The sequence below is a fragment of the Neobacillus niacini genome (assembly GCF_030817695.1).
In the GTDB taxonomy this organism is placed as follows: domain Bacteria; phylum Bacillota; class Bacilli; order Bacillales; family Cytobacillaceae; genus Neobacillus; species Neobacillus niacini_F.
The window spans coordinates 115,343-230,685 of record NZ_JAUSZQ010000007.1 but is presented as its reverse complement, the minus strand read 5'-3'; the positions used below and the strand labels follow the sequence as shown (position 1 = coordinate 230,685).

113 protein-coding genes and 11 pseudogenes (2 of these 124 running past the window's edge) are annotated in these 115,343 nt (G+C 37.6%); 96 read left to right on the top strand and 28 right to left on the bottom strand.

The features are described 5' to 3' along the window. Positions 1-208, bottom strand: partial view of a hypothetical protein gene (locus QFZ28_RS29030; protein WP_307198053.1) — the 5' portion only. It extends 74 nt beyond the left edge of the window; 208 of the gene's 282 nt are visible here — the first part of the coding sequence; the start codon lies at positions 206-208; the stop codon falls past the left edge of the window. 557 nt (positions 209-765) lie between these two features. Between QFZ28_RS29030 and QFZ28_RS29025 the strand changes: the two genes are divergently transcribed. The 5 genes and pseudogenes from QFZ28_RS29025 to QFZ28_RS29005 all read left to right on the top strand — a co-directional run bounded on the left by QFZ28_RS29025 (position 766) and on the right by QFZ28_RS29005 (position 7,246). Next, complete coding sequence (locus tag QFZ28_RS29025; RefSeq protein WP_307198052.1) at positions 766-1,647, top strand: hypothetical protein; 882 nt, start codon at positions 766-768, stop codon at positions 1,645-1,647. Positions 1,648-3,502: 1,855 nt separating this feature from the next. Beyond that, the gene (locus QFZ28_RS29020) at positions 3,503-4,621 is read left to right on the top strand and encodes a hypothetical protein (RefSeq protein ID WP_307198051.1); all 1,119 of its coding nucleotides are present in this window, start codon (positions 3,503-3,505) and stop codon (positions 4,619-4,621) included. 1,065 nt (positions 4,622-5,686) lie between these two features. After that, positions 5,687-6,424, top strand: a complete 738-nt coding sequence (locus QFZ28_RS29015; protein ID WP_307198050.1) for an SDR family NAD(P)-dependent oxidoreductase — start codon at positions 5,687-5,689, stop codon at positions 6,422-6,424. Between the two features lie 211 nt (positions 6,425-6,635). After that, positions 6,636-7,127: pseudogene (locus tag QFZ28_RS29010) on the top strand (SDR family NAD(P)-dependent oxidoreductase); the annotation flags it as partial. Continuing rightward, complete coding sequence (locus QFZ28_RS29005; RefSeq protein WP_373428181.1) at positions 7,124-7,246, top strand: SDR family oxidoreductase; 123 nt, start codon at positions 7,124-7,126, stop codon at positions 7,244-7,246. The pseudogene QFZ28_RS29010 and the gene QFZ28_RS29005, both read left to right, overlap by 4 nt. A gap of 82 nt (positions 7,247-7,328) precedes the next feature. Here the strand turns inward: QFZ28_RS29005 and QFZ28_RS29000 are convergent, their stop codons facing one another. Beyond that, on the bottom strand, positions 7,329-7,568 hold the full coding sequence (locus QFZ28_RS29000) for a DUF6429 family protein (RefSeq protein WP_307198048.1): 240 nt from the start codon (positions 7,566-7,568) through the stop codon (positions 7,329-7,331). 409 nt (positions 7,569-7,977) lie between these two features. Then, a complete protein-coding gene (locus QFZ28_RS28995; protein WP_307198047.1) occupies positions 7,978-8,145 on the bottom strand; it encodes a hypothetical protein in 168 nt (55 codons plus the stop codon). 279 nt (positions 8,146-8,424) lie between these two features. On the opposite strand from QFZ28_RS28995, the gene QFZ28_RS28990 reads away from it, so the two are divergent. After that, the gene (locus QFZ28_RS28990; RefSeq protein ID WP_307198046.1) at positions 8,425-8,877 is read left to right on the top strand and encodes a JAB domain-containing protein; all 453 of its coding nucleotides are present in this window, start codon (positions 8,425-8,427) and stop codon (positions 8,875-8,877) included. Positions 8,878-10,290: 1,413 nt separating this feature from the next. On the opposite strand, the gene QFZ28_RS28985 is transcribed toward QFZ28_RS28990, so the two are convergent. Continuing rightward, on the bottom strand, positions 10,291-10,587 hold the full coding sequence (locus QFZ28_RS28985) for a hypothetical protein (RefSeq protein WP_373428180.1): 297 nt from the start codon (positions 10,585-10,587) through the stop codon (positions 10,291-10,293). Positions 10,588-10,610: 23 nt separating this feature from the next. Next, positions 10,611-10,862 (bottom strand): hypothetical protein, encoded by a 252-nt coding sequence (locus QFZ28_RS28980; protein WP_307198045.1) that lies wholly within the window; start codon positions 10,860-10,862, stop codon positions 10,611-10,613. 216 nt (positions 10,863-11,078) lie between these two features. Here QFZ28_RS28980 and mobQ point away from each other — a divergent pair, with 216 nt between their 5' ends. The 23 genes from mobQ (at position 11,079) to QFZ28_RS28870 (ending at position 36,121) form a co-directional block, all read left to right on the top strand. Next, on the top strand, positions 11,079-13,082 hold the full coding sequence (mobQ, locus tag QFZ28_RS28975) for a MobQ family relaxase (RefSeq protein WP_307198044.1): 2,004 nt from the start codon (positions 11,079-11,081) through the stop codon (positions 13,080-13,082). Between the two features lie 88 nt (positions 13,083-13,170). Next, complete coding sequence (locus QFZ28_RS28970) at positions 13,171-13,431, top strand: hypothetical protein (RefSeq protein ID WP_307198043.1); 261 nt, start codon at positions 13,171-13,173, stop codon at positions 13,429-13,431. Positions 13,432-13,438: 7 nt separating this feature from the next. After that, positions 13,439-15,187: a CD3337/EF1877 family mobilome membrane protein gene (locus tag QFZ28_RS28965; RefSeq protein ID WP_373428186.1), complete on the top strand. Its 1,749-nt coding sequence runs from the start codon at positions 13,439-13,441 to the stop codon at positions 15,185-15,187. Positions 15,188-15,286: 99 nt separating this feature from the next. After that, a complete protein-coding gene (locus QFZ28_RS28960; RefSeq protein WP_307198041.1) occupies positions 15,287-15,934 on the top strand; it encodes a lysozyme family protein in 648 nt (215 codons plus the stop codon). Beyond that, a complete protein-coding gene (locus tag QFZ28_RS28955; protein ID WP_307198040.1) occupies positions 15,927-16,091 on the top strand; it encodes an NlpC/P60 family protein in 165 nt (54 codons plus the stop codon). Before QFZ28_RS28960 ends, QFZ28_RS28955 begins: the two co-directional genes overlap by 8 nt. A 141-nt stretch (positions 16,092-16,232) precedes the next feature. Continuing rightward, the gene (locus tag QFZ28_RS28950) at positions 16,233-16,379 is read left to right on the top strand and encodes a hypothetical protein (RefSeq protein WP_307198039.1); all 147 of its coding nucleotides are present in this window, start codon (positions 16,233-16,235) and stop codon (positions 16,377-16,379) included. A gap of 5 nt (positions 16,380-16,384) precedes the next feature. After that, complete coding sequence (locus QFZ28_RS28945; protein WP_307198038.1) at positions 16,385-16,627, top strand: hypothetical protein; 243 nt, start codon at positions 16,385-16,387, stop codon at positions 16,625-16,627. 391 nt (positions 16,628-17,018) lie between these two features. Continuing rightward, complete coding sequence (locus QFZ28_RS28940) at positions 17,019-17,669, top strand: TetR/AcrR family transcriptional regulator (protein ID WP_307198037.1); 651 nt, start codon at positions 17,019-17,021, stop codon at positions 17,667-17,669. A 699-nt stretch (positions 17,670-18,368) separates the two neighbouring features. Continuing rightward, positions 18,369-18,860: a biotin/lipoyl-containing protein gene (locus QFZ28_RS28935; RefSeq protein WP_307198036.1), complete on the top strand. Its 492-nt coding sequence runs from the start codon at positions 18,369-18,371 to the stop codon at positions 18,858-18,860. Between the two features lie 13 nt (positions 18,861-18,873). After that, a complete protein-coding gene (accC, locus tag QFZ28_RS28930) occupies positions 18,874-20,226 on the top strand; it encodes an acetyl-CoA carboxylase biotin carboxylase subunit (protein WP_307198035.1) in 1,353 nt (450 codons plus the stop codon). Positions 20,227-20,253: 27 nt separating this feature from the next. Next, positions 20,254-20,778, top strand: coding sequence for an acetyl-CoA carboxylase biotin carboxyl carrier protein (gene accB / locus QFZ28_RS28925; RefSeq protein WP_307198034.1), 525 nt, complete (start codon positions 20,254-20,256; stop codon positions 20,776-20,778). A gap of 34 nt (positions 20,779-20,812) precedes the next feature. Next, positions 20,813-22,963, top strand: a complete 2,151-nt coding sequence (locus QFZ28_RS28920) for a methylmalonyl-CoA mutase family protein (protein ID WP_307198033.1) — start codon at positions 20,813-20,815, stop codon at positions 22,961-22,963. Further along, positions 22,960-25,125, top strand: a complete 2,166-nt coding sequence (gene scpA / locus QFZ28_RS28915) for a methylmalonyl-CoA mutase (RefSeq protein ID WP_307198032.1) — start codon at positions 22,960-22,962, stop codon at positions 25,123-25,125. The genes QFZ28_RS28920 and scpA overlap by 4 nt, the downstream gene beginning before the upstream one ends. Positions 25,126-25,127: 2 nt before the next feature. After that, positions 25,128-26,243 (top strand): methylmalonyl Co-A mutase-associated GTPase MeaB, encoded by a 1,116-nt coding sequence (meaB, locus tag QFZ28_RS28910; protein ID WP_307198031.1) that lies wholly within the window; start codon positions 25,128-25,130, stop codon positions 26,241-26,243. A 22-nt stretch (positions 26,244-26,265) separates the two neighbouring features. Beyond that, a complete protein-coding gene (gene mce, locus QFZ28_RS28905; RefSeq protein WP_307198030.1) occupies positions 26,266-26,685 on the top strand; it encodes a methylmalonyl-CoA epimerase in 420 nt (139 codons plus the stop codon). A 69-nt stretch (positions 26,686-26,754) separates the two neighbouring features. After that, entirely contained in the window at positions 26,755-28,296 is a 1,542-nt protein-coding gene (locus QFZ28_RS28900) for an acyl-CoA carboxylase subunit beta (RefSeq protein ID WP_307198174.1), read from the top strand. Positions 28,297-28,419: 123 nt separating this feature from the next. After that, positions 28,420-28,671, top strand: a complete 252-nt coding sequence (locus tag QFZ28_RS29945) for a 3,4-dihydroxy-2-butanone-4-phosphate synthase (RefSeq protein ID WP_373428185.1) — start codon at positions 28,420-28,422, stop codon at positions 28,669-28,671. Between the two features lie 1,141 nt (positions 28,672-29,812). Beyond that, entirely contained in the window at positions 29,813-30,598 is a 786-nt protein-coding gene (gene bioW, locus QFZ28_RS28895) for a 6-carboxyhexanoate--CoA ligase (RefSeq protein WP_307198029.1), read from the top strand. Beyond that, positions 30,579-31,937, top strand: a complete 1,359-nt coding sequence (gene bioA / locus QFZ28_RS28890; protein WP_307198028.1) for an adenosylmethionine--8-amino-7-oxononanoate transaminase — start codon at positions 30,579-30,581, stop codon at positions 31,935-31,937. Before bioW ends, bioA begins: the two co-directional genes overlap by 20 nt. Continuing rightward, positions 31,927-33,099 (top strand): 8-amino-7-oxononanoate synthase, encoded by a 1,173-nt coding sequence (gene bioF / locus QFZ28_RS28885; protein WP_307198027.1) that lies wholly within the window; start codon positions 31,927-31,929, stop codon positions 33,097-33,099. The genes bioA and bioF overlap by 11 nt, the downstream gene beginning before the upstream one ends. Further along, complete coding sequence (gene bioD / locus QFZ28_RS28880; protein ID WP_307198026.1) at positions 33,096-33,797, top strand: dethiobiotin synthase; 702 nt, start codon at positions 33,096-33,098, stop codon at positions 33,795-33,797. Before bioF ends, bioD begins: the two co-directional genes overlap by 4 nt. After that, positions 33,794-34,801, top strand: a complete 1,008-nt coding sequence (bioB, locus tag QFZ28_RS28875; RefSeq protein WP_307198025.1) for a biotin synthase BioB — start codon at positions 33,794-33,796, stop codon at positions 34,799-34,801. The genes bioD and bioB overlap by 4 nt, the downstream gene beginning before the upstream one ends. A 126-nt stretch (positions 34,802-34,927) precedes the next feature. After that, a complete protein-coding gene (locus tag QFZ28_RS28870) occupies positions 34,928-36,121 on the top strand; it encodes a cytochrome P450 (RefSeq protein ID WP_307198173.1) in 1,194 nt (397 codons plus the stop codon). A 594-nt stretch (positions 36,122-36,715) separates the two neighbouring features. Here QFZ28_RS28870 and QFZ28_RS28865 read toward each other — a convergent pair. Beyond that, positions 36,716-36,805, bottom strand: a complete 90-nt coding sequence (locus tag QFZ28_RS28865) for an IDEAL domain-containing protein (RefSeq protein WP_307198024.1) — start codon at positions 36,803-36,805, stop codon at positions 36,716-36,718. 1,109 nt (positions 36,806-37,914) lie between these two features. Here QFZ28_RS28865 and QFZ28_RS28860 point away from each other — a divergent pair. Both QFZ28_RS28860 and QFZ28_RS28855 read left to right on the top strand, forming a co-directional pair. Then, positions 37,915-38,331, top strand: coding sequence for a MarR family winged helix-turn-helix transcriptional regulator (locus tag QFZ28_RS28860; protein ID WP_307198023.1), 417 nt, complete (start codon positions 37,915-37,917; stop codon positions 38,329-38,331). An 81-nt stretch (positions 38,332-38,412) separates the two neighbouring features. Further along, complete coding sequence (locus QFZ28_RS28855; protein WP_307198022.1) at positions 38,413-39,543, top strand: Gfo/Idh/MocA family protein; 1,131 nt, start codon at positions 38,413-38,415, stop codon at positions 39,541-39,543. Between the two features lie 661 nt (positions 39,544-40,204). Here the strand turns inward: QFZ28_RS28855 and QFZ28_RS28850 are convergent. Both QFZ28_RS28850 and QFZ28_RS28845 read right to left on the bottom strand, forming a co-directional pair. Then, positions 40,205-40,375 (bottom strand): hypothetical protein, encoded by a 171-nt coding sequence (locus QFZ28_RS28850; RefSeq protein WP_307198021.1) that lies wholly within the window; start codon positions 40,373-40,375, stop codon positions 40,205-40,207. Further along, positions 40,365-40,934, bottom strand: coding sequence for a recombinase family protein (locus tag QFZ28_RS28845; RefSeq protein WP_307198020.1), 570 nt, complete (start codon positions 40,932-40,934; stop codon positions 40,365-40,367). Before QFZ28_RS28845 ends, QFZ28_RS28850 begins: the two co-directional genes overlap by 11 nt. Before the next feature lie 428 nt (positions 40,935-41,362). On the opposite strand from QFZ28_RS28845, the gene QFZ28_RS28840 reads away from it, so the two are divergent. The 15 genes and pseudogenes from QFZ28_RS28840 to QFZ28_RS28770 all read left to right on the top strand — a co-directional run. Next, positions 41,363-41,632, top strand: a complete 270-nt coding sequence (locus QFZ28_RS28840) for an ArsR/SmtB family transcription factor (protein WP_307198172.1) — start codon at positions 41,363-41,365, stop codon at positions 41,630-41,632. A 112-nt stretch (positions 41,633-41,744) separates the two neighbouring features. Next, positions 41,745-41,885 (top strand): annotated as a pseudogene (locus QFZ28_RS28835) (LLM class flavin-dependent oxidoreductase); the annotation flags it as partial. A 100-nt stretch (positions 41,886-41,985) separates the two neighbouring features. Next, positions 41,986-42,375 carry an IDEAL domain-containing protein gene (locus QFZ28_RS28830; RefSeq protein WP_307198019.1) on the top strand — a complete coding sequence of 130 codons (390 nt, stop codon included), beginning with the start codon at positions 41,986-41,988 and terminating at the stop codon, positions 42,373-42,375. A gap of 3 nt (positions 42,376-42,378) precedes the next feature. Then, a complete protein-coding gene (locus QFZ28_RS28825) occupies positions 42,379-42,693 on the top strand; it encodes a MarR family winged helix-turn-helix transcriptional regulator (protein WP_307198171.1) in 315 nt (104 codons plus the stop codon). A gap of 84 nt (positions 42,694-42,777) precedes the next feature. Further along, positions 42,778-43,419, top strand: a complete 642-nt coding sequence (locus QFZ28_RS28820; protein WP_307198170.1) for an SDR family oxidoreductase — start codon at positions 42,778-42,780, stop codon at positions 43,417-43,419. A gap of 68 nt (positions 43,420-43,487) precedes the next feature. Next, on the top strand, positions 43,488-44,480 hold the full coding sequence (locus QFZ28_RS28815; protein WP_307198018.1) for an LLM class flavin-dependent oxidoreductase: 993 nt from the start codon (positions 43,488-43,490) through the stop codon (positions 44,478-44,480). A 242-nt stretch (positions 44,481-44,722) separates the two neighbouring features. Next, the gene (locus tag QFZ28_RS28810; protein ID WP_307198017.1) at positions 44,723-45,055 is read left to right on the top strand and encodes a hypothetical protein; all 333 of its coding nucleotides are present in this window, start codon (positions 44,723-44,725) and stop codon (positions 45,053-45,055) included. A gap of 41 nt (positions 45,056-45,096) precedes the next feature. Continuing rightward, the gene (locus QFZ28_RS28805) at positions 45,097-45,603 is read left to right on the top strand and encodes an LLM class flavin-dependent oxidoreductase (RefSeq protein WP_307198016.1); all 507 of its coding nucleotides are present in this window, start codon (positions 45,097-45,099) and stop codon (positions 45,601-45,603) included. Positions 45,604-45,642: 39 nt separating this feature from the next. Continuing rightward, entirely contained in the window at positions 45,643-46,773 is a 1,131-nt protein-coding gene (locus QFZ28_RS28800) for an NtaA/DmoA family FMN-dependent monooxygenase (protein WP_307198015.1), read from the top strand. A 586-nt stretch (positions 46,774-47,359) separates the two neighbouring features. Continuing rightward, on the top strand, positions 47,360-47,701 hold the full coding sequence (locus QFZ28_RS28795; RefSeq protein ID WP_307198014.1) for an ArsR/SmtB family transcription factor: 342 nt from the start codon (positions 47,360-47,362) through the stop codon (positions 47,699-47,701). A gap of 196 nt (positions 47,702-47,897) precedes the next feature. Then, positions 47,898-48,209, top strand: a pseudogene (locus QFZ28_RS28790) (aldo/keto reductase); the annotation flags it as partial. A 193-nt stretch (positions 48,210-48,402) separates the two neighbouring features. Further along, positions 48,403-49,395: an LLM class flavin-dependent oxidoreductase gene (locus tag QFZ28_RS28785; protein ID WP_307198013.1), complete on the top strand. Its 993-nt coding sequence runs from the start codon at positions 48,403-48,405 to the stop codon at positions 49,393-49,395. A gap of 80 nt (positions 49,396-49,475) precedes the next feature. Beyond that, positions 49,476-50,418 (top strand): annotated as a pseudogene (locus QFZ28_RS28780) (LLM class oxidoreductase). A gap of 16 nt (positions 50,419-50,434) precedes the next feature. Continuing rightward, positions 50,435-50,560, top strand: coding sequence for a DUF896 domain-containing protein (locus QFZ28_RS28775; protein ID WP_307198012.1), 126 nt, complete (start codon positions 50,435-50,437; stop codon positions 50,558-50,560). Then, positions 50,557-50,778, top strand: a pseudogene (locus tag QFZ28_RS28770) (Hsp33 family molecular chaperone HslO); the annotation flags it as partial. The gene QFZ28_RS28775 and the pseudogene QFZ28_RS28770, both read left to right, overlap by 4 nt. Positions 50,779-50,917: 139 nt before the next feature. On the opposite strand, the pseudogene QFZ28_RS28765 reads toward QFZ28_RS28770, so the two are convergent. The 4 genes and pseudogenes from QFZ28_RS28765 to QFZ28_RS28750 form a co-directional block, all read right to left on the bottom strand. Then, positions 50,918-51,088 (bottom strand): annotated as a pseudogene (locus tag QFZ28_RS28765) (SDR family NAD(P)-dependent oxidoreductase); the annotation flags it as partial. 1,308 nt (positions 51,089-52,396) lie between these two features. Then, a complete protein-coding gene (gene istB, locus QFZ28_RS28760) occupies positions 52,397-53,152 on the bottom strand; it encodes an IS21-like element helper ATPase IstB (protein WP_307198011.1) in 756 nt (251 codons plus the stop codon). Then, positions 53,149-53,976, bottom strand: coding sequence for a Mu transposase domain-containing protein (locus QFZ28_RS28755; RefSeq protein ID WP_307198010.1), 828 nt, complete (start codon positions 53,974-53,976; stop codon positions 53,149-53,151). Before QFZ28_RS28755 ends, istB begins: the two co-directional genes overlap by 4 nt. Then, entirely contained in the window at positions 53,898-54,542 is a 645-nt protein-coding gene (locus QFZ28_RS28750) for a hypothetical protein (protein WP_307198009.1), read from the bottom strand. The genes QFZ28_RS28755 and QFZ28_RS28750 overlap by 79 nt, the downstream gene beginning before the upstream one ends. 527 nt (positions 54,543-55,069) lie before the next feature. On the opposite strand from QFZ28_RS28750, the gene QFZ28_RS28745 reads away from it, so the two are divergent. The 13 genes from QFZ28_RS28745 (at position 55,070) to QFZ28_RS28690 (ending at position 67,200) form a co-directional block, all read left to right on the top strand. Next, positions 55,070-55,306, top strand: coding sequence for a hypothetical protein (locus QFZ28_RS28745; RefSeq protein WP_307198008.1), 237 nt, complete (start codon positions 55,070-55,072; stop codon positions 55,304-55,306). A 242-nt stretch (positions 55,307-55,548) separates the two neighbouring features. Then, the gene (locus QFZ28_RS28740; protein ID WP_307198007.1) at positions 55,549-56,706 is read left to right on the top strand and encodes an acyl-CoA dehydrogenase family protein; all 1,158 of its coding nucleotides are present in this window, start codon (positions 55,549-55,551) and stop codon (positions 56,704-56,706) included. 21 nt (positions 56,707-56,727) lie between these two features. Beyond that, on the top strand, positions 56,728-57,909 hold the full coding sequence (locus QFZ28_RS28735) for a CaiB/BaiF CoA transferase family protein (RefSeq protein ID WP_307198006.1): 1,182 nt from the start codon (positions 56,728-56,730) through the stop codon (positions 57,907-57,909). A gap of 26 nt (positions 57,910-57,935) precedes the next feature. Further along, positions 57,936-58,706, top strand: coding sequence for a 3-hydroxyacyl-CoA dehydrogenase (locus tag QFZ28_RS28730; RefSeq protein WP_307198005.1), 771 nt, complete (start codon positions 57,936-57,938; stop codon positions 58,704-58,706). A gap of 200 nt (positions 58,707-58,906) precedes the next feature. Further along, positions 58,907-60,085 carry a lipid-transfer protein gene (locus tag QFZ28_RS28725; RefSeq protein WP_307198004.1) on the top strand — a complete coding sequence of 393 codons (1,179 nt, stop codon included), beginning with the start codon at positions 58,907-58,909 and terminating at the stop codon, positions 60,083-60,085. A gap of 131 nt (positions 60,086-60,216) precedes the next feature. Next, positions 60,217-60,453 (top strand): hypothetical protein, encoded by a 237-nt coding sequence (locus QFZ28_RS29940; protein ID WP_373428179.1) that lies wholly within the window; start codon positions 60,217-60,219, stop codon positions 60,451-60,453. A gap of 276 nt (positions 60,454-60,729) precedes the next feature. Then, a complete protein-coding gene (locus QFZ28_RS28715) occupies positions 60,730-61,509 on the top strand; it encodes an enoyl-CoA hydratase/isomerase family protein (protein ID WP_307198002.1) in 780 nt (259 codons plus the stop codon). A 55-nt stretch (positions 61,510-61,564) separates the two neighbouring features. Then, positions 61,565-63,154, top strand: a complete 1,590-nt coding sequence (locus QFZ28_RS28710) for an AMP-binding protein (RefSeq protein WP_307198001.1) — start codon at positions 61,565-61,567, stop codon at positions 63,152-63,154. Positions 63,155-63,243: 89 nt separating this feature from the next. Beyond that, positions 63,244-63,666, top strand: coding sequence for a MaoC/PaaZ C-terminal domain-containing protein (locus QFZ28_RS28705; protein ID WP_307198000.1), 423 nt, complete (start codon positions 63,244-63,246; stop codon positions 63,664-63,666). Positions 63,667-63,691: 25 nt separating this feature from the next. Continuing rightward, on the top strand, positions 63,692-64,480 hold the full coding sequence (locus QFZ28_RS28700; protein WP_307197999.1) for an enoyl-CoA hydratase/isomerase family protein: 789 nt from the start codon (positions 63,692-63,694) through the stop codon (positions 64,478-64,480). Positions 64,481-65,160: 680 nt separating this feature from the next. Beyond that, a complete protein-coding gene (locus QFZ28_RS28695; RefSeq protein WP_307197998.1) occupies positions 65,161-65,337 on the top strand; it encodes a hypothetical protein in 177 nt (58 codons plus the stop codon). Between the two features lie 237 nt (positions 65,338-65,574). Then, positions 65,575-65,727 carry a sporulation histidine kinase inhibitor Sda gene (gene sda, locus QFZ28_RS29935; protein ID WP_373428178.1) on the top strand — a complete coding sequence of 51 codons (153 nt, stop codon included), beginning with the start codon at positions 65,575-65,577 and terminating at the stop codon, positions 65,725-65,727. A 513-nt stretch (positions 65,728-66,240) separates the two neighbouring features. Continuing rightward, a complete protein-coding gene (locus QFZ28_RS28690; RefSeq protein ID WP_307198168.1) occupies positions 66,241-67,200 on the top strand; it encodes an MBL fold metallo-hydrolase in 960 nt (319 codons plus the stop codon). 265 nt (positions 67,201-67,465) lie between these two features. Here QFZ28_RS28690 and QFZ28_RS28685 read toward each other — a convergent pair whose 3' ends face one another. Next, positions 67,466-69,175: a sigma 54-interacting transcriptional regulator gene (locus QFZ28_RS28685; RefSeq protein WP_307197997.1), complete on the bottom strand. Its 1,710-nt coding sequence runs from the start codon at positions 69,173-69,175 to the stop codon at positions 67,466-67,468. A 509-nt stretch (positions 69,176-69,684) separates the two neighbouring features. Here QFZ28_RS28685 and QFZ28_RS28680 point away from each other — a divergent pair. The 15 genes from QFZ28_RS28680 to QFZ28_RS28615 all read left to right on the top strand — a co-directional run bounded on the left by QFZ28_RS28680 (position 69,685) and on the right by QFZ28_RS28615 (position 85,848). Beyond that, positions 69,685-70,425: an SDR family NAD(P)-dependent oxidoreductase gene (locus tag QFZ28_RS28680; RefSeq protein WP_307197996.1), complete on the top strand. Its 741-nt coding sequence runs from the start codon at positions 69,685-69,687 to the stop codon at positions 70,423-70,425. A gap of 141 nt (positions 70,426-70,566) precedes the next feature. Next, positions 70,567-71,925, top strand: a complete 1,359-nt coding sequence (locus QFZ28_RS28675) for an acetyl-CoA carboxylase biotin carboxylase subunit (RefSeq protein WP_307197995.1) — start codon at positions 70,567-70,569, stop codon at positions 71,923-71,925. Between the two features lie 13 nt (positions 71,926-71,938). Continuing rightward, positions 71,939-72,151: an acetyl-CoA carboxylase biotin carboxyl carrier protein subunit gene (locus tag QFZ28_RS28670; protein WP_307197994.1), complete on the top strand. Its 213-nt coding sequence runs from the start codon at positions 71,939-71,941 to the stop codon at positions 72,149-72,151. Positions 72,152-72,163: 12 nt separating this feature from the next. Beyond that, complete coding sequence (locus QFZ28_RS28665; protein ID WP_307197993.1) at positions 72,164-73,081, top strand: hydroxymethylglutaryl-CoA lyase; 918 nt, start codon at positions 72,164-72,166, stop codon at positions 73,079-73,081. Next, entirely contained in the window at positions 73,078-73,872 is a 795-nt protein-coding gene (locus QFZ28_RS28660) for an enoyl-CoA hydratase (protein ID WP_307197992.1), read from the top strand. The genes QFZ28_RS28665 and QFZ28_RS28660 overlap by 4 nt, the downstream gene beginning before the upstream one ends. Positions 73,873-73,909: 37 nt before the next feature. Beyond that, a complete protein-coding gene (locus QFZ28_RS28655; protein ID WP_307197991.1) occupies positions 73,910-75,448 on the top strand; it encodes an acyl-CoA carboxylase subunit beta in 1,539 nt (512 codons plus the stop codon). A 286-nt stretch (positions 75,449-75,734) separates the two neighbouring features. Then, a complete protein-coding gene (locus tag QFZ28_RS28650) occupies positions 75,735-76,505 on the top strand; it encodes a 3-hydroxyacyl-CoA dehydrogenase (protein ID WP_307197990.1) in 771 nt (256 codons plus the stop codon). Between the two features lie 144 nt (positions 76,506-76,649). Continuing rightward, positions 76,650-77,828 (top strand): lipid-transfer protein, encoded by a 1,179-nt coding sequence (locus tag QFZ28_RS28645; protein ID WP_307197989.1) that lies wholly within the window; start codon positions 76,650-76,652, stop codon positions 77,826-77,828. Positions 77,829-77,910: 82 nt separating this feature from the next. After that, positions 77,911-79,461 (top strand): class I adenylate-forming enzyme family protein, encoded by a 1,551-nt coding sequence (locus QFZ28_RS28640; protein ID WP_307197988.1) that lies wholly within the window; start codon positions 77,911-77,913, stop codon positions 79,459-79,461. 128 nt (positions 79,462-79,589) lie between these two features. Next, positions 79,590-80,378 (top strand): enoyl-CoA hydratase/isomerase family protein, encoded by a 789-nt coding sequence (locus QFZ28_RS28635; protein ID WP_307197987.1) that lies wholly within the window; start codon positions 79,590-79,592, stop codon positions 80,376-80,378. A 475-nt stretch (positions 80,379-80,853) separates the two neighbouring features. Then, positions 80,854-82,416 carry a class I adenylate-forming enzyme family protein gene (locus QFZ28_RS28630; protein ID WP_307197986.1) on the top strand — a complete coding sequence of 521 codons (1,563 nt, stop codon included), beginning with the start codon at positions 80,854-80,856 and terminating at the stop codon, positions 82,414-82,416. 47 nt (positions 82,417-82,463) lie between these two features. Next, positions 82,464-83,384, top strand: a complete 921-nt coding sequence (locus QFZ28_RS28625) for an NAD(P)H-dependent flavin oxidoreductase (RefSeq protein ID WP_307197985.1) — start codon at positions 82,464-82,466, stop codon at positions 83,382-83,384. A 308-nt stretch (positions 83,385-83,692) separates the two neighbouring features. Then, on the top strand, positions 83,693-85,051 hold the full coding sequence (locus QFZ28_RS28620; RefSeq protein ID WP_307197984.1) for an MFS transporter: 1,359 nt from the start codon (positions 83,693-83,695) through the stop codon (positions 85,049-85,051). A 316-nt stretch (positions 85,052-85,367) separates the two neighbouring features. Beyond that, positions 85,368-85,514, top strand: a complete 147-nt coding sequence (locus QFZ28_RS29930; protein WP_373428177.1) for an FbpB family small basic protein — start codon at positions 85,368-85,370, stop codon at positions 85,512-85,514. Then, entirely contained in the window at positions 85,501-85,848 is a 348-nt protein-coding gene (locus QFZ28_RS28615) for a hypothetical protein (RefSeq protein WP_307197983.1), read from the top strand. The genes QFZ28_RS29930 and QFZ28_RS28615 overlap by 14 nt, the downstream gene beginning before the upstream one ends. Positions 85,849-86,439: 591 nt before the next feature. Here the strand turns inward: QFZ28_RS28615 and QFZ28_RS28610 are convergent. Next, positions 86,440-86,826, bottom strand: coding sequence for a CBS domain-containing protein (locus QFZ28_RS28610; RefSeq protein ID WP_307197982.1), 387 nt, complete (start codon positions 86,824-86,826; stop codon positions 86,440-86,442). A gap of 201 nt (positions 86,827-87,027) precedes the next feature. On the opposite strand from QFZ28_RS28610, the gene QFZ28_RS28605 reads away from it, so the two are divergent. The 7 genes and pseudogenes from QFZ28_RS28605 (at position 87,028) to QFZ28_RS28575 (ending at position 89,879) form a co-directional block, all read left to right on the top strand. Beyond that, a complete protein-coding gene (locus tag QFZ28_RS28605) occupies positions 87,028-87,177 on the top strand; it encodes a hypothetical protein (RefSeq protein WP_307197981.1) in 150 nt (49 codons plus the stop codon). Between the two features lie 103 nt (positions 87,178-87,280). Continuing rightward, positions 87,281-87,631: pseudogene (locus tag QFZ28_RS28600) on the top strand (hydroxymethylglutaryl-CoA lyase); the annotation flags it as partial. 7 nt (positions 87,632-87,638) lie between these two features. Beyond that, on the top strand, positions 87,639-88,283 hold the full coding sequence (locus QFZ28_RS28595; RefSeq protein WP_307198167.1) for a 3,4-dihydroxy-2-butanone-4-phosphate synthase: 645 nt from the start codon (positions 87,639-87,641) through the stop codon (positions 88,281-88,283). A 28-nt stretch (positions 88,284-88,311) separates the two neighbouring features. Next, positions 88,312-88,593 carry a hypothetical protein gene (locus tag QFZ28_RS28590; protein WP_307197980.1) on the top strand — a complete coding sequence of 94 codons (282 nt, stop codon included), beginning with the start codon at positions 88,312-88,314 and terminating at the stop codon, positions 88,591-88,593. A 71-nt stretch (positions 88,594-88,664) separates the two neighbouring features. Next, positions 88,665-89,123 (top strand): annotated as a pseudogene (locus QFZ28_RS28585) (acyl-CoA dehydrogenase family protein); the annotation flags it as partial. 169 nt (positions 89,124-89,292) lie between these two features. Then, on the top strand, positions 89,293-89,469 hold the full coding sequence (locus QFZ28_RS28580) for a Spo0E family sporulation regulatory protein-aspartic acid phosphatase (RefSeq protein ID WP_307197979.1): 177 nt from the start codon (positions 89,293-89,295) through the stop codon (positions 89,467-89,469). 266 nt (positions 89,470-89,735) lie between these two features. Beyond that, entirely contained in the window at positions 89,736-89,879 is a 144-nt protein-coding gene (locus tag QFZ28_RS28575) for an FbpB family small basic protein (protein ID WP_307197978.1), read from the top strand. Between the two features lie 357 nt (positions 89,880-90,236). Here the strand turns inward: QFZ28_RS28575 and QFZ28_RS29925 are convergent, their stop codons facing one another. After that, positions 90,237-90,458 carry a Fic family protein gene (locus QFZ28_RS29925; protein WP_373428184.1) on the bottom strand — a complete coding sequence of 74 codons (222 nt, stop codon included), beginning with the start codon at positions 90,456-90,458 and terminating at the stop codon, positions 90,237-90,239. 644 nt (positions 90,459-91,102) lie between these two features. Here QFZ28_RS29925 and QFZ28_RS28570 point away from each other — a divergent pair. Both QFZ28_RS28570 and QFZ28_RS28565 read left to right on the top strand, forming a co-directional pair. Beyond that, complete coding sequence (locus tag QFZ28_RS28570; protein ID WP_307197977.1) at positions 91,103-91,555, top strand: JAB domain-containing protein; 453 nt, start codon at positions 91,103-91,105, stop codon at positions 91,553-91,555. Between the two features lie 136 nt (positions 91,556-91,691). Further along, positions 91,692-91,844 (top strand): hypothetical protein, encoded by a 153-nt coding sequence (locus tag QFZ28_RS28565; protein WP_307197976.1) that lies wholly within the window; start codon positions 91,692-91,694, stop codon positions 91,842-91,844. Positions 91,845-92,390: 546 nt separating this feature from the next. On the opposite strand, the gene QFZ28_RS28560 is transcribed toward QFZ28_RS28565, so the two are convergent. Both QFZ28_RS28560 and QFZ28_RS28555 read right to left on the bottom strand, forming a co-directional pair. Continuing rightward, positions 92,391-92,570 carry an aspartyl-phosphate phosphatase Spo0E family protein gene (locus tag QFZ28_RS28560; RefSeq protein ID WP_307197975.1) on the bottom strand — a complete coding sequence of 60 codons (180 nt, stop codon included), beginning with the start codon at positions 92,568-92,570 and terminating at the stop codon, positions 92,391-92,393. Between the two features lie 368 nt (positions 92,571-92,938). Continuing rightward, on the bottom strand, positions 92,939-93,313 hold the full coding sequence (locus tag QFZ28_RS28555; RefSeq protein WP_307197974.1) for an HPr family phosphocarrier protein: 375 nt from the start codon (positions 93,311-93,313) through the stop codon (positions 92,939-92,941). 757 nt (positions 93,314-94,070) lie between these two features. On the opposite strand from QFZ28_RS28555, the gene QFZ28_RS28550 reads away from it, so the two are divergent. The 3 genes from QFZ28_RS28550 (at position 94,071) to QFZ28_RS28540 (ending at position 95,428) form a co-directional block, all read left to right on the top strand. Next, positions 94,071-94,340, top strand: coding sequence for a hypothetical protein (locus QFZ28_RS28550; RefSeq protein ID WP_307197973.1), 270 nt, complete (start codon positions 94,071-94,073; stop codon positions 94,338-94,340). An 84-nt stretch (positions 94,341-94,424) separates the two neighbouring features. Further along, a complete protein-coding gene (locus QFZ28_RS28545) occupies positions 94,425-94,550 on the top strand; it encodes a hypothetical protein (RefSeq protein WP_307197972.1) in 126 nt (41 codons plus the stop codon). A gap of 611 nt (positions 94,551-95,161) precedes the next feature. After that, positions 95,162-95,428 carry a hypothetical protein gene (locus QFZ28_RS28540; protein WP_307197971.1) on the top strand — a complete coding sequence of 89 codons (267 nt, stop codon included), beginning with the start codon at positions 95,162-95,164 and terminating at the stop codon, positions 95,426-95,428. Between the two features lie 69 nt (positions 95,429-95,497). Here QFZ28_RS28540 and QFZ28_RS28535 read toward each other — a convergent pair whose 3' ends face one another. Next, the gene (locus tag QFZ28_RS28535; protein WP_307197970.1) at positions 95,498-95,674 is read right to left on the bottom strand and encodes an aspartyl-phosphate phosphatase Spo0E family protein; all 177 of its coding nucleotides are present in this window, start codon (positions 95,672-95,674) and stop codon (positions 95,498-95,500) included. Positions 95,675-95,927: 253 nt separating this feature from the next. Here QFZ28_RS28535 and QFZ28_RS28530 point away from each other — a divergent pair, with 253 nt between their 5' ends. After that, positions 95,928-96,431, top strand: coding sequence for a hypothetical protein (locus QFZ28_RS28530; protein ID WP_307197969.1), 504 nt, complete (start codon positions 95,928-95,930; stop codon positions 96,429-96,431). A 524-nt stretch (positions 96,432-96,955) separates the two neighbouring features. Here the strand turns inward: QFZ28_RS28530 and QFZ28_RS28525 are convergent. The 7 genes and pseudogenes from QFZ28_RS28525 to QFZ28_RS28495 form a co-directional block, all read right to left on the bottom strand. Next, on the bottom strand, positions 96,956-99,268 hold the full coding sequence (locus tag QFZ28_RS28525) for a TIM barrel protein (RefSeq protein WP_307197968.1): 2,313 nt from the start codon (positions 99,266-99,268) through the stop codon (positions 96,956-96,958). Next, the gene (locus tag QFZ28_RS28520) at positions 99,265-100,698 is read right to left on the bottom strand and encodes a GMC oxidoreductase (protein WP_307197967.1); all 1,434 of its coding nucleotides are present in this window, start codon (positions 100,696-100,698) and stop codon (positions 99,265-99,267) included. Before QFZ28_RS28520 ends, QFZ28_RS28525 begins: the two co-directional genes overlap by 4 nt. A 343-nt stretch (positions 100,699-101,041) precedes the next feature. Beyond that, positions 101,042-102,157: a GerAB/ArcD/ProY family transporter gene (locus QFZ28_RS28515; protein ID WP_307197966.1), complete on the bottom strand. Its 1,116-nt coding sequence runs from the start codon at positions 102,155-102,157 to the stop codon at positions 101,042-101,044. A 29-nt stretch (positions 102,158-102,186) separates the two neighbouring features. After that, positions 102,187-102,429, bottom strand: coding sequence for a hypothetical protein (locus QFZ28_RS28510; RefSeq protein ID WP_307197965.1), 243 nt, complete (start codon positions 102,427-102,429; stop codon positions 102,187-102,189). A 2-nt stretch (positions 102,430-102,431) separates the two neighbouring features. Beyond that, positions 102,432-103,610 carry a Ger(x)C family spore germination protein gene (locus tag QFZ28_RS28505; RefSeq protein WP_307197964.1) on the bottom strand — a complete coding sequence of 393 codons (1,179 nt, stop codon included), beginning with the start codon at positions 103,608-103,610 and terminating at the stop codon, positions 102,432-102,434. Positions 103,611-103,635: 25 nt separating this feature from the next. Further along, positions 103,636-105,123 (bottom strand): spore germination protein, encoded by a 1,488-nt coding sequence (locus tag QFZ28_RS28500; protein ID WP_307197963.1) that lies wholly within the window; start codon positions 105,121-105,123, stop codon positions 103,636-103,638. Between the two features lie 110 nt (positions 105,124-105,233). Next, positions 105,234-105,881 (bottom strand): annotated as a pseudogene (locus tag QFZ28_RS28495) (IS1595 family transposase). Here QFZ28_RS28495 and QFZ28_RS28490 point away from each other — a divergent pair. The 5 genes and pseudogenes from QFZ28_RS28490 to QFZ28_RS28470 all read left to right on the top strand — a co-directional run bounded on the left by QFZ28_RS28490 (position 105,821) and on the right by QFZ28_RS28470 (position 108,419). Beyond that, positions 105,821-105,964: a hypothetical protein gene (locus QFZ28_RS28490; protein WP_307197962.1), complete on the top strand. Its 144-nt coding sequence runs from the start codon at positions 105,821-105,823 to the stop codon at positions 105,962-105,964. The pseudogene QFZ28_RS28495 and the gene QFZ28_RS28490 sit on opposite strands and share 61 nt — an antisense overlap. Positions 105,965-106,520: 556 nt before the next feature. Next, positions 106,521-107,108: pseudogene (locus tag QFZ28_RS28485) on the top strand (hydrolase). Between the two features lie 50 nt (positions 107,109-107,158). Further along, positions 107,159-107,458 (top strand): catalase-related domain-containing protein, encoded by a 300-nt coding sequence (locus QFZ28_RS28480; protein ID WP_307198166.1) that lies wholly within the window; start codon positions 107,159-107,161, stop codon positions 107,456-107,458. A 462-nt stretch (positions 107,459-107,920) separates the two neighbouring features. After that, complete coding sequence (locus tag QFZ28_RS28475) at positions 107,921-108,142, top strand: hypothetical protein (protein ID WP_307197961.1); 222 nt, start codon at positions 107,921-107,923, stop codon at positions 108,140-108,142. 46 nt (positions 108,143-108,188) lie between these two features. Continuing rightward, positions 108,189-108,419, top strand: a complete 231-nt coding sequence (locus QFZ28_RS28470; protein WP_307197960.1) for a DUF2187 family protein — start codon at positions 108,189-108,191, stop codon at positions 108,417-108,419. Between the two features lie 502 nt (positions 108,420-108,921). Here QFZ28_RS28470 and QFZ28_RS28465 read toward each other — a convergent pair. Next, the gene (locus QFZ28_RS28465) at positions 108,922-109,086 is read right to left on the bottom strand and encodes a hypothetical protein (RefSeq protein WP_307197959.1); all 165 of its coding nucleotides are present in this window, start codon (positions 109,084-109,086) and stop codon (positions 108,922-108,924) included. Positions 109,087-109,197: 111 nt separating this feature from the next. Then, positions 109,198-109,464 (bottom strand): YolD-like family protein, encoded by a 267-nt coding sequence (locus QFZ28_RS28460; RefSeq protein WP_307197958.1) that lies wholly within the window; start codon positions 109,462-109,464, stop codon positions 109,198-109,200. Between the two features lie 809 nt (positions 109,465-110,273). On the opposite strand from QFZ28_RS28460, the gene QFZ28_RS28455 reads away from it, so the two are divergent. Both QFZ28_RS28455 and QFZ28_RS28450 read left to right on the top strand, forming a co-directional pair. Then, on the top strand, positions 110,274-110,726 hold the full coding sequence (locus QFZ28_RS28455) for a JAB domain-containing protein (protein WP_307197957.1): 453 nt from the start codon (positions 110,274-110,276) through the stop codon (positions 110,724-110,726). Positions 110,727-112,403: 1,677 nt separating this feature from the next. Further along, positions 112,404-112,797: pseudogene (locus QFZ28_RS28450) on the top strand (transposase); the annotation flags it as partial. 219 nt (positions 112,798-113,016) lie between these two features. Here QFZ28_RS28450 and QFZ28_RS28445 read toward each other — a convergent pair. After that, entirely contained in the window at positions 113,017-113,253 is a 237-nt protein-coding gene (locus QFZ28_RS28445; RefSeq protein WP_307197956.1) for a DUF1450 domain-containing protein, read from the bottom strand. A 235-nt stretch (positions 113,254-113,488) separates the two neighbouring features. Here QFZ28_RS28445 and hppD point away from each other — a divergent pair, with 235 nt between their 5' ends. Both hppD and QFZ28_RS28435 read left to right on the top strand, forming a co-directional pair. Continuing rightward, positions 113,489-114,607 (top strand): 4-hydroxyphenylpyruvate dioxygenase, encoded by a 1,119-nt coding sequence (hppD, locus tag QFZ28_RS28440; protein ID WP_307197955.1) that lies wholly within the window; start codon positions 113,489-113,491, stop codon positions 114,605-114,607. Positions 114,608-114,651: 44 nt separating this feature from the next. Beyond that, on the top strand, positions 114,652-115,343 hold the 5' portion of the coding sequence (locus tag QFZ28_RS28435) for a hypothetical protein (RefSeq protein ID WP_307197954.1). It continues 271 nt past the right edge of the window; only the first 692 of its 963 coding nucleotides appear in the window; the start codon lies at positions 114,652-114,654; its stop codon lies beyond the right edge, outside the window.

Below are 115,343 nucleotides of genomic sequence, written 5' to 3'. Positions count from 1 at the left end.
TAAAACGGTTACCGAATATAAGATAAACGATGCAATGTGTAATGGAACCGTGATAAAGTTGTGCAGTTACTTGATAGATAGTTAGGTCGATTAAACGCCAGGCATTATATACGGAGAATAGAGGATGGAATGTACTAATAAAGGGAACAACACCAGCTATTTCGTAAGGAACGAGAGATACCGAAGTTTTATAACTGCTTGGAGTCATAGGCGAAATAAATTAAAAAAGAATTTAATAATATGTGCTTTCGTTTACGTGATTAATTGCAAATATAATTGGAGATATTGCAGGTGTGTATAAAGTATGAGTCTTATTACGTCTGACATCATGCATTATAAATAAAGAACACGGAAAATCATATTGTAAAATTTCCGTTTTTGAAGAGGAGTTGCACTTCGGTCAGACTGTATAGAAGAAGTTAGTAGACCATATCCAACTTATCGGACTATACTATGTTGTTTTACCAGCTGCGTGTCTTTGGCGTATCACCCCTTGAGCACTTTGTGAAGAAGCACAGTATTTTCAATGTCTAATGTGATATTTTACGTAATGAAATGTTACGGACCCGTAATTTAAGATACTACAATTTAAACCAGTCGTGTGCCCTAGACCAACACCTGCCAAAATCAATGGGTGTATGTAAAAATAGTTATTAGATAGCTATTCTGCTAATCAGTGTGATACAATAAGGTTAACCAAATAAAACTTGGTTAACCTGTTAATATATCTATATTTACCGGTTAACACCTGAAGGATGATGGAGAATGGCTGACAAAACATTCGGAGTCAAAGTTAGCGACGAACTCAACGAAAAAGTCCGGAATATGATTGAGGCAAGTGGAGATTCGGCGAAAGAATGGTTTGAAAAGGCGGTCGCATTGGCGGAAATCAATTCGATTAAGCAGGGAGCCACCGATTACAAGCAGGATTTAACGGAGTTAGAAGTGCACACCGCGAGAATTTACGAATTAGTTTCTAATATGGTGCAACGGTCAATTTATTTAAAAGACGAAGCCATACGTGAATTAACTGAAAAACTAGATCAGCGCGAGGTTGTTATTGGCGAATACCAGGCGAAAGCAAAAGCAGCAGAAGAAGCGCATAAAGTATCTGTCGAGCATTTAAATGAGGCAACTCAAGAAAAAGAGGAACAGGCAAAAGCGATTCGTGAATTACAATCCACTAACGATAATAACAAGGCACTTATTGGTGAATATAAAGAAAAGATTGATACACTTAGCGGACTGGTTAGCAAATATCAGGGCTATGCGGAGGAAAATAGCTTGTTAAAAGAGCAGTTTGCCCAGGAAAAAGAACGGCTTCAATCGCAACTTACAGCGGTTATAAGCCAAAATGATGACCGACAGGACACAATAATGCGGTTAACAAGTGAGTTGCAATCCACGAAAGCAGCACATGAGGCGGAAGTTGCCCGGTTAGAAGAAAAGAGCGCCGACTTCCTTGATCGTTTAAATGAGAAAAAGGATTTCGAAAAGGAACGAGCCTTGCTGGCACTAGAACGCGATTATCAAAGCAAAATGGCGAAGGCAAGGGAAGAGCACCACGCGAAGATTGAGTCGATGTACGAGGAAATTAACGAGTTAAGGAAAGCCTTGCAGTCACAACCGAATAAAAAGGATAACTAAGGCGGGGATTTTACCTCGTCTATTTTTTCCTCCCTTTTGGCTGTGTTAAAAAGATATAATTCGAAGACAATTCTTATCATTCTAAAAACTTAAAGATGCACCTTGCGCAGTCTATTTCCTAAAGAATTTACTTGTTTTGACGTTTCCTCTCACAATGTGCACATTCTATTTTTATTCACATTATTTTACACCATTCAAATCTGGACCAGCAATTCTGGCACTTTTTAAAACCTTAGATTGCAACTTGCACACTATTGGTTAAAGAATCTTACTTATTTTGACGTTTCCTTTCACAATGTGCACATTCTATTTTTTATTCGCCTTATTTCAAACCATTCAAATCGTTTCACCATCAATACTTGCGTAATGTTTTTAAAACCTTGGATTGCAACTTGTAGTCTATTGGTTAAAGAATTTTACTTACTTTGACGTTTCCTTTCACAACGTGCACATTCCTTTATTTGCCTTATTCCAGAACATTCAAATCGTTCCACCATTAATACTTACTTCATTTTAAACCTTGGATTGCCACTTGCACACTATTGGTTAAAGAATTACTCATTTTGACGTTTCCTCTCACAATGTGCACATTCTATTTTTTATTTGCCTTACTACAAACCATTCAAATCGTTCCACCATCAATACGTGCATCATTTTTAAACCTTGGATTGCAACTTGCAGTCTATTGGTTAAAGAATTTTACTTTGACGTTTCCTTTCACAATGTGCACATTCTTTTTATTCGCCTTATTCCATACCATTCAAATCATTCCACCATCAATACTTACATCATTTTTAAACCTTGGATTGCAACTTGTAGTCTATTGGTTAAAGAATTTTACTTGTTTTGACGTTCCCTCTCACAATGTGCACATTCTATTTTTTAATTACCTTACTTCAAACCAATCAAATCTTCCACCATCAATACTTGTACAATTTTTAAAACCTTAGATTGCAACTTACAGTCTATTGGTTAAAGAATTTTGCTTACGTTGACGTTTCCTTTCACAATGTGCACATTCTTTTTATTCGCCTTATTCCAAACCATTTAAATCGTTCCACCATCAATAGTTACATTATTAAAACCTTGGATTGCAACTTGCACACTATTGGTAAAGACTTTTACTTGTTTTGACGTTTCCTCTCACAATGTGCACATCATATTTTTCTATAGACCTCTCATTCCTGAAACTCAATAGAGATATGCTCATCATTTATTGGAAGTGCAACTATCTTATACTCCTTGACGTTTGCTCTCACAATGTGCACAATGAAATCTTTAAACATCAATGATATCAATCTTACGACAATCGGACTAACATAAATAAGATCAAGGCTTCCTTGTACAGTAGGTTCATCATTAATTCATGTGCAACCTTTGATAATAATGACGTTTGCTCTCACAATGTGCACAATACCCTGAGTAATGAATAGAAAAAAATTCGTGGATTTCTTAAATTAAAACAAAATATTGCACTATTTTCTCTTTCTGTTGTTAGAAAATGAAAAAAAATGACGTTTCCTTTCACACAAACTTACACTTAATCATGTGCAAGTTTTTTATTCTTTTATTCTTCTTTTAATTTAATTTTCATAAAAACATTGATATATCAACGTTTATTAAGACCTATTTATCTTCCAGCAATGACGCTTCCTTTCACAAGGTGCACATTTTATGAAAAAAGAATGACGTTTCCTTTCACACAAAAAAATTTAGAGTTTTTTTCAAACCCTTGTCCCCCAAGGGTTTGACGTTCGTTGTGCAACTTTGAAAATCTCTAATAAAGGGTATCATTTCCTCTATTTCCATTCTGCTATAATTCAATCTAGGAAAATAGACGAGAGGAGGGTCAAAAATGAACAAAACTAAAATAAGAATTGATGGGTTTCGAATGCATCATGCCATATTGGAAGAATTCCGTTTTCTTCGCGATCAGTCATTTGAGCGCCCTCCTGCCTCTGCCTATGTGGTATATATGACCATGTTAAAACAATTGCATGTGGAACAGAATCAACGCGGCATACTAAAGGAATTCAATCTTTCTACCTGGGCAAAGAAACTTGGAATCTCGTATTCCACTCTTTGGGGAGGTAAGAAGTTTTTAGAAGATCATCATTTTGTGAAAGAGGAAATCCACGAAGGGTTACCTGTTTTGGTGTTAAAAGATGTTGAAAAATATAATACACCTGAGTATGGCGGTGTTCTCAATTACCTGATCATACCACATGCTCTTTTTGATACCAATATTTTAGCTGAATTCGTTCGAACATCAAACCCAGAAGGGATTGAACTTCTCTTATCCTTACTTAACCAATTCCGTACTGGTATGTCTTTCAGTAAGACCGGCGAAGTAGAGAAAGTAAAGCAAGAACGTACTATGAAGACACTTAAGGCTCAACTCAATAAAAATGCAAAAGGGGTCCGTAAAACTTTAAGCGTTTTAGAACCTCTATTTTCCATAGATTTTTCTGGGATTGAAATTCGTGGAAAGCAAATATGGATTAAGAAAGCTTCCTTTTCCTTGAAGCCGGAATGCGTGGAAGAGAACACAGATGAATTTAACGTAAACCCATTGATAGCAAAATTGTCGAAAGAGCTTACCTACTTCTTGGATGGACACCAGATAAAATATAAGCCAAGAGATCAAATCGATGTCATGATTTCTTTTAAACAAGAAGTAGTGAAAAAACTGAACTATCTTATGGATGAAGAAAAAGAGACCTTCACTGTGCGTGATCGTTTCATGAAAAATTTCTTTTTAGAAACAATGGATCAGATTGGAACCCATATACAAACAGAAAAAGAACGAAAGGGGACTTTCCATTTCTACTCAATCGGAGCCTTTTTCAGAATGGCTTTCAGAAAGTTTCTTCCTGGAGCTTTAAAAAAGCTGCCTTATGAACTAATCTTTGAAGCTAAAATTAGAGAATTCACCATAACTGGGCAAGAACCAGCACTTTACAATCTAATTTAAAAAAACAGCCTTGTGAAAAAAATGAACTTTCACAGGGCTATTGGTGTTTATTATAAATTTAAATACAACTCCTACAGAACAAAAAAATTCCTTCGTGTTTAATTCTGTCCCAATCTCCGACAGTTTTTTTACGAAGGAATATTTTTTTACATAAAAGATGTTCCGAATAACACCTTGTGGATTCGTTAATATCTAAAATAAACCCCTGTGTACATGTAAATAATCAAAAAAAATACTTGTGTAGATGTTTATTCTTTTACATTATCTTTGTGCAATGGTGGAAACTATGTTATTACGAATCTCAAAAATGGCTGAAACCCTTGTCCCCCAATAGATAGATCATCCAATTTAAAAATGCTTATTAATATTGTTTCTTTTATTAATTATGTCCTTTTTAATAAATATGTATGATTTTAATAAATATGTATTTTACGATAAAAAATCCACTTCCTAACTATTCTAATAAATTACTAATTTTAAGATATTCCACAAGAAAAGTGATGATACTACTAAAACTAGAAACAGTTAAAATCGTTTAACTTAGCAGAAATTAAAGATAGTAGTTAGTATGGAAGGATTAGAGATGTATGGGTGATGCTTGTTTAAAAAAAATACAAGGTTGTTGTAATAAAAATATAAACTATAACAATGTGTGTTATATCCAAGTGATCAATAAATCAGAAGCATAGGTGTCTAGAGAAACGGACAAAATGATAATACTTTGTAGTAATTGGATGAAAAGCCCCCCTTTTTAAATGGAAATTTACGAGAGCCTAATCAAAAAGTAAAATCTCTTACATACTTGTGAAGTAAATTTTTCACAAGTGTTTTTTGAATCTAATTCTTCTTTTTTATTAAAATAATGGTGCAATTGCTCAACAATGGTAATCGCTTCTTCTTATTGAAGTAATGGTGAATAGTTCAATATGAAAAATTAGCAAAATAGGTTTTCTTCATACTTAAAGGGGGAAATTATGAAAAGAAGGGGCTTTGCAATTATTTCAAATTTAAAATGACTTAATTTGAGACTATTTAATTAAACTACAATATTGGAGGTAATTTATAATGGGAAAACTATCAGGAAAAGTTGCAGTAATTACAGGTGGTGCGTCTGGAATTGGTGCTGCAACAGCAAAATTATTTGTTCAAGAGGGCGCAAAAGTAGTACTTGTTGACTTAAATGAAGAAAAAGGAAAAGCCTTTGAAGATGAGTTAAAAGCACAAAATGCAGAAGCGCTTTTTTTAAAAGCAAACATTACAGTTGAAGCAGAAGTACAAAATATTTTTAAAGAGACACTAGATGCCTTTGGAAAAATAGATATCGTATTTAATAATGCTGGGATTGGACGTGTAACACCAACGGATGAGCTTTCCTATGAAGAATGGCGCAACACAGTCAATGTAGACTTAGACGGTGTATTTTTAGTAGCGCGTGAAGCCATTCGTGAAATGCTAAAATCAGACGGTGGCTCTATCGTCAATACAGCTTCCATGTATGGTTGGGTCGGTTCACCTGGTTCAGCAGCATACAATGCAGCAAAAGGTGGGGTTCTCAATCTAACACGTTCCCTTGCATTGGAATATGCAACAAAAAATATTCGTGTGAACTCTTTAGCACCCGGCTTTATTGATACACCCATTATTCCCGAAGAAAGTAAAAAGGAGCTTGCTTCTCTTACACCCATGCAACGTCTTGGTACAGCAGAAGAAATGGCAAGAGCTGTATTATTCATGGCTTCGGATGATTCATCCTTTATGACAGGCAATACACTAACAGTTGACGGTGGATATACCGCACAATAAGTTATTTTATGAAAAAAATAAAAGAGAGGAAGAATATAATGAGTAATCGTTTTGAGGATAAGTAGTAGTAGTTACTGGTGCTGGGTATGGTTTAGGTCAAACCTCTGCATTACAAATGCAAAAGAAGGGGCAAAACTTTCCTTAAGTAGATGTAAATAGTCATTCTTTAGAGGAAACAAAAAAATTAACATTAGAAGTAGCACCAGAAGCAGAGGTGCTTTTAATTACTGCAGATGTTTCTAGTGAAGAAGCAGTGAAAAATTATGTAAACAAAACTGTAGATAAATACAGCAGAATTGATGGGTTCTTTAATAATGCAGGAATAGAAGGAAAGCAAAACATTACTGAATAATATGGCATTGACGAGTTCCGTAAAGTAGTGGGCATCAACCTAAATGGTGTTTTCTTTGGAATGAAGTAGGTTTTAGAAGTAATGAAAAAACAAGGGTCTGGCTCTATTGTTAATACAGCTTCTGTTGGTGGTATTCGGGGGGTAGGTAATCAGTCAGGATACGCAGCAAGTAAGCATGGTGTTGTTGGTTTAACAAGAAACTCTGGTATTGAATACGAACAATTCGGTATTAGTATCAAAGCAATTGCACCAGGGGCAATTATGACCCCAATGGTCGAAGAATCATTAAAACAAATCGATCCAGTAAATTGGGAAGAAGTAGGAAAACAATTTGTGAGCCAAACCCAATGAAGCGTTTCGGCAAACCAGAAGAATTTGCCTATTTAGTTGCATTCTTATTGTCTGATCAAGCAAACTTCATCAATGCAGCCGTTATTCCAATTGATGGCGGACAATCTTATAAATATTAATTAAAATACTTTTAGAGTGGATCAAACTTTTGGTCACACTTTTACGAAAATTAAAGGGAAATCTCATTTACAGAGAGATCCCTTATTGTTCTTCTATATTGTATTCCTTCATCAGTTTCTTGGCTTGTTCGATTCCTTTTTCTGTTAGATACACTGATTTTGATTGCTTGCTGCCACGAATGTAATCATTCTCCGTTAATTCATTTAGTGACTCAAAAGGATAACCCTTCCAACTCCTCTGAGCATTACCCAATCCATAATCTTCTGTAAAAGATGTTAAATGCAGTAATAATAACGTTAATTCATCAATCTGATCTTTCATTTTATGCATTCCTTTACTTTTACCCATATTATAACGAAAACAATGTTTTAGTAAAACTACAGGGATGTTATTTGGTATAAAGAAGACAAATTTGTAAGTTTGGATATTTCAACTATGGCAGATAAAGCAAGAGTGATATCGAATATGGTTTAACGATATCTTTTAAAATTGGAAATAGGAACTTGTATCTCTTCCGGACTTTTCAAGTAAATTACCCTATTGATCTTAAAGTATATATCGTTGCATGAAATGAAGTTTATTCATTAAATCTATGTAAAAGGGTCAACTATCAAATCTTTACTTTTTAGGCGGCTGCACTACGCACTGTAAAGAAAGGAAAAGCACCTTTCTTACATTCCATACGTGTCGCTTCGGCATTAAATGGCTCGATAACCACGGATTGTATGGCTCATACTTCGCCAACAATTCCATAGGTTCCTGTTCCATTTACGGCTATTATCGCCGCCATACCGAACGAGCCGAAAAGCTCAAGGATTATAAGACAAAAGGAAGCAGCCGACTGGCTGCTTTTATTATTTATTTTTCCCTTTGCCTTACGAATCGTAAAACAGCGCAAGCCGACTAACCTTTTCAGCCGGTAGGACACCCGAACCTTTCCGGCTAAAAGCTAAGACGGCTAGTCGCTCAATCAAGGGGCAAAAAAGTTTTTTTCTTAAAAGCACTTCGTAACAGCAAAAAACTTTTTGTGCTATTCCCTTGACCGACCGACTATTCGTGTTTTCCGTTCTCCATGTCAAAGGGGAAAAATCATCCCCCTTTGGGGAATATATTCGCTTCGCAAGGCAAGAGGAAAAAGAAAAGAAAAAAATCAAAAACAAAAGGGAGTTTTGAAAAAATGGAATTAACGTCAATCTTTGAAGTCGTCCGAATCAAACAAGAAATTAAGGAATCCTCCGTTCCGTTTGTACTGTATCAAATTCGTTCACCAGAGGATGCTCAAACATTAGCGGCCGCACATATTGCTGATGAAGATAGAGAAGTATTTCTTGTCATGATGCTCAATACGAAAAATCAGGTAGTGGGGTTACATAGAGCGCATATAGGAAGCTTGAATGCGAGTATCGTTCACCCTAGGGATGTTATGAAATGTGCCATTCTTAATAATGCGGCATCCATTATTGTCAGCCACCAGCACCCAAGCGGAGACCCAAGACCGAGCAAAGAAGACATTGAGGTGACTAGGAGACTTGCAGAAGCCGGGAAAATTATAGGAATTGATGTCCTTGACCATGTGATTGTCACCCATACAGGAAAACACATCAGCCTAAAAGAAAAAGGTTATCTATAAAATTAGGAAAATAACAAAGGGGCTTTGCCCCTTTGTATAAAAAGAAAAAGCATTGTGAACGAGAATATAATAAAAAGTTACTTAAAGGTTATGAAATCAGTTGCGGGCTATTATTTAGGATGGGAAGGCCTATACAAGTTGAACCATCCTTCCTTATAATGGTTGCAGTGATTATTTTGCGAATGCCAGGGATGCTGAAAAAATACTAGAGAAAATAAATCTATAGAAGGAACTACATCGGCTAGATCTACAGCTGGTGCAGGGTTACGAAAGGAAGAAAAAACGTCCGTTTTTTCTTGATTAAAAGCAGGCATCGAGCCTGCTTGATGCTTGCTAAAAGCAACCTAACCTTTTGAGGTTTATTCAAGGGAGAAAGGAAAGCATTTTCTGAAGCAAATGTTTCTATTTTTTTGTTTCCGTTCTTAAATATTATTAGGGATCGTTCCAATTACAACGGTAAGAAAGAAGATTATTAATACCAGCTTATTCTCATAAGATGTTACTTACGAATGTTTTACATTATTAGGATTTGCCTTTTATAATATACGGTTTATTCTAGCCTTATTTAGGGGAAAACGATACTAATAGAAATATAAACCAATATTGGTTTGACAATCAGTGGTTTCATTTTTGATGCAGAAGAAAGTAAAAATTCACCGTAATTTTGAAATGATAAAATTTACGGAATCATGTCATCATCTTTTTCAAAAGAATAAAGGGAACTTTGGAAAGATGATTTAGTGAGATCTATTATCGGATGGGAAAATGTTTTAAAGAATTAATAAGTGAGAAAAGGACGGATCGATTGCGTGAAAATTTTAGATGCCTTAAATGAGATAGTAAAGATTTAACTATAAGGGTTGTATAGTCAAAAGGGACTTCGTTTAGGAGTTTTTTTAGTACTAAACATACAAAAGTAAACCTTCACAGAGTTACACCCCATTTTTAAACCAATCACCTAGATATAAATGTATATTCATAAGCCCGCGTTTATGAGTGACCGTTATCAACCTATAGTTAACTTTAAAGATGAATTTTCTTACATGAGATTGGTTAAAAGGAATGCTAAAAATAAAAATTTTTACTAAGTTTAAAAGCTACTTCTGGTGGCAGCACTACGGACTGTAAAGAAAGTAAAATCCGTCTTTCTTTACAGTCCATATGTGCTTCGGTATTAAATGGTTCGATACCCACGGACTATAAGTCTCATTCTTAGCCAATATTCCCTAGGTTCCTGCCTCATTTACGGCTATCGCCGCCATACAGAACGAGCCAACAATCTTCAAGATTAAAAGAAAAAAAGAATAAAGACAAAAAAATAAAATGTTTCTATCACTTTATTTTTTTCTCCCATCAAGGAGTATCTAGTGGGCTTTCAACCCTAAATATAAAGCACTCATCACTCTGGGTGCTTTAATTAGATTTTTTTGATTCGTTGGCCTCTGTATTTTCCATTATTTTTTGAATTTGTCGACTGACATAATCGCTATTCTTTTTCTTGAAATCAGCTAAAACTTTTAGCAATAATTCTGTTTCCAGTAGAGACACATTTTCATTTTCTAAGTACTTTTCAAAGAGTGCACCTTTTTGTATCAATCTTCTAGTTCTTGCTCGACGATCTTCAGTTGTAATTTTGTATTCTAGTGCTTTCTTTTTTTGTTCTAAAACTTTTATTTTATCATCAAGTTTACGGACTTCTTCACTGGACACGTTCATCATCACCTTAAAGGTTTTTATGACAGGTTACTTTCTTGTTTTTTTTCCCCTTCGTTAGATGAAGATACCTCTTTATATGAATGTAATTGTTCCTTAAATACATCGATTAACTCCTTTGCTTCGGTAACGTCTTCGACTCCCCATGTTTCCATTAAATACTTTCCAATGTTTTTTTGAGAATCAATCAAAATACGTTTTTGTTTTTCTTTTAGTTTTTTAATTTGTTCTTCAATACTTATTATTTGCTCTTTTGTATTTTGTTTTGCCACGGTCTGCACCTCATTTGGGTAGTTTACTATATTATAGCATTTGACCCAAATTATGGGAAGTGATACAATAATCCCGAAAATAAAATTAAGGGCGCACTTATATACCACTATCGTGATATGGTGCGTTAGCTCCTTCTTTTAAGGAACTAATTTCGTGAGGCGTCTGAAAAATTCGCTTCGCTCATGTAATTAAAAGAAAATGGGGTGACTATGACAATGGCAATCTATCATTTTTCGAATCAGATCATTTCAAGAAAAAAACAACAAAACACCATAGCGGCGGCTGCCTATCGTTCTGGTGATAGACTGATAGATGAAAGAACGAGTGAGGAGAAGTTTTACAAAAGGAAAGTGAAACCGATTACTCATATTCTTGCGCCTAATCATGCACCTCAATGGGTTTATGATCGCCAGCAATTATGGAATGAAGTGGAGAAAAAAGAAAAACAATGGAATGCTCAGCTTGCTCGTGAAATTAATGTAGCTTTGCCAAAAGAATTATCCCATGAAGAACAAGAACAATTAGCCATTGAGTTTTGTAAAGAGGTTTTTGTAAAAGATGGGATGGTGGCTGATTTATCAATTCATCGGGATGATCAAGAAAACCCTCACTTTCATGTAATGTTAACCATTCGTCCATTTAATAAAGATGGAACATGGGGAAATAAACAAACGAAAGTGAAAGAAATGATTGATGGAAACAAACAGGTAAAAGCTGTACATACAACTGATTGGAACACAAAAGAAAAACTGATGTATTGGAGAGAACAGTGGGCGCAATATGCCAATCGTTTTTTAGAGAAAAATGGTTTTTCTGATAGAATCACTCATTTATCAAATAAAGATAGAGGGATTGAAATACTTCCAACTATTCACGAGGGTTTCATTGCGAGACAGATGCAGAGGGAAGGAAAAGAATCCGATCGAATTCAAATAAATAATGACCGAAAAGAGTACAACAAAACCGTTATTGAATTGGCAGAAGCGAAAAAAGAAAAACAGATTAAAGAAAGAACTGAAAAGTTTGTTCGTCGATTTACTCCTTTAGAAAAAAAACAATTACGTGAATCTGCTAAATCCTTAAGATTATTTGTGAATTATGAAAATATTAACACTCGAAGATTACAGTTGGAAAAGTGGAAATCTCGACTTGAATTTAGTCAAGATTCAATAGAAAAGTATAAAAAATTAAACTGGATTGAAATAGAAACAGATGTATTAAACCAAGCTGAAAATATTCTAGAAAGGGAAGCCAAACGATTTTTAGAAAAATATTATCCAGATCTAAAGAAAGATGAACTAACTAAAGATCAAATAATTGAAGTGGTTGAAACAACGGTTTCTCAAAATAAAATGTTAAGCAATAAGGATATAGAAAAGGTCTTTAATGAATTAGAAAGGAAGCAAATTGAAAAAGACCTGGATGTTTTATTGAATAATAGACCACAATTCGTTTTATTCTTGCAGGAAGAAATACAAAATGTAGAGAAACAATTCGAACACTTACGGTTGAAAAATGGAGTTAACTTTGCTGATCCATCTACCATAAAAAATGCTTCTGATAAAGATTTAAAGAAAATGCAGTTTTTATTAAAACAAAAAGAAAACATGAACCAATCGTTAGATTTAATGGATCTGCTTTATGATTATCAGCTTGAAGAATTGTATCCTCATTGGGATGGACGAGATTATTTGACCCTTGAACAAAAGGAATTCTTTGTCATGGCCGAAGAGTATTTTGGAAGCACCATTATGCCTGAAGATTTTTCATCCCCTCCAAGAAAGTATTCGAAAGAAGACCAGCATAAAATTATTTTCTCCTTGTATCGAATGAATACTAAAGATGAGAGAGCGATTCAAAATCAATATAGGGAACTTTTACTTAATGATTATCCTGATTTCCAAATCAATAACCAGTCTTATATGAATATGTTTTATCATGAATGTATGAGGTTTGCTGATGAAATTGGTCCTGAGAGAATTGATCAACTTCGCAGCGTGTTCGATGTTCAATCGTTTGATATTGTGGAAGAATCACGATCTGAAACTTCTAACACCTTTACATGGTATTCAAAACCTTACCTCCCAGCGAATGGTTCCGATTTCTTCTCTATCCTCGAAAGTGCCATCCGTGAAGCTGATCGTAAATGGAGGGAAGATGAATTCGAGCAGCAGCATAAAAACAAGAAGAAAAAACGGCAAAGAGGTATGAATCGTTAGTCAAACCATACTAATTATTGTTAAGATCCTTACGCCGATCCAGAAGAAGTTTAAAGAAGAAAAAGAAAATGATACAGGTCAAAATGAATTGGAAGAGGTATCGGAAATCGTTGGGTTTCGAGCTGTACCCGTTTATGACATCCAACAGACCGAAGGAATGACCCTCCTGTTTAATCCCATAGTTCCAGATAAGGTAGAGTCGAGTGATTTTGCAGAAATAATCTATGAGCATTTAAAAAACAAATTTAATGAAGAGCTTTCGATTACAGAAAAGACCTTAGACAGAGTAGGCTTATATGGATATTACACACCTTCCGAGCACTCCATAACTATCATTGCATTCTATTAATCAGGGAATGTGGGGATTTAATAAGACTATTGCTAGTTTCACCCTTTATTCCGTTAACGAGTTGATGACATTTGATTTAATTAGTCAAATAGTTGATGAAGCAGGAATTATGAGTAAACGAATCTATGAGATTATGTCAGGGACTTTCTTATCTTTGTTTGTCGTAATAGTTGGAGGAATAGCAGCATGGCGCTATTTTGTAAATCAGCAGGTTGGCTATGCGGTAGAAGCCATTATTGGCGCTTTGGTGATCATGGTCCTTATGTTTTGGTTTTACTCTGATGCGACAGGAAACATTAAATGGCTCAATGATCGAGGAGCGGAACTAGAAGGGATCGCAAGCTCAGTAAATGTGTTAGTTAGTTCTGATGAGTTTAATAGTAACGCTGCCTATGATTCGAAAGAAGGAATTGCGGTACTGGTAAATCAATTGTTTAATCTCATGATTAAACGTCCATATTTACTTTTAAATTACGGTTCAACAAAGGAAACGGAAGTTGTTAGTGAAAATCCCAATAGGGTCGATAGTCTTTTAGAAATTAAGCCGTATTCAGCTGAAGGTAAAGAAAAAAGAAAAATTATTGTTCGTGATGAGGTTTCTAACTTTGACAACAAGCAAATGTCACCCGATTTTAGCGGTGAACGGTTTGGTCACCTAATTGTCACTATCCTTTCAAATATTGCACTATCTATTCCGGTCCTGTTATTAGGAATCTTTAAGTTTTTGCTTCAAGTATGGTTTTTGGCATTGGTTATTTTTACGGCTATTCCATTGGTTCTTTCATTAATTCCATCTTATAGCGAAACGGCCTTAAATCACGGGAAAAAGCTGATGGGTGTACTCTTGATGAAAGCAGGATTAGTGCTTTTGATTGCGGTTATTACGGGACTTGTTACATTGCTCTATGAATCTATTAAAGTAACGAGTGGAGTAGAGGGATATGCTTTTGTAGTTTTCTTAATTTTCATTACCATTTGGGGACTGTTTAAATTCCGTTCTGAAATTTTTGAGGTTGCTTCTGCTGGAATGATTCAAGGCAGGAATATGGTTGAACGCATGGCATATTCGACCACAAGCTCAATCGGTGAGGCTGGGGAAAATAGCTATAAAGGATTAAAGCGCATAACGCAAGGGTCTTATTTAGCAGGTGGAATGGTAAGAGGTTTTCTAAATAGTCAGAATGGTGAAAATGAAAAATCTTTTGATTCTCCAACTAAGGCAGGGATGGGGCAATCACAAGTCACAGGACCGAAATCAGCTAAACGAAGTCTGATTGGAGAAGGGGAACAAAGTAAGGGGACAGCAGCAAAATTGGCTATGAGTAAAGATGAAAAAACAGCCACAGCAGCAGTCGATGATGAATCTACCACTCGATCAGCTTCCAGAAATGCCGGAGCAGCCATTGTAAATTTAAATCATTACAAAAAAGAAAAAGATGAGAGTACTTCAAAAAGTTCTGTTTCTGGTCAAACAACTCCAAACCGTACAGTTTCGGAAGCTCGGAACCCGAATGCGGAAGGTGTAAAGACCTCTGAAAAACCTGTAGCTGGAACAACCAACCGTCAAAAGCCACCTTCTTCCCATCGAGATCCGGCTGCGCGAATGGAAAGTCAAAAAGAAGTAGCAGCTACAAAAGAATCTGCGAAATACTTAACAAAGTGGGAAGCTCAGCAGCAAATCGATGCCAGAAAAACAACCTCATCTTCTAAAACATCCAAACAATCAAAGAGCAGGAACCATGAATCTGAAGAATAAAAATGAATCACAAATGTTATGGAAAAAGTGTTTTGATACATTCGGTTCATTAATAATCTCTATGATAATAACGTCCAAGCCCTATAGAAAGGAGATCACATGCAGGGAGTTTTGAAGAAAGGTCCAAAAGTCGTCGGAACCATTGCTATTCTTAAAAACCCTATTACATGGATTCTTACAGGCATTTTTCTCCTTCTCACTTTTCTTTTCGGAGTTGCTTTGTTTGTTTCAATCGGCTTGGGCGGTGAGAACCAGTTTGAATCTAAAATGTCTGGAGAAGTGGCCGGTGGAATGGCGCAAGTGTCAGCTGAAGTTATACGATACGAGCCGTTAATTCAGAAGTATGCGAAAGAAAACGGAATGGGTGAATATGTCGGGCTCATTATGGCACTTATTCAAGGTGGACGGCACTTAGATGTTATGCAGTCTTCCGAATCGATCGGACTTCCACCTGGAACTATTACTGACCCTGAATACTCTATTCAGATTGGCGTGAAATATTTTGCGGAAGTAATGAAGCAAGCTAAAGGTGATATTTACATAGCTTTACAGGCATATAACTTCGGAAGTGGATTTATTGAATATGCTTTAGATCGTGGGGGCTATTCAAAAGAAGTAGCTATCCAGTTTAGTAGCATGATGGCAGCAAAGACAGGATGGTACCGTTATGGTGATGTAAACTATATTGAACATGTTTTACGTTACTACAACGATGAAAATGGAAGCATGGTGCTCAGGATTGCTTGAATATGCCTTTGCACAAGTCGGTATTAATTTGTATGGGACAGCTCAAGCGCAGTACAACAAAACGAAGCCGGATCCTGAAGATCAAATAAAGCCGGGGGATTTAGTCTTCCCGTATTTAGAGAAAAAAAGGATATCATTAATTTCTGCTTTATGGTGATTGAACGTTCCGTGGCTGGTGAATTTGTCTATCATTCTACTAAAAATGTGACATACACAATATTTCCATTCCACTACATGGGAATCAAAAAAGTTTCCGAATTTTAAAGGTAAATTAAAGGCTAATGGGAACATTTTAACAATGGAAGAAGCAATGAAGGGATTAAAAGAAGTTGACGAGGTATTCTTAAGATTAACTTGGTATTTTGAAGCACCTGAACAGGAAAGTTTTAATATCGGATTATTGTATCACCATTTAGAGAATGAATGGCTTGAATTTTTGCATTAGAGTTAATGACTCAGTTCTTTAGAGAGGATACGTATTTAATTCAAAAACCAACTTTTTCCATTCCTCGAGAAACGCTGGCTGATTATTTTAATCAAAAGCAGTTTGCTGACTTCATATCGGAACATGGATTGAATTATGATAAGCGGAAATTAAATGTGTATTACAGTCGAGGTAAATTGCCCAAAGCGGATGTTGAACTTGCTGGTATCCCCTATTGGAGTAATGTGAAAAGGAGAAGGAACGATTGAAAAACAAATAGGGTAGGAGCTGTTAATGGGAGGTTACATTTTGAATTCTATTATGAATGAATCGGTTAAAATCTTGCGAATAAACCTTTTATTTTGACTCGGATCCTTTAAAGGAAAATAGTCCGTTATGGTATATACCGGCCGAGAAATTTTTCAAAGCGGATTCCTACGAGGTATTAACTCAATTCAATGCATATGTACAGCAGCTTAATGAAAATCAGTTAGGTGTTATTTTAATAATTGCAAAAGTATTTGCAACTTTTGTATCAATTGTTTATACTATGGGGAATAATAATTACAATTTTCAAAGTATTTATATCATTTGTGTACTTAGAAAATAAAAATAGTTGCATCTTAGGGGGTATGATAAAATACACTGGGGTGAATTTAAATGGCTGAAAAATCATTAAGAGATCGAATTATAGAAACATCGCTGCGCATGTTTGAAGCAAAAGGCTTTCACAAGGTGACTGTTGATCAGATTGTGAAAGAAAGTAAGACTTCGAAAGGTGGATTTTATCACAATTTCACGTCAAAAGATGAATTGCTTTATCTTATCCATGACCATTTTATTTCCTATGTCTTAGAACAAGGGAAAAAAGCAAACGAACAGTGGGATACGCCGACGGAGAGACTCCACGCGATCATTAAGTCGTTTGTTTCCATGATTGAACTTTATAAATCAGAAGTAACGGTGTTCTATGAAGAGTACATGTATCTCGCTCCTGAATACATTAATGACATTAAGATAAAAAGGGATCAATATAAACAATTAATGTTTAAGGTGATTCAGGATGGAATGGATTGCGGTGAATTTCGAGACCTGCCAGTCCCTATTATTTCGATGGCTATTTTCGGAATGGTGAACTGGACCTATAAGTGGTATAAACAGGATGGTCAATACTCAATTGAAGAAATTGCAGACATGTATGCCGATTTTATCTTGCATTCATTATTGACTGAGGAAGCGAGGGAAAATCCGGAATTTTCAAAGTTCTTTCTGAAGTCCTATCCGCAAGACTTTAAAACTCAGTTGTTCTAAAGAGAAATAGTGATGCTAGTTGGTCAGGATTTGGCCTGTTTGAAGGTATCCTTTAAAGGTCTTAGTTTGATTCAGGATCATGTAAAAGGGTTAGTTTAATTCGAAGACCAACTAGTTGGTCTCGTTAAAAAGGACTAACCTTCAATACATTAAAAAGGTTTTTTTATCACCAAAGACCAACTAGTTGGTCTTGTTAAAAAGGACTAACCTTCAACACATTAAAAAGTTTTTTTTATCATCAAAGACCAACTAGTTGGTCTCGTTAAAAAGGGACTAACCTTTAACACATTAAAAAGGTTTTTTTATCATCAAAGACTACAGTTGGTCTTGTTAAAAAGGACTAACCTTCAACACATAAAAAAGTTTTTTTTATCATCAAAGACCAACTAGTTGGTCTCGTTAAAAAGGACTAACCTATAACACATTAAAAAGGTTTTTTTATCATCAAAGACCAACTAGTTGGTCTTGTAAAAAGGACTAACCTTCAACACATAAAAAAGTTTTTTTTTATCACAAAGACCAACTAGTTGGTCTCGTTAAAAAGGACTAACCTTCAACACATTAAAAAGTTTTTTTGTCATCAAAGACCAACTAGTTGGTCTTAGTAGCAAACTTGAGCTCAACGGATCTTCATCGTCGTGTTTCCATTCATTGAGATTTGAAAGTATGTCGAAAACAAACTGGCAGGAGTGTTTATTTATGATAAAAATGCTTGAACTACGAGAAATGATTAGATTAGTCAGCGAGAATTCCATTCAAGAATTTAGCTTAAAAAATAATGGAGTCAGAATTACGATGATAAAACAGATTTCAAAAATCTCCGGATTCACAGAAGAAACCGTTCAAACGGCCTTCAACGAGGCGGCTAACACATTGGAACAGGCACCTCAAAATTCAGCACGGGTTGTGCCAAATATAGAAGATGAGGGATTTGAGGTAGCCTTGCACCAAATTGTTTCGCCTGTAATCGGTGTATTCGCTTCCTCCGCTGGACGAGGTGGCCAACCGTATGTAACCGTCGGCGACCATACCACAAAAGGTACTATTATAGGTCATTGCAAAGTGGAAAAGTTAGATCTGGATCAGGAAATCATATCCGATGTAGAGGGAGAAGTGGTCGAGTTTCTTGTGGAAGACGGCGAGGTCGTGGAATACGGACAACCGCTATTTTTGGTGAAGTTAAAAAGCTAAGGGGGAAGGTCGAATGTTTAAAAAAGTACTGATTGCTAATCGTGGAGAAATTGCTGTTCGTGTCATTCGTGCATGTAAAGAAATGGGGATTCAAACCGTGGCCGTCTTCTCCGAGGCAGATAAAGAAGCCCTTCATGTAAAATTGGCCGATGAAAGTTTTTGTATCGGGCCGACTGCGTCAAAAGATAGTTATTTAAATATGACCAATATCATGAGTGTTGCCTTGGTATCCAATGTGGATGCCATTCATCCTGGATATGGATTTTTAGCGGAAAATGCTGATTTCGCAGAATTCTGTGCACGAAAAGATGTGACCTTCATCGGACCGGATGCCGAAGCGATTAATAAAATGGGTGCGAAAGCGGTGGCAAGGGAAACGATGAAACGTGCCGGTGTTCCGACTGTCCCGGGTACAGAGGGGCTCGTCGACGATATAGAAGAAGCAGTAAAAGTTGCTAAAACAATCGGTTATCCGGTGATTGTCAAGGCCACAGCAGGTGGTGGTGGAAAAGGTATGCGGGTTGCGAATGATGAGGATGAATTGAGAAAAGCGATTCGCCAAGCGCAGAAAGAAGCTGAAACCGCATTTGGCAATCCCGGTGTTTATTTAGAAAAGTATTTGGAAGAGCCCCGTCATGTAGAAATTCAAATTATGGGCGATCAATACGGAAATGTGGTTTACCTAGGGGAGCGTGATTGTTCGATCCAACGCCGCCACCAAAAACTTGTAGAGGAAGCGCCATCCCCAGCTCTTGATCAGGAACTCCGTGAAAAAATGGGAGAGGCAGCTGTTGCTGCGGCTAAGGCCGTTAACTACCATGGTGCCGGAACCGTTGAATTCCTATTAGACAAACATGGCCAATATTATTTTATGGAAATGAATACCCGCATCCAGGTTGAGCACCCGGTTACGGAAATGGTAACAGGATTTGATTTGATTAAAGAACAAATTTCTGTCGCTGCCGGGAACCCGCTTTCATTTGAACAAAGGGATGTACAGATTAATGGTTGGTCGATTGAGTGCCGCATTAATGCAGAAAACCCTGCAAAGAACTTTATGCCATCTCCTGGAAAAGTAGAGGTCTATCTTCCACCAGGCGGGTACGGCGTCCGGGTCGATAGTGCCGTTTACCCAGGTTATCAGATTTCTCCATTTTATGATTCGATGGTAGCGAAAATTATTGTTTGGGGAAAGGACCGTGATGAAGCGATTCAACGAATGAAGCGTGCATTAGAAGAATTTGTGATCAGCGGGATTAAAACTACGATTCCGTTCCATCTGCAATTATTGGAGCATGAAGCTTTTGTTAAAGGCGATTTTAATACGAAATTTCTAGAATTACATCCGATTAAAATTGAGGATTAAACCCATTGAAAAAAGGAGCGAAAGTCCATGTGGAAAATGCATGAAATTAGAGAAATGATTAAGTTGTTTGAAGAATCAGCGCTTGAGGAAATGAAAGTCGAACTAGAAGGATCAGAATCCAATATTTTTTTAAAAAAGCAAGCAGGAGCAACGATTCAATTAAGCAATGAAACTATCGAAACCGTAAAACCAAGCATGAAGCAGGAACCTGTTGCTGTAGCTATTAAGGAGGCACCGGCCTCAATGAAAAAAGAAACAGCGAAGTCTGTTCAAGAAGAACGTCCGAAACCAGTTAATACTGATAATCCAAGTTTAAAGAAAGTCGTTTCACCAATGGTTGGGACGTTTTACAATGCCCCATCGCCTGATGCCAGCCCGTTTGTGAGAATCGGCGACAAGGTTGAGTCTTCCACCGTCGTTTGTATTCTTGAAGCAATGAAGCTATTTAATGAGATTGAGGCGGAAGTTAGCGGCGAGATTGTCGATATTTTAGTTGAAAATGGCCACTTAGTCGAGCACGGCCAAACACTGTTCCTTGTGAAACCAGAATAGGATGATAGTTTCCTAGATGAAAGAGGGATCCCTAATGATAATAAATGCAAATATGGATGAAAAAGAAAAGCTAAATAAAGAAAATAGTGGGTTCGCTGAGTTCCCAGCTCCTTCTTTTAATGAGTGGAAACAAGCGGCGGTTAAGGCGTTAAAAGGGGCGTCATTTGAAGAGAAGCTTGTTACAACGACGTACGAAGGGATTGCCATCCAACCAATGTATACAAAAGAGGATGTAATCGGAATTTCTCACCTTTCCTCATCACTCGGGACCGCTCCATTTGTACGCGGAACAAGGGAAATAGGAGAACAAAGAAAACCGTGGGAGGTCAGTCAAGAGCTGCCTTATGGCACACCTTCTGAATTTAATGAGGCGGTAAAAATCGACTTAACCCGGGGCCAGACGATGGTAAATCTTGTTCTTGACCGTGCTTCAGCATTGGGAAAGGATCCGGATCAAGCAGCACCGGAATGCGTAGGGGATAAAGGGGTCTCTATTAGTTCTCTAGAGGATGTCAAAAAAGCCCTTGAGGGAATCAACCTTGAAAAAACTCCACTCTTTGTCCAAGCGGGGATGGTGGGACTCCCTGTCTATTCGATGATTGTTGCCGAGGCAAGGCAGGCGGGAATGGATATCCGTCAGCTGCGCGGTTGTGTGGGAATGGATCCGTTGGGGACTTTGGCAAAGGAAGGAACTTTACCAATTTCGCTGCAAAAAGCGTATGAATGGATGGCAAAACTCACCTTATGTTCCAAAGGCGAAACGCCGGAATTAAAGACGATTCTAATCCAGGCTGACACTTATCACCAAGCTGGCGGAAATGCAGCGCAGGAATTGGCATTTGCATTGGCAACAGGGGTGGAATATATCCGGGAAATGCAGAACAGGGGATTGTCGATCGGAGATGTGGCCCAAAGCATGATTTTTACCTTTTCCGTTGGGTCCAATGTCTTTTTGGAGATTGCAAAGCTGCGTGCGGCACGCCTCCTTTGGTCAAATATTGTTGCTTCATTTGGCGGAAAGGAAGAAGAGCTGAAAATGTCCATTCACGCGCGCACATCTTCCTGGACAAAAACAGTATCCGATCCGTATGTAAATATACTGCGAGGAACAGCAGAGTCGTTCGCGGCTATTATTGGCGGGGCAGATAGTCTTCATGTGTCACCGTTTGATGAAGCCGTTCGAACACCTGATGAATTTTCCCGTAGAATCGCACGAAATACGCAAATTATTTTAGATAAAGAGGCACACCTCTCAAAAGTGGCAGATCCTGCAGGTGGGTCTTGGTACGTGGAATCCCTTACCGATTCACTTGCCAAACAGGCTTGGCAGTTATTCCAGCAAATTGAAGCGAGCAGTGGTATGTTCAATTCTCTTGAGAAGGGCGAGATTCAGGAACAAATAAATGCGATCGCGAATCAGCGATTTACCAATATCGCCCACCGCAAAGAACGCTTGGTCGGAACAAATATGTATCCGAATTTAACAGAAAAAAAGCTTTCTAAGAATGCGGAATCCGTTTATGAAGTACGTTGCAAAGAGGTACGCTCGTACCGGGAGACCGCCTCTCCAGAAGGGAAGGAAACGTTGCTTCAGCGATTGGGAGCCGAACAAAACCTAGAAAGTTTCTTAAACGTATTTCGTCAAAGGCTCACCATTGGGGAAGTGATGGATGTTATTCACCAAAATAATCCAGATGTACCAAGCATCCAAGCGTTGCCTGCCCGCCGAGCATCAGAACAATTTGACTCCTTACGGGAACGTGCTGAAAGCTATAAAGACACGTATGGTTTTTATCCAAAGGTGTTCCTAGCTAATCTCGGTAAGCTTGCACAGTTCAAGCCAAGGGCGGATTTTGCAACGGTATTTTTTGAAGTCGGCGGTTTTGAGGTTCTTTCAAATAACAGCTTTGAAACGGTAGATCAAGCTGTTCAGGCTACGGTAGAATCGGAAGCTTCGATTGTTGTCATTTGTTCTCATGATGACGTCTATGCCGATATGGTCCCAACGCTTGCAGGCGAACTGAAAAAGATGAATCCGGAGCTAACGTTATTATTAGCTGGTTCCCCAAGTTCCGAACATGCAGAATTGTTCAAGCAAGCTGGGGTAGATGAATGGATCCATATGAAATCAAATTGTTATCAAGTGCTGTTTGACCTTCAACAGCGGAAAGGGATTGGACAATGAGTAGAAAACCAGATTTTACGACAATTGCCTATAATGAAAACGCTCCATCTCTAAAAGGGAAGCAAATGGTTCAAACTTCATTCGAACAAGATGCATGGCTGACGATGGAAAAAATTTCTGTAAAGCCTTTCTATGAGGAAAAGGATTTGGAGGGGATGGAGCATCTTGATTATGTAGCCGGGATGGCCCCATACTTGCGCGGACCTTATCCAACGATGTATGTCACAAAGCCTTGGACAATTCGCCAATATGCCGGATTTTCAACTGCTGAAGAAAGTAATGCTTTTTATCGCCGAAATCTTGCAGCCGGACAGAAGGGACTTTCGATTGCCTTTGACTTAGCAACGCATAGAGGATATGACTCTGATCACCCTCGTGTAGTCGGGGATGTGGGAAAAGCAGGTGTGGCTGTCGATTCGATTCTCGATATGAAGGTACTATTTGATGGGATTCCACTTGATCAGATGTCGGTTTCAATGACGATGAACGGTGCGGTTCTGCCAATCATGGCTTTTTACATAGTTGCCGCTGAGGAGCAAGGGGTTGAGCAAGCGAGTCTTACCGGAACCATTCAAAATGATATTTTAAAAGAATATATGGTCCGGAACACGTATATTTACCCACCAGAAGCTTCAATGAAAATTATTGCCGATATTTTTGAATATACATCCAAACATATGCCGAAATTCAACAGCATTAGTATTTCTGGTTACCATATGCAAGAAGCGGGTGCCCCAGCAGACATTGAGCTGGCTTATACATTGGCGGATGGCTTGGAATATGTTCGCACAGGGATAAAGGCGGGCATGGATATTGATACATTTGCGCCAAGACTATCATTTTTCTGGGCGATTGGCATGAATTATTTTATGGAAGTGGCGAAAATGAGGGCCGGACGGATGATTTGGGCGAAACTCATGAAACAGTTTAATCCGAAAAATGAAAAGACGATGGCACTCCGCACTCATAGTCAAACTTCGGGGTGGAGTCTGACCGCGCAAGATCCGTTTAATAATGTCACAAGGACCTGTGTGGAGGCAATGGCAGCAGCATTGGGCCATACACAGTCGCTTCATACGAATGCACTTGACGAAGCAATTGCGCTGCCAACGGATTTTTCCGCACGCATTGCCCGGAATACGCAATTGTTTTTACAGGATGAAACAGGAATTTGTAACGTCGTGGACCCATGGGGAGGTTCTTATTACGTCGAATCGTTAACAAAGGAACTTGTCGACCGTGCTTGGGAGCATATTCAAGAAATTGAGTCACTTGGCGGGATGGCGAAAGCAATTGAAACAGGATTACCGAAGATGCGAATCGAGGAAGCCGCCGCTCGTCGCCAAGCACAAATTGATTCGGGGAAAGAATTGATCATTGGCGTCAATCAGTATCGGCTTGAAAAAGAGGATCCGCTTGAAATTCTTGAAGTAGACAATACCGCGGTTCGCGAAGCACAACTTCGTAGATTAGAAGAATTACGCGGCAATCGTGATGAGACATTAGTGAAATCAACCCTTGAGGCGATCACAAAATCGGCTGAAACTGGGGAAGGCAATCTGTTAGCTTTAGCGATTGAGGCCGCTCGGGCAAGAGCAAGTCTTGGAGAAATATCGGACGCTTATGAAGAAGTGGTTGGTCGTCATAAAGCGGTGATACGTTCGATTTCTGGAGTCTATAGTGCAGAATTTGGCGAGAACGAACAAGTAGCCGTTATAAGAGAAATGGCCGCTGAATTTGAACAACAGGAAGGCAGACGTCCAAGGATCATGATTGCAAAAATGGGTCAGGATGGCCATGACCGCGGCGCAAAAGTGATTGCTACGGCCTTTGCCGATTTGGGATTTGACGTCGATATTGGTCCGCTTTTCCAAACGCCGGAGGAAACAGCAAGGCAAGCCGTTGAAAATGATGTGCATGTCATCGGTATGAGTTCCCTAGCTGCTGGACATAAAACTTTATTGCCTCAATTAATCGAAGAATTGACGAAGCTTGGTCGTGAAGATATCGTTGTCGTTGCCGGCGGGGTCATTCCTGTACAAGACTATGAATATCTCAAAGAAAATGGGGCTGCAGCAATTTTTGGACCAGGTACTGTGATCCCTGTTGCGGCGCAAAAAGTATTGGAAGAAATTAACCGCCGACTTGAGGATGAGATGTAATCATGGATAACAATAAGATAAAGCCGGAATGGTTCCCGGAAGGCGGGGGAAGTGAATATGCTTCCCGTGTAGTGAAGGGGATTTCAACGGATGAAAAGCAGGCAAAAGCGCCAACCGTCCCACTCTCCCCTCGCCGGCGCCGGTTAAACGTCAGTGACTATGTTGAAGGTGTCCTTTCCAGGAATCGGACGGTCATCGGCCAAGCAATTACGCTCGTTGAAAGCAACCACCCGGCCCATATGGAGCTTGCACAACAAGTGTTGAAAGAGCTCCTTCCGTACACCGGAAAGTCGATTCGTATTGGAATCAGCGGTGTGCCTGGTGCGGGGAAAAGCACGTTGATCGAGACCTTTGGAACGATGCTCTGTAATCAAGGAAATCAGGTGGCTGTCCTCGCAGTTGATCCAAGCAGTTCCATTACAGGTGGAAGCATTCTTGGTGATAAAACAAGAATGGAATTACTGTCGCGAAATCCTAATGCCTTCATCCGGCCATCAGCAACAGGAGGAACCTTAGGCGGAGTCAATCGTAAAACACGGGAGACCATGCTCATTTGTGAAGCGGCAGGTTATGATGTGATCATCGTTGAAACCGTTGGCGTCGGCCAAAATGAAGTGACGGTCCGCTCGATGGTCGATTTCTTTCTATTGATTATGCTGACCGGGGGCGGAGATGAACTTCAGGGGATTAAAAAAGGGATAATGGAGCTGGCTGATGCGATCTTCGTCAATAAAGCCGATGGTGAAAATAAACAGCGCGCTTTAGCCGCAAAAACGGAATTTAACCGGATTCTGCATTTTTTACAGCCAATTACAGGAGGATGGGCACCTAAGGCCTATACCTGTTCTGCTTTCACAGGGGAAGGAATGGCAGAAATGTGGCAGTTGATTAATGATTTCAAAGAGAAAACAACTGTGTCTGGTGTGTTTGGCAGGAGGCGGCAGAAACAAACGCTTGACTGGATGTATACGATGGTTGAGGATTACTTGCGGTCAAGCTTTTATAACAAATCAGAAATAAAAAGGACCCTGCCGGGAATTGAAACAGTAGTTATTAACGGGGAAGTTTCAGCAACAATGGCAGCAAAACAGTTATTGAAAACATATAACGACCATTAAAAGTAATAAAGGGGACGGGAAAATGTCGGTTAAACCACCAAAACAAATTGAACATATTGGGATTGCCGTTAAGGACTTAGAGAAGTCGGTTCAATTTTACACGGAGTTTATTGGGTTAACATGCGTAGGGTACGAAACAGTGGAAAGTGAGAAGGTTCGTGTCGCCTTCCTGGAAATAGGAGAAACCCGCTTGGAACTGCTAGAGGCGACCAGTGAGGATAGCCCGATTGCTCAATTTATTGAAAAGAAAGGGGAAGGCATTCACCATATTGCCCTTCAAATCGATAATTCTGTCAAGCGCTTGGAGTTTTTAAAGGAGCAAGGAGTCAAATTAATTAATGAAGTGCCAAAGCAAGGCGCCCATGGAAATCTTGTCGCTTTTCTTCACCCGAAATCGACAAATGGAGTGTTGCTGGAATTGTGTCAGCCTAAGGGCAAATAACCTTTCCGAAGCTCAACGCTGAGGGATTCAGATTATAAGAAAGCTAGGTGAGTAAATTCGATGAGTACAATGTATGAAAAAATAAATGAGTTAATGGATAAAAAGTATAAAGTTGAGCTAGGCGGAGGGGACGACCGGATTGAAGCCCAGCATAACCGCGGTAAGCTAACCGCTAGGGAACGGATTGATCTGCTCTTAGACGAAGGCACATTCGTCGAATTAAATCCATTTATCCAACATCGAGCCACAAACTTTGGGATGGATAAAATCGAAGCCCCAGGGGAGGGAGTTGTCACTGGTTACGGAAAAATTCATGGCCGAATTGTTTATGTGTTTTCACAGGATTTTACCGTTTTCGGTGGGGCGCTTGGTGAAGCGCATGCGCTGAAAATTTCGCGTATTATGGACTTGGCGGCCAAAAACGGAGCACCAATCATTGGTTTGAACGATTCAGGCGGCGCACGAATTCAAGAAGGGGTCGAGGCCCTTGACGGCTATGGCCATATTTTTTATCGCAATGCGATTTATTCCGGGGTCGTTCCGCAAATCTCTGTTATTTTAGGACCATGTGCTGGTGGCGCCGTTTATTCGCCGGCGATTACCGACTTTGTGTTTATGGTCGAGAAGACAAGTCAGATGTTTATTACCGGTCCAAAGGTGATTGAAACGGTAACAGGAGAAAAAATTACCTCGGAAAACCTTGGCGGAGCAAGTGTTCACTCAAGTGTAAGTGGTGTTGCACATTTTACCGCAGAGTCTGAACCAGAAATTTTAAATGACGTTAGAAAGCTGATTAGCTTTCTGCCACAAAATCAGTCGGAACAACCACCGGTTGTTGAAGCAGAACAAGATAATGGCTGGAGCGATGAAATCATTGATCTCGTACCGATTCAAGGAACAAAGGTTTATGATGTGTGCAAGGTGATTGAACAGGTTGTCGATCATGGGGAATTCATGCAAGTTCAAAAAAACTTTGCGAAAAATATTGTTGTTGGATTTGGCCGTATTGATGGTCACAGTGTGGGAATTGTCGCGAATCAACCGAAAGTGATGGCTGGAGGATTAGACATTAACTCATCCGATAAATTGTCCAGATTTATCCGCTTCTGTGATTCATTTAATATTCCTTTGATCACGTTTGAAGATGTTACAGGTTTCTTTCCTGGAATCAATCAGGAGCATGGCGGAATTATCCGTCATGGTGCGAAAATTCTCTACGCTTATTCGGAGGCGACGGTGCCGAAAATTACCGTTATTCTAAGGAAAGCCTTCGGAGGAGCCTATGTTGCTTTGAATTCGAAATCGATTGGCGCCGATATGGTTTATGCGTGGCCAAACTCAGAAGTCGCGGTAATGGGACCTGAAGGAGCAGCGAATATCATCTTTGCGAAAGAAATTGAACAGAATGAAGACCCAGCGGCAACGAGAGCCCAAAAAATCGCTGAATATCGCGAAACTTTCGCGAATCCATACCAAGCAGCATCAAGAGGCATGGTCGACGACGTCATCGACCCCCGTGAAACTCGAAAAAAACTCAAAGAATCCCTTGAAATGCTACGGACGAAAAAAGAAACAAGACCTGCGAAGAAGCATGGGAATATCCCGCTTTAGCGACAACTAGTCGAAATCATGGTCACCAATAGTCGTGGAATGGTTAGTGTCGGAATTGAAAAGCAACGAGCCTTTATTAAGATGGAACTATCTTTTCAAGATTCAGCTTAATACGGATCATATCTGACCATCTTATGCAATATCAGTGGATGTTGCTGGGCAACAACAGGGATATCAGCATTTGAACGTTTTGATACGATAAAAGCGATTAATAATCCAAACAAACAGTCAAGCGATTTTAAAAGACCTGGTCAAGTTTTCCCCTATTGCTCATCAGGACGGTATTTTCGGAAAAACAAAGTCATATTGAAGCTGGAATTGAGCTCGCAAAACTATGCAATTCCTATCCTTCAGCCGTCATGTGTGATGTCTTAAACGAATATGGAGAAATTTCAAATTAAAGAGGCTGTCCTAAAAGGTATTAAATTGGGACAGTCTTACTTTTCAGCCCCATTATTCATTTAGTTTTTGGGTGGAAAAGTCCCTTGGGCGGAGATGCAATAATCGTAGTGGTTTCCTAAGGTATAGTTTCCATAGAATTCGGCGGTCGCACTGTCCCTCTAAGACGGTACGTAGCACCATAAAGTACTTAAGGGGAAACTATCTTTATCACACCCGTATAGGAAGTGCCATCACACGTGGAAACAGTCATTATCGGCAATCCCCCAAATAAGATGACGGCATCCACTTGGATTCTTGATAGTGAACTAGGTTAAGTAAGGCTAGAACTGACAAGGAGGACCACCTACCATATTACCGCATGGCTGTTCCATTTAGCCCAATTACTACTTAAAACATAGCAAAAGTTTCTGCAAAATACTCATCTGTTTAATAAAAAAAGCTGATGGATATCTTTTACCCATATTATCCTACCCTCTAGCCCGAATTCACCCCTCATTAATTAATAAGAATCCCCTTTCGATTTCGGCTCCCCATTTTTGGGTATAGACAATCTTTAGTTTGAAAACGCGTATTTCCAAGATAATTTATCGAATGAAACAAAATACATAAAAGTTATTTTTTTATTTAAAGCTTCTTATTTGTTGCATATGTCTAAGCATTCAAAATAACTAACCAGCTCCTTTTTTACATGTCTAGAATCTATTGTTGTTTTTCTGGAGAAAAAATCAAAGTGTTGGTCCTATCAAATTTAAACATACGAATGTCTACTTTGAATGGATAACGGGGGGCAAGTTTTATGAAATAACTTTAAAATTTTTTAAATGAATATACATACACAGGTGAAACAGGTTATGAGGGTTTTAAGTTACCTACTTTCTTCTCATCCCTTATGATCTCCTAGTGAAAATTTAGATTAGTTTGATTTTTATATAAATTAGCGTAAAAATAAATACTTTACATGAAGGTGTTTAAGTAACAAAAAAACAATTGACAGAATAAATTAAAAATATTAATATTTAATTGTTAACCTATTATTATATTTGGTTTACATATATAAGTGTGTGTTGGTAAAAAATAGTTATTTTGTTATTACATGAGGAAGAGGACAAAAAGTATGGAAGCGGATAAGTATTATAGCGTAAGAATGAGAGCTGCTAAGAATGGCTCATATAAACATGGGGGGAAGCATATTTCTGGCGGGGAACTACTTTCAACCTATAGCAATATGAAACAAGCAGTGAATGATTTATTGGAAAAAGGTTTAAATCATTCAAGAGGAAATCCGGATTTTATGCAGATCCAATTTGAACTGATTGACGAGCCAATTAAATTTATGAAACCATTACAGGTTGCGACAAATGAAGTGGAATCAGTAGAAATGGGACAAGCATTGTGTAGAAAGCTTTTAGAGAAGGCTGGCATCGAAAGAAAGATTATTGAAAAAGCCTATAAAAATATGACTGAATATTCGGGAATTAGGGGCGCTATTTTGATTGATATACATTCAGGTGAACGTATTGATGATCGGAAGGATAAAGGCGTACGTGTTTCCAGAATGGACTGGTTGAACACTAATTTTAAAAAATGGGCTGACTACTACAATATACCTAAATACTCCAGAATCAAGGAGGCACTAGTGCTTGCAACAAAGGTGAGTGAGCATCCGTCTACTGTCGCGGAATTATGCTGGTCAGATGATCCTGAATACATAACAGGGTATGTTGCAACGAAAAAGCTGGGCTATCAACGCATTACTAAGTTAAAAGAATACGGAGATGAACGAGGATGTCGGATCTTTTTTGTTGATTGCTTAAGAGATCTGAATTCATACATACACTACTTAGAAAAACAGCCCGTTTTAATTCAAAGGGAGGAAGAGAATGACACAAGAATTAATTGAAAAAAGTAAAAAGTTTCTGTGGTTACCTTTCACACAAATGAAAGACTATGATGAAAATCCTTTCATTATTGAAAGTGGGGAAGGAATCAAAGTCAAAGATATTAATGGTAAGGAATATTATGATGGCTTTTCTTCTGTTTGGCTCAATGTACATGGTCATCGAAAAAAGGAATTAGATGCTGCTATTAAGAAACAACTTGGAAAAATTGCTCATTCAACATTGTTAGGGATGACAAATGTACCAGCAACGGAGCTTGCTGAAAAACTAATTGAAATAAGTCCTGAAAAGTTGACACGTGCCTTTTATTCAGATAGTGGAGCAGAAGCGATGGAAATTGCTCTTAAGATGGCATTTCAATATTGGCAGAACATAGGTAAGCGAGAAAAACAAAAATTTATCTCCATGCAAAATGGCTACCATGGCGATACGATTGGTGCCGTAAGTGTTGGTTCCATTGCACTATATCATCAAGTATACGGCCCATTAATGTTTAATAGTTTTAAGGCACCCATTCCTTATGTATATCGTTCTGAGAGTGGTGATCCTGCCCAGTGTCGGGATGAATGTTTAGCTACACTTGAACAGTTACTGATTGAAAATCACCAAGAAATTGCTGCACTTACAATTGAATCGATTGTCCAAGGAGCTGCAGGCATGATTGTGATGCCAGAAGGATTCTTGGTCGGTGTACGTGAGCTTTGTACAAAATATGGTGTCTTAATGATTGTAGATGAAGTAGCAACGGGTTTTGGCCGTACTGGGAAAATGTTTGCGTGTGAACACGAAAGTGTCCAGCCAGACATCATGGCAATCGGAAAAGGAATTACAGGAGGCTATTTGCCGATTGCTGCTACATTGGCAACAGAGGAAATCTACCTGGCATTCTATGATGACTATGAAAAGTTAAAAACATTGTTCCATGGTCATTCTTATACAGGAAATCAGCTTGGATGTGCAGTTGCACTTGAAAATTTACGTTTGTTTGAATCGGAAAAAATCGTAGAACAGGTAGCCAAAAAGTCAGAGGATCTTCATTTACTCCTTAATGAATTAAAATCACTCCCACACGTAGGAGACATCAGACAACTTGGTTTTATGTGTGGAATAGAGCTTGTTCACTCAAAGGAAACAAAGGAGCTCTTTCCTGCTGAAAAACGAATAGGTTATCAGGTTACCTTAAAAATGCGGGAGCTAGGGATGCTAACGAGACCATTGGGTGATGTCGTTGTGTTTATGCCTCCGTTAGTTAGTACACGAGAAGATCTGAGAGCTATGGTCATGATCATAAAAGAAGCAATTAATGAAGTAACAAATGGAGTGAGAGCTGTTGAAGTTTGATGGATGGCTAAGTTATCGATTAGATAAGACGAAAGAGGCTGGTTTAAATCGAAAGGTACGAACGATGGAAACGGCGCCTCTTCCACTGATGACAATTGATGGTGAGAAACAATTGGTCTTTGCATCGAATAATTATTTAGGGCTGGCGAATGATAAACGATTGGTTAATGCAGCAGAAACGGTCCTACATGAATTTGGAGTAGGAAGCAGTGGTTCTAGGTTAATAACAGGTCATACAAATTGGCATCAAAAACTTGAAGATAAAATCTCACAATTTAAGCGAACCGAGGAAACCCTGCTGTTTTCTAGTGGCTATTTAGCGAATGTAGGTGTACTCTCTTCATTACCCGAAAAAGGGGACGTTATTTTAAGTGATGAATTGAATCATGCGAGTATCATTGATGGCTGTCGACTATCAAAAGCCAACACATTGATTTATAACCATGTGGATATGGATGATCTTGAAGAAAAGTTAAAAGCAACAGAATCTTGTCAGCGTCGTTTTATTGTTACAGATGGTGTATTTAGTATGGATGGAACGATTGCGCCACTTGATAAGATTATGTCACTTGCAAAACGCTATCATGCCTTCGTTATTGTTGATGATGCTCACGCAACAGGTGTGTTAGGAGAGAACGGCAGGGGGACAAGCGAATATTTCGGTGTCTATCCAGATGTGATTATTGGTACCTTAAGTAAAGCCATTGGTACAGAGGGGGGGTTTGTCTGTGGCTCGAAGGTGTTAATTGACTTTTTATTAAATCATGCTCGAACGTTTATCTTTCAAACATCTCTTCCACCAGCCATCTGTGCAGCATCCTATACAGCTTTTGAAATTATTAAACATAGTAAAGACAAACGACAACTGTTACATTCAAATGTAAAAAAGATAAAAACGAGTTTACAAGAAATGGGTTATACCGTGAAGGGGGACGATACACCGATTATACCTGTCATCATTGGAGATACCCATAAGACTGTCATGTTTGCGAAAAGACTACTGGAAAAAGGAATATACGCACCAGCGATTCGCCCACCAACAATACCATTAGGAGAAAGTCGGATTCGGTTAACTGTCACAGCTGACCATAGTTTAAAAGAAATAGATTACTTGTTAAAGTCTTTTAATTTAATTGGAAAAGAGCTGAACATGATCAAATGAACGGTTTTTTTGTAACAGGAACTGATACAGGAGTTGGGAAAACCATTATTTCTTGTGGACTTGCAGCTGTTTTAAAAGCGGAAAGGATGGACTTTGGCGTATTTAAGCCATTGTTAAGTGGGATATCACGCGATCATCCAGAAAGCGATACAAGCCTACTAAAGAAAATGTCACAAACGTCTCTTTCCCATGAAGAGATTACCCCTTTTGAATTTAAGGAACCACTTGCTCCGTATGTGGCCGGAAAGCTGGAAGGGAAGGTCATTGGGATTGAAGATGTGTTGCACCGATGGGAAATGATTAAAGGAAAACACCAATACTTTATTGTAGAAGGAGCTGGCGGTATTTCAGTACCATTGGGTGAAGATTTCTTGGTTAGTGACTTAGTCAAAGCTTTACAGTTACCAATTTTGATCGTTGCTCGAGCTAATCTTGGTACGGTCAATCATATTTTTCTAACTGTTCAATATGCGAAAAGCTTAGGTCTTAGAATTGCTGGAATCGTAATAAACGGCATAAGTGATCATCCTGACATTGCGGAAAAAACAAACCCGAAACTAATTGAAGAGTTATGCGGTGTGCCTATAGTAGGAATAACACCTAAACTTAAAGACTTATCATCAGAAAACATTAAAAAAATGGTAAAGGATCACGTAGACGTGAGATTCCTTAAAAATCAAATGGAGGTAGGAAGATGAATCAATGGATGGAATTAGCTGATCGAGTGTTAGAAGGGCAGGGAGTATCAAATGAGGAGGCCCTTTCAATTTTAGAATGTCCAGATGATGACGTATTGTTGCTAATGCATGCTACTTTTCAAATTAGAAAGCGTTTTTATGGAAAAAAGGTAAAGCTTAATATGATTATGAATGCGAAGTCTGGACTGTGTCCGGAGAACTGTGGCTATTGCTCGCAATCTTCTATTTCGACAGCACCGATTGACTCTTACAGAATGGTAAATAAGGACACTATTTTAGAAGGAGCAAAGCGTGCACATGATTTAAATATCGGAACCTATTGTATTGTTGCTAGTGGCAGAGGACCATCTAATCGGGAAGTTGATCAAGTGGTCGAAGCCGTTAAGGAAATCAAGGACTCATATGGATTAAAAGTTTGTGCCTGTCTTGGTTTGTTAAAGCCGGAACAAGCGCAGCGTCTTAAACAAGCAGGTGTAGATCGCTACAACCATAATATCAATACCTCAGCGAGCAACCATGAAAACATTACAACTTCACATACGTACGATGATCGAGTCAATACGGTGGAAATGGTAAAAGAATCGGGAATGTCTCCATGTTCAGGTGTCATTATCGGGATGAAAGAAACAAAGCAGGATGTGGTCGATATGGCAAACAGCTTAAAAGTGCTTGATGCGGATTCAATCCCAGTCAATTTTTTACATGCTATTGATGGTACTCCACTAGAAGGAGTAAAAGAATTAAACCCAATTTATTGTTTAAAAGTTTTGGCATTATTTCGCTTTATCAATCCAACAAAAGAAATTCGAATTTCAGGAGGACGAGAAGTCAACCTTCGCTCACTCCAACCATTTGGACTATATGCAGCAAATTCCATCTTTGTTGGAGATTACTTAACAACTGCTGGGCAAGCAGAAAGTGAAGATCATAAAATGTTACTTGATTTAGGATTTGAGATAGAGTCAGTAGAAGAAATGAAAGCTAGTCTAGCCGTAAAAAATTAACAGAAAAAAGTTTCAAAAATTTACAAAGATTCGTTTATTCTAATGGACGCATCTTTGTAAAACGAAAGTGAGTGTATTTTAAGGGGGCATGAAATGAAGAATTATGTAGATGGAAATTTAGAAGCTATGGCAACCATTCCATTTTCGCTGACTTCTCCTGAGTTTATCGAAAATCCTTATCCTTTTTACGATAAGCTACGTTCCATTAGTCCTATATACTGGGGGAATTCAGTAAAATATCCAGGATGGTATGTAACCGGATATAAAGAGGCGGTAGCGATTCTTAAAGATACCAGATTTGAAAATCGTATTCCCTTACCACAGACATCAAAAAAATATGAGCATCTTAAAAATTTACAGAACGATATGCTGCTTTTTAAGAATAAAGTTGATCATAAACGGTTACGTACGCTCGTTAGTAAACTTTTTGCCCCAAATGTTGTGGAATCTTATCGTCCTAATATAGAAGAAACTGTTAATGAATTACTGAATGAGGTGCAGAATGAGAAGAGAATGGATCTTGTGTCCGATTTTGCCTTTCCATTTGCAAGCCTTATTATCGCCAAAATTTTAGGAGTACCAGTTGAGGAGCGTCATCAATTTAAAGAATGGACTGTAGACTTAATTCAAACAATCGATTTTACTCGAACGAGAAGGTCGTTAGCAGATGGTAACGATACGATTAGGATATTAATAGATTATTTTAGAGAGTTAATTGAAAAGCGGAAACTCAACCCTCAAAATGATCTCATTAGCTTATTAATGAAAGAGGAACAGCAGGGTGACAAGTTGTCAAATGAAGAATTACTAGCCACCTGTATTTTACTTGTCATAGCTGGACATGAAACAACCGTTAATCTCATTACCAACTCAATCCTTTCTTTATTAACTCACCCTGAGCAATTAGTGGAGCTAAAGGAAAGTCCATTGCTTATTGAAAAGGCAGTCGAGGAGTTTTTACGCTATGAGAGCCCGACACAGATGACAGCTCGCATTGCATCTGAAGATATTGAAATAAATGGAATGACCATTAAAAAAGGTGAACAGGTATATATCCTTTTGGGAGCTGCCAATCGGGATCCGAAAAAATTCAATAATGCTAACGTACTCGATATAACGAGGAATCCTAATCCTCATATTGCATTTGGATATGGTATTCATTTTTGTTTAGGATCTTCATTGGCACGTTTAGAAGCACAAATAGCGATTCAAACACTTTTGCAACGATTGCACAATCTTCAAATGGCTACTCCTGACCTACAATGGCGAAAACTTACTGGTTTTAGAGCGCTCAAAGAACTGCCAATTACTTTTAATTAATTTTAATGAAAAGAAATGCAACAGAAAAAGCTTTGAAAAGGAAAATAGAGTTTCTTTTAAAGGAATTAGTTCAAATTAGGGTCCTGCCGACAAAACGCGGATATTATACTGTAAAACTTTTTTTGAAGATAAAACCCTGATTTTTCTACGCTAAGGTGAAAAATCAGGATTTTATTTATATTCTAAGTGGGCGCAGGGAGTGGACAGATTTTGAAATCTTAGGTTTAAATGAATATCTCACCTATGAAGTTAGTATGTTCCCATTTCAAAGGAGAAAGTAATTCCTCTTCTAAATACTAATAGCATTAATAATGAGGTTTAAGGCGCCTCGTGCCTTCGATTTACTGGGGTTGTCCAGCCTGAGAAAACAGCTTTTGTGGATTAGGGGTAACAGGGCCGGATAATCCGGGCGCAAGCTTTGAGACACCAAGAGAAGGTGTACTAGCCCATTTGCAACATTTATTTGCATATGCGCCTATCTGAGTAAGTATAAATCTCCAGACATTGGTATTAGTGTAAATACAGGATTATGAGGTCTTTAGCTCGACAAGCAGATTAAAAGGATCTTCAAACGACTGAAAGATCCTTTTATACTTATGCTTTATTCTTGTCTCGTAAGGACAGGTCGATTTTCTTTTGAATTTTCTCTTTTCGGAAATCACGCAGGGCTTTGTCTAAAACCATTTCAGAAATAGAGAATCCATGACATTAACTTCAGGTTGTGGTGAATTAAGCAAATTCTTTTCCATAAAAAATCAACTCCTTGACCTTTTTTCTATTATACTAATTATTTTCCGACTATTCAAATAATTAAAAATGGTAATTTTAGATAGCAACAAAATGTAACATACTTTATCTACATAGTTGGTTACGAATGAATTCATGAGTACGGAGGATCAATTTGCACTCCTTCTAAAGAGATATAAGTTATGAAAGAAGACGATTAAAAAAAATGATTTTGATTTCCTTTTATGCATAAGAGGAAAAATAAGTAAAAAGGAAATGTTTGAGAGTATTTAGTAAGGTGAAGCAGCAGGGCTACCCCTGCTTTACTCATTAATGAAAGATTATGTGCTTTTTGTTACGATTGTCATTTTTATTCGTTCGTAAATGTACACTTTTGCGAACGGATATTTTTTGTTCCAAAACTTCCATTTTTAACGTCCATAAAAGTTAAAAAATAATTTACGAACGTTCACAATTTCAGGTTAACTTTAATAACCAGTTAACTCAGTTAACTGACAAAAAAGAGTTGGAAAAAGAGCGTATCTTAATCGATGTGGAACGGAAATATCAAGCAAATTACAAGAAGTACATGAATCCTATAACGAAAAACTTGCTCGCTTGTATGAAAAATTTGAAATGAAAGAAAGCGAAGGCAAACCTAAAAGGCAAAATAACCAAAAAGAGCAGTAAGGGTGGAGAATTTCTTCATCCCTTTTTATTCTCCTTAAAGATGCGTTAGGAGATTTTCTACAAAAGCGTCTACCAGAAGGTTATGCAACAGACACCCCTTTGGATTGGTACACTAAAGGGGTTTTTTAAAAGAATATATGAAGTTGAAAGTGGATTAAGAAATTGTTAATTGACAATAGAGTTTTTCCGTTAAAGGGCCATTTAATGGAGCAAGAATCTCAAATAAAATCGGGTATTTATATTAATTATTTTAAATAAGAAATAAGTAATTAGTTTGCACATATTATGATTATATTCTTTTTCATTTAATATTTGATTTAAGATAAGAAGTTGATATAATTAGCTTGCTAATTAAAATACAACAGGGAGCAATCTATATGATTGAAGATGAAATCCGAGAACTTCTTGATAAAATATCAGCTCAAATGCGTCGAGACTACAACCATTTGTTACACGATGTAAACCTTCATGTTGGACAGGATAATTTGTTATGCAAACTATGGACAAAGGATGGAGTTACACAAGTTGAATTATGTGAACAATTAAAGTGTGAACCACCTACTGTAACAAACATGGTTAAAGCCCTTGAACAAAAAGGATTAGTTTATCGCCAAAAAGATGAAAAAGATAGAAGAGTAACTAGAATTTATTTAACGACTGAAGGTTTAAATTTGAAAGATCCAGTTCACGAAAGATGGAGAAAACAACAAGATAAGTTGTTAGCAGGTATTTTACCAGAGGAGCGTTTGTTATTAAGAAGACTCATGAAACAGATGGAGGAGAATCTTTTTTAAACTCTTCCTTCTTAATCATTTGATTAGCAGGCTAATAAAATTCAGAGTCAAAGTTATACATAATTCAAAAGGAGTGTTAACATGGCAACTGAAAAACAAGTAAGTAAAATGAAAATTGGTGTTGGCATTATTGGAGCAAGCCCATTAAACCCTAATAGTTGGGCAATGAACGCACATATTCCAGCGATTAAGGCATTACCTGAAGATTATGAACTTCGAGCAGTAAGTACGAGCCGTCGTGAATCAGCAGAAGCAGCCGAAAGAGAATTTGGAGTGCCAGCTTTTGATAATTATAAGGATTTAGTAAATCATCCTGATGTGGATTTGGTTGTAGTAACAGTAAAGGTTCCTTACCATCATGAACTAATCTCTGCTGCGCTAGATGCGGGTAAAATGGTGTTTTCTGAATGGCCACTTGGTAATGGTCTAGAAGAAGCAAAAGATCTTGCTAAACGTGCTGAGTTAGCTGGTGTTCGCACTGCGGTAGGTTTGCAAGCACGTTTTCAACCAGCTATTCGTTACGTGCATGATTTAATTGCAGATGGTTATATTGGTGAGGTGCAAGGATCAATCCTAGTTGGATCAGGCATGGCTTGGGGGAATGTTACAAATCGTAACTATGCATATTTATTTGATGCAACTAACGGAGCAACGTTGCTATCTATTCCAACTTTTCATGCCTTAGATGCTCTATCTTACATGCTTGGTGATTTTACAAGTGTTTCAGCTAACCTTGTAGCCAATCAAAAAGAAGTTCTGTTAATGGACGAAAATAAAAGTATTCCTGTTACTTCACCAAATCATGCTTCTATTATAGGTACAGTAGATAGTGGTGCAGCTATCTCTGTATTTTATCGAGGTGGTAGCTCTCGTGGAGAGAATATGCATTGGGAGATTAACGGAAGTAAAGGTGACTTAATTTTAACTGCTTCATTTGGACAAGTTCAGGTAGCAGATTTAAAATTGGAAGGTGGCCGTGGGGAAGATACAATGGTCAGTGAGATGGCTATTCCCTCTTCTTATTATGAACTGGCTAAAAATGTACCAGCTGGTTCAGCAAGTAATACGGGAAGACTATATGCGCAATTTGCAAAGGATATTCGTGAAGGTACTAACCTTACGCCTGATTTTGCCCATGCTCTAGCTCAGCATCAGTTTCTTGATGCAATTGAATCATCTTCACGTACAGGAATGGCACAGAAATTAGACTAAAGCTCTTTAACTAATGAAAAGAACTATATGACATAGCTAATTTCTATAAATAAAAAAGGTAAAGAGTAAGATTAAAAAGACTATCCACTTGGACATAGCTCTCTGGATAGTTTTTTATTTTCAAGTGATTTCTACTTAACACTTCTATTAGAGAGCGATTACATACATTTATTCCAGAATCGGGCGCGATTGCTGAAGAGAATCATAGGTAGATAATGATCGAAATTTTAAAGGTAGTAGAACTATCACTCAATCGAGTATACGAAATCTCTCCTGAAGCTTATACGTCTCAGGAGGGATTTTCATAATAAACCATTTCGGGATATGCAAAAATACCCAATATAGATATATCAATGGGTTAACCGTAGTTAACTAGGATAACTAGATTAACCAGGGAAACAAAAAAACATCATTTTTGTCCTAATTTTATTGCCTTTGCAATCAGAACAAACGATATAAGTATAAAAACGACTATTAGAAGGTCCTTCACCTTTATAAAAATGCCTTCCACACCATTCGCATACCGGATATTTATTGTGATTGCAATTATGACAAAACCAATCCCCGTCATCATTTCGGTCCATGTCAAAATTATCACCGCAACTTGGACAATTTGGTACGATATTCAGTGTTTCACCATCCTTTTTAGGCGTTTCTTTGTCTATTTTCGATTCCAGGGAAGCTTCCAGTATGCTGCCATTACTTCAGGGAAGCACTTCGTACAATACCAGTTATCATACTCTTTTTTTGGTAGTTGCTGCATTTCTGATTCTGGAAACCATTTAGCACAGTAGATACACATTCGCTTTTCGACCGCCACGTTAATCGCCAATCTCCTTTGCTTTCGCATAAATGGTTGAACGTGGGACCCCTGTTTGCTTTGCAATATCATTTACACTCAATCCATTCTTTTCACGTTCAGCAAATAGCTTCAATGCCCTTTTGATTTCCTTTGTATCCTGACCTTTTCTTCCTAAGTGCTTTCCTTGTTCCTTTGCCCTCTCCCTGCCTTCTTTGGTCCGTTCGTTGATTAATTCCCTCTCAAATTCTGCGATTGCGCCCAACATGGTAAACATTAATTTTCCGGCTGCTGTAGAAAAGTCAATTTGTTCCTTGATGAACACAACACCGATGCCTTTTTCTTGCAGATCATGGACGATATTATGTAAATCTCTTGTGGATCTCGCCAGACGGTCAATCTTATAAACCACTAACTTATCACCTGCTCTTAAATACTCCAGTGCTTTCTGGAGTTCTGGCCTTCCCGTATTCTTTCCACTTTTCTTTTCGTAAAAAATCTTAGTGCATCCATACTTTTCTAGTTGTTCAACTTGTAAGGCATGATCCTGATCTAAGGTGCTCACCCTCGCGTATCCAACAAGTTCACCCATTTTTGATAACTCCCGTCTAAAAGATATATAACTTCCTGTACATTAATTATATACTAACTTTTGGACAGGAATGTCACTTTAGGAGTTATTTTGCACCTATTTTAAGTGCTATTTTGCACTATAAGTAAATATAAAAGCCCAATTTCTGAGAAATTGGGCTTTTTATATTTGTGGTCCTGACGCTACCCCATACCCATCAAGCTAACTAGGGAAAATCATGATACACTATTAATAATATTCATAAAGTCAATTAGGAGGAGCTTGAATGGTTATTTATATTACGCCCAGAATAGATAATAAAGGTTTTATTTAAGGTGGTGTATAGATTTTGAAAATAATTTAAACCTACTTTGTTGACAAAGAATGTAAAAGGATTGTATGGTTAATTTCATGAACATCGAAATAAGGATAGAATAGAGGTTTTGAATGTGAATGACGAAATGGCAGTAAAAGTTTATAAAGCAATTGGTGAGCCAACTCGTTTACAACTTGTAAAAAAATTAGCCTCTGAACCACAAATGGCTTGTATGGAAATAACAGATCAACTAGATATTCATTCTAATTCCACGTTAACATATCATTTAAAAATATTGATCGATTGTGGTTTACTGGTTGTAAGAAAAGAGGGTACTTACCGTTACTATAGTCTTCAACGTGATGTATTGGAGAAATACGCACCAACTTTAATTCCAGATTAAAGTTTTTAACTTATATTTCGATATATATAGAAATACTGAATAAGTTTTTTATGGTAGAAAGTTAAATTTTTATTTATGTGCAATATTTCGACGTTTATAGAAATAATATATTTCAGGTTTAGAGGACTTTATTGATTTAGTTGTTCCGATTTTACAAGACAGAGGCATTTTCCGTACAGAATACGAATCAAATACGTTACGAGGGAATTTAGAATTACCTTATCCAGAAAGTAGATACGCAAAATTGTATTAGGAAATGATAGATCTAACAGTTACGCACCGTTTTAATCCCAAATTAAAGCTTTATCATATATTTTGATATCTATTTTATAAACAATAAAGGGGTGTAGATGATGATGGCCGATAAATATCGATTTGAAACTGGGGATTGGGTACAGGGTAGGTCCAGAGATGGGGAACTGATCCACGGGTATGTTGAAAACGTAGACTCTAACGAAGGAATTGTAAAGGTAAATGTGGTAGATAGTGACAATGAAAAAGCAATTGGCAAATCCATTTGGATCGTAAATAGATGGACTAAAAAGCTACCCGATTTAATTATTAGTAATGAAAGTGAACTTTTAACATTAATAGATTTGGCTTTACTATCAAAAGATGAGCAGTGGTTTATGGAATTATCTGCGAAATTAGCATCTATTAAGAAAAAACCAGAAGTGCAAACCAAGGAATCTGGACTTCGAATCAGCAGGAACAGAATTAGTAATTTAGGGGAAAAAAGGTAATAGATTCAGTTAAGCGAACGATTGAATTGTGAACCGCCAACTGTTGCAAATATGTTAAAAGCATCGGAAAACTACGGTTTAATCTACCGACAGCGTAATAAATTAGATGCTAGAGTCAACAGAGTCTATTTAACAGCTAAGGGTTATGTCATAAAAGAGCCAATTGAAAAAGTTTGGAGAAAGCAGCAGTTTAAGTTATTGGATGGAATGTCATCCGAGGAGCTTTTATTTTTTAAAAAACTTTTGAAAAAAAGGCTGAGAATATATCATAAGCTCAGCCTTTTCAAGAAAAACGTTAGCATGCCAATTATTTTCTGAATAATTAAAGGCGTAATCGAATGGTTTACAACTCAATCGGATGTAACTAGATATTGAATATAAAAATGAAGGAGCTTGATCATGATGAAAGTTTTCGTTGTTGGAGCAACCGGACAAATTGGACAATATCTTATCAATCTATTAAAAGATAGTAAGGAACATACAGTAAGAGCGATGGTTAGAAAGGATGAACAAGTAAAGGCCTTTGAAAAGTTAGGAGTAGAAACAAGGCTGGCAGATTTGGAAGGAAGTGTAGAAGAAATAGCAGAAGCTGCAAAGGGCTGTGATGCTGTTGTCTTCACTGCGGGATCTGGCGGACATACGGGTGCCGATAAAACACTCTTAATTGATTTGGACGGAGCGGCTAAAACGATAGAAGCTGCTCAGAAAATTGGTATCAAGCGCTTTATTATGGTAAGTGCGATTCATGCCCATAGGAGAGAAAAGTGGAGCAGCATCAAACATTATATGGTTGCCAAACATCACGCAGACAAAATCCTTGAGCAAAGCGGCTTAACCTATACGATCATTCGACCTGGAGGACTATTGAATGAGCCTGGTACTGGAAAAGTTTCAATTGCGGAAGCTTTAGAATCCGCCTCGATTCCACGTGAGGATGTAGCACAAACGATTATAACTGCTTTAACGATGGAAAATACTTTTAGCCGTTCATTTGATCTAGTGTCGGGTGAACATCTAATTTCAGATGCATTGAATAAGATTTGAATATTCAGGCGGACTAAAAAAAGTCGATTGGCGGATAGGATAAACTGATAGAAAGGATGTTTTAAAGGATGAGATTAAGTATATTGGATCAAGCCCCCATTACGAAAGGGAATACGGCGGAGGGTGCTTTGAAAAAGGCGGAAGAATTGGCTATTTTGGGAGATGAGTTAGGCTATCATCGAATGTGGATGGCAGAGCATCACGCAACCAATACTTTTGCAAGTTCAGCTCCTGAAGTAACGACAGCTCATTTGGCTGCAAAAACGAAAAAAATTCGTATCGGAACCGGGGGAGTGATGTTGATGCATTATTCCCCATTTAAACTAGCTGAGGTGTTTAAAACGCTAAGTGCATTTTCACCTGGCCGCATTGATTTTGGTGTTGGTCGAGCTCCGGGTGGGGATCAGCGTTCCATCTATGCTTTATCTGAGGGACGGCAGCCGCTACTGCATAATATGTATGAAAAATTTGATACAGCATTGCAGTTAATCAATGATGAAGTACCCGAAGATGACTTATATAATCAAACAATCGCTACACCATCCCAAGTCGTTTTGCCAGAAGCTTGGCTGTTGGGGTCGACTGGCAATAGCGCTGTTCAAGCTGGACTTAGAGGCGTAGGCTATTCTTTTGCACAGTTTTTCAATGGTGAAATGTCCAAAGAGATTTTAGATGCATACAAAAAGAACTTTCAACCTTCAGCTTTTATGGAGAAACCGCAAATCAATGTTTCCTATATGGTAACAACAGCCGAAACAAAAGAAGAAGCTGAATTTGAAGCAAAGCCTCAAGATATTTGGCGTTTACTGTTCATGAGAGGCAGGATCGGGGCAGTTTTGACACCTGAAGAAGCCCGTGATTATCCATTGACGGAAATGGATCGCATGATCATTAAAGAAAACCGTAAAATCCATTTAGTTGGAGGTGCAAAAGAAATCGCGACGCTGTTAGTAGAAGAACAGGAGCGTTATGGATTCGATGAAGCGATGATTGTCAGCATTCCCCATTCACAAGAGAAACGTCTGGATGTTTATCGATTATTGGCGCGGGAATTATTTTAAATATTAATGAAGAAAGAAGAAATGTTGGGTGACAATAAAGTTTAATTACAAATAAAGTCGATTCATTTACAATAAAGTTTTCCTTTTCCCATATTTTTTGTTGCACTAACTGGACGGTGTAGTTCAAATCGCTTTCCCCACGCCATATTAGGCGTTATCAGGAATAGCTGGTGGAAAGAAGCCCCTATGTACAAAAGAAGGGCTCGTACTCTCCGGCAACCTTGGCCAGAAAAACAACGATTATGAAAAGCCTCCTACAATTCATGTATGAAGTGGAGTATATTCATGAACCATTGTATAAAGGATTATTCACGGCAACCGTCAGAAAGGATGATCGGCCTAATCGTGATCTCGGACCACAAGAAGTCATCCAGCTGCTCGATCATTTCCGTAAAATCCATCATCCTGTTGTCTTTGCTATGATTCATATTCTGACCACAACGGGTTTGAGAAATGAAGAACTTTGTCAGCTAAAGGTAAGGGATCTCCAATATGATTCCATCAATGGGGGCTATTATCTGGACGTATTGGGAAAAGGAAACAAAAGGAGACAAGTCTATTTGCTTGTTGTTTAAGCGATGGCAACTTCATTACTTTATTGAGCTAGTAAACAATTATGTTAGGCTCTAGTTTTGGTGCAGTAGAATTTGCAATGAAAAAAGGACTTGGTTATGTTTTTGCGGCGCATTTATCGCCAGAACTAGCCATTCCGGTTCTTCGTTCATATCGTGAAAAGTTCGAGCCGTCTAAATACTTGAAAGAACCAAAAAGTATATTATCGATTCCCGTCATTACAGCAGAAACAGAGGAGGAAGCAAAATATTTAGCAGGCCCAATGGAATTACTGTGGGCAAGAATGGGTACAGGCTCTAGCAATCTTGCTATCGTATCGCCAGAAGCAGCAGCAAATCACAAATATACCAATGCAGAAAGAGCTGCTTATAACAAAAATAAAAAACGATATATCATTGGTGACATAAAGACAGTTGCACAAAAACTAAGAGAATTAGCAAAAGAGGCAGTAGTGGATGAAATTATGCTTGTTGACTTTTTTGGAGAACAAGAAGGTCGCTTAAAAGCTTATACTTTACTTTCAGAAGAATTCTTAATTAATCATAAATAATCGTACTAAAGTAATCAATTATAGAAAGAAGGTTAATCAATGGCTAAAAGAAAAAAGTTAAAATTAGGTGCTGTTATTGAAGGTGTTGGCTGGAACTATATGAGTTGGAGACATCCAGATATGCCCGCCGATGCGAGTGAAAATATTGAATTCTATGTAAAACAAGCAAAAATAGCAGAAGCAGCAAAATTTGAGACGCTGTTTTTAATTGATGTCAGCCATGTGGGGCCAGGGAATATTCCACATTACTTGAGTATGTTTGAAGGGGTCAGTATTATGTCAGCCCTTAGTATGGTTACTAAAAATATAGGATTATCCGCAACAATTGCCAGTTCATATGCGGATCCATATTCAGCAGCTAGGCAAATCTTGTCACTGGATAAAATCAGCAAAGGGCGTGCTTCTGTAAATATAATTACATCAAATGCTGGGGGTATGGTTAATTTTAGCCGCGGACATTTGTCAGAAAGTGATTCATATCCAATGCAAAAAGAATTTATGGAAATTGTATTAGGATTATGGGATACATATGAAGACGATACATTCATACGTGATAAAGCGCGCGGAATCTACTTCGATCCAAGAAAAATGCACACTATAAATTATAGAGGCAAGTACTTTTCAGTAGATGGTCCGTTAAATATTAGTCGTTCTGTTCAAGGCAGACCAGTGCTTTATACGGCAGGTACATCTTCCAGTATGATAGAAAATGCGGCAAGGTATACAGACGCAGCCCTAATTCTTGGTGAATCTTTAGAGCAAGCCAAAGCGATGACGACCGAGCTGAAAAAACGAGTAGCCTCAAAAGGACGTTCACCAGAAGACTTCATCGTTGCTATGACTCAAACTCCACTCGTCGGAAGAACTGAAAAAGAGGCAGAGGAAAAATTTCGAGAAATGGAAAGATTAATTCCCCTTTATAGAATACAAAAGCCTGTGTTTTTCGGTTCAGCCGAGAAAGTAGCTGACCAAATTCAGGAGTGGTATGAAGCTGGTGCCATGGATATGATCATGGTACGACAAGAATATCCAACCGGACTAAAAGACTTTGTAGATTTAGTCGTTCCAATCTTGCAAGATAGAGGTATTTTCCGTACAGAATATGAATCAAATACGTTACGAGGAAATTTAGAATTGCCTATCCCAGAACATCGATATGTAAAAGTATAACAGGGAGTTAATTATAAAAGTGATCAGTAAAAACAGTTCGGACCTTCTATCTAACTTAATCTTATGAAAAAACGCATACTCTCGTAAGTAGATTACGAGAGTATAGCATACTAGAAATGAATTGTGGCATTTCACATTTAAGTGATTAGATTTTGTTGGGGTAGAGAAAAGACTGTGAAGATTTCCACTTAAACTACCATGGGACGTTAATTGGAGATAATAAGCTTATTTGCATCTGTGTTTCTATTTGTGTTATTCCATTAAAGAGCGCGTTTTCAGAGGATGAATTTGCGCTCTTTTTGCTTTTAAGGGCCATTTTCTTTAATAATACTCAATAAAGAATTAGATATTTATGTTAGAATTTTGGGAGGTTGTGAAGAAATATACTTAAATTTAATGAATGTGATTGCACAATAAAAGGAGTCGCTTCTTGTGTTAAAGAACAGTGTACTTCAATAAAAAAAGAAAAGGTGAAATTACTGAAAAAGGGCTTAAATTGTAGGTATTGCTGCTAGGTTAAAGCTTATTTTTGTATCAAAGTCTGGCTGAGAATGAGTAAGAATGAAATGGTGTTATTTGCATATTGTTGGCAAATCATGCAAATGCATTGTATACTTATTTTCATAAATATCGAAATAATAGAATTGAGGTTTTGAACGTGTATGATGAAATTGCAGTAAAAGTTTATAAAGCACTTGGTGAGCCAACTCGATTACAAATTGTAAATAAATTAGCTAATTCACCAGAGATGGCTTGTAACGAAATAGTAGATGAACTAGATATAAACTCTAATTCCACGTTAACTCATCATTTAAAATTATTGATTGATTGTGGTTTACTGGTTGTAAAAAAAGAGGGTACTTATCGCTACTATAGTCTTCAACGTGATGTGTTAGAAAAATACGCACCAACTTTAATTCCAGATTAAAGTTTTTAACCACTATTTCTATATTTATAGAAATATAGAATCATTTAAATTGAAAGGAAAAAAATATTAGTGACATTGTTATTATTTCTGGAAGTCCTTTTAAAAATTCTAAAGCTGAGAGGGTTCTTAACTATTTGGGGACATTGATTGAGCAAAAGGGATTCTCAATAACACATATTTCGGTTTATTAAACTAAAAAGAGTTGCACGCTTTTTGCATAGAAAACAATATTGTCCTTCAAGTCTGGAGCCTATTAATGCTAGGGAACTTGGATCATCCTTTATTAGTAAAACTTGGTGAAAAATATAAAAAAACACCTGCCCAAATTACTCTTCGGTGGGATTTGCAACATGGAATATCCGCAATACCTAAATCTATCACCCCTTCACGTATAGAAGAGAATGCGAATATCTTTGATTTTGAGCTTTCAGAAGAAGATATGCAACAAATCGATGCATTAAATAATGGACAGCGATTTGGCCCGAATCCGGAGACATTTGTACCTTAATTTCTATTTATATTTGAAGGAATGTGAACCTCAGCTTTTTTAAAAGAATGTTTAGCATACTAATGACTTTCGACAAAGCATTTGACCTTGTGTCTGGTGAAACGTTCATCTCAGATGAGTGAATAGGGTTTAAGTACTTTAGATACATAGGTACAGAATGATGATTGAATAAGAAGATTGGAAGGTGTAAAAAATGAGATTAAGTATTTTAGACCAAGCCCCTGTTATGAAGGGAAACAAAGCAGTGGATGCTTTAAAAAAGGCGGAAGAATTGGCTATTTTAGGTGATCAATTAGGCTATCATCGAATGTGGATGGCAGAACATCATGCCACAAAAGACTTTGTGAGTTCAGCTCCTGAAGTAGTGGCGGCCCATTTGGCTGCGAAAACGAGCAATATTCGAATCGGCACCGGGGGCGTGATGATGATGCATTATTCCCCATTAAAATTAGCCGAAGTGTTTAAAACCTTAAGTGCATTTTCACCTGGCAGGATTGACTTTGGCGTCGGTCGAGCTCCGGGCGGGGATCAGCGTTCCATCTACGCCTTATCCGAAGGACGTCAGCCGATGCTGCACAATATGTATGAAAAACTTGATACGGCATTGCAGCTGATTAACGATGAAATACCCAAAGATTCATTATATAATCAAACATTCGCTGCGCCAACTCAAGTCAAATTGCCGCAAGCTTGGCTGTTGGGCTCGACTGGTAATAGTGCGCTTCAGGCAGCGATTAGGGGGATTGGTTATTCATTTGCACAATTTTTCAATGGGGAAATGAATAACCAAATTTTAGATGCCTACAGAAAGAACTTTCAACCTTCTGCTTTTATGGAGAAACCAGAAATCAATGTTTCCTACATGGTGACAACAGCTGAAACAAAAGAAGAAGCTGAATTCGAAGCAAAGCCTCAAGATATTTGGCGTTTACTGTTTATGAGGGGAAGAATCGCACCACTTTTGACACCGGAAGAAGCACGTGATTATCCATTGACGGAAATGGATCGCATGACCATTCAAGAAAACCGTAAAATCCATTTAGTGGGAGATGCGAAAGAAATTGCGAATCGGTTACAAAAAGAACAAGAACAATATGGATTTGATGAAGCAATGATTGTCAGTATTCCCCATTCACAGGAAAAACGCCTAGATGTCTATCGTTTATTAGCAAGGGAATTGTTGTAGTTTAAGTGAAGGATTAATGAAAGCAAATTTTCTTGTTACAAAATATCAATGTGACTAATGTGCAGCAGGAGAACGAATAAATGAATAAATTTCAATCACATAAAGGGTTTGCGCGAACATTTGTGGACCGCCAATTAACTCTGGGACTCACATTTCCTTTAGAGTCGTATACGGGAAGTTTCCCTACCTTTAATTTAGAAGAGCAGATGTCACTTGCAAACAAGGCAGAAAACCTAGGTTTCGCTTCCTTGTTTGTAAGAGATGCGCCACTTTATGATGCGAACTTTGGCGATGTAGGTGCTTTTTATGCCCCTTGGATATTTCTGGCATATGTTGCGGCACATACAAATCAAATCGCACTTGGTACTGCAAGTATTGTTACGACTTTACGTCATCCGCTTCACGTAGCGAAGTCAGCAGCATCCATAAATATCAAAACAGCGCTTCTTATTGGGGGCTGCGACTGGTGACCGGCCCATTGAATTTCCGGCATTTAAAGTGGATCCTACCGAAAGTGCAGCATTATTTAGAGAGTCTATAGAGGTCATGAAAAAGGTTTGGAAAGAGTCATTTTCGAAAGTGATGACTAATAGAGTGGAATTGGAGCAAGGAGACATTATTCCCAAGCCCACTTTATCCGACATTCCCATTCTGGGAACAGGGTATTCCGGGCAAACGATTGAGTGGTTAGCCGAGCATACAGATGGTTGGTTATTTTATTCGCAAGGCGTTAATGATCAGCGCGAACTTGTGAATAAGTGGCGAGAATCGACCGGTGAATTCAAACCATTTGCACAAGCTTTAGCGATTGACTTATCAGCGAATCCAAACGAAGCACCTAAACCGATACAAGGAGGTTTTAGAGCGGGTTATCGATTTTTAATCGATTACTTGCGTGCCTATCAGGATGCGGGCGTGAATCATGTAATATTTGGTTTGAAACACGGGACACGTCCTGCAGAAGAAGTGATTGAGGAATTAGGAGAATATGTGCTTCCTCATTTTCCGGCACATAAATTGTAAAAGGAGTGAAATATAGATGATTAAAGGCTTAGATCGAATTAATGAATTGGCGAAAAAAGAGCGTGAAACTGGATTAACAAATGCTGAAATGGTTGAACAGATTGTATTGCAACAAGATTATTTGCGTGAAATTCGCGACTAGGTGAAGAAAATGTCAGCATTCTTGAAACAACACCAGTTCAATTTCATTGTGAATGTTCAAGAGAAAGAATCTCTAACGCTATTGTAAGTCTCGGAAGAGGAGAAATTCAAGATATGATAGATACAGATGGACAGGCTGAAGCACAATGCCATTTTTGTAATGAAAAGTATCAATTTTCACGAGAAGATTTAGAAGAAATTAAAAAAATAGCTATTTAATATTCTTATCCCTTTGATATAAAGTTTTTTTTCGAAGATTGTAAGCAGTGTACTTAAGGTAAAGGGTAGCGGTTGTTCAATAAGAGCAATCGCTTTTGTTGTATTGGAATCTTAAATTTCAGCTGTTTAGCCACTTGAAAAATTCTGCTTCCCCACCAGCTTCTTTAATTAGTTTGACTGTTTCATTTCCTGATTCCTCATTAAGATCTGAAACCATTACTTTAGCACCTTCTCTTGCAAATGCCAATGCACTTGCTCGTCCAATTCCAGAACCTGAACCTGTTACTAGACCCGCCTTACCTTCGTTAATTTAGCCATATAAAATTATCCCCTCTTATATTAATACGTTTACATTATTATTGTAGTCTCCGTACATGCAATTTTCAATACATATGATTCGAGAATATATATGATTCGAGAATATATATTGGAGATGTTTCTCGAACAGTACGATTAGTCGTTTATTAAACTAACGGGTGCGCGCGACAAGTTCTGTTATAAACGCTTTCTAGCGTGAAAATACAGGAAGTTTACTAGAAAAGCTTCAACTTTACAACGGAGGATTGGAATGACGGAACCAAGTTTCCTGAAACAATCCCATCAAGACTCCTGCGTGCGTCATGAATGACAGTTCATGGGGTTCGAAGCACAGGTAGAGTCGGCAGAAGGAAGACTAAAGCCATTCCAATGGAAAAGGTATGTTAACTGATATGCCGGATGGCTGAAAAACTAGATATGGTGAGAATGTTCCACTCAAAAGGAACTGACAAACTTCTGAATTTAAGGGTCTAAAGTTAGAACATAGTGTAATGCTATGTCCCACCATACGTTGGGGCGAGTGGTGTTGAGTAAAACTGCACCCTCTGAAAAACGCTATACCGAACAATGGCGGTATCAAGCTCGCAGGCTTAAAGGAAGCACCTACGTCTAGAATGGATAGCTACGTTGTAAGGTACTTGGGAAGTAAGAAACGTTGAAACAAGGACTGTCATCCGAAACGTTTGCTATAAGGCAAAAGCTGAAATGCATTTATTCTTGCGAAGGTAGGGGTACGACTGACGAAACTCCTGTAACGGGATTGGAGGAACAGCCCCAAGTCTAGCGAATTAGAACGATTATTTTCTTCACGTGAATGACACCGATCGGGTAAGAATGTGGGGACATCACTCATAAGGAGGGATGCCACAGTGTCAACTTTGAGATATTGGGATTACTACAATATGATAGGCTTTTGTGTGGAACGTGGGAACCTACGACATGGATGTTAAGGGAGAGATTTCAAGTGGAAGCCCCATGAGAATCAGAGTACCAATGCCATGTATAGGGGCGGAATAACCCGTAGTAGCTATAAAACCTCCTAACGGAGGTGGAGCAAAGGGGTTATGTTATTCAAATAAATTATGTCCACTATGTATAATATGTGAGCGTTAGCGGTCCCTTTACTTTGAAGAAGGGGCTTGTAACCTTGATAGGTGTTGGAGTAGGAGTATCCTGCTCCCTATCAATAAGAAACACGCCCCTGCAAGGTTCGAAGTCAAGGGCACATATTATACATAACTAATATGTAAGAGCCTATTAATGAAATACTTAGCTACACGGTTTTCAACTTCTGTTGGGATCATCTTCCCATCACCAAACCATGACGTTCTCTCATCGATACTTCACCATCAACTAGAATTTTATAGGAATCGTGAACAATGCGGTCAAGAATCGCATCTGCTATCTGTGCCTGTCCCAACTTAGAGTGCCACCCTTCGGGTGAGAATTGGGAACAGAATATAGTAGAAGTTCTCTTTATTCTTGACTCAATAATTTCCAAGACGTGAAGGGCATTCTCCTCTGAAAGCTCAGTCAATAACCATTCATCAAGTATCAATAGATCAATCTTCTTATATTTTTGGATGAGTTTACGGAAGCTTCCATCGGCTTCATACTTCGCGACAGCTAATTCATCAAGCAATTCTGGCAATCTGATATACTTAACCTTGTAAAATTGGCGACGGGCGTGAATGCCGAAGGCGTTAGATATCCATGTTTTGCCGTTCCCTGAAGCACCCATTAATATAATGTTATGATGATTCTGTATATAGTTCCCTGTTGCTAGCTCCAATATTAGCTTTTTGTCCAAGTTGCGATCAGGATGATACTCTATGTCTTCAATGGCTGCGGTAGAGTCCTCAAAGGTGGCTTGTTTAATCATTCGTTCTAATCTATTTGATTTTCGGCGATCATATTCATAGTCTACCAGAAGATTGAAGCGATCATCGAAATCCATAACTTGATAGTCTTTGTTCTGGCTCTGTTGCTGATATAATTCTGCCATGGCCCCCATTTTCATTTCGGTTAATTTGCGTAATGTTTCTTGGTTCATCATTTTTTGTCCCCTCCAAAGTATTTGGCACCGCGGGTAAAGCCGTGGTCATTGTTGTTGATTTGGTGATTATCAATTTTAGACTTTTGCTTGCGCTTTTTCCGCCTGTCTAATACCCCTTTTAAAACGGGAATTGTCGGATTTGTTAATATTTCAAGCAATGTATGGGTTGCCGACTCGAGTTCATCCCTTGTATGCTTGTTTGATAAATTTCTTAACGCGCTTAGAATGTTTAAAGCTTTCTTTTCTGCATTGGTTTCCAGGATATGAGAGACTAACTGCTCCATGGAGGGTCCAATGGTCTCTGCCCATTTACGATTGTTTTCAGGGTTATGCTCCAGATATAATCTATGGTTATCTGGCATATGATCCTTGTTCGTAGAAAACTGGCTAACTTCCCCATTTAACCGTTTATGGGATGCAATTCGCGTTTCCTTAAAGTAAACTTCAATTAGATCGGTGGTCAGTCGAACATCGACTTGTTCACGGACGTAATCATATGGAACGGAATAATACATTCGTTCAACTTGGATGTGGTAGTTCAATTGAACTTTTGCTGTTTTCCATTCCGCAAGTTTGTAACTGGTTTGGGGAAGCTGTTGAAGGTGGGATTTCTCTTCTTCCTCAAACACCTTTTTACGTGAGCCAGGACGTTTCTGAAAATCAATCGTATTGATTTCTTCCAGCTTTTCATGGATTCTTTGATTTAAATCCTCTATATGAAAACATTGATAGTTTCTTAATGAAGCTATGATCTGTCGTGAAATGTACCCAACAGTTCCTTCGACACTGGCCTTATCCCTTGGTTTTCGAACCCGGCTTGGCACGATGACTGTGTGGTAGTAATCTGCCAGTTCACATAGGCTTCATTGAGGAGTGGCTCAACTCGCAAAGCCTTTATTACCCCTGTTTTCAGATTATCTGGAACCAAGGTTTCAGGAACGCCCCCAAAGTATTCAAATGCACGGATATGAGCTGACAGCCAATTTTGTGATTTCATATCTAAAAATGCTTCCACGTAACTTAACTGGCTGTAAGGCAAGGCTGCAATGAAAACATGAGCCGGAATCTTTTCTCCAGTAAAACGGTCAATGATATGCAGCGTAGATCCAGCCCAATCCACTTCCATAATTTCACCTGGTTTTCTGCGAATTGGCATCGTCAGTTTATATTTCTTCGCATACTTCCCATACTTTTCACAAAAAGTCCTGTAGGCATAGGGGACTTTTCCTCCCTCGCGAGCCTCCACTGCATACTCATGATGCAATAAAGCCAGGGTGACATTCTTTTTTTGCATCTCCTTATGCACCTTCTCCCAATCAACCGGGAGATACCCTTTTTCACTAGCCTGTTTCTCCGGAAAGAGAAATTCCCCCAACCATTGGTTGGTCATAGTATCATTCAAGCTTTCTAAGCCACGTTTCTTGGCACGTTGAACGACCTCGGAGACTGTATTCCGGGAGTGCCCAGTACTAGAACTGATCGTTCTCTGACTGATCCCTTCAAAATACAGTTCCAGGATTTTACGACATTAACCACAAAAAAACCTCCTGTATAATAATGTCATGCTTGTTTGCATGCATTTTTTATTATACAAGAGGTTATTTTATTTATCGCACTGGCTCTCAACTCCGCAGAAGGTGGCTCACTCTTCCGCTTTAACTGGCTCAAAACTCCGCATATGTGGCTCAATTCATATGCAATAATCAGATTATCAAAAAAAAGAGATTTTACAGAAGAAATGCCTTGTGACTATTGTGAAAAATCAACAAGTTAAACACTGAATTAATAGCTTTTTTGAAGCTGGATTTAAAATTTATACACGAATAGCGAACTGAATTTTAATCGTGGTAATCGTGCAGTTATTATTTTTTTGTCCGAAGTGCCTAAAAAAATAACGAAAAGAAACAAATCCTAACAATGGGTTTCAATTACTATAACGATTTCGATTCGGAATATCCTTTTGTTGATGGATCGGATAATTATTTTGTTTGGGAAATAAATGAAAATTACAACGAAAAAAAGCGAATGTACCAGCATGCTGTTGCTACGATAGGAGCTAACATTGGCGGTTTAAAGAAATATAAAACCAAAGAAGAATTGAAACTTTCAAAAGTAAATAGAGAATTAGTCTTTCACTTTTTAAAAAATTACTAGAAATATCAAGACATATAATCTGTTATTAACAAATGCATGCCCTCCTTACATAACTTAAATCCATTATATCGAATTATTGATAAAGGTAAATTTTTTCTGTTAATTAAACTTATCAATTTACACTCAACTGTTAACAAGTATTAACAACACACTGTATACAATCCCTTGTCAATCAGCCGAAAAAAGTTGGCATGGTTATTGCATTATATATTGGTGAGTGAAAAATAAATGGAGGTGTTAAGATGATTCAATTAAAAGATATTGATGAAGAAATCTTGTTATTAAAAAAGTCAGTTGAAGCTTTTGCTAAAAAAGAAATTGAACCATATTACCAGCAGTGGGAACAGGATGGCGCTTTTCCAAAAGAATTATGGAAGAAACTAGGGGCAGCGGGCTTCCTTTGTGTGGATATTCCAGAGAAATATGGTGGATTAGGTGGCCCCTTATCCTATTCAGTAACAATTATTGATGAGTTAAGTAGGCTTGGCTATAGCTCAATAGTCGGAAATTTATCCGTCCATTCTATTATTATTCCACATTACATTCTAAATTCAGGCACGGAAGAACAGAAGAATTATTATTTACCTAAGATGGCAACAGGGGAATTAGTAAGTGCCATTGCAATGACCGAACCCGGTGCTGGTAGTGATTTGCAGGGTATTCAAACTTCAGCAGTTAAAAAGGAAAATACAGACGAATATATCATTAATGGTGCAAAAACGTTCGTCTCAAATGGTCAGAGTTTTGATTTTGTGATTGTCGTTGCCAGGACAAATCCGGAAGTGAAAGCTTCCAGGGGAACGAGCCTATTTATAGTGGATGCAAAAGAACAGGGTGTAATCAAGGGGAAGAAATTAAAGAAAATAGGTCTGTACGCTAAAGAAACATCTGAGTTATTCCTTGAAAATGTAAACGTTTCATCAAGTCAAATATTAGGTGAACTAGATGCTGGTTTTGTAGTTTTAATGAAAGAACTACCAAGGGAGCGGATGGCACTGGCAGTTATAGCATGTGGGGCTATGGAGGGTGCACTTGAAATTACAATAAAATATCTCGGGGAAAGAGAAGCTTTTGGAAAACCTCTAAATCAACTTCAAGTGATTCGTCATAAAGTAGCTGAAATGGTAACAGAAGCAAAGGTAAATCGTGCATTTGTCGATCAATGTCTCCGATTATTGAAATCCAACGAGCTATCTACTGCGGATGCAAGTATTGCAAAGCTTTCAAGTTCGGAAGCACAGGGAAGAGTTGCGGATGGTTGCTTACAGCTCTTTGGTGGATATGGCTATATGAAGGAATATCCAATTTCAAGGGCATATACGGATGCAAGGGCGCAGCGAATTTATGGTGGCACGTCAGAAATTATGAAAGAAATAATCAGTAAGGATATATTTAGCTAGTTGATGGCGGGAGGAAATAACATGGGTGTTTTAAATGGATTGAAAGTATTGGATTTTACGACGCTGCTGCCGGGACCGTTTGGATCAATGATGTTAGCGGATATGGGGGCAGATGTTGTTAAGGTGGAATCGCCGAATCGAGAAGATTTGTCAAAGTATATTCCACCGATGATAGGTGAAGTTTCGGCAGTGTATGCACAGCTCAACCGCTCGAAAAAATCCCTCGCACTTGATTTGAAACAAGACGAAGCAAGGGAAATCATCTTTAAACTCATTGAAGAGTACGACATTATTATTGAACAGTTCCGACCAGGTGTTATGGATCGGTTAGGAATTGGCTATGAAACTTTGAAAGAAGTAAATCCGAGCATTATTTATTGTTCACTTACAGGATATGGACAAACGGGACCACTTCGAAATAAAGCTGGGCATGATATTAATTACTTAGCCTTATCAGGCGCTGCGAGTTATTCATCCCGGAAAAATCAGGCGCCTGTTCCGGCGGGGATTCCAGTAGCTGATATTGGCGGCGGATCGATGCCCGTTGTGATTGGTATTTTAGCAGCAGTTTATCACCGTACCCAAACAGGAGAAGGTCAACATATTGATGTAAGCATGATGGATAATATCTATGCTTACAATGCTTTATCTGGCTCAGGATATTTGGCAGGTGGTGAGGATCCAGAGGCAGAATCATTATTACTTAATGGTGGTACTTTTTACGATTATTACGAGACAAAAGACGGACGATACTTTTCTGTTGGTGGTGTGGAGCCGAAATTTCAAAAAGAGCTGTGTGCTTTACTTGGTGAGCCAGCGCTCTTATCGCTCAGTGGCAGTACAAAAACAGAGGATCAACTGCAATTTAAGGAAAAGGTAAAGTCTGCGTTTAAAGAAAAAACGTTTGACGAATGGCTTGTATTACTCGGGGATGATTTTGATGGTTGCGTGGAACCCGTTTTGAAGTTCTCTGAAACTGTCAATCACCCGCAAATAAAAGCACGCGAGATGATTGTTCCAGTAGCAAAATTGGATGGTGGTACACAGGATCAAATTGCTTTTCCTATTAAGTTTTCTAATCAGTCTGCTTCTTATCGTTTTGCTGGTGTGCAAACTGGAACGCATACGAATGAAGTCTTAAAGAATGCAGGATGGAATGATGAAAAAATAGCAGAACTGACCAAAAAAGGACTCTTTGGTTAATAAAATTTTTAAAGGGGATGGGAAACATGGATTTACGAGAGAAAGTAGCGGTAGTTACAGGTGGAGCATCGGGATTGGGACTTGCAACTGTTGAAATGCTGGTAGAAAAAGGAGCAAAGGTTGTCATTTTTGATTTAAATGATGAAAAAGGTCAAAGCGTTGTCGAGAAATTAGGTGAGAGTGTTCGTTATCAAAAAGTGAACGTGACGGACGAGGAATCTGTGCAAAAGGGAATTGATTTAGCTGTCGAATCCTTTGGCACGATTCATATTTGTGTAAATTGTGCTGGTGTGGGGACGCCAGGTAAAACAATTGGTAAAAAAGGCATATTGCCATTAGAAAAATACAAACAAATTATCGATATTAATCTAGTTGGTACATTTAATGTCTTGCGCTTAGCTGCAAATGTAATGAAAGATAATAAACCAGTTACAGATTCTGGTGAAAGGGGAGTCATTATTAACACAGCTTCTGTTGCAGCATTTGATGGTCAGATGGGGCAAGCAGGATACGGGGCAAGTAAGGCTGGTGTTACAGGAATGACGCTGCCAGTGTCACGAGATTTATCAGAGTTTGGGATCCGAGTAAATACGATTGCACCTGGTTTATTTATGACACCATTGGCTGAAACTTTACCGGAAAAAGTAATAGCGAAACTATCTGAAAGTGTTGAGTTTCCAAAGCGCTTAGGAAAACCGAGTGAATTTGCAGATCTTGCAACATTTATGATGGAACATGAATATTTAAATGGGGAAGTTATCCGTCTTGATGGTGGCATTCGGATGTCCCCAAGATAAAGCTTTAGAATGGTAGTTTCGTAAGTTCTATGAAAATTCAATAGGTGTTTAGGTTCTTTCCAATAAATTAGTGGGAAGGCCACGCAATAGAATTCGGGGTGTGGCAATTTTCTTGCTTTAAAAGCCACTATCAAGGCATTTTATAGCCTATTTCTTATAAAAGGTTTGACAATATGTTTAGAATAATGGGAGGTAATGAAATGAAAAGTAATGCAAACGTTATTGGTGTGAGTATGGTCAAGTTTGAAAAGCCGGGGAGAAATGAGCCGTATGAAATTATGGCATCGAAGGCAATTACCAACGCGTTAAAAGATGCGGGCATCAGTTATTCGGATGTCGACCAGGCTTATGCGAGTTATGTATATGGAGATAGTACATGTGGTCAAACCGCATTATATCGGGTTGGAATGACTGGAATTCCAATTGTCAATGTGAATAATAATTGTTCTTCAGGTTCGACAGCGCTCTATTTAGCGCGTCAAGCAGTAGAAACTGGTGCTGCTGAATGCGTGCTGGCATTTGGATTTGAAGAAATGCAACCAGGGGCATTAGGTGAGCATTGGTTTGATCGAACGTCACCTTTTCAATGGTTTAACGATCAATTAGCCGTATTAAATCCTGAATTGCCAGATGCCCCATTTGCTTTAAAGGTATTTGGTGCAGCAAGATTAGAGTACCTAAAAAAATATGGAGCAAATCCAGATATATTTGGAAAAGTTGCCGTTAAATCGAGACAGCATGCAGTCAACAATCCTTACTCCTTGTTTACAAATGAAATTACACTGGATGAAGTCATGCAATCGCCAGATGTGTATTCAGGATTGAGAAGATTAATGGCATGTCCACCAACCTGTGGTGCATCGGCGGTAATAGTTTGTAGTCATGACTTTGCAAAAAAACATAACATACAAAACGCTGTGAAAATAACTGCACAATCGATGACAACGGACCAACCCGACACGAAGGAAAATGCCATACATCTAGTTGGCCAAAAAATGGCAGAAAAAGCAGCGAAAGAAGTCTACGAAAAAGCAGGCATTGGTCCAGAAGATGTCGATGTAGTAGAATTGCATGACTGCTTTACACCGAATGAAGTTATTAGTTATGAGGCTTTAGGGTTGTGCGCGGAAGGTGAAGCAGAGAAGTTCATCAATGATCGGGATAATACTTATGGGGGTAAATATGTCGTCAATCCTTCCGGAGGCCTGATGTCTAAAGGACACCCGCTCGGAGCAACAGGACTGGCGCAATGTACGGAGCTCGTTTGGCATCTCCGCGGAGAAGCAGGTAATCGACAGGTTGAGGGCGCAAAGGTTGCCCTGCAGCATAACTTAGGAATTGGTGGCGCTTGTGTGGTAACGATGTATCAAACAGTATAACGGGACGTGGGTCGGAGCCGCTGTCTCAGCTAAGAAGTGGGAAGCGGGATCTGCCTATTAAGAGAGACTACTTTGGTACGAATAAATTCTTTAGTTTATGCGGGCAAACGGAAATAGGTCCAGGAGGAATCATGCTTTATCCAGAGAATCATGATGAACATGCTGGTATGTCAGGGAAAGCCACGACCATTTTTACATTGATAGATATTGTTCGTCCTGATGGGGAGTCAGCAGAAGTAGGAGAAGTCAGTGAACTGATTATGAAAGTACCTTCCCAAATGAAGGAATATTTTAAGCATCCAGAAGCAACAGCTAAAACGATTATCGAGGGGTATGTATACTCGAGGGATTTGGCTGTGAAAGATTGAAATGGCTATATACTATTAGTTGATAGCAGCAAAGATATGATTATTATTAGCGGTGGAGAGAATATTTATTCTATCGAGGTTGAAAATGCGATTTCTAAACATCCCCAAGTAGCAGAAGCCATATACGAAGGAAAATATTGAAGGATATGAAGCGCCATAGCAAGAATTCTTTGTAGATGAGTTGCCTAGAAATACTTCTGGAAAGCTACTAAAATATCAACTTAGAAAACAATATGCCCCATCCATTGGCTAATTCATTTAAAAGGAAGTGTAAATGTGCCCAACGTCAAAACAGCTTTTGATAATGGTGTCTTAGAAATTGTTCTTAATCGTCCGGAACGATTGAATGCAATAAATGCAGATTTACTTTCGGAACTAACGGAAGCAGTTAATGAGGCAAAAAGAAATCCAACCGTTCGAGCGGTATTACTATATGGTGAAGGAAAGGGATTTTGTGCAGGTGGGGACTTAAATGACTTTGGTATTGATATTTCAAATTCAATTGAAGTAAAAGAATTCGTGCAACGTGGACAAGAAGCGGTATTGGGTCTTTATAATATGGAAAAACCAGTAATTGCCGCGGTACACGGCCCAGCAGTTGGGGCGGGTTGTAATCTAGCTTTTGCTTGCGACATGATTATTGCAGAAGAAATATCCTCCTTCTCTGAAGCTTTCGCAAAAGTAGGTGCATTACCTGACCTTGGTGGCTTGTACTTCCTATCTCAAAAAATAGGGATGCATAAAGCAGCCGAATTAATCTTTACTGGAAAAACAATTAATGCAAACACTGCATTAGATTATGGCTTAATTAATGAAGTTGTAGCAACAGGACAATCTCTTAAAAGAGGGAAAGAACTTGCCAATTTACTAGCAAGCGGACCAACAAAAGCATTAGGGTTAGCAAAACGCATCATGCATCAAGCGCCATACACATCATTGGAAAGTATTCTAGAAATGGAAGCACTCGGACAAGCTACTATCTTTCAAACAGAAGATTTTAAAGAAGGAAAACGGGCATTTATTGAAAAAAGAAAACCTGCATTTCATGGATATTAGATTCTAATTCTGAAAAATAAACTGAATATTTTTTCAATGGCTAGGGGGCTAAAACATGCTGAATGCAAACATGGGAACAAGATCACTAATTGGGGATGGATTAAAAAGGACTAGTTATCGGTATCCAAATAAAGCAGCATTGGTTTACTATAGTGCAGATGGAGAACAAACAACGTATACCTATGAAGCATTAAATAAACAGGTAAATCAAGTGGCTCATTCACTACTGGAAGCAGGGGTTCAAAAAGGGGATCGGATAGCTGTAATTAGTAAAAACAGCCCAGAAATCGTTATTTTATCCTATGCTCTATTAAAAGTTGGAGCTTGGTATACACCATTTAACTTTATGCTGAAAGCGGAAGAAATTAGCCAACTTATTCATACTTCCAGGCCGCGAATGTTTTTTGTGGACAAAGATCATATTGAACAGGTGCATTCCATTGCTGATCAACTAACTGGAATTGAAAAATTTTATAGTCTTCGTACAACGGAAGTTCCTAATGGTTGGGGAGATTTTAGTGAACTACAAAAGGGAAGTGAAGATGAACTAGAAATAGAAATATGTGATGATGATGTTTTAGCACTTTTTTATACGAGTGGGACGGAGTCTGCTCCAAAAGGTGTGATGGTAAATCATAGAAATTTTTTCCATGCGAATTATACCTATATGGCAGCAGGTGCGTTTCAGCCAGAGGATAAAATACTTTTATCTTTACCATTGATCCATTTGGCGGGATTTCTCTTTTTGCTAAACAGTAATATGGTTGGTATGACCATCATCATGACGGAAACGCCTATTCCTACACAAATGGCAGAGTTAACAGAAAAACATAAAATTACTTTCACCGCTCTACCACCGACTCTATATTTAGGAATAATAGGAATTTCAGATAAGTATGATTTAACTTCTCTTCGCAAATTAATTACTTGGTCAAGTACGATTCCTAGAAGAATGGTGGAAGGGTGGAATGAAATAGCACCTGACGCAAAATTTCTTACGATACAAGGTTCCAGTGAATCAACAGGAACCCCTTTAACTGGTAGTTGGTTTAAAACATGGGATGAAGTTCCAAATGGGGACGGAAGATACGTAGGAAGTGTGATGCATACGGGCAGTGAAATTAAATTAATTGATGAAGATGGAAATGAAGTTCCAGATGGAGTGCCAGGTGAACAAATTGCTAGGGGTCCAGTTATCATAAGTGGTTATTACAATAACGAAGCCGCGAATTATAAGGCATTTAGAGATGGCTGGTACCATACTGGTGATGTTTTGATTCGTGATCAGAATGGCAATTATTATTTTGCTGATCGTAAAAAAGATATCGTCAAATCAGGTGGAGAAAATGTTTCCAGTCAAGAGGTAGAGAATGTTTTAAGTCAGCATCCTAATATTTATCAATGTGCAGTCTTCGGTGTACCTGACCCAAGATGGGGTGAAGCCGTAGTCGCTGCAGTTGTATTAAAAGATGGTGCAACACTTACTGAAGAAGAAATCATTGAGCATTGCAAGACGACACTTTCTGGTTATAAAACGCCGAAGCACATTGTGTTCCGAGATGACTTACCTTTAACCTCTTCCGGAAAATTATTAAAGCGCTCATTAAAGGATGAATACAAAGAATTATTAATGGAAAAGAGCTAGAAATATTCCATCAGTGGAAAGGAAGAATATTTCCACTGATGGAACGTCTTCCTTCATTTTAAGTGATAATAAAGGATTGAGGTAAGGCTATGAAATTTGATGAAGTAAACATTGGGGAAGTATTTAATAGCAGTTCTTATACGATAAGTAAGGAAGAAATTATAGAATTCGCCTTACAATTTGATTCGCAATACATGCATGTTGACGAGGAGAAAGCGAATCAGAGTATATTCAAAGGTATCATTGCTTCGGGGGTACACACCTTGAGCCTTAGCATTAAATTATGGAATGAGATCAGTGTCTGGGGAACCGATGTCATTGCAGGAACAGGTATGAAAAATATTGAATATACGAAACCAGTCTACCCTGGAGATGATTTATATGTAATGGCGGAAGTGATTAAAAAAAGGGGTAAAAGGAAGTCTGGAGAAGTGACAATATTACTCACTACTTACAAAAATGATGGAATTCAAGTTTTAAAAGCTGAAATGTCTGCATTATTAGTTAAATAACAATAATAAAAAGGGGATATACAAAATGAAATATGAAGAAATTATCTATGAAAAAAAGCAGCAATCTGCTTGGATTTATTTAAATCGACCAAAAGAAATGAACTCTTTATCAAAAAAACTAATAACAGAGTTACTTGAAGTGCTAAAAGAGATTGAACAAAATGATGAAATACGGTTAGTTGTATTATCTGGAAAAGGTAAAGCATTCTGTGCTGGTGCAGATTTAAAAGAACTCCTAGAAGATTTAGATAAAGGTCCAAATGGACAAAAAAGCTTATTAGACTGCGCGGAAGAACTATTTACTAAATTAAATGATTTATCCAAACCGCTTATCGTAGCACTAAACGGTGTCACAGTTGCTGGGGGCTTAGAAATTGCGATGACAGCAGATGTCGTTGTAGCTTCTGATAAGGTAAAAATTGGAGACGGTCATGCCAACTTTGGTGTTCTTCCTGGAGGCGGCGGTGCTGTAAGGTTGCCTAGAGAAATAGGTATTAATCGCGCCAAATATCTTTTACTTACTGGAGACATTTTGCCTGCTGAGGTATGGAAAGATTATGGATTTGTACATGATGTCGTTTCAGCTGAAGAACTTGAAGAAGCTGTACAGAAAATAGCAGTTAAAATATCAGCAAAAAGTCCACTTGTCTTAAAAGAAATCAAGCGACTAGTGACCGATGGCTTAGATCAATCACTAGACACTGCGCTGAGACAAGAACTGTTGGCTCTAAAAAATCATACACAATCACATGATTTCCGTGAAGGCTTAGGTGCTTTTTCGGATAAGAGAGAGCCTGAATTCAAAGGGTATTAATGAAAAGTTTCGATTTGTTAGTAGAGAAAGAGGGATGGGTGACAGGTAACCCGTCTCTCTTTCCAGTGGCATAGGAATGGAGCTTTCTATTTGCTCGCGCACTTCCTCAAAAGCGACGCCTGTTTTTTCGGCTTGTACTTGATCCAATTGATCAACGTATTTGCTAGAGGAACATTTTGAGGCAATATTGACTACGATTATATTGTTTTTTCAGATACGGGTGCAGAGCCCACAATTAGCCCTTTTTTACTCTCATTATAACAAAAAGAATTGAAAGTGTTAACGGAAAATTGTTAAGAACTTTACAATTTACAACTTTCTGTTAACGATACTTTACAAATTGAAGAAAATCGCTTTATTTTATAGCATTCAACACTTGGCATGGAATTTGCATTAGGTATAGATAGAAAGTTATAAAAGGAGGAGGAAATGATGAATCCATCATTAAGCCATTTATCTTATTTAAAAATCTTATCTCTAATGGACAAAATAAATATGTGTGAAGGAGGTATTGTAAGTATTGAAGGATGCCCCTTTTGAAACTCTCAACAAATTAAATGTTTTAATAGAGTATAAATTGGTAGCTGAAGATAAAAAAAAGGAGCAGGAATAATTTAATGTCTAGATTTATTAGAAAACAGAGTCTAAACACTTATTAACATAATAAATGGAGGAATTTTATGAGTGATCAAGAAAAAAAGTTACAGTATAAATCATCTATTATTCTAGGAAAAGATACTAGCCAAATGAGATTAAACGATATTATTGAGGAACTGATTTGCGTTTTTGAGTCAAAAACGAGGATGACAAATATTAATAATGGACTAGAAATTCATGAAGAACAATACTGTATATAGTAAAGGTATAAATTAAATTGTGCAGAAAAATTAAAATTATTAAAGAAATATATTTATACAAAAAACTAGTGATATTGCAAAGAGGTGTCTATTTGGAAGAAGGCATGACCTTATCACTTTTAGATGCGAAAAAGAAATTCTTAATATGAGAAATAAAAAGAGTACAAATAAAGGTCTAATCAAGAAATTTTTTCATTCTTCAATAAAGAATAAAAGGTAAGTGGAGTGAAGCGTTTTATGTATAAACTTAGTACGGAAGAATTGCTAGACATATATAACAAAGCAATTGTTTCCAAATTATGTAAAGATTTTATATTATTATTATCTGAAGAAATCAATAAGCGATTAATCAATAATCTTTATAAAAAGGTTAAATATAAAAAATATTAAAATTAATCAGAGTATAATCCAGTTTCACCTTAACTGAGTGCAGTATGTGTTTCTTCTGATTGCATTCCTACTTATTGGCATTTTTTTGCAATGTCATCAACCATGATTTCAAGTTAGCTACGGTCATGTTCGATAATTGTGCTGCCCTCTACAGCCTGCTTTTTCCTTTCAAGGCTACGGAAAAACGCAGTTATACGGGAACGACAGAGTCATTCCTAAAATTATTACTTTTTGCACAATTAGAAGAAATTGAAAGTCTTCATGCGCTCGCCGTCTCTCAAGGTTGTATTAAAAAATTTTTCTCTTGTCCATGCGATAGTCCTTTTTTAGTGGGTTTGGACGGGTTACCATCTGAATTATCCATTATATAGGACTTTTTCTTTGTACAAAACAGGAAAAGTGAGCATTTTGAGTATTTTTAATAGCGTGTAGATGGCGGGAAAAGCTTGGGAGCACGAAATATATTCAGAGGAGGGAGGTATAATATTGGCAGGGTTAGTAAAACCAAAAGAAATGGCTCAAGGAATATACCAGATCCAGATACCAACGCCTTTTTCTGTAGGGCCGGTAAACGTATACTTACTTGAAGGGGACCATCTTACACTTGTTGATACGGGACCTCTAACTGAGGAGGCATGGGAAATACTAAATCAGGGAATCAGGAATATTGGGTATGAAGTAAAAGACATTAGGCAAGTGGTGCTGACTCACCATCATGCTGACCATTCCGGCTTGCTTGAACGTGTTCGGCAAGCTTCTGGAGCATCAACTTTCGCGCATTTTCAAGCTGTTCCTTATGTGGAATTAAATGATGAATTCATGGATTTTCATGCTCGTTTTTTTTATGAGCTTTATCATCAATGTGGAGTTCCGAAGGAATCCCTCATTATTATTGATAAATTCCATCGTCGGACGATGTCATTTACAGAGCGAAGCCGCATTGATGAATGTTTAAAGCATGGAAAGACACTTCCCCATCTTCCAGATTGGCAAGTATTGTTTACACCAGGTCATTCGCAAAGTCAAATTTCCTTATATCGATCTAATGATCGTGTATTGATCGCAGGCGATCACATTATCAAGAATATTTCATCCAATGCGTTAATTGAACCACCTTTAGATCAGTCCCGCAACCGACCGCTCACCTTGGTCCAGTATCGTACGGCATTGGAAATGTGTGCTGACATGGAGATCGATATTATTTTCTCCGGTCATGGCGAATCAATAACCAATCATCGGAAACTGATTCTGGAGAGGCTGCAGAAAAATTGGATGCGAACGGACACGCTGCGCAGCCTGCTGAAGGACGGAGCTAAGACGGCTTACGAATTAACAACCTTATTATTCCCCCATGTTTATCAAAAAGAGCTGTCGCTAACCCTATCGGAGACATTAGGACATATCGACTTGCTGCAGATCCTTAATCAGCTGGAGGTCAAGCAAAGAAATGGGGTTTTATATTATTCTTTGTAAAGTAAGATTGAAGAATAATTAACCATCAAAGTTGTGTGGATTGCGTTGGAGTAAGCCTCTACTTTTTTGATATAGAGGATCCGATTTATGATATGCTCATTGGAATCAATAGAAAAAAATGTCAACTGCTTAGCTGATAATGCTGAGCAGTTTTAGCTTTACATAGTCAAAAATTGCACCGTGACTAGTATGTTGAAGAGATTTCCAAATCGTTTCTTGTTTTTCACTGTCTACTTTCAAGGCGCAGTTCATCATCCCACCTGACCTAATTCACCCCATACTCCTTCATCTTCTTATAAAGCCACGGCCTACTAATACCTAGTAACTTACTAGCCCTTGTTTTATTCCCCTGCGCCTCTTTCAAAGCAGATACAATTGTTTCTTTTTCGGTCATATTAATTCTTTCCTGATAATTATAAGTATTCTCAGTGGATATTCCTTCACTATTATCCGGAATAGAAGAAAGGTCATCCACATCAATATAATCCCCAGTCTTCAAATTAGCCGCTCGCTCCAAAACATTGTGTAACTCCCTCACGTTACCTGGCCATGAATGGCTCATTAATTTTGTCAGAGCAGAATGTGTCACACCTCGAATATAAAAGCCATCTTGATTCAGCTGCTCAATGATATGATTAATAATATCTGGTACATCTTCCATCCTTTGGCGCAATGGAGGAATGGTTAAGGTCATAATATTTAGACGATAGAATAAATCTTCTCTAAATTTGCCATCCTGGATTAATTTTCTTATATTTTGATGGGTTGCTGCAATTATTTTCGTATTTAAGTGAATCGTTTTTGGACTCCCAATTGGTCGAAATTCTTTTTCCTGTAATACGCGTAGCAATTTTGCTTGTAGCGGGAGCGGCATATCACCAATTTCATCTAAGAAAATTGTGCCATTTTGTGCAAGTTCAAATTTTCCTTTCATCCCGCCGGGTTTTGCTCCTGTAAAAGCGCCGCCTGCATAGCCAAAAAGCTCCGATTCTAGAAGTTCTGACGGAATTGCAGCACAATTTATTTCTACAAACCTTCCTGCTTGATTAGAAGCGGCGTGGATTCCTTGAGCGAACAACTCTTTTCCCGTACCAGTTTCCCCGGTGATCAAAACAGTAGAAAGACTTTTCGATGCTAGCATGGCATCATCTTTAACCTTCCGGATGACCTTTGATTCTCCAGCAATATCATGTAACGTATATTTCGTTCCTTTGCTGTTATGGATTTCATCTTTATAGGCAGAAACTTGCTCTTCTAATCTTTTTACCTTTGTAAGTGCTTCTTGTAGATTTTTTAATCCGCGGAAAGAGATTTTACAAATCGCACTATTTACTACACCGTTTTCCCTAACCAACTTGATAGAAATGAGGCATTGCTGGCCACCTATAATTTGTGGAATGTTGCTAATGCTTGTACCATGTTTCATAATATTTTCGATTTCTAATTCAGGGAATAAATCTGAAGTAGATTTAAACAAAACTTCCTTACTGCTTAGCTGAAATAAATCGGAGAAACTGTTATTAACCATTGTTATTTCCGCATTTTTATTTACAAGAATCATAGCGTCATAGGCAAAATCGATAAGGGATGTTAATTGATTATGGACGATATTATAGGAATCCAAAAGTTCCTGGGTTGAAAGCAAGCCAATAGGATTTCTTTCCTTATTGATTACAGGAGCATGTCCAACATTATGTTTCAATAAATAAATTCTTGCTTCTTCTCGAGAGTCCATTTCACTTAAGAATATCGGATTAGCTATATAAAAATCCCTAATGTTCGTCTTGAATGATATTTTGCTTGCTAACAGGCGAAAAATTTTATTTTGTGTAACGATACCTATTAAAACATTTTCCTCATTCACAACTGGCAATATTTTAGAAGGTGTATTTAAAAACTTCGCGGTCACGTCTTCTAATGTCTCTTCCATTGTACAGCTTACAAAGTTGGTCGACATATAATCTGTGATTAACAAATGCATTCCCCCCTTACAAAACTTAAATCCATTATATCAAATTATTGATAAAAGTAAAAATTTTCTGTTAATTAAACTTATCAATTTACACTCAACTGTTAACAAGTATTAACAACACACTGTATACTTTCCCTTGTCAATCAGCCGAAAATAGTTGGCATGGTTCTTGCAACATATATGGGTGAGTGAATAATAAATGGAGGGGGTAAGATGATTCAATTAAAAGATATCCAGGGTTAAATCTTGTTATAAAAAAAGTTTGACAATACGTTTTATTTGGAGGGGGTTAATTTATACAATAAAACCTTCTATTAATAAACATTAATTAAGTTGTGTTTAGAGACTTCAGTTTGTGACTACGGTTTATATAATTATTGTATAGTATAAATTTAAATAAAGTAATTAATAGGAATATTCGAGTTTCCTGATAATTTGTATGATTAAGCGAATTCAGTTAATATGTTGTAAAACTTTTCTAGAATAAGAGTAAATCGAGAGGGGTATATATTTTGGAATTAAAAAATAAAGTAGCAATTATTACAGGTGGAGCGCGTGGAATAGGATGGGCTTGTGTTGAGAAGTTTTCGGAAAAAGGTGCACAAGTAGTCATTTTTGATTTGGAAGTAGATAGAGTAAAGGAAGAAATGGCTAATAAGAAGATACAAGGACTAGCAATGGCTGTAGATATCACTAGTAAAGAGCAAATTGAACATGGTGTAAAAGAGGTCATTAAGGAATATGGGAAAATCGACATATTGGTTAATAATGCTGGAATTTTTAGAGATGTTAGACTTGTAAATATGTCCGAGGAAGATTGGGATACGGTAATGAACGTAAATTTAAAGGGGTTATTTTTTGTTTTACAAACTGTAGCCCCATATATGATAGAAAATAAATATGGCAAAGTTGTAAACCTTTCATCCATAGCTTATAAAGGTAATTTTGGTCAAGCAAATTATTCAGCCTCCAAAGCTGGTGTAGTAAGTTTAACTAAGACTGCTTCATTAGAACTTGCACCTTATATCACAGTAAATTGCGTCGCTCCTGGAACAATTGACACTCCATTATTACATTCCATGGATCCTAAAATAAAAGAAAGGATGCTTAAAAAAGTTCCATTAGGTAGAATTGGGAAACAACAGGATATTGCAAATACTGTATTGTTTTTTGCTTCTGATGCATCAAGTTATATAACTGGGACAGTTTTAGATGTTGATGGGGGAATGACACAAGGTCTTAATTTAAGGTAGTGTGTTCGCCCATAGTTCATCGAGTGGAGCGTCAAGTTAAGATTAGAGTAGAAAGCGTTAAAGCGTTTATTCAAAAAAGGGAACCTACAGTTACAGATAAGTAAGCTATAACCTATTGATTTTCCGAAAGGAGCGGAACTATTGTTTTCTAAAATTTTGATTGCTAATCGTGGTGAAATTGCTTTAAGGATTATTTACACTTGTCAAAAGTTAAACATTGATTCTGTCGCAGTATATTCAGAAGCAGATGCAGAGTCACTTTATGTTCGTGAAGCCACGGAAGCGTATTGTATTGGAAAGCCTCCTGTCAATCAAAGTTATTTGAAAGCTGACGAAATCATTCGTGTGGCAAAAGAAAGCGGGGCAGAAGCGATTCATCCCGGATACGGTTTGTTATCTGAAAATGCTGATTTTGCAAGAAAATGTAAGGAACAAGGGCTAGTTTTTATTGGACCTTCTCCAGAAATCATTGCCTCGATGGGCAGTAAAATTGAAGCGCGCAAAACAATGAAAGAAGCGGGCGTTCCAATTATTGAAGGAATCAATACGTCACTTGAAAGTGAAGAAGAAGCAACTATGGCTGCTGAAAAAATTGGCTATCCACTGATGTTAAAAGCCTCTGCAGGCGGGGGCGGAATCGGTATGCAACTCGTTCACTCAGAGGAAGAACTAATCAAAGCGTTTGCTGGGAATAAACGCCGTGCAGAATCTTTCTTTGGTGATGGAGCGATGTTCCTTGAAAAATATATTGAAGAACCACACCATATTGAAGTGCAAATTCTAGCTGATTCACATGGAAATGTTATTCCACTTTGGGAGCGTGAATGTTCAGTTCAGCGCCGCAACCAAAAGGTCGTAGAAGAAGCACCGTCACCATTTATTACTGAGGAAACGCGGACAAAAATGCTCGACGCCGCAGTCAAGGCCGCTAAGCATATTGGTTACACCAATGCAGGAACAATTGAGTTTTTAGTAGATTGTGAACAAAACTTCTTCTTTTTAGAAATGAATACGAGATTACAAGTAGAACACCCTGTCACAGAGGAAATTACTGGATTGGATCTTGTCGAACAGCAATTAAAAGTGGCTAGTGGTGAAGCTTTGGCCATTCGTAGGGAAGATGTAAAAAGAAAAGGCCATGCCATTGAAGTACGAATTTACGCTGAGGATCCTAAAACGTTTTTCCCTTCACCAGGAAAAATTACCACATTTGAACTTCCAACGGGAGAAGGCATTCGTAATGAATGCGCCATAGAGGCTGGATCACAGGTGACGTCATTTTATGACCCGATGATCGGTAAGTTGATTGCTTGGGGAGAAACAAGGGCCGAAGCTTGTGAGCGAATCAAAGCTGCTTTAGAAAACTATAAGATTGAAGGAATTAAAACAAATATTCCGATGCTCATTGCAACGGTTTCACATGAGCAATTTTTATCGGGGTACACGACAACAAATTTCATAAATGAATATTATTTACCACTAGAGACGACTGCGAAATAGGGAGGAAATTAGAATGACGACAGTTGTAGCAAGTATGGCAGGAAATGTGTGGAAAGTATTGGTTTCAGAAGGTGACACAGTAAAGGAAGGTCAGGATGTTGTCATTCTTGAATCTATGAAAATGGAAATTCCAATCGCTGCTGAGCAAGATGGTGTAGTGAAGAAAGTTTATATTCTAGAGGGAGACTTTGTTAACGATGCAGAGATGCTCGTTGAGATTGAATAGGAGGTTATACGATTGAAACTTCCAAAAAGAGTCACAATTAAAGAAGTTGGTCCAAGGGATGGCCTGCAAAATGAAAAGGAACAAGTCTCCACAGAGGATAAAATTGCTTGGATCAATTCTCTTTCAGAGACAGGCATTTCCTACATTGAAGTGAGTTCATTTGTTCATCCGAAATGGATTCCCCAACTTGCAGATGCTTCGGAAGTATTGAGAGGGATTAAACGACACAAGGGCGTCACCTATGCTGCCCTTGTTCCAAATATAAAAGGGCTTGACCGAGCATTAGAAGCAGATGTCGATGAAGTCAGCGTCTTTATGTCTGCTAGCGAAGGACACAATATGAGCAATATTAATAAGTCTATAACAGATACATACCCTGTCCTTGAAGAAGTGGTGAAAGAGGCAAAATTAGCTGGGAAAACGGTGAGGGGGTATGTTTCGACAGTCATTGCATGTCCGTATGATGGCGCTGTCTCACCAGCCCAGGTTAGAAAAGTAGCTGAACGCTTGTTTTCCATGGGCATTGATGAACTTTCGCTTGGAGAAACAATTGGTGTGGCGGTTCCAAATCAAGTAGAGAGATTGCTGGAAGAAATACTCCCGCATTTCAATGTCGATCAACTTGCCATGCATTTTCATGATACGAGAGGCACGGCGCTTGCGAATATTATGAAATCTGTAGAAATGGGGATTACCACTTTCGATAGTGCTTTGGGAGGACTGGGCGGCTGTCCATATGCAAAAGGAGCCTCGGGTAATGTCGCGACAGATGATTTGTTATACATGCTTAAAGAGCTGGGCATCGAAACAGATATAAATCTTGAGACTCTTGTAAAATCGGCACAATTTATTGAAGCTGCCTTAGGAAAAAAACTGAACAGCCGTCAAATGGAGATTTTACGTGCTCAAGGAAAGGAGCAGATGTCATGAATGAAACGATCGTGAAAACTGTTCAAGTGGAAAAGCGAAGTGATGGAATTGCAATTGTTACGCTGAACCGTCCAGAAGCAGCCAATGCTTTTTCAAAACAAATGCTTTCGGACTTTCGTCAAGTCCTCTTCGATCTAAAAGTTGATGATGATGTCCGAGTAGTGATTATCACGGGTTCTGGTGAAAAAGCCTTTTGTGCTGGTGCTGACTTAAAAGAACGAAAGGGCATGTGTGATGCCCAAGTTAAGCAGGCTGTCCGCAATATAGGTTCAGTAGTAAAAGCTGTTGAAGATCTGCCACAGCCGACGATCGCTGCCATCAATGGTGTAGCTTTTGGCGGCGGGCTGGAGCTTGCGCTTGGTTGTGATTTACGAGTCGGTGCGACCGAAGCAAAAGTAGGGCTTACTGAAACTTCCCTCGCAATCATACCAGGAGCAGGAGGGACGCAGCGGCTGCCTCGTTTAATCGGTCTTGGAAAAGCAAAGGAACTGATATACACAGCAAAACGCTTGAATGTAGAGGAAGCAGTTTCAATCGGCATTCTAGAATATGCGGTTCCCCGTTCAGAATTACTACAAAAAGCGTTAGGACTAGCAAGTGCCATGGCTAAAAATGGACCGCTGGCATTAAAACAAGCGAAGATAGCAATCAACCAAGGAATACAAGTGGACTTAGCGACCGGATTGAAAATCGAAGAACTCGCATATGATGCCTTAATTTCTACGGAAGACCGGTTGGAAGGATTAAAAGCTTTTGCCGAGAAACGATCACCAGAGTATAAAGGTCAGTAATAATTTGGGCTCTACATGAGATGAAGGAGGAACTTTAATGAACGAAACAGTTATCAAATCAGAATACCAATTAAAAAAAGAGTCAGTCCTAAAAGGCGGCCACGAAAAAAATCATAAAAAAAACCTAGACCAAGGAAAATTATTTGTTCGTGATCGCTTGAAATTGTTATTTGACAATGGCCTTCAAGCAGAGGATGGAATGTTTGCGAATGTACTCGCTGGTGATCTTCCAGCAGATGGCGTTGTGACAGGAGTTGGGAAAATCCATGGCCGCATAGTTTGTGTGATGGCCAACGATTCCACGGTAAAAGCAGGTTCCTGGGGAAAACGAACTGTTGAGAAAATAATTCGTATTCAAGAAACAGCTGAAAAGTTGAGATGCCCAATGCTTTACCTTGTTGATTCAGCTGGTGCACGGATTACAGATCAATTAGATATGTTCCCAGGCCGAAGAGGTGCTGGCGGAATTTTCTATAATCAAGTGAAAATGTCTGGAAAGGTTCCACAGATTTGTCTTTTATTTGGTCCATCAGCAGCTGGAGGAGCTTATATCCCTGCTTTTTGTGACATTGTTGTCATGGTTGAAGGAAATGCGTCGATGTATTTAGGTTCGCCAAGAATGGCTGAAGCGGTCATTGGTGAAAAAGTGACGCTTGAACAAATGGGCGGAGCAAGAATGCATTGTTCTGTTTCCGGTTGTGGAGATGTTTTAGCAAAAACAGAAGAAGAAGCAATTGCCTTTGCCCGAAACTACTTAACATATTTCCCAAATAACTATACTGAAAAGCCTGTTAAAGTAAAGCCCATTGCACCAGCCACATTTGAAAAATCTATTGAAGAAATTATTCCAAAAAACCAGAATGCTCCATTTGACATGCGTCAATTGATCGACCGCTTAGTAGACGAAGGATCTGTTTGTGAAATAAAGAAATTATTTGCACCAGAACTGATTACAACACTTGCGCGGATTGATGGCCAGCCAATTGGAATCATTGCCAATCAGCCGAGAGTAAAGGGCGGCGTACTATTCCATGATAGTGCAGATAAAGCGGCTAAATTTATTAACCTATGTGATGCGTTCCATATTCCACTATTATTCCTGGCTGATGTCCCTGGATTTATGATTGGAACACATGTAGAGAAAGCAGGAATCATCCGCCACGGGGCAAAAATGATTTCTGCGATGAGTGAAGCAACGGTTCCAAAAATGACCGTCATCGTCCGAAAAGCATATGGTGCAGGGTTATATGCAATGGCCGGTCCAGCTTTTGAACCAGATTGCTGTATCGCACTTCCAACCGCATCCATTGCCGTGATGGGGCCGGAAGCAGCTGTAAACGCCGTCTATGCTAATAAAATTGCAGAATTACCGGAAGAAGAACGTGCATCATTCATTGAACAAAAACGCGAAGAATATCGTGAAGACATCGATATCTACCGACTCGCTTCGGAATTAATCATTGATGACGTAGTTGAACCCAATCATTTACGTGATGAACTAGCAGCACGTTTAGAAATCTATATGTCAAAATATTTAGTATTTACAGATAGGAAGCATGGCGTATATCCTGTTTAACATTTTAGATCTTAAAGCTTTAGAACGAGCAATCGATAACAAAAAGAATCGAAAGAGTTAACAGAAAAATTGTAAATAACTTTACAGTTTACAACCCTCTTTAATCAATACTTTATATATTGAGGAAAAAACGCTATATTTTATAGCATTCAACACTTGGCATGGAATTTGCATTAGGTATAGATAGAAAGTTATGAAAGGAAGCATGATGGAATGATGAAAAAATAGCAGAACTGACCAAAAAAGGACTCTTTGGTTAATAAAATTTTAAAAGGAGATGGGAAACATGGATTTACGAGAGAAAGTAGCGGTAGTTACAGGTGGAGCATCGGGATTGGGACTTGCAACTGTTGAAATGCTAGTAGAAAAAGGAGCGAAGGTTGTCATTTTTGATTTAAATGATGAAAAAGGTCAAAGCGTTGTCGAGAAATTAGGTGAGAGTGTTCGTTATCAAAAAGTGAACGTGACGGACGAGGAATCTGTGCAAAAGGGAATTGATTTAGCTGTCGAATCCTTTGGCACGATTCATATTTGTGTAAATTGTGCTGGTGTGGGGACGCCAGGTAAAACAATTGGTAGGAACGGCATATTGCCATTAGAAAAATACAAACAAATTATCGATATTAATCTAGTTGGTACATTTAATGTCTTGCGCTTAGCTGCAAATGTAATGAAAGATAATAAGCCAGTTACAGATTCTGGTGAAAGGGGAGTCATTATTAACACAGCCTCTGTTGCAGCATTTGATGGTCAGATGGGACAAGCAGGATACGGGGCAAGTAAGGCTGGTGTTACAGGAATGACGCTGCCAGTGTCACGAGATTTATCAGAGTTTGGGATCCGAGTAAATACGATTGCACCTGGTTTATTTATGACACCATTGGCTGAAACTTTACCGGAAAAAGTAATAGAGAAACTATCTGAAAGTGTTGAGTTTCCAAAGCGCTTAGGAAAACCGAGTGAATTCGCAGATCTTGCAACATTTATGATGGAACATGAATATTTAAATGGGGAAGTTATCCGTCTTGATGGTGGCATTCGGATGTCCCCAAGATAAAGCTTTAGAATGGTAGTTTCGTAAGTTCTATGAAAATTCAATAGGTGTTTAGGTTCTTGCTTAAAAAGCCACTATCAAGGCATTTTATAGCCTATTTCTTATAAAAGATTTGACAATATGTTTAGAATAATGGGAGGTAATGAAATGAAAAGTAATGCAAACGTTATTGGTGTGAGTATGGTCAAGTTTGAAAAGCCGGGGAGAAATGAGCCGTATGAAATTATGGCATCGAAGGCAATTACCGACGCGTTAAAAGATGCGGGCATCAGTTATTCAGATGTCGACCAGGCTTATGCGAGTTATGTATATGGAGATAGTACATGTGGTCAAACCGCATTATATCGGGTTGGAATGACTGGAATTCCAATTATCAATGTGAATAATAATTGTTCTTCAGGTTCAACAGCGCTCTATTTAGCGCGTCAAGCAGTAGAATCTGGTGCTGCTGAATGCGTGCTGGCATTTGGATTTGAAGAAATGAAACCAGGGGCATTAGGTGAGCATTGGTTTGATCGAACGTCACCTTTTCAATGGGTTAACGATCAATTTGACGTATTAAATCCTGAATTGCCAGATGCCCCATTTGCTTTAAAGGTATTTGGTGCAGCAAGATTAGAGTACCTAAAAAAATATGGAGCAAATCCAGATATATTTGGAAAAGTTGCCGTTAAATCGAGACAGCATGCAGTCAACAATCCTTACTCCTTGTTTACAAATGAAATTACACTTGATGAAGTCATGCAATCGCCAGATGTGTATTCAGGATTGAGAAGATTAATGGCATGTCCACCAACCTGTGGTGCATCGGCGGTAATAGTTTGTAGTCATGACTTTGCAAAAAAACATAACATACAAAACGCTGTGAAAATAACTGCACAATCGATGACAACGGACCAACCCGACACGAAGGAAAATGCCATGCATCTAGTTGGCCAAAAAATGGCAGAAAAAGCAGCGAAAGAAGTCTACGAAAAAGCAGGCATTGGTCCAGAAGATGTTGATGTAGTGGAATTGCATGACTGCTTTACACCGAATGAAGTTATTAGTTATGAGGCTTTAGGGTTGTGCGCGGAAGGTGAAGCAGAGAAGTTCATCAATGATCGGGATAATACTTATGGTGGTAAATTTGTCGTCAATCCTTCCGGAGGCCTGATGTCTAAAGGACACCCGCTCGGAGCAACAGGACTGGCGCAATGTACGGAGCTCGTTTGGCATCTCCGCGGAGAAGCAGGTAATCGACAGGTTGAGGGCGCAAAGGTTGCACTGCAGCATAACTTAGGAATTGGTGGCGCTTGTGTGGTAACGATGTATCAAACTGTATAATGGGACATGGGTCGGAGCCGCTATCTCAGCTAAGAAGTGGAAGCGGGGTTTTCCCCGCTGTTTAAAAAATAATCTAAATACGATGGAGAGTAAAACTATGAATATTGTAGAAGCGTTAGAAATTAATGCGGAAAAGCAGCCATTACATGAAGCTTTGCTTTACGAAAATCGACAATACAATTATCTCCAATTTAATGAGAGCGTTAACAGGTTAGCGAATGGATTACTGGAACATGGGGTTAAGAAAGGTGACCATGCAGCAATGCTGATGAAAAACTCCGATTACTTTGCTATCACCTATTTTGCGCTTGCAAAGATCGGTGCAGTTATTGTACCAATTAATTTTAGGCTGTTAGCTAATGAGCTTTCGTACATTATTGACAATTCAGATTCGAAACATGTGATTATAGAGGCAGAATTTGAAAAAGAAATCTTGAAGGCTGTCGACCAGAATAAAGCGGTTAAAAACTTAATTTCTGTACCTGAAACGACGAATAAAGCATTCAAATCTTATCAAGACATACTTTCCACAAACACGCAAAATCCTGGCACGAAGATTTTAGGGACAGATCATTGTCATATGTTGTATACCTCAGGTACAACTGGTAACCCAAAGGGAGCACTATTTGATCATAAAGCCGTAAGATCTGTCGTTATACAATACATTGCGTCTCTAGGGTATCACCCAAAGGAGAGATGGCTGCATTTCGCTCCATTTTTCCATGCTGCACAGCTGGCTGTATGCCTACTCCCTCAATTCTATGTTGGAGGGTTTGGTGTTATTTATCGAGAGTTTAATCCGAAGTTAATACTAAAGGATATCTCTAAGTATAATATTACGGCAGTATTGGGTGTACCTACAATGTATAAAGCTTTTCTTCAAGTATCTAAAGAAGATGATTTCGATTTTACATCTATTGAAAAGATGATTTACGGTGCAGCTCCTATGTCAGGGAGCGATGTAAGTAGGGCTATTGACTTTTTTGGAACCAATAAATTTTATAGTTTATGTGGTCAAACGGAAACGGGTCCAGCAGCATTAATGCTTTATCCAGAAGATCATAAAGAACACGCTGGTATTGGAAAGTCAGGAAAAGGTACCACGATGTTTACATTATTCGATATTGTTAATCCAGAAGGGAAATCAGTTGAAGTAGGGGAAGTCGGCGAAATTATTATGAAGGTACCTTCTCAACTGAAGGAATATTATAAGAATCCAGAAGCAACAGCTAATACAATTATAGATGGGTATGTGTACTCAGGGGATTTGGCTGTAAGAGATGGAGATGGCTATATTCAATTAGTCGATCGCAATAAAGATATGATTATTAGTGGTGGGGAAAATGTTTATTCAATCGAAGTTGAAAATACATTATCTGCACATCCTGAAGTCCTCGAAGCAGCAGTTATCGGAACGCCAGATGCTAAATGGGGCGAGGTGGTGACTGCAATTGTGGCCACAGATGCTGATTCCCTTCTAACGGAAGAAGCATTGATCGCATTTGTTAAAGAAAACTTAGCAAGCTATAAAGCGCCAAAAAAAGTAATATTTGTAGATAGTCTGCCGAGAAACACATCTGGGAAACTACTAAAATACCAGCTTAGAAAGACATATGATCCATCAATTGCCTAATTCATCTAAAAGGAAGTCTGGAGAAGTGACAATATTACTTACTACGTACAAAAATGATGGAATTCAAGTTTTAAAAGCTGAAATGTCTGCATTATTAGTTAAAAAACAATAATAAGGGGATATACAAAATGAAATATGAAGAAATTATCTATGAAAAAATGCAGCAATCTGCTTGGATTTATTTAAATCGACCAAAAGAGCTGAACTCTTTATCAAAAAAACTAATAACAGAGTTACTTGAAGTGCTAAAAGAGATTGAACAAAATGATGAAATTCGGGTAGTTGTATTATCTGGAAAAGGTAAAGCATTCTGTGCTGGTGCTGATTTAAAAGAACTCCTAGAAGATTTAGATAAAGGCCCGAATGGACAAAAAAGCTTATTAGACTGCGCGGAAGAACTATTTACTAAATTAAATCAATTATCCAAACCGCTTATCGTAGCACTAAACGGTGTCACAGTTGCTGGGGGCTTAGAAATTGCGATGACAGCAGATGTCGTTGTAGCTTCTGATAAGGTAAAAATAGGAGACGGTCATGCCAACTTTGGTGTTCTTCCTGGAGGAGGCGGTGCTGTCAGATTACCTAGAGAAATAGGGATTAATCGCGCCAAATATCTATTACTTACTGGAGACATGCTGCCTGCTGAGGTATGGAAAGATTATGGATTTGTACATGATGTCGTTCCTGCTGAAGAACTTGAAGAAGCTGTACAGAAAATAGCAGTTAAAATATCAGCAAAAAGTCCACTTGTCTTAAAAGAAATCAAGCGACTAGTGACCGATGGCTTAGATCAATCACTAGACACTGCGCTAAGACAAGAACTGTTGGCTCTAAAAAATCATACACAATCACATGATTTCCGGGAAGGCTTAGGTGCTTTTTCAGATAAGAGAGAGCCTGAATTCAAAGGGTATTAATGAAAAGTTTCGATCTGTTAGTAGAGAAAGAGGGATGGGTGATAGGTAACCCGTCTCTCTTTCCAGTGGCATAGGAATGGAGCTTTCTATTTGCTCGCGCACTTCCTCAAAAGCGACGCCTGTTTTTTTGGCTTGTACTTGATCCAATTGATCAACGCATTTGCTAGAGGAACCTTTTTGAGGCAATATTCACTACGATTATATTGTTTTTCAGATACGGGTACAGAGCCATAAAAAAAGAATCGAAAGAGTTAACAGGAAATTGTTAATAATTTTACAATTTACAACCCTTCCGTTAACAATACTTTACACTTTGATGAAAATCGCTTTATTATTTAGCATTCAACACTTGGCATGGAATTTGCATTAGTTATAGATAGAAAGTTATTAATGGTTTGATTCTTTAACAAGTTATATCAAGGGATCATGGGTCTTTCTATGTGCGAAAGTCGAGTAAATTAAAAAGGAGTTGTTAATGTTGGTTCATAATTTTAATATTGGCAGTTTACCACTTCGGAATGCAAAACTTTATGCAAACAGTAAAGCTTTGATTATGGATGATCGCTTTGTAACATTTAAGGAATTTAATCATCGTGTTAATCAACTTGCTAACGCCCTAAAAAGTATAGGTATAGCGAAAGGTACAAGAATTGCGACATTACTTCCAAATTCATTTGAACTGGCTGAAGTTTACTTTGCTGCTGCTAAGTTGGGTGCGATTGTAGTTCCAATTAATTTACGAATACTTCCTCAAGATGTCACCTTTATTTTATCTGATTCTGGAGCAAAAGTTGTTTTTGCTGACAGTGATACTCTAACATTGCTTGAGCCAGAAGCGAGGAACTTAATGGAGAATATAATCATAACAACTGAAAATAATCCAGAGTTAAATTTGGTAGATTATCATTCATTACTATCAGTCTCAACTAAGGATGAACCAGTAAATCAATATGATATAAATTCAAAAGATACCTTGATGATTTGTTACACGAGTGGAACAACAGGAAAGCCAAAAGGATGTATGATAAGTCATGGAGCATTTTTAGCAAGTAATTATAATATAACAATGAGATGTGGTATAGAAGCTAGTGACTGTTGGTTGAATGCGTTGCCATTTTATCATGTTGGGGACCTTGGGTTTTTCTTTGCATATTTTCAAATGGGAGCTACTAATGTCCTTTTGAAGAAGACAGAGATACCTTTAATAGTAGAAAATATAAAACGTCATCATTGTACCAGTACACTAATAGCTCCACCATTAACAACGGAAATAATTAATTTTCAAAAACAATCGCCATTTGAGATCTCTTCATTAAAATTCATAGTTGCTCCTGCAGCACTAGATTCTATGGAAGTCATTCGAGGAATAACGGATATCCTAAAATGCGACTTTCTTGGGATCTATGCTCAGTCCGAAGCTGGTGATGTTATTTCTTCAATTGGCCTAGAAGAACAACTTGAACGTCCAACTTCCTGTGGAAAGCCAGTTGCAAATTTTGAATGGAAGCTCGTTGATGAAGATGACAATGAAGTGAATTTAGGTGAAAAAGGTGAACTCGTTCTTAGAGGACCATCAATCATGCAAGGGTACTGGAATAATAACGCTGCTACAGAAGAAACATTTAAAAATGGTTGGCATCATACCGGGGATATTTGTAGGGAAGATGAAGACGGCTATCTGTATATGGTTGACAGAAAGAAATATCTTATAAAACCAGGTGGATTGAATGTTTATCCTAAAGAGGTTGAGTCTTGTCTTAGGGAACATCCTGCAATTCAGGAGGCTGCAGTTGTAGGAGTACCAGATTCGAACTGGGGAGAGGCTGTTAAAGCATTTGTAGTCTTAAAGCCAGGTAACACATTAACACCAAAAGATGTTTACGATTGGTGTACAGGACGAATAGCAAATTTCAAACGACCAAGTTGGGTAGAATTTATTGAAGCTATTCCTTACAATTTTACTGGGAAACTATTGAAGGATGATCTTGTTAACAGACCATTATCCCCAGAACACAGCACTAAAGTACTAAGTAATTAGATTAATAATATTTTAAGATAATTACTTTAAAGAAAAGGATGGTGGGTATGAGAACAAAAAATATAGGCACACTTTTGGGGATTAAGCATCCTATACTTTTGGCCGGTATGGCTGGAATTTCTGATGCAGTATTGGCAGCAGCAGTATCTAATGCTGGTGGGCTTGGGACAATAGCGGGTGCTATGGAGACGAGCAAGTCTTTATCAGAACAAATAAAAAGAATTCGAGAATTAACGGATAAACCTTTTGCAGTAAATATCCCCCTTCTTTTTGATCACACTGAAGAACTAGTAGAGACGGTAATTAAAGAAAGGGTAAAAGTAATCATTACTGCAGCAGGAGATTGTCAATTATATACAGAACGATTGAAGGCAGCAGGATGCATAGTAATACATGTTGTACCTAGCCCTAAACAAGCTAAAAAAGCAGAGGATGTAGGTGTTGATGCGGTAATTGCAGAAGGGTTTGAATCAGGCGGAGCAGCCTCACCATATGAAATTGGGACGATAGCTCTTATCCCACAAGTGGTCGATTCAGTAAATATACCTGTGATAGCAGCGGGTGGGATCGGAGATGCACGAGGTTATTTATCCTCTTTTATTCTTGGAGCTTCAGGAGTCAGTCTTGGAACTGTTTTTTTAACAAGTAAGGAAGCTCAAAAGGCAAGTAGTTTATATAAAGAAATGTTGCTTAACTCAGGAGCTGCGGATACTGCCATTGCTGCAAAGGGAGTTTTAGGAATTAGATTATTAAAGAATAATTTGTATTATGAGATAGATAGATTAATAAATAATGGTGCAGACCGAAATGAAATCAAGTTTTTAATATCTTCCAGAAACAGTGAGTTATTAAGTTGTGGTCAAGGAGTGGGCTTAATAGAAAATATTAGAAGTGTATATGACATAATTGAGGATCTTATCAGTGGTGCAAAGGAAATTATCGGAGAGCTGGATTACAACCGTCTTTAACCCACGAGAAGGAAGGTGAAAAAATATAAGGAACTAGCCAAAAGACTAGAGCTTTCAGGAAAAACTAATTCCGAGAGTCTTTTAGGAGTATCAAGAGGTACGATGAGTCTGTTTGCAAAACGGTAATAGCCGAAGCTGGATGGAAAAAAGTTTGAGTGCCATGATTGCAGAAAATAATGAATGCGTTTTCGATTTTATAGGCGAAAATAGGTATACATCAAAGATTCTATCAAAGTATCGGGGAGTTAAAAGCATTTTCATTTTAGGTATAAGCCAAAGTAATAATTGAGTATAAAGGGGACATGTAAATGCGTACAATAGATGTTGGTAAAATAATTGATGAAAGTAAAGTTAATCGCTTTCATTTGGGTGTGTTATTTTGGTGTTCTTTTATAATAATATTTGATGGTTATGATATTGTAGTATACGGATCAGTAGTTCCTATACTGATGGAGGAATGGTCTATTACAGCGCTTCAAGCAGGAGTAATTGGGAGTTACACAATGTTCGGTATTATGTTTGGAATGTTATTTGTTAGTCCAGTAGCAGATAAGTTTGGCTGGAAAAATGTTATCATATTTTGTACTGCATTATATTCTATATTTACAGGTTTAGTGTGTTTTGTAAATAATCCCACTATGTTTGGCATTTACCGTTTTATTGCCGGAATTGGGATGGGTGGAGTAGTTCCGGTTCTCATTGCTCTCACAGCAGAATATTCTCCAAAAAAGGTCCGTAGTACATTCATATCTATCATGACAAGCGGTTATTGTTTAGGAGGAGTAATATCAGCAGGGATAGCCATTGTTTTGATTCCTGAATTTGGCTGGAAAGTGATGTTTTTAGTGGGTGCACTTCCTGTCCTTTCAATTCCATTTTTATATAAATATCTTCCGGATTCGCCAAGCTTTTATTTAGCAAAAAATCAAAAGGATAAAATTAGTTACCTTTTGAAAAAAGTTAATCCGGAATTTAAATCTCAAGAAGAAGACCAGTATGAAATAATAGTTCCAAAGAAATCAGAAATACCAATGATGAGACTATTTTCCGATAGGAGATCTTTAAGTACAATTATGTTTTGGATTGCTTCTGCAATGTGCTTATTAATGATTTACGGACTAAATACATGGCTTCCTAAATTAATGACTGAAGCAGGGTATGCACTTAACTCCAGTTTAATGTTTTTATTGGTATTAAACTTTGGAGCTATTATAGGCACTATTGTTGGAGGGTGGATATCTGATCGATGGAGTGGTAGAAAAGTAGTAATTATTTTCGGTATTGTGGGAGCATTGTCCTTTATTTTATTGGGCTTAGGTGGAAATATTTACATCCTTTATCTACTAATTGCCCTCGCAGGAGCTACTACGACAGGTACTCAATTAACCACATACGGTTATATATCACAATTTTATCCTCCCACCATGCGTTCCACTGGTATTGGGTGGACATTGGGAATCGGAAGGATTGGAGGTATAGCAGGCCCGGCCGTTGGTGGAATCTTGATATCCATGAGTTTACCATTTCAAGTAAACTTTTTAATATTTGCCATTCCGGGTATAATAGTAGCTCTTGCATATATATTTGTACAAGAAAAACATAGTTATTCAGCTATAAATACCGAACCCAAAAGAAATATACCTGAATCAACTTCAGTTAAATCCTAGCTACAAATAGCTCAATTTTAATTTGCACAATTATTGCAATATTATGAAATATTACCAACTCTAAATGTAAAATTTTTTCTAAAGAGCTGTAATCAAAAAAGAATTTATGACTAAATCCACTCTATTTATAACTGGGATAAAGTCAAAGTACAAAATTAATAAAGTTGTTCATTTCCATGTAAGGTCTGAAATTGCGAATTTCAGAGAAAATGACGAAGAAGAGCCATTTTTCCCTGTGGAACTCTTAACAAATTGAACTGTCTTAATAGAGTATAAATTGATAGCTTAAGATAAAAAAAGGAGTAGGAAAAATTTAATGTCCAGATCTATGAGAAAACAGAGTCTTTATCAGTTAACATTAGAAAATATAAAAGAATTAGAAAAAGATAGAAAGCTACTAGAACAGATTGAGAAAAAGATAGAGAATAAGTATATCAACGAAGCAAATAATGCTAAAAGATGAAATAAAGAACAGACAACCACAAATGCAGGTTTTTGTTGAACGATTCAGTCAGGATTATCCGAATGATCCTCTAGTTGGTTCATCTATGACAGGCTGGGGTGCAGCTGAACTATTAGTCGAAGAGATTAAGAGGAATGGTGATGATTTAACTTGGGATAATTTTCTTCAGTCATTCTACCCTTTTGATAACTGGGAAGACTCCATTCATTCAAGCATGAAGTTTGGTAAGGGCAACTACTTTGGATTGACTAGTAAGACGATTACTCAGGCTAAAGACGGAGAAATATCACCAATTTCTAACCCAGCTACATTTGACCGTGCATCGAGAGAATAAAGTTTGAAGAGTAGATGTCAGTATAGTTAGAATAGGGTGGGTTTACCATACTCCGCCCTGTTCAATTATGAATGGACTAGAAATTCATAAAGATGGTTTTTAAGAAAATAAATAGTTCGTCTTTTTTTCAGGTTTTTCTAAACTGTGTACAGTATGTGTTTCTTCTAATTGAATTCCTACTTATTGGCATTTTTTTGCAATATCATCTACCATGATTTCAAGTTGGCTACGGGAAAACGCAGTTATACGGGAACGACAGAGTCAATCCTAAAATTATTACTTTTTGCACAATTGGAAAAAGTTGAAAGTCCTCATGCACCCGCCGTCTCTCAAGGTTGTATGAAAAAATTTTTCTCTTGTCCATGCGATAGTCCTTTTTTAGTGGGTTTGGACGGGTTACCATCTGACTTATCTATTATAAAGGACTTTTTCTTTGTACAAAACAGGAAAAGTGAACATTTTGAGTATTTTAATAGTTGTATAAAATTAATGCAACACTAGTGATAATGCCGAGCAGTTTTAGCTTTACATAGTCGAAAATTGCACCGTGACTAGTATGATGAAGAGAGATTTCCAAATTGTTTCTTGGGTCTATTTCAAATTTCCATTTGAGACAGTATCGATGTTGGCTAGGGGTATACTTAAAGTTGATAAAAGTATCATAATCATAATTTTGTCCGGTGCAATAGAATCGTGCTGCAGATATAGCCAACCAAATGAACGAGAGTCCATTTCACTTAAAGAAATCGGATTAGCTATATAAAAATCCCTAATGTTCGTCTTGAATGATATTTTGCTTGCTAACAGGCGAGAAATTTTATTTTGTGTAACGATACCTATTAAAACATTTTCCTCATTCACAACTGGCAATATTTTAGAAGGTGTATTTAAAAACTTCGCGGTCACGTCTTCTAATGTCTCTTCCAGTGTACAGCTTACAAAGTTGGTCGACATATAATCTGTGATTAACAAATGCATTCCCCCCTTACAAAACTTAAATCCTTTATATCGAATTATTGATAAAAGTAAAAATTTTCTGTTAATTAAACTTATCAATTTACACTCAAACTATTAACAAGTATTAACAACACTGTATACATTCCCTTGTCAATCAGCAGAAAATTGTTGGCATGGTTTTTGCAACATAATAGGTGAGTGAAGAATAATGGAGGGGTTAAGATGATTCAATTAAAAGATATCCATGGAGAAATCTTGTTATTAAAAAAGTCTGTTGAAGCTTTTGCTAGAAAAGAAATTGAACCATACTACCAGCTGTGGGAGCAGGACGGCGCTTTTCCATCAGCAGGCTTCCTTTGTATGGATAATTGAATTTTGATTTGATGTGTTTAGAGACTTCAGTTTGTGACTACGGTCTATGTAATTATTGTATAGTATAAAGATGCTCGTTGAGATTGAATAGGAGGTTATATGATTGAAACTTCCAAAAAGAGTCACAATTAAAGAAGTGGGTCCAAGGGATGGCCTGCAAAATGAAAAGGAACAAGTCTCCACAGAGGATAAAATTGCTTGGATCAATTCTCTTTCAGAGACAGGCATTTCCTACATTGAAGTGAGTTCATTTGTTCATCCGAAATGGATTCCCCAACTTGCAGATGCTTCGGAAGTATTGAGAGGGATTAAACGACACAAGGGTGTCACCTATGCTGCTCTTGTTCCAAATATAAAAGGGCTTGACCGAGCATTAGAAGCAGATGTCGATGAAGTTAGCGTCTTTATGTCTGCTAGCGAAGGACACAATATGAGCAATATTAATAAGTCTATAACGTACTATTGAAGGTTTTAAGAAACCAGGACACATTTTTCCGGTTATATCAAATAAGAGAGGATTATATGATTGTATATCTGTCATTGAAGGGGCGACTGATTGTACAAAAATACTTGGTTTACATGATGGAATGGTAACAGTGTGTGACATTATGGATGAAGAGGGCAGGATGGGAGATACTTCTTATGCATTACAGTTAGCTCATAGGCTGCAATTATCAGTAGTTTATCTTTCTGATCTTTTAAAATATAGACTCATAATGGACGGTTTGCTCTCGTCTAAAAATACCCTAAACATGCTGATTGATGGCTGTTCCATTCGAATGTATATATATGAATTAATGGGGCGTGATTATGAAGTTTGTTTGAATCTATTAGAATTAGAAAAGGTAAGAACGAAATTGATGAGTGCCAAAAAGTGGCTAAATGAAAATCCATATGATTCAATGAGTAAACTGCCAAATTTTCAAAGATCTTTTTCTAAAGTAGCAAGGCAGTTCAAAAACAATGAGCATTTGGTCGTTCGTGGAGAGCAAGAACCCTCTAATACTTTTTGTACTCATAGGATTTTTGAATTAATTTTCAATGACTTAGAGCATGAATTGAAAGATCTGATGATTAAAACTTCGAAACAAGTAAAAGCAGTTTAGTCAAACAGTTTAAATTGGAGGAAAACTCATGAGAATCAGAGGGAAAATTTATAACAAAAGATCATATATAGATGACTATAAACAGAATAAAACCAGTATTTTATTTGTTGAATTAGAAGAAAAGCTAAAAGTTAATGGCGAAATGATTAAGTTTATTCCAATGATATGTGCCGGTTTATCTGATTTTAGCATAGGGGAGAAGGTAGAGGTTGATGGGATTGTCAGATTTGAATCGATTAAGACATTAAAAGGAAATCTAAGTTTTTCACCCATTCCAGTGATTCGCCCGTTGTCCGGGAAAATTGGCTAAACTCATTGGGACAATATCTCTAAATTAATAAAAAAGGAAAATAGAATTTTTTACAAAGGGGGTATGATACGATGCACTTTCAATTATCTGAAGAGCATGAATGATTCGAAAGATGGTGCGTGATTTTGCAAAAAAGAAGTAGCACCTACAGCGGAAGAACGTGATGAAGAAGAACGCTATGACCGGGAGATTTTTCGAAAGATGGCCGAACTCGTTTAACAGGTATTCCATGGCCTGAAGAACATGGCGGCTTCGGCAGTGATTATGTTTCGTACTGTATAGCGATAGAAGAAATCTCTCGTGTTTGCGCTTAAACCTGTGTCACACTCTCTGCACACACCTCTTTAGCAGGATGGCCTGTTTATAGATTTGGAACAGAAGAACAAAAACAAAAATATTTAAAACCGATGGCACAAGGAGAAAAAAGCGGGGCTTAAGTATTACCGGAACCTGGATCCGGTTACGATGCTGGCGGAATGAAAACAACTGCCCGCAAAGGAGGGAATGAGTATAATCTGAACGGCTCCAAAAAAAACGGGGATTTGATATTGTTCATATCTGTATCCCATTCTTCAAGTCTGCTAAAGAACGTTGTGCGCGGCCTGTGGCTTGAGAATTATAAAAATAGTGGAGAATCTACAAGTTTAGATAAAATAAAAGTTAAGGGATGTTACAAATTAACATGAAAGGATAAAACTAATGATTCTGAAAAGTGCATTAGACCTAAAGAACAGTATAAATAAAGATCGTCAGAGATTGTACCAATTAGCAAAAAATATGGGAAATTCTGATCCGAATGTTATTCAAATAAGCCGAAAATTAGATGAAAAAATTTTTAAGATGCAACAATTAATGGAAGTAATTCGCCGCTCATAATGAGATTAATTAGTCTTATAAAATAATAGTTTAACATATTTTAAAATCGAACTTCAATAAAAACCAACTATTTGAAATAATAACCATATTATAAAGTCAGATTCATCTAGAAACTCCGACAAGGTCAAAGAGCAGCCATGCCAATGTTTCTAGACCTAAGCGGATACTGGATATTTAAATAACTGTTTGTGAACTCGTCTCAATTAAATGTAGAAGTGTCGAGTTATCAAGTAGGACTTATATAATAAAAAGGAAGGACGTTCATTATGTTAAAGAATCATCTTACGTATAGAAAATCATTTGAAGAGCTAGTAAAAGAGAATAAACAAGAATTACTTAATGATAAAGAAGTACTAGAAAAAATTGAAATGCGTATAGAAAAACGCCATGAGTTGACGAAGCCAGTGTAACAAAGCTGGCTTTATTATGCTTTATATACTCTATATATCCACCTAGAAAATTCGACATGGCCAAAGAGAAATCATGTCAAGTTTTCTAGACCTAATTTGAGGATTTTTAGGGGGGTATAAAGTGGGATGCCCTTAATTTATTTCAACAAAACGCGTGCGTTAGCACACGAAATCTTCAAGCGTTGGACGTGATTTATTATCAGCAATCTCTATACATTTATTGAATAGTTCTTCATTACTGACAATAATTCTATATCCGTTTAAATAACTAGTGGTGAAGTATTGATATTCATTTATGTTAAGATCTTCAGCAATTGGATTAGACTTCTTGTCCGAATAGTTTAGACTTTGTTTATTTTAATTATTCGTATAATACATGGAATGATTTATAGTAATAAAATACATATAAACAGCAGCTTTTTGTAACAACCTTGGATAGTATTCAAAATCTCCAAATCCCTTTTGTGGCATAGCAACTTTGGCTTTAATACAACCCATGTCAAAGCCTTGTAATCCACCATAGCGTTCTAAAGCTAAATCGTGTACATCTATGATATCTTCATACGTTAAATAATCGATGACAGTTCATTTTCTCTTGGTTTCATTTCAAGTGTTTAGAATGCAGGTTCTATTTGTAAAGATAGAAACCCTACTCCGGGCGTCTGTACTAACAGACTGTAAAGAAAGGAAAAACGCCTTTCTGACATTCTATAAGTGTCGCTCCAGCATTAAATGGTCCGATAACCACGGTCTGTACGGCTTACACCTACATTCCGTAGATTCCTGTTCCATTTACGGCAAGCCGCCATACTGAACGAGCCGAAGACTTATAAAGATAAAAATCCTAAACCTAAAAATCTTAAGACCAATGGAAAGCAGCCTTCAGGCTGCTATTTTTATTGGAATTTTTCCCTTTTGCCTTCCGAATCGTACAATCACACAATCCGACTAACCTTCAAACAGGGGCAGATTCCTAGGCTTCGCCCTACCCCGGTTTGAAGCTAAGTCAGAGCGTCAGACGTTCAAGGGGCATAAAACTTTTTTATTAAGAACGCTTTTTGCAACATAAAAAACTTTTACGCTAAGAGAACCCTTGACCGCCTGCCGATGCTCCTTGTTCGTTCTACTTGCAAAAGGGGAAAAATCTTTGGGGAACTGATTCGCTTCGCAAGTCAAAAGGAAAAAGAAAAGAAAAAATCAAAAACAAAAGGGAGTTTTGAAAAATGGAATTAACGTCAATCTTTGAAGTCGTACGAATCAAACAAGAAATTAAGGAATCAACTGTACCATTTGCACTTTATACAATCCGTTCACCAGAGGATGCTCAAACATTAGCTATGGCACATATCGCAGATGAAGACCGAGAAGTTTTTCTTGTTATGATGCTCAATACGAAAAATCAAGTAGTGGGGTTACATAGAGCCCATGTGGGAAGTCTAAATGCAAGTATAGTCCACCCAAGAGAAGTGATGAAATGCGCTATTCTCAATAATGCGGCTTCCATTATTGTTGGCCATCAGCATCCAAGCGGCGACCCGACACCGAGCCGGGAAGATATAGAAGTGACCAGAAGACTTGTAGAAGCAGGAAAAATTATAGGCATTGAAGTTCTTGACCATGTGATTGTTACCCATACAGGAAAACATGTCAGCTTAAAAGAAAAAGGTTATCTATAAAAATAGAAAAACGAGTAAAGGGGCTTTGCCCCTTTGCTTAATGAACGAGAATGTAAGAATAAGGGAGTTAAAGGCGATAAAGTCCGTAGCCAGATACTATTAGGGAGAGGAAATAACCGAAAAAGGCGGAATTCCAATGCCTTATAATCGGCAAAGTGATTTTTTTGAAAATGTAACGGACGGGAGAAAAAGTACTCGAGGGAATGAATCTTTAAAGAAAATGGCACAAGCTGGATCTAGCTGGTTCCGGGCGCACAAGGAAGAAAAAAACGTCCGTTTTTTTCCTTAATTAAGGGCAGGCATCGAACCTGCTTGACGGTTGCTGAAGCAACCTTTACTCTTTGAAAGATTATTCGAGGAAGAAGGGAACCATTTGCAAAAAGCAAATGGTCCTAATTAAATAAAATAGGAAATACGAAACTCTTGTTGTGGAATTCATCGAATGCACCCTAATGCAGCTACTCATATTACATTCAATCGTAAAAGAGATTGAGAAATTTTAAGTACTAGTAAAGTGTTGGTATGATTTTGAAAGTATAAGTTTTTTATAAAGTGTAATTGATGCATAATCAATAATTTATGTAGTCTACTTCAAAATACTTTGTTAATGTTGTAAAACTCCACTCATGTTGCTCCACTTAAGGGCCAATAGGGGTATTACATTAGAGCAACCATGCGACTTTGAACAAATCGTAGATCAAAAAGCTTGGATGAGTTTATTCAATTAGCGCAAACGTAATAAAGTATGTTCTGCAACCATCTTGTGGACTTACTATGTAACTATCAAAAGAAAATCAAAAAAATTCCCGTATTCATTGTGAAAATACAGGATTTTTTAATCAAACTTCTGTATTTGTTGATTTTTACTTTTTTGATACGTCGTGATGAGTTCGTCTAATTTCCGACCGCAACGAAGAGTCTCACTGCTATTTAAGCCGGTTGTTTTTGCAATTTGGATCAATTCTTCTCTTAATTGTTTGATCCGGTCTTTTAATTCCACGATCTGGCTAACCATCACCCATTCCCCTGATTCTCTTTAAGTGTTTAAATTGATAATGTTGTCCGCACAATTATTATTATTATGCAAAAAATTCCAAACTATTAGAATACATCTGACAAAACCCCTTAAGAAGTTACAAAAAATTCTTTAGAAAGAAGAAATGGGGGAGAAAAGAAAGGGAAGAGAGCTCTTTTTTTTGTAATTGTCGATTTTTCTGGTTTTCGCTTACAATCTGTACATTTCCATGGGATTTAGATAGCCCTGAGCCTACTTAAACGTACGATGGCTACTTATAAACTCCCTTTCCTGTTTTTAAAAATTATATAATGCATCAACAAATTTTTGTAGGTGTCATAACCTAATTAACTTTTTTTCACCGTCAATTACGATTTGGCAACATTCTGTACATCTAAGGTCCAACGTGAATGAGACTCCTTTAGTGCTGTATTTACGTTTTCAATGCCTTCCTGATTCCAAAGACTAAGATTAGACGTAGTAATTTTCTTTTCAATAAAATTGGTTATTTTTTGGATGGTATATTCTGCATCTTTTCCCTTTACAATGAGCGTAAACTCTGTGCCAATCTTCGAAGGTATTAACAGGCTCATAGCTCCTAAAATGCTCTTAGCATTAATAATTTTATTATTCTTTTCAACATATATTTCAGCTTCGAATGAACTATTTAACTGTGTGAATTCCAAAGTCTTTTGAACAGTAAATCCACCTTCTGGGATGTTAAATACTCTTTTTTTCTCCATGCTTAATTCCTCCTTCAATTGTTATAAACACCAATGACTTATACCGATATTTAGAAACAAGGAACGCGACACGTCTTCTTACATATTGTCATCATACCAGGAGAAATCCCTGATACGACCCTTCCAAACTGGAAGTATACTCATTACATCTTTTTATAAATGTATATTTTCATAAAAAATGTAACGATACATTGGTAAATGTACCACCAGTTCCGATATCTGTATATATTTTCGTCAGGAAACATTACACAGTTTTACATATTCGGTTCGTTTCATTGTTATATAGGTTTACCACCCTCGTTCAATAGCGGCTGCCTAATTTAGAAGAGAAGATTGTAGCAAACACCAATGGATTATTAGCTGAAGAGGCATTGCAGTCACTGTCTCAGGTGGATCAAACATTTTTAAAATTAGCATGGTTTTTTGAGAATCCGGAACAGGTGAATTTTAATTTAATCTGTCTATATCAGAATTTGGACAATAGTTGGCTGGAATGGGCGTTAGAACTGATTACGCTCTATTTCCAGGAAGATACGTATTTAATTCAAAAGCCTTCTTATTCCATATTCGAGATGGTTCTGAGTATGTCTACATTCCGTAGGTTCAAGTTCCATTTCCCTAAAGGTCGTACCAAACGAGCCAAAAACTAAAGGATTGAAAGAATAATGATTAAAAGATTGTAAGAACAAAATAAAAGAATAAAAGAATAAAAGAATAAAAGAATAAAAGAAGAAGCTGTGATGTAGCTTCTTTTTTTGTGTCATTTCTCCCTTTTGTCTTCCGAATCGTAAAACAGCGCAAGCCAACTAAACTTCTAGCCGGTAGGACACCCGAACCTTCAGTTACGTTAGCTGCTAACCTTGAAGAAACATATGAATGGGGTCAAGCAATTGCTAAGGTATTACGAGAAATGGACAAAAAGGTAATTTTCGTTTCAAGTGGTGCTCTTGCTCATAACTTAGTGGGTGGAAGACATAATATGCCAACCCTTTCTGAACATGCCTTGATAAAGAGTTTGTCGAACTAGTAATGAATAAAAATTATAACGCTGCCTATGATATGCTACCGCAATATGCAAGCCTGGCAATAGTTGAATCAGGTGGCCGAGACAATGGTTACCCACTTTACGGATACTTGGATTGTTTTAGGCGGCCATAGTCTTGAAAAAGAATTTGATATCGATATTGCTGCAAAAACAGTGGCAGGGATTTGGTATTATTCATTAAATTCTAAATAAGATTTTTCCATGTAACTTAAAACTGCTTTCTATGTCTACCCTTGCTATTTTGAGAAATCACGTTAGCTTTAGTTACAAGCTGATTGAATTAAAATTTTTGAGCCACTATAATCTAAATCATATAAAAACTATGAAGTTTAATAGGAACGTCGGTGATGAGCATAAAGTTAGACATACAACCAATCTATCATCCTCACTAATGAAAAAGGGAGTGAGCACCATGATCAGAAGAAAAAGGGATATTTATGGATTTCTTAAAGACTTCGAAATATATACGAACTGGGACGGAGTAAAATGCTATTTAAGTCATTGCCGGTGAATTGAAAATATCTTAATATCTTAAGTCCTTTCCTATTTACATTGGTTTATATTTAAAATCTCACTATCTGTTCTAAAATCGGATTTCAAGAAATAAATGAGACCTTAGTAGAAAAAATCCAATAGACGTGATCAAATTTCCTAACACTAATGAAAGATAAAATATTGTAATTTGTTTGTAAATGTTCAATTAAATCGACAAACATTTTACAATCGCTTATTTATAATGGGGTTGGAGTGAATTGATTTTTTACAAAAAAGATTCAACATTTTTATAGGGGGAGATGTATATAATGGATTTTTATAAAAAGTTACCTACTGATTTTTTAATTGCTTTTTATTATGAAATGATGAAAAACATCGATAAAGGATTATTAACAAAAAATATGTATTATGAATTAGGTCTAATCATTTCCGTTGCTAGTCAAAGAGGGATTACCTTAGCGCAACCATGCGACTTTGAACAGGTAGTGGATCAAAAGGAACTAGATGATTTTATTCAATTTACGTACAAATGTAACGAAATAAAGGATGTTTCGCCCCCATCTTACGGACTTTGACTTAGTAACCCTCAGAAGAAAATCAAAAAAATCCCATATTTCATAATGTGATCAATACAGGACTTTTAGTCAAATTTTTGTATTTTGTTGATTTTTCCTTTTTTGATACAGCGTGATGAGCTCGTCTAATTTCCGACTACAACGAAGGGTGTCATCGCTATTCAATCCAGTTTCTTCTACAATTAGAATTAAATCCTTTCTCATTTGATTGATTTGGTGTTCCAATTCATCGATCTCTATAACCATCCTACATTCCCCTAATTCACTTTAACTGTTTAATTCGATAAAATCGATTTTCAACGTAATTATTATTATGCGGAAAATTTTAAACAATTGGAATACATATGACAAAACACCCTAAAAAATTACAAAAAGTACTAGGGATTAAAGAAGAGAGGGGACGATGCAGCTTAAAAGACAATATATTTCTTTTAAAATGTTGATTTAGTCAACATTTTATTTTATGATGGTGTTGACTAAGTCGACAGGAGGGATTAGGATGAAACGCTCAACCAAACGAATCATTGAAAAGTTCCCGAAATTTAAAGGTAAATTAAAAGCTTATGAGAACATTTTATCAGTGGAAGAAGCCCTGCAAGGATTAACAGATGTTGAAGCTGTATTCTTAAGATTAGCTTGGTTTTTTGAAGCTCCCGAACATGAAAGTTTTAATATCGGGTTATTGTATCACCGTTTAGATAATGAATGGCTTGAATTTGCATTGGAATTAATGACTCTGTTCTTTAGAGAGGATACGTTTTTAATTCAAAAACCTACCTTTTCCATTCTTCGAGAAATGCCGGATCATTATTTTAATCAAAAGAAGTTTGCTGACTTCTTATCGAAACATGGATTGAGTTATGATAAGCGGAAACTAAATGTATATTACAGTCGAGGTAAATTGCCGAAAGCGGATGTTACGCTCTCAGGTACCCCTTATTGGAGTAAATCAACTGTAGAGGAATTTTGTGAACAGGAAAAGGAACGATTGAAAAACAAATAAGGTAGGAGCCGTTAACAGGAATGTAGCTTGGGTTTCCAAGCTATTTTTTATTTGTATTGTTTTGTGAATGAATCGGTGAACTTCTTGTGAATAAACCAAGGATTCATTTACGGTTTGCTGTTTGGCAAGGATAAGAATACACTAGCTAAAGTAAAAGCCGATATTCTACATCTCTGAATGTTGGCAATTCAAAATAAACACTACATTGTCGAGTGACAATAAAGTTGTTTAAAAGTTCCAGCCCTTTCTCCTCAACAAACGGGCCATTAAATGGAATAAGAAGGAATCTTTGAAAAGATATAAATGTGGTTATTCTTATGGAGTTTCAATAAAAAAGGCAGATTAATTAGAAGTGGTACAAAACTTTCACCTATAGACTACACCCATCCTTGAGCACTTTTAAGAGCCTGTTTTTTTTCTCTCTTTTTTCAAAAACAGGCTTTTTAAATATAATGGATGATAGGATATTGCCTGAATTTTTATCATTATATTGAAGTACTCAGCCTTTATCCAACATCTGTGTTTTATTTTAATTGATGTATAATATAATCCGCCGTACGTATTGCTAATGCAACGGTTGAAAGTGTTGGGTTCGCTCCAAGAGTAGGCAAAACGCTGTTATCCGCCACATAAAGGCCTGATATCCCGTGAATTTGACCGTATCGATTGGTTGCTGAAGTGTAGGGATTATCACCTATGCGACAGGTTCCTGCTTCATGGTTATCCTCTCCTGGAGGTCGTAGGAAAATGGTAGGTTGGCATTCAATCAAATTTAAGGATGATATAACCTGTCTCATCCCTGCAGTCAACTGTTGAATCACAGCCAGATCCCTTTGGCTATAATGAAAATTAACCTGGATCTTTGGTACACCATATTTGTCTTTTCGATTAAGATCAAGAAAGACCCTATTTTCAAAACGTGGCTCTACGTTTCCATAACCATGAATGATGATTTCCAATTCGTCTTGAAGCGGTTTTTCTTGTACGCCAAACTCTATCTGATAAGGGTTATCCTTCGTATTTGGAATCAAAACGCCAATCAATCCTAAGTCCTCCGGAAAAAACTTACGGTTGATTGTCCCAGTGGCTCTTACAGCAGAATGATCGATTAAATAGTTACCGATTGCTTCTCCAGGAATCCCTGAATGGAGCAGTAAACGCGGTGTTTCAAAAGTACTTCCCGACAATACAATTGATTTTGCTTTGATCCAGTAGGATTTCATATCCGGGGATATGACCTTTACACCAACGGTTTTCCCTTTTTCGGTTAACAGTTGAATGGCACGAGCCTGTACAGCCAGATCAAAGGACTTGTGATTTAAAGCTTCTGCAAGGAAAAGGATGGAACTGAATATTGCGTTGGAACGAATCTCTCCATATTTAGTGGATTTTATGTCGACAGCAAAAGGAATACCTGTCGCATTAAAAAATCCATTTGCCCAAAGTCGTTTTAGGATAATTCTAGTCGGTAAGCTTGACTGGGAAAAGGTTTTATTCACGTTCATGACTTGTTCAGCGATGTTGTAGTAAAATTTCATCTCTTTTATTGGAACAGGCCATTTTGATATAAGGTATGAAGGAATTCGTGGACTAGCTGCTGCCCATTGTATAGTTCTTCCACCAAGGGCAAAAATTTGTTTTGCACCTGAAAATTCAGGAAGGGTTCTCCCAATTGGTCTTGTTATAGAAGAAATATATTGTTCCGCATGCCCGCCGGAGAGTAATGCGAGATTCTGAACATGTGTTGACAGCAACAGGTCTCCTGCTTCAATCATCCCAACTCGTTTTCCATTATTCCTCCATTGGTCACATAGCCGCCATAAGGCTGCGCCTCCTCCTGCTCCGCTCCCTACAATCAATACATCATATTCCGTTTGTTCCATTTTTTCCAACGGGGTGAGTGGAATCCAGGAATCAACCGTTTCCGATGAACTTACCGGTGGACAGGGAGAGGGAAAAGGAGCTTGGCTCTTCATAATTACAGATGGAGGAGAAAATTTCCCCCGAGTACTCAGATTGGGATTCCCATTCCACTTTAATCCTACCTTATGCAAAAGCCTCTTCAAGGCTTTTGCAGCAGCCGGAAAAAAATCCGGGTCTGCGATTCCTGGTGTGCCTCTCGGTTCAATAGATATAAATCCGGAATATTTCTTTTCTTTTAACGTAGTGAGCAGCTTTATAATTTCTGCGTCTCCATCTCCAGCCGGAACCACTTCACCCGTATCTATCCTTATATCCTTCATATGAATGTAAGAAATATAATGCTCTACGAGTGCATACGCATGTGTCATCGGCAGCACTGAAGATCGAATGAAATTTACAGGGTCAAATGCAAAACGAAGATGAGGTGAGTTGATACTTTGAAGAATATCCTGAGCGCGTTCACCGATATCTCCATACATTGTCGTATCGTTCTCAAGAAGTAAAATGACATCTTCCTGTTCAGCGATAAGAGCCATTTCTTTTATTCTCCTTAAAACTTCATTTCTATACTTTAAAGGATTTTCACCTTTAGGAATCATGAAAGAGCGAATGCGAATAAATGGAGTGCCAAAAAATTTGGCTAAATAAATGGCCCGCATCAAATCATTCAGCTGTGGAGTAAAATCATCCGTTATAAGGCTAATCCCTATCGGTGAAGCAATGGATGAAATGAGAAAACCACGAGCATCCAGCCGTCTTTTTATTTCTGCAATCTCTTCATCACTGAGCTGTAAAACATTTTTTTCTCCTACACCGCGTAAATCAAGATAATAAATCCCCTCAGAGGCCAAAAAATCCATTTGAATTTCCAAATCAGGTGAAATTTCATCGCCAAATGCTGATAAAGTAATCATGTTAAGGCACTCTCCTGACGGATGATATAATCCGCTGTACGAATGGCTAATGCAGCCGTAGACAGTGTCAGATTTGCCGCGCCGATGGAAGGGAAGACACTGTTATCCGCTACAAATAATCCCTTTATGCCATGTAATTGTCCATACCTGTTTACTGCAGAAGTGGATGGGTCATCACCCATCCGGCAAGTTCCAGAGTCATGATTTTGATCTCCTGGCGGCATAAGACAAATGGAAGGCTTATTTATACCGCAAAAAGAAGATACTTGTTCGATAGCTCCAGCGATTTCACGGATAATGGATAGATCTTTTTCACTAAAGGAAAAATCTATTTGTACTTCGGGTACACCGAATTCATCCTTTCTATTTGGATCTAATGTAACCTTGTTTTCAAATCTAGGTTCAACTTCACCAGAACCAAAAAAAGTTATTTCTAATTCGTGTACAAATGGTTTTACTTGATATGGTTGATACCAAAAATATCCATTTGGTCCTCTTAGCTGTATTTGATAGTGTCTTTCTCGTGTTGAAGGAATCAATATACTCAAAGTCCCTAAAGGTTCCGGAAACTCCTCACGGCTTATTGTTCCATTGGCTAACACAAAAGAATGATTCATTAAATAATGCCCGATTGCTTGCCCTTGGATTCCCGAGTGAAGAAGCAAGCGAGGGGTTTCAAATGTACTAGCGGACAACACAACGGTTTTTGCTTTTAAAATATAAGGTTTTTTTTCTGAAGAGATGACCTTTACTCCAACTACTTCTCCATTTTCAACAAGTACTTTAACTGCCCGGGTTTTTACAGTTAAATCAATTTGACGATGATTTAATGCTTTTGCAAAGAAATTAATGGCGCCAAAAAAAACATCTGAACCTTCCTGTCCATAAATTGCAGGACCAAGATCAGCTGCTATAGGAGTAGCGGTTGCCTCTGTAACCCCGCTTTGCTGCAATCGGTTTAATAAAATTTCTGTGAGCGAAGAACCCTCTGTATACTTCTTGGATACGTTCATGACCCGTTCAGCGATATCATAATAAGATTCCATCTCTTGGAACGTGACAGGCCAATCTACCAGTTCAAACAAATTCATGCGTGGACTGATCGCATTCCAAAATAAAGTTCTCCCACCAAAGGCAAAAACCTGTTTAGCCCCCTGAAATTCGGGATTGAATTTACCTAATGGCTTTGATACATATTCATGAAGTTTACCCATGCGTTCACTATTCATGGTAGGAATGTTGGCTGCTTGTGTCGGCAGCAAGAAGTCTCCTGATTCAACAACACCTATCTTTTTTCCATTTTCCCCCCATTGTTCGCATAGTCTCCACGTGACAGCTCCTCCTCCCGCCCCAGTGCCAATAATTAAAACATCGTATTCCGTATTGGCCATCTGCTCAAGGGGAGTAGGTGGAATCCAATTATTCCTCAACGGTTCTCACATCCTTTTATAAAAGCCTTAAGTACTATTCGAAAAAAACGGGCTGTAACGCAACGCAATTTATTTAAAGTACAAAAATTAAATGCCAGATATCTTCACCAGGTATATTCATATGATTTACGATGGGTAGGTATTCCTAAAAATTTCATTTAAACTTAAGTTCTGAATGTTGATCCCTAGAGGCTTTGGGCCATGATGCGAATAGATACGTTGAATTTTTATAGAAATGGGATATTGTAGAATAAAAGAAGCCAAGTGCTTTTTTAAGAAAAAGCACTTGGCAGTGTTATTAGAGTCTTTGATTTTTCTGGAATATACTAACTTAGGACTGTTGTTAATAGGTTTCGTCTTTCCTTTCAATTTTCTTCCCTGTGAAAAGGACGATAATTGTAATAAGAAGCAGAGGGAGTACGGCAACGATAATCATAATGAGTGGTAAAACCACGAATACGGCTTCAAAAAACTCAATTTCAGACTTAAACATCGTGAGGGTAAGTAGCAGGGAAATAAACATAACAGGAAAAATAATAATCCGTTCATCCTTCAATCCCAGCACTCTTGAAAGCGTCTCCTTAAGAATGAACAGCATGATGGATGTTTTCATATAGGAACCAACAATTAATGCTATTCCGATAAAAGACTCGATCCTCGTAATAATTTCCCTAATATTAACCAAACGTGCCAGTTGAAATAGTGAAAATTTAAAGGTACCTGAGAGTGATCCTAAAGCCATAATTGTACAAAGAATAGAGAGAATTAACAAAAACCCCTGTATTAGAAGTGCTAAAAACATATATTTTTTTATTGAGTTGTTCTTTTCCTTCTGAATGAATGGGAGTAATAATGAAAAAAAGACTATTTCACCATATGGGAAACCAAGTACCATATAAGTACTGTGAATAACTGGTTTCATTCCTGCTGGAAAGACAGGTAATAGATATCCTAAGTGATAATTTGGTAAATTTAACACTATTACCATGAGTGAAAAAATGATCAAATAGCATAAAAGCAAAACAAACATTCTTGCCATTACTTCCATCCCTGCTCTTGCTGTCATTGCGGCCACCAGCAAAATTAGAACATGAAATACATAAGGGGGGGTTTCCCTCAGCATAGCGCTAGTGAAAAATCCCCCTATATCAATGACAATATAAGAAAGAATTAAAAAAAGAAGGAGTAATATAGGAATAGAAATACATAAAGTGATCCATTTTCCTAAGATTTTTCGGCTATAATCGATAAAAGTAAAATCCGGATTTTTACGATATAAATATAAGATACATGCTAATAAAAACATGCCAAAACCATTTGCAATAATTACTGATAGCCACGCTCCACTATTCCCTGATTGAGTTAAAGGTTGTGGGATGTTAATAACGGCAGAGCCAAGCGTAAAAGAGAGAAATAAACACGCCATTTGTCCAGAACTAACCGTTTCTTCTTTCCGCATTATCTTCTCTCCTTTAGTTAAAATCTAGCTTATTTGGGAATCTTTATTGCTTCAACAATTTGCTGTGCCGGTTTTAAAAAAAAGAAGTGAAAGAGTTCATCTAAAGACGGCCATCCTAAATCCATTAAATAAATGAGACTTAGGTAAATGATCGGAATCATCAACATTCCATAAACGATTCGCTCTCGACGATTTGTTCGTTTTAATTTCGGAACGTCGTAAATTAAAATTCCCAAGGATACGATAACTAGAACGATAATTTTTTCAACCATGTTTATTCTCCCGCTACTTTTTCACCGACTGGTATACCTGTCCCCTGAATGCTGACTTCAACATTTATTTCAAATTGGGTTTCGGCAAAAATGTCGTCCCAATCCTTTTCCCACTTTTCCCACAAATGAGGGTTTTGTTGATAGAGATTATTTCCAATACCCAGCACATCCACTTTCTTTTCCTGAAACCGTTGGATAAGTACTTCGATTTCTTCTTTTTTTAGTTTTTTTATGTGATCCTCTAATTTTTTTAATTCTTTTTCATCCTTTATCGACGAACATCGCAGCTCTCCAACTAATGCCTCTATTTTGGTCAACATTTTTATAGTGGGTGGATTCTCGGTAAATTGGGGAGACACTTTTGTTTTAATAGATAAAGTCTCTAATGTTTCCTTTTTCTTCTTTTTTTCACTATCTTCATTCATACAGGGGAACTCAATAATTCCTCCTTTATATTCATTCGTTAACATAAGAATTCGCTGAACTTCACTTGATGATAGGTAATCAACCATTTTCCCTTTATGAACAATAGCAGCACCACTGCTATATAAAGTTTTTGGTTGTTCTTTAGTAGGTTCGATATACGGAATCAGCACCGTTTTTACCTTACTATTTAATTGCAAGGCTATATCTAACAGCTTGGCACTTTTTGTCTTTCCAGAAGTAGCGGAACCCATTTCTATTATGGTTAATAATTGCTGACTCATTGATCGCTCGATAAACGGCTTTTGCTCCCAATAGTCGGCCGCTTTTCCCTTGACAATAATAACGAGCATAGTAAGCCTTGCTTCATGATCACGATAAAAGTAGTCAAGAATCTCCCCAATATCGTATTCCTTAGCAAACTGTTCTCCAATTAAAATGACACGCATATGACTCCATTGGGCTTTACGCCCTAAATAAAGCGTTAATTCACGTGCTGCATCAAAGATACTATCACTTACCGTTTTAATCGTAACATATGGCGGTTTTCCACCACCGGTACCTGCTCCTCCAACCGTTTCCATCGGTCGATATACTTGTGTGTTTAATTCAATGCTCCCTTCATCTGTTTGATCTAAGCTTACACCCATTAAGAAACCAAAATCGGTTAATTCCTTACTGTTCCAACATCCAGCTAAACATATCAATAAGCAAGTAATAGACAAAGCTTTCATGGAGTTAGAAACGATTGACTTCATAACCTACCATTCTTTCTTAGGAGATTTAGAATTTACGCATTTCGCGTTTTCTAGGAGAATCCCACAATGTTTTAATTGGGGCCCGAATTAAAGCATCAAGTAGTTGTTTCGGTCTTAATGGTGTTAGTGGACTAAAGTATGGCTGCCCTAATGACCTTAATTGAGTTATATGTAACATAATGAGCAGGAAGCCGATCATAATTCCGAATCCACCTAATACAGCAGCTAAAACCATCAACGGGAATTGAAGGAGGCGAATTCCTATGGCAATACTGTAGTGGGGTATGGCAAACGAAGCAATTCCAGTTAATGCGACTAAAATGACAATAGCAGGAGAAGCGATGTTAGCATTAATGGCAGCATCTCCAACAATCAATGCTCCAACGATACTTACCGCTGATCCAACAGGCCTTGGCAAACGGATGCCGGCTTCTCGAAGTAATTCAAAGAAAAAAATCATAATGATTACTTCAACAAAAGCTGGAAAGGGTAGCCCTTCTCGAGTATCAAGAATGGCCATTAAAAGGTTTGTCGGTATTAGTTCGGGATGAAAAGTGGTTAAAGCGATATAAATACTTGGCAATGTTAAGGAAAAGAAAAACGCTGCGATTCTTAAAAGACGGATAAATGATGAAAAAACGACACGATGATAATAATCTTCACTGGCTTGAAAGAATTCAATTAACAGTCCGGGACAGATTAAAATGGTTCCCGTACCTTCTACCATTACGATAATTTTTCCTTCTAATAGGCTAGAAACGGCTACATCCGGACGTTCAGTAGATCGATATTGAGGAAATGGCGAATAGGTAGAATCTTCAATCAATTCTTCGATAAATCCCGTTTCCAAAATGTCTCCTTCTTTAGCCACTTCAATCCTTTTTTTAAATTCAGTTAGTGTTTCTGTGTCAACAGTTCCCTCGAGATAACCAAAAGCAACCTCCGTCCTGGTTGCTCCACCAGCTCTAAACTTCTCAATCTTAAAATGAGGGTTCTTTAATCGTGTTCTCAACAACCCAATATTTCTTTGTAGATTTTCGACAGTCCCTTCACGGGGACCTTTTACCACAGATTCTGTTACAGGTTCAGTAACTTGTCGCATGTTAACATCTGAGGCTTGGGCATAGGACAATACTTTATCCCAACCATCAAAAAAAATCACAATGGCCCCTTGTAAAATGTTGTCCACAGCCAGTTCAAAGCTATCAACAAGAACAGCATTTTGACTAGATATACCATGCTGGCTGAAAAAGTTTATCACATCTTTCGGTGAAATCATCGTTGCTGGTCCAACTTCATGAGGGACCAGATCTCGCATGGTTTCTTTCATAAAATTTACTGTTTTTTCTTGAACCATTGTCTCAAAATAAGCTGAGAAAGCGGTGTGTGTTAGTTTCGGTCCATATTGCCAAGGAAAAATCTTAAGGTCTCCACAGTTAGACAGAACAATTTCTATCTGCTTTAGATTTTCCGATAAATTTTTTGAGATTGTTGAAGATGGTTTTTTAAACATAACTGTAACCTCTTTTTTCCATTATTGTTTTATTATGTTACAAAGGTTTGGAAATATTCAGTGATGAATCCCGTAACACTTATATAAATTTTTATATTAATAAAAAATGATTATCCCACTAGCTCAGAATAAGTAATCGTCTTTGTTGATGCACAGAGTGTCCCTAAACGGCTAAACCATTCAGCTTTGAATTTCCTTCGATTAAATCGATAACAAAATTCGTCTAAATAAGCTTGGAGATGCTTTGAGTCAAGCCCGTGGAATGTTTCACGCAACAAATACTTTTGCATTCGAAAGAACAGTATGCCCAACCAGTGTAAATGGTCTGGACTTTCTCTGGCATTGTAGACTTGATATTCGTGCTTAAAACCAGCTCATTCAAGTGCTCGATAGGAATGATAAGCATCACTACTAATCGTCGAACCTGGTTGGATGCTTTTCTCGGCAAAATCAACCAAAGTTTCCCCTTTGATGTTAGGGACGACCTCCATTTTCAGATAAAGCGGATGTCCTTTTTTGTTTAAGGGTAAACCCACTAAAACCTTGGTTTTGTCTGTGCCACGCCCGCGTTTTCCGCCTTCGGACGGCGCACCAAAGAAAGCATCATCTAGCTCTACTATTCCAGCTAAGGTGTATTCTGCATCACGTTTTCTCATGGCTTGGCGGATTTTATGAAGCATGAGCCAAGCGGTTTTATATGTCACTTCAAGTTCTTCAGAAAGCCTTGTCGCAGATACACCGCGTTTATCGTGAGCGATTAAATAGATTGGCTAAGAACCACTTAGTTAAGTCCGTTCTTGTTTTTTCTATCACGGTTCAAACCGTAACCGTGGCTTGGTAACGGCACTTTTTGCATTCATAGAGCACAAGGAGAAATCCAATCTTCGATTAATATAGATGGCGTTGGATATGTTATACGGTCCCATATACTTTCGTATACTCATATATAAAAAAAGGTATATGCAGAGTTTATTGACACACTAGTAGATCAAGTGATGAAAGGAATTGACGCCCCTTGACCAGTACGTCACTTAACAAAAGAGTCCAGAAGTAGGTACTCTCAATATCTCGGGAATGTTGAATTGAAACCAAAAAGGCGCTTTTAAAATTCGTAAGTATTCTTAGATATATAATGAATATAAGGTCCTTGTTCCAAAACATTCACATATTATAAATTTTTTATTTTAAAGTATAAGTGCATATCGGTTTAAACAGCTTTCCTTTAATCTTCCACAATCGGGCATTTTCTTGTAATAAGGAAAGTGCTTTTTTCTATTTTAGGGCTATTATATTGAAATAGAGGTTGCAGGAGTGCACAAGCAGCTGAAGAAGAAAAGGCGAATACAAAGTTAACAACAACATCGGACATATTAACTCCTTCAAATCAGACGTTATTAATGATTGATCATCAACCACAGATGGCTTTTGCTACAAAGTCACATGAAATGACTTTAGTTCGTAATAACGGCTGGATTAGCGAAATCAGCGAAACTATTTAACGTACCAACTATATTGTCAACAGTATCTGCAGATACATTTAGTGGTCAAATCTTCCCGGAAATTAAAGAAGTATTTCCTGATCAAAAAATTATTGATCGTACATCCATGAATGCTTGGGATGATCAAAATGTTGTCAAAGCAGTTGAAAACACTGGAAAAAAAATTAGTCGTTGCGGGTCTTTGGACTGAGGTTTGTGTAGTTATGCCAGTACTAGACGCACTCGAAGACGGTTATGAAGTCTATGTAGTAACAGATGCTTCAGGTGGTGTAACTACAGAAGCACACGATATGGCTATTGATCGCATGATTTAAGCTGGTGCAACGCCAATTACATGGATGCAATATATGCTGGAATTACAACGTGACTGGGCAAACCAAGAGACATATAATGAAGTATTGTCTATCGCTAAAGAACATGGTGGAGCATACGGATTGGGCGTCCCACTACGCTGAAGATATGTTCAATGCTAAAGAAGGTAAGTAATTAATTAATTTTCAAAAAAATACCTCCCTATCAACTTTTGATAAGGAGGTATTTTTCTATCCTTAGCCTTTCACAATACTATTGATCTTCAGCAATCGGACGCCATTCCTATAAGAAGGCGTGTTTTTATCAGCAATCTTGTTGATGCACTGAAAGTTTGCCATCCAGACATTCGGAATAAAATGATTGAATACTTTACAAAAGCAGACGAAGATTATGGCAAACGAATAAAAGAAGGCATTGCCAAAGTAGGAGAAATGGAAAAGGACATCAAACATACAAGCTCGGCAGCAACAGATGTAGCTACCGATAAGGAAAAAAGAATGGGACATGAAGCGGATCCATATTAAGATTAAATGGCTGAATTTTCTTTAGTTCAGCTATTAAGCATCTCAAAAGATTTTCATCATTTAACCCCAAAAAAAGTAAGACTAATAAAGATTAGAATTTTATAGTACAGAATATTTATCTTGTTTATTCCATAATCGGGCGCTATTATTGAATAAAACATTGATTTTTCAACGACTTTATTGTTATTTTTTAAGTTCAGTGAAGCATTTTTTATCAAAAATTAAACAACTTTATTTTACCCCCTTCCTAAAATCAGGAAGGGGGTATGCGTGTTTAAGGTTTTAAAATTAAATTACTTTATTGTCAATCTACATACATGCTATCTATCTCAATATCCATAATTTTGGTAAAATGCTTATAAAAGCTAGTTTGGAAGAATCGTAATTAAAATCATCATTATGGGTTCTTCATTTTTGATATTTTGCCAATAGGATGCATTAGCCATAAAAGGGGATTAATACATGTGGATTTGGATTATTGTTTTTATTCTGTTTATCGTCCTATCAATCGTGCTTGAGGAGGCAGGCTATTATATTTTTAAACAATATTTATACGGGTCTAAATATGGAAAGCAACTAAAATGGAAGATAAGAATGCTGACACTTTTAACTTTAATTAAGAAAAAATTTCAAATCAACACACATCAAACGAAGAATGAAAAGATTCATAAGGAAATCATGTAAGAAAGAAAATTAATAGGCTTACTGTACTTTATTTGGAGGGGAAAAAATGATATTCAAGGCAAAAGAAATTGCAGAAATGGGAGATTATATTCTTTTTAAGAATGGAATCAAAGGGTTCGTTGAGAAGGTCAATAAAAATTCAGTCATTGTGAATATAACCGAAAATAAGACGGAATTGGAGTTTGAAGGAAATAGAACTGTTGTGGCACATAAAAATTACAAGATTTTGATTGTGCATGATGTGAAAGAAAACGTCATATATACCAGTTTTAAATGAATTGATTCCCTTTTATAGTCAAAAAGTGTTTGACCGGAGAGGATACGGTTGGATTTTACCCAGTTATACATAAAGTAACAGCAAATATAAAACTATAAGAAAACCTTTTTGAAATTCTATTAAAGTTGAAAATGTAAGCGTTTTCTATTATAATAAATAGTGGGTTGGATGGCATGCGTGGCCGTCATTGTATCTGGCGTAGGTGGGGCCGATACTAGGGACAGATGTAGATTGTCCTTATAATAAAATACTTAACATGTTCGTTAAATCATGTGGAAAATGGATGAAGGAGAATTATAAGAAAAACTTCATATAAATAATACGTACTGGAACGATTAAATCGATATCCAGTTTTTTATTGTTAGTAGGTTGAATACTTCGATATTTAGAAACGACTCACTTATCCATTTAACAGCCCTTCTCAGCTTAAGCATATGTACTCCACATTTTGCCGGAAGGGCTAAATATATTAACTAGCGGAAATACTGAATACTGTTCACCATTACATTCGTTGTATTTCATTCATTTTTTCGTTTTGTTCCACTTGATTTAATTTATTCTTTGTGTATCTATTGGAGAAAAATAACATTAGAATGAAAAAAATTAAACATCCACCCATAATCAACAAGAAATATTGCATCCAATCCATGAGAACTGAAAACTCCATTCAAATCCCCCTCGTATAATACTTGTCTTCTATGTATTTCTATGAATGTAAAAAAATTTCTGCTATTAAAGTGCAATCATATTTAAGGCATGCCATTTTTATGATAAGTATTTATTTGACTATTACATTCGTTAAGGAATAGAAATCAAGATTAATGGTAGATTTACGTTCATCCTGAATATCAATTTTTGTTTCAAATCCAACACATGAAGTAAAAAAACCGCTTGTTCGGGTGGTGATTTCTAAAAGCATATTGGTAGCCGTGCTTTCAGATATTAGTCGTTCCATCTCTTTTATTTTTGTTTCATCAAGATGTGGTTTAGAACTTTTATTATCATCCTCCCCAAGAGCTTTCAACATTTTTATGGTTTCGGGCATGAAAAAGCCATTCTATTTCTTCATTCCACGATCTTTATGATCCTTATTCATTATAAATCCCCCCTCTTCTAATATTATAGGAACATTTGTTCTTGCTGTTCAAGGAGTATGTTACAAAAATTTTTGAAATTCCTACATCCCCCTACAGATTTTTGCCAGTCATGCAGCCTTAAGGCTGTGATTTTTCTTCAGAAATAAGGACTTTATAATCTTAAGGTTAAAAGCACACAGAACGACTTTGGGTGGCAGCACTACGGACTGATCAGAAAGGAAAAAGCAGCCTTTCTGGCATTCCGTACGTGTCGCTTCGGCATTAAATGGACCGATAACCACGGTCTGTACAGCTCACGCCTACATGCCGTAGGTTCCTGTTCCATTTACGGCTTACGCCGCCATACCGAACGAGCCGAAAACCGGAAAATCAAAAGATTGAAAGATTAAAAGAATAAAAGATAAAAGGAGAGCAGCCGAAACGGCTGCTTTTATTGTTTATTTTTCCCTTTTGCCTTCCGAATCGTAAAACAACGCAAGCCTTCTAAGCTTCCAGCCGGCAGGACACCCGAGCCTTTCCGGCTAGAAGCTAAGAAGGCTAGTCAATCGGTCAAGGGGCAAAAAACTTTTTTGCTTAAAGGCGTTTTCACAACAGCAAAAAACTTTTTATGCAAAGAGCGCCCTTGACCCATTACCTATGCGTGTTTTTCGTTCTACTTGCAAAAGGGGAAAAAATCATCCCCCTTTGGGGAACCGATACGCTTCGGAATCCAAAAAGAAAAAATGAAAAAAACTAAAAACGAAAGGGAGTTTTGAAAATGGAACTCATGTCAATCTTCGAAGTCGTTCGAATCAAACAGGAAATTAAGGAATCGCCTGAACCGTTTGCACAATATGCAATTCGTTCACCGGAAGATGCTCAAAAATTAGCGGCCTCCTACATTGCGGATGAAGACAGAGAAGTGCTCCTTGTGATGATGCTCAATACGAAAAATCAGGTAGTAGGGTTACATAGAGCTCATGTAGGAAGCTTGAACGCGAGTATTGTCCATCCTAGAGAGGTGATGAAATGCGCAATTCTCAATAATGCGGCATCCATTATTATCAGCCATCAGCACCCTAGCGGAGACCCCACACCAAGCCGGGAAGATATCGATATAACCAAACGCCTTGCAGAAGCAGGAAGAATTCTAGGCATCGAAGTCCTTGACCATGTGATTGTTACCCATACCGGGAAGCATGTCAGCTTAAAGGAAAAAGGTTATCTATAAAAACAGTAAAATAGCAAAGGGGAATTTCCCCTTTGCCCGAAAGGAGAAAGTTATGATGATGATTATCGTATCTAACTTTTTTAAAGATGAGACAGAAGCAATTGAAAAGGTCGGTCTAAAGGATGAAATTGAATATCATGTAATCGGAATACGGTTGTAAGCCGAAAAAAGTCTATATTTTTCCATTTTTAGAAGCAATGAAAGAAAAATATAAACCCACAAAAAATACGATGATTTTATCAGTGTAAAAGATGAACCCGAAAAAGACATCGGTTTGACAGCGCCGATGTTGGTTCACGAATGGATAAAAAACATCCGTTTTTTCTTGATCATATAACGCAGGCATCGAGCCTGCTTGACGGTTGCGGATGCAACCTTTTGAGAGATTATTCGAGGAAGAAAGGAAACCACTTGCCAGGGCAAAGGGTCATTTCCTGTAATTAAGAAATTTAATACATAAGGAATGCCTGACGTTGACACCAAATGTAGTCAATAATTTTATTAACCATACCATTTCTTTCTGTTTTACTTCAATATTACTTTTTTGTTTTGTAATTTCACAATGTCACATAGTTTTTCCTCCTTGAGTCATGATTTAAAATAATTTTGTTTTATTCTTTTTTAAAACCTAATACTTGATACACGATTACGAGCGATACATTTTGATCATTGTAAAAATTAGTAAACTTTTTATAGTTTTAAAATTGATTTAATAATTTGGGTGGCAGCACTACGGACTGATCAGAAAGGAAATAACAGCCTTTCTGTCATTCCGTACGTGTCGCTTCGGCATTAAATGGACCGATAACCACGGTCTGTACAGCTCACGCCTACATTCCGTAGGTTCCTTTTCCATTTACGGCTTACGCCGCCATACCGAACGAGCCGAAAACAAGAAATTCAAAAGATTGAAAGATCAAAAGAATAAGAGATAAAAGGAGAGCAGCCCGCAACGGCTGCTTTTATTGTTGATTTTTCCCTTTTGCCTTCCGAATCGTAAAACAGCGCAAGCCTTCTAACCTCCCAGCCGGCAGGACACCCGAACCTTTCCGGCAAGAAGTTAAGAAAGTGAGTCAATCGGTCAAGGGGCAAAAAACTTTTTTGCTTAGGGGCGCTATCGTAACAGCAAAAAACTTTTTGTGCAAAGAGCGCCCTTGACCCATTACCTATGCGTGTTTTTCATTCTACTTGCAAAAGGGGAAAAATCATCCCCCTTTGGGGAACCGATTCGCTTCGGAATCCAAAAAGAAAAAATGAAAAAACAAAAAGGAAAGGGAGTTTTGAAAAATGGAACTCATGTCAATCTTCGAAGTCGTTCGAATCAAACAAGAAATAAGAACTTTCACTCAGGTTGAATCAGCAATAAAAAAAGGGTAATGGTGTAAAAACATTACATTGCCCACCAATCCTGAAGAGCTCTTGAAAAAAGAAATATTTTCAATTCAATAACGAGAAGAAGCCCAGATTTATAGTTGTGACCAGAACTCGACGCATGTGGTTGTGAGAACAAGAAAAAAAACTTTAGCCGTAGGTCTTTTTTTGCCTAACGGCTAATTTAAATGCTCATACCTTTGCTCATCGTATTTTTATTTTTAAATTAAAATATTAAAGAAAAAGAAGAAAAATAGGTTGTATTTTGAGCGCTTAAAAATGCTCTTCTTTGTGGCCTAGTCACATCAAATCGAATTACTCTTTAAAACATGGAAATCCTTCTTTGAAATCGATCATTGTAAAGTGATCAAAAAAGAGCGATTAGAATGTCATCTCTATGGTCAACTAATTGCCATCCTCCTTTGTTCTTCTACCATGTTTTCAAATGCGGCAGCTACTCCTCACCAAGAAAAAAAGGGAACTCAGCGAATATAAAGCCATTTATATCATCAAAGATTATTTTTTATTACTATTTCAATCAATACAAAAAAGCACCCAAGAGCTATCAAAGGTACTGCTTCGCCTGTTTGTCCTCCTACAGAAAAACGGGCGAAAGTCCCATCGATACGAGAAAAAAACAGTCTTTGATATTTTGGGTGTTGTTAATCAGTATACCATGAGTCATAAGAAAGCAGCATAGCGTTAAAAAATTGGCCTTTTTCCATGCTTATTTGGCTTGCTTTTCTTCAGTATCGTAGATGGTTGTCTTGCAGAAACGGCTCTACTCTAAGTGTTCGTCAATGTTAACTTGATGGGCATGTGGCGGTACCCCAAGAATGAAAAAGTCGAGCTGCGATATAAGGCTCGACTTTTTTCATGCCTACTATCTTTTTTTTCAAAAAAACAATTTAAAAATTTTTCAACAATATTCGTCAATTTTCTGTTTTGCCTCTATCTTTTCTAAAAGTTCTTCATATTTTTCTACTACTACAGGTTTTTGGTTAATGACTGCAAAACTCTCTGTCATGCATTGCCCACAATTGCCCAGACAGTAATCTTCTTCAATCGTTATTTTAGGGTTTTGTTCCGCCATTTCCTTGATTTCATAGGATCCATTGATGTAATTTGAGGTGCAAAATTTTACTATACATTCCATAATTTTTCCTCTCTTTTAGCTGATAGTGGAACTAATTATATTCAGGAAAATTTGTAAATGCAAACGCACACATCAAAGTCAAAACGCTTTAATCCGGTAACGCTTTGTCGTTTTTTGGTTTTAATGTAAGTTTTTGCGTAATAATATTTTTCACTTTATAATGGCGATATTGTTACAAAATTCCAAACGTTTTCAATAGTAAAAATAGTGAAAGCGAACAAAGGGAGGATACATTATGAAAAAACAAACTGGGTTAGAAAAGAATGTACTAGAAAAGGAGTTTTTCGCTATAAAAGAAATTGATTATATTGAGTTTTACGTTGGCAACGCTAAACAAACAACTTTTTACTTATGCAACGGATATGGTTTTCGTCCCCTTGCTTATTCAGGATTAGAGACAGGTCAAAGAGATAAAGTTTCTTATGTCCTTCAACAAAAAAACATTCGTTTTGTTGTAACTGGTGCTCTTCAATCCGATCATCCGATTGCTGAGTTTGTAAAACTACATGGTGATGGTGTAAAAGATATTGCTTTACGTGTGGATGATGTTGAAGGCGCTTACAAGGGAGCGATTTCACGTGGTGGTATTCCAATCATGGAACCTCAAGTGTTAGAAGATGAAAATGGATTAGTTAAAAAAGCAATTATCGGAACATACGGTGATACTATTCACACACTGATTGAAAGAGATAATTATAAGGGTGAATTTTTACCAGGATATCAAAAAGCAGATTTTGATTTTCCTGTTGCTGAAACAGGATTAATTGGAGTCGACCATATTGTTGGGAATGTAGAGCATATGGAAGAATGGGTTTCCTACTACGAAAAGGTAATGGGCTTTAAACAAATGATTCATTTTGATGATGAAGACATCAGTACTGAATACTCTGCCCTTATGTCAAAAGTTATGCATAACGGTGGAAGAATTAAATTCCCTATTAACGAACCAGCGGATAGTAAACGCAAGTCCCAAATCGAGGAATATCTTGATTATTATAACGGAGCAGGAGTTCAACATGTTGCCGTACTAACGAATGATATCGTTGCAACGGTAAAAGCATTACAGGCCAACGGGGTGGAATTCCTTGATACTCCTGACAGCTACTACGATATGCTGACAGAACGAGTAGGCGAAATTGATGAAAGTATTGAGAAATTACGTGAGCTAAAAATCCTTGTAGACCGTGATGATGAAGGATACCTATTGCAGATTTTCACAAAACCAATTATGGATCGTCCAACTGTATTTTTTGAAATCATTCAGCGAAAAGGATCTCGAGGTTTTGGAGAAGGCAACTTTAAAGCATTATTCGAATCTATCGAAAGAGAACAAGCTCGCAGAGGAAATTTGTAAGATTTTATTATGAACCAATAAAGGGGAGGAGCACATGAAATTAGATGATAATAGATAATTTCACTCAAAATACTAGTCTATATCCCTTTTTGAATCAGTTAATCGATTATGCAGGATTGTTTCCACCAACAAGTCTTACCTTAGATGAAGCAATTTGTAACTATGCTTCCTATCAGTTGGACAAGGATTCATGGATGCTTGGACCGTTTATCGTCCAGGCATCCCGTTTAGATGAACTGGATCCATATATTACTTTGTTTTCACACGAACGGCCGTTAACGATTTCAGCAGTGGGAACGAGAACTAGAAATCCAACAGAATACTATAAAGGTTTACTTGCTGATTTGAAAAAAATTGATTTATTTCGGGAACGACATGGTCAGGTTGTACAAATAACTACTTTGGAAATGCCATTACCTCCCAATATACCAGACTTAAATCTATTAAATATAACCTCTACAGAAACAGTGAAGCTTGGATTACAAACTTACTGTGAGGTTCCTGCACCTTTAAATACTGAATGGGAAAAAACATTACATAAATCTTTAGATGTTATTGCTACCCATAATAGCGAAAGCCCAGTGACTTTAGGATTTAAACTCCGTACTGGTGGCGTAACCGCTGATGTTTTTCCAACTCCGAGACAGGTTGCGGTGGCAATAAAAGGATGCCGTGACCGCAATCTTGCAATAAAATTCACGGCTGGATTACATCATCCAATTCGAATGTATCGAGA

What these genes read in the sequence shown, in the direction of transcription:
- QFZ28_RS29025 (WP_307198052.1), top strand. Translation starts at nt 766, where the DNA reads ATGGCTGACAAAACATTCGGAGTCAAAGTTAGCGACGAACTCAACGAA.
- QFZ28_RS29020 (WP_307198051.1), top strand. Translation starts at nt 3,503, where the DNA reads ATGAACAAAACTAAAATAAGAATTGATGGGTTTCGAATGCATCATGCC.
- QFZ28_RS29015 (WP_307198050.1), top strand. Translation starts at nt 5,687, where the DNA reads ATGGGAAAACTATCAGGAAAAGTTGCAGTAATTACAGGTGGTGCGTCT.
- QFZ28_RS29005 (WP_373428181.1), top strand. Translation starts at nt 7,124, where the DNA reads ATGAAGCGTTTCGGCAAACCAGAAGAATTTGCCTATTTAGTTGCATTC.
- QFZ28_RS29000 (WP_307198048.1), bottom strand. Translation starts at nt 7,568, where the DNA reads ATGAAAGATCAGATTGATGAATTAACGTTATTATTACTGCATTTAACA.
- QFZ28_RS28990 (WP_307198046.1), top strand. Translation starts at nt 8,425, where the DNA reads ATGGAATTAACGTCAATCTTTGAAGTCGTCCGAATCAAACAAGAAATT.
- mobQ (WP_307198044.1), top strand. Translation starts at nt 11,079, where the DNA reads ATGGCAATCTATCATTTTTCGAATCAGATCATTTCAAGAAAAAAACAA.
- QFZ28_RS28965 (WP_373428186.1), top strand. Translation starts at nt 13,439, where the DNA reads ATGTGGGGATTTAATAAGACTATTGCTAGTTTCACCCTTTATTCCGTT.
- QFZ28_RS28960 (WP_307198041.1), top strand. Translation starts at nt 15,287, where the DNA reads ATGCAGGGAGTTTTGAAGAAAGGTCCAAAAGTCGTCGGAACCATTGCT.
- QFZ28_RS28950 (WP_307198039.1), top strand. Translation starts at nt 16,233, where the DNA reads ATGGAAGAAGCAATGAAGGGATTAAAAGAAGTTGACGAGGTATTCTTA.
- QFZ28_RS28945 (WP_307198038.1), top strand. Translation starts at nt 16,385, where the DNA reads ATGACTCAGTTCTTTAGAGAGGATACGTATTTAATTCAAAAACCAACT.
- QFZ28_RS28940 (WP_307198037.1), top strand. Translation starts at nt 17,019, where the DNA reads ATGGCTGAAAAATCATTAAGAGATCGAATTATAGAAACATCGCTGCGC.
- QFZ28_RS28935 (WP_307198036.1), top strand. Translation starts at nt 18,369, where the DNA reads ATGATAAAAATGCTTGAACTACGAGAAATGATTAGATTAGTCAGCGAG.
- accC (WP_307198035.1), top strand. Translation starts at nt 18,874, where the DNA reads ATGTTTAAAAAAGTACTGATTGCTAATCGTGGAGAAATTGCTGTTCGT.
- accB (WP_307198034.1), top strand. Translation starts at nt 20,254, where the DNA reads ATGTGGAAAATGCATGAAATTAGAGAAATGATTAAGTTGTTTGAAGAA.
- QFZ28_RS28920 (WP_307198033.1), top strand. Translation starts at nt 20,813, where the DNA reads ATGATAATAAATGCAAATATGGATGAAAAAGAAAAGCTAAATAAAGAA.
- scpA (WP_307198032.1), top strand. Translation starts at nt 22,960, where the DNA reads ATGAGTAGAAAACCAGATTTTACGACAATTGCCTATAATGAAAACGCT.
- meaB (WP_307198031.1), top strand. Translation starts at nt 25,128, where the DNA reads ATGGATAACAATAAGATAAAGCCGGAATGGTTCCCGGAAGGCGGGGGA.
- mce (WP_307198030.1), top strand. Translation starts at nt 26,266, where the DNA reads ATGTCGGTTAAACCACCAAAACAAATTGAACATATTGGGATTGCCGTT.
- QFZ28_RS28900 (WP_307198174.1), top strand. Translation starts at nt 26,755, where the DNA reads ATGTATGAAAAAATAAATGAGTTAATGGATAAAAAGTATAAAGTTGAG.
- bioW (WP_307198029.1), top strand. Translation starts at nt 29,813, where the DNA reads ATGGAAGCGGATAAGTATTATAGCGTAAGAATGAGAGCTGCTAAGAAT.
- bioA (WP_307198028.1), top strand. Translation starts at nt 30,579, where the DNA reads ATGACACAAGAATTAATTGAAAAAAGTAAAAAGTTTCTGTGGTTACCT.
- bioD (WP_307198026.1), top strand. Translation starts at nt 33,096, where the DNA reads ATGAACGGTTTTTTTGTAACAGGAACTGATACAGGAGTTGGGAAAACC.
- bioB (WP_307198025.1), top strand. Translation starts at nt 33,794, where the DNA reads ATGAATCAATGGATGGAATTAGCTGATCGAGTGTTAGAAGGGCAGGGA.
- QFZ28_RS28870 (WP_307198173.1), top strand. Translation starts at nt 34,928, where the DNA reads ATGGCAACCATTCCATTTTCGCTGACTTCTCCTGAGTTTATCGAAAAT.
- QFZ28_RS28865 (WP_307198024.1), bottom strand. Translation starts at nt 36,805, where the DNA reads ATGGTTTTAGACAAAGCCCTGCGTGATTTCCGAAAAGAGAAAATTCAA.
- QFZ28_RS28860 (WP_307198023.1), top strand. Translation starts at nt 37,915, where the DNA reads ATGATTGAAGATGAAATCCGAGAACTTCTTGATAAAATATCAGCTCAA.
- QFZ28_RS28855 (WP_307198022.1), top strand. Translation starts at nt 38,413, where the DNA reads ATGGCAACTGAAAAACAAGTAAGTAAAATGAAAATTGGTGTTGGCATT.
- QFZ28_RS28845 (WP_307198020.1), bottom strand. Translation starts at nt 40,934, where the DNA reads ATGGGTGAACTTGTTGGATACGCGAGGGTGAGCACCTTAGATCAGGAT.
- QFZ28_RS28830 (WP_307198019.1), top strand. Translation starts at nt 41,986, where the DNA reads ATGATGGCCGATAAATATCGATTTGAAACTGGGGATTGGGTACAGGGT.
- QFZ28_RS28820 (WP_307198170.1), top strand. Translation starts at nt 42,778, where the DNA reads ATGAAAGTTTTCGTTGTTGGAGCAACCGGACAAATTGGACAATATCTT.
- QFZ28_RS28815 (WP_307198018.1), top strand. Translation starts at nt 43,488, where the DNA reads ATGAGATTAAGTATATTGGATCAAGCCCCCATTACGAAAGGGAATACG.
- QFZ28_RS28810 (WP_307198017.1), top strand. Translation starts at nt 44,723, where the DNA reads ATGAAAAGCCTCCTACAATTCATGTATGAAGTGGAGTATATTCATGAA.
- QFZ28_RS28805 (WP_307198016.1), top strand. Translation starts at nt 45,097, where the DNA reads ATGTTAGGCTCTAGTTTTGGTGCAGTAGAATTTGCAATGAAAAAAGGA.
- QFZ28_RS28800 (WP_307198015.1), top strand. Translation starts at nt 45,643, where the DNA reads ATGGCTAAAAGAAAAAAGTTAAAATTAGGTGCTGTTATTGAAGGTGTT.
- QFZ28_RS28785 (WP_307198013.1), top strand. Translation starts at nt 48,403, where the DNA reads ATGAGATTAAGTATTTTAGACCAAGCCCCTGTTATGAAGGGAAACAAA.
- QFZ28_RS28775 (WP_307198012.1), top strand. Translation starts at nt 50,435, where the DNA reads ATGATTAAAGGCTTAGATCGAATTAATGAATTGGCGAAAAAAGAGCGT.
- istB (WP_307198011.1), bottom strand. Translation starts at nt 53,152, where the DNA reads ATGATGAACCAAGAAACATTACGCAAATTAACCGAAATGAAAATGGGG.
- QFZ28_RS28750 (WP_307198009.1), bottom strand. Translation starts at nt 54,542, where the DNA reads ATGACCAACCAATGGTTGGGGGAATTTCTCTTTCCGGAGAAACAGGCT.
- QFZ28_RS28745 (WP_307198008.1), top strand. Translation starts at nt 55,070, where the DNA reads ATGGGTTTCAATTACTATAACGATTTCGATTCGGAATATCCTTTTGTT.
- QFZ28_RS28740 (WP_307198007.1), top strand. Translation starts at nt 55,549, where the DNA reads ATGATTCAATTAAAAGATATTGATGAAGAAATCTTGTTATTAAAAAAG.
- QFZ28_RS28735 (WP_307198006.1), top strand. Translation starts at nt 56,728, where the DNA reads ATGGGTGTTTTAAATGGATTGAAAGTATTGGATTTTACGACGCTGCTG.
- QFZ28_RS28730 (WP_307198005.1), top strand. Translation starts at nt 57,936, where the DNA reads ATGGATTTACGAGAGAAAGTAGCGGTAGTTACAGGTGGAGCATCGGGA.
- QFZ28_RS28725 (WP_307198004.1), top strand. Translation starts at nt 58,907, where the DNA reads ATGAAAAGTAATGCAAACGTTATTGGTGTGAGTATGGTCAAGTTTGAA.
- QFZ28_RS29940 (WP_373428179.1), top strand. Translation starts at nt 60,217, where the DNA reads ATGCTTTATCCAGAGAATCATGATGAACATGCTGGTATGTCAGGGAAA.
- QFZ28_RS28710 (WP_307198001.1), top strand. Translation starts at nt 61,565, where the DNA reads ATGCTGAATGCAAACATGGGAACAAGATCACTAATTGGGGATGGATTA.
- QFZ28_RS28705 (WP_307198000.1), top strand. Translation starts at nt 63,244, where the DNA reads ATGAAATTTGATGAAGTAAACATTGGGGAAGTATTTAATAGCAGTTCT.
- QFZ28_RS28700 (WP_307197999.1), top strand. Translation starts at nt 63,692, where the DNA reads ATGAAATATGAAGAAATTATCTATGAAAAAAAGCAGCAATCTGCTTGG.
- QFZ28_RS28695 (WP_307197998.1), top strand. Translation starts at nt 65,161, where the DNA reads ATGAGTGATCAAGAAAAAAAGTTACAGTATAAATCATCTATTATTCTA.
- sda (WP_373428178.1), top strand. Translation starts at nt 65,575, where the DNA reads ATGTATAAACTTAGTACGGAAGAATTGCTAGACATATATAACAAAGCA.
- QFZ28_RS28690 (WP_307198168.1), top strand. Translation starts at nt 66,241, where the DNA reads ATGGCTCAAGGAATATACCAGATCCAGATACCAACGCCTTTTTCTGTA.
- QFZ28_RS28670 (WP_307197994.1), top strand. Translation starts at nt 71,939, where the DNA reads ATGACGACAGTTGTAGCAAGTATGGCAGGAAATGTGTGGAAAGTATTG.
- QFZ28_RS28660 (WP_307197992.1), top strand. Translation starts at nt 73,078, where the DNA reads ATGAATGAAACGATCGTGAAAACTGTTCAAGTGGAAAAGCGAAGTGAT.
- QFZ28_RS28655 (WP_307197991.1), top strand. Translation starts at nt 73,910, where the DNA reads ATGAACGAAACAGTTATCAAATCAGAATACCAATTAAAAAAAGAGTCA.
- QFZ28_RS28650 (WP_307197990.1), top strand. Translation starts at nt 75,735, where the DNA reads ATGGATTTACGAGAGAAAGTAGCGGTAGTTACAGGTGGAGCATCGGGA.
- QFZ28_RS28645 (WP_307197989.1), top strand. Translation starts at nt 76,650, where the DNA reads ATGAAAAGTAATGCAAACGTTATTGGTGTGAGTATGGTCAAGTTTGAA.
- QFZ28_RS28640 (WP_307197988.1), top strand. Translation starts at nt 77,911, where the DNA reads ATGGAGAGTAAAACTATGAATATTGTAGAAGCGTTAGAAATTAATGCG.
- QFZ28_RS28635 (WP_307197987.1), top strand. Translation starts at nt 79,590, where the DNA reads ATGAAATATGAAGAAATTATCTATGAAAAAATGCAGCAATCTGCTTGG.
- QFZ28_RS28630 (WP_307197986.1), top strand. Translation starts at nt 80,854, where the DNA reads ATGTTGGTTCATAATTTTAATATTGGCAGTTTACCACTTCGGAATGCA.
- QFZ28_RS28625 (WP_307197985.1), top strand. Translation starts at nt 82,464, where the DNA reads ATGAGAACAAAAAATATAGGCACACTTTTGGGGATTAAGCATCCTATA.
- QFZ28_RS28620 (WP_307197984.1), top strand. Translation starts at nt 83,693, where the DNA reads ATGCGTACAATAGATGTTGGTAAAATAATTGATGAAAGTAAAGTTAAT.
- QFZ28_RS29930 (WP_373428177.1), top strand. Translation starts at nt 85,368, where the DNA reads ATGTCCAGATCTATGAGAAAACAGAGTCTTTATCAGTTAACATTAGAA.
- QFZ28_RS28615 (WP_307197983.1), top strand. Translation starts at nt 85,501, where the DNA reads ATGCTAAAAGATGAAATAAAGAACAGACAACCACAAATGCAGGTTTTT.
- QFZ28_RS28610 (WP_307197982.1), bottom strand. Translation starts at nt 86,826, where the DNA reads ATGCATTTGTTAATCACAGATTATATGTCGACCAACTTTGTAAGCTGT.
- QFZ28_RS28605 (WP_307197981.1), top strand. Translation starts at nt 87,028, where the DNA reads ATGATTCAATTAAAAGATATCCATGGAGAAATCTTGTTATTAAAAAAG.
- QFZ28_RS28590 (WP_307197980.1), top strand. Translation starts at nt 88,312, where the DNA reads ATGAGAATCAGAGGGAAAATTTATAACAAAAGATCATATATAGATGAC.
- QFZ28_RS28580 (WP_307197979.1), top strand. Translation starts at nt 89,293, where the DNA reads ATGATTCTGAAAAGTGCATTAGACCTAAAGAACAGTATAAATAAAGAT.
- QFZ28_RS28575 (WP_307197978.1), top strand. Translation starts at nt 89,736, where the DNA reads ATGTTAAAGAATCATCTTACGTATAGAAAATCATTTGAAGAGCTAGTA.
- QFZ28_RS28570 (WP_307197977.1), top strand. Translation starts at nt 91,103, where the DNA reads ATGGAATTAACGTCAATCTTTGAAGTCGTACGAATCAAACAAGAAATT.
- QFZ28_RS28565 (WP_307197976.1), top strand. Translation starts at nt 91,692, where the DNA reads ATGCCTTATAATCGGCAAAGTGATTTTTTTGAAAATGTAACGGACGGG.
- QFZ28_RS28560 (WP_307197975.1), bottom strand. Translation starts at nt 92,570, where the DNA reads ATGGTTAGCCAGATCGTGGAATTAAAAGACCGGATCAAACAATTAAGA.
- QFZ28_RS28555 (WP_307197974.1), bottom strand. Translation starts at nt 93,313, where the DNA reads ATGGAGAAAAAAAGAGTATTTAACATCCCAGAAGGTGGATTTACTGTT.
- QFZ28_RS28545 (WP_307197972.1), top strand. Translation starts at nt 94,425, where the DNA reads ATGGTTACCCACTTTACGGATACTTGGATTGTTTTAGGCGGCCATAGT.
- QFZ28_RS28540 (WP_307197971.1), top strand. Translation starts at nt 95,162, where the DNA reads ATGGATTTTTATAAAAAGTTACCTACTGATTTTTTAATTGCTTTTTAT.
- QFZ28_RS28535 (WP_307197970.1), bottom strand. Translation starts at nt 95,674, where the DNA reads ATGGTTATAGAGATCGATGAATTGGAACACCAAATCAATCAAATGAGA.
- QFZ28_RS28530 (WP_307197969.1), top strand. Translation starts at nt 95,928, where the DNA reads ATGAAACGCTCAACCAAACGAATCATTGAAAAGTTCCCGAAATTTAAA.
- QFZ28_RS28525 (WP_307197968.1), bottom strand. Translation starts at nt 99,268, where the DNA reads ATGATTACTTTATCAGCATTTGGCGATGAAATTTCACCTGATTTGGAA.
- QFZ28_RS28515 (WP_307197966.1), bottom strand. Translation starts at nt 102,157, where the DNA reads ATGCGGAAAGAAGAAACGGTTAGTTCTGGACAAATGGCGTGTTTATTT.
- QFZ28_RS28510 (WP_307197965.1), bottom strand. Translation starts at nt 102,429, where the DNA reads ATGGTTGAAAAAATTATCGTTCTAGTTATCGTATCCTTGGGAATTTTA.
- QFZ28_RS28505 (WP_307197964.1), bottom strand. Translation starts at nt 103,610, where the DNA reads ATGAAGTCAATCGTTTCTAACTCCATGAAAGCTTTGTCTATTACTTGC.
- QFZ28_RS28500 (WP_307197963.1), bottom strand. Translation starts at nt 105,123, where the DNA reads ATGTTTAAAAAACCATCTTCAACAATCTCAAAAAATTTATCGGAAAAT.
- QFZ28_RS28490 (WP_307197962.1), top strand. Translation starts at nt 105,821, where the DNA reads ATGTCACTTCAAGTTCTTCAGAAAGCCTTGTCGCAGATACACCGCGTT.
- QFZ28_RS28475 (WP_307197961.1), top strand. Translation starts at nt 107,921, where the DNA reads ATGTGGATTTGGATTATTGTTTTTATTCTGTTTATCGTCCTATCAATC.
- QFZ28_RS28470 (WP_307197960.1), top strand. Translation starts at nt 108,189, where the DNA reads ATGATATTCAAGGCAAAAGAAATTGCAGAAATGGGAGATTATATTCTT.
- QFZ28_RS28465 (WP_307197959.1), bottom strand. Translation starts at nt 109,086, where the DNA reads ATGGAGTTTTCAGTTCTCATGGATTGGATGCAATATTTCTTGTTGATT.
- QFZ28_RS28460 (WP_307197958.1), bottom strand. Translation starts at nt 109,464, where the DNA reads ATGCCCGAAACCATAAAAATGTTGAAAGCTCTTGGGGAGGATGATAAT.
- QFZ28_RS28455 (WP_307197957.1), top strand. Translation starts at nt 110,274, where the DNA reads ATGGAACTCATGTCAATCTTCGAAGTCGTTCGAATCAAACAGGAAATT.
- QFZ28_RS28445 (WP_307197956.1), bottom strand. Translation starts at nt 113,253, where the DNA reads ATGGAATGTATAGTAAAATTTTGCACCTCAAATTACATCAATGGATCC.
- hppD (WP_307197955.1), top strand. Translation starts at nt 113,489, where the DNA reads ATGAAAAAACAAACTGGGTTAGAAAAGAATGTACTAGAAAAGGAGTTT.